A 91,910-nucleotide genomic window follows, 5' to 3' on the forward strand; every position below is an offset into this window, starting at 1 on the left:
CCGACCGAGTGGAGTTCCGCGCCGGTGTCAGGGCGGGGCGCACCACGGGAGCCCCGGTGGCCCTGGCCATCAAGAACGCCGACTACCGGAACTGGGTGGAGATCATGGACCCCGCCCCGGGGAACGAACCCCGAAAGAAGGCCCTCACCGCCGCCCGCCCTGGCCACGCCGACCTTTCTGGGGGCATCAAGTACGGCCACAAGGACCTAAGGGACGTGCTGGAAAGGGCCAGCGCCCGGGAGACCGCCATGCGGGTAGCGGTGGGAGCGGTGGCCTTGAAGTTCTTGAGCCTTCTTGGAGTTGAGGGAACAGGGTACGTGCCGGGTATGGCGGGGGTGTGGGCCCAGGTTCCCTTCTCCTGGGACCTGGTACCCCGCATAGAGGAAAGCCCCTTGCGCATGACCGATCCCGAGGCCGAGGCCGAGGTTATCCGCCGCATAGACCAGGCCAAGGCGGAAGGGGACACGCTAGGCGGGGTGATCGAGGCCCGCTTCCGCGGCCTGGTGCCGGGCCTGGGAAGCCACGTGCACTGGGACCGCAAGCTGGATGGCCGTCTAGCCCAGATGGCCCTTTCCATTCCCGCGGTGAAGGGGATGGAAATCGGCCCCGCCTTTGAAAACGCCATGAAGCGGGGCTCGGAGGTTCACGATCCCATCTACTGGAGCCCGGAGAAGGGGTTCTACCGCATCACCAACCGGGCGGGGGGCCTCGAGGGAGGCATGACCACCGGGGAGGAACTCATCCTCAGGGCTGCCTTGAAGCCCATCGCCACCCTGATGAAACCCCTCCCCACCGTGGACGTGGTGACCCACCAGGCCGCGGATGCCGCCAGGGAGCGCTCCGACGTCACCGCCGTGCCCGCCGCCAGCGTGATCCTCTGCGCCCTATCCGCCATCGTCCTGGCCCAGGCTTACCTGGAGAAGTTCGGCGGGGACACCATGGAGGAGATACAGGAACGGGTGGAGCGGTACAAGGCTCGGGTCCTAACCTACTAAAGGCGTAGGATGGCTCCATGACCCGCCTGGAGATTCCCCGCCCCGCCACCTTCATCAGCCTCACCGGTTTCATGGGGGTGGGGAAAAGCCGCATCGGTAGGGAGCTGGCCCGCACCCTCATGCTCCACTTCATCGACCTGGACCGCTACATAGAAAGGCGCACGGGGTTATCCATCCCCGATATCTTCCGCCACCTGGGGGAGGAAGCCTTCCGGCAGATGGAGAGAGAGGCGGTGCAGGAGCTTCTCGGCAAGGAGTACCTGGTTCTCTCCTTGGGCGGGGGTACCTTCGTGGATCCGGAAAACCGCAGGAAGCTTTTGGCCAGAGGCCCGGTGGTGGCCCTCTGGGCCAGCCCGGAAACCATCCTGGAACGAGCCACCCGCAAGCCCGGGGAAAGGCCCCTTTTGCAGGTGGAAAATCCTCTGGAGAGGATAAGGACCCTCCTCGAGGCCCGCACCCCCATCTACCGGGAGGCCCACGTGCACGTTTCCACCGACAACCGGAAGGTGGAGGAGGTGGTGGAGGAGATCGTGGAGAAGCTATGGAGCTATGCGAAGGCTCATCGTCCGTAAACCCGTTTCCTACCCCATACTGATTGGGGAAGGCGCGCTCGAGGAGGTCCGGACCCCCGAAGGTCCTTCGGCCCTTCTTTACGACCGGCGGGTGGAAGGCTTTGCCCTGAAGCTGGCAGAACGCCTCGGGGTCCAACACCAGCTAGGTCTGGAAGGGGGCGAGGGAGCCAAGACCCTGGCCGTCTACGGCCAAGTCCTCTCCTTCCTGGCGGAGAAGGGCCTACCCCGGAACACCACCTTGCTGGTAGTGGGGGGAGGGACCCTCACCGACCTGGGGGGGTTTGTGGCCGCCACCTACCTCCGGGGAATCCCCTACCTCTCCTTCCCCACCACCACCCTCAGCGTGGTGGACGCCAGCGTGGGGGGCAAGACTGGCATCAACCTTCCTGAGGGGAAAAACCTGGTGGGAGCCTTCCACTTTCCCCAAGGAGTGTATGCGGAGCTCGAGGCCCTCAAAACCCTCCCCCCCTTCACCTTCAAAGAGGGCCTGGTGGAAGCCTTCAAGCACGGGATCATCTCCGGGGAGGAAGGGCTTTTAGAGGTGGAGGACCTCACGCCGGAAAGCCCCCGCCTCGAAGCCTACCTGGCCCAGGCGGTGGCGGTGAAGGTGAGGATCACCGAGCAGGACCCCACGGAAAAGGGGGAAAGGAGGCTATTAAACCTGGGCCACACCCTGGGGCACGCCCTGGAGGCCTACACCCACCACGCCCTGCCCCACGGAGCAGCGGTGGCCTACGGCCTCCTCTACGCTGCCCTTCTCGGCAAACTCCTGGGAGGGGAGGACCTCACCCCCCTGGTCCTCCGCCTCCTGAGGTGGCTTTCTCCCCCTCCCCTCCCCCGGGTTTCCTGGGAGGACCTCCTTCCCTACCTCCTCAGGGACAAAAAGAAGGTTTCCGAAAGCCTCCACTGGGTGGTGCCTCTGGGCCTGGGAAACCTCACGGTGAAGCCCCTTCCGGAAGCAACTCTAAGGGAGGCCTTCGGCCTTTGGCGGGAGGTCCTCGAAGGGCTTGCTTCTTTTGACCAGAAATGTTAGTCTAAATCATCATGCGCAGGGTAAGTGTACATGAGGCTAAGGCCAAGCTCTCCGAACTCCTCGAGGCGGCACACCGGGGAGAGGAGATCGTCATCACCCGTTACGGCCGCCCCTTGGCCCGCCTGAGCCCCTGGGAGGAAGGGGTACGACTAGGCACCTTGCGGCGTCTGGGCCCTGTGGATTGGGAAGCCTTCCATGCCCCCTTGCCAGAGGAGGAGCTCACGGCATGGGAGGGCTGAGGCTCCTCCTGGACACCCACACCCTCCTCTACGCTTTGGTAGAACCAGAGCGCCTTTCCCCTCACGCCAGGAGCCTGCTGGAAGATCCGCAGAACACCCGCCTGGTAAGCGCGGCTTCCCTATGGGAAATAGCCATCAAATCCCGGCTAGGCCGGTTTCCCCAGGGCGAGGCCGTACTATCCGCCTATCCCGGTTGGCTGGAACCCCTGAAAGCCCAGGAGCTCCCCATAAAGGGTCCTCACGCCCTCCTAGCCCCTTCCCTACCCGGAAACCACCGGGACCCCTTTGACCGCATGCTGGTAGCCCAAAGCCTCTTGGAAAGGGTACTCCTTATATCCCATGACGAAGCCCTGAAGAGCCTGGGTGCGGCCATCGTATGGTGAGAGGCCTAAAGCCCCACCCCCACAGGCCGGAGCACCCCGGCCTTGGCCTTGCCGAAATCCAAGGGAAACTCCCCTACCTCCGTCCTTAGGACCAGAAGGGCTAGCGGAAGGTCCTCCCCTTCCCACGCCACGCCTGCCCCCGTGGCCAGGGCCAAGGCCCGGGGGTCTTCCGGGGGGAAGGCCACCCGGGGAAGACGGGGCCAGGGAAGGGTGGCCCCAAAGGCCAGGGCGAGGGCCTTGGCCGGGCGGAAGCGTCCCTTCTGCACCAGACCCAGGTAAAGCCCGGGAGCCGGGGCCTTAAGGCCAGCCAGGGAGGGAAGCTCCTCCGGAACCAGGTAAAGGTGGCCTGAGCGTTCCCAGATGGGGCCTTCCAGGTCCAAGCCCGCTTCCCCCAGAAAGTTCGCAAGGGCCTTCCGGGCCTCCTGGCTCAAGGGGGGAATGCGCTCCTTTGGTGGCGTGCCCCAGCTACCCCCCTCCTTGCGGAAGCGGGCCAGGAAGTGCCCCTCCCCCTCGAGGCGGTGAGGCCAGAGGCGGGCGGTCTTCCTGAGCTCGGGGTTTCCGTCCCCCCACTCCGGCACCCCGGGAGCAAACAGGGGATGGTAGCGGGCATCCTCCAGGTGGAACTCCGGATGCTCCCGTAGGAAGTGAGCCACCACCCCCTCGTTCTCCTCCGGGGCGAAGGTACAGGTGGAGTAGACCAAAACCCCTCCCGGCCCCAAAAGCCTTGCCGCCTGGGAGAGAAGCCCCTTTTGCACCTCGGAAGCCCGCCTGGGGGCCCCAGGACCCCAGTGGCGGATGACCTCGGTGTCCTTGCGGAACATTCCCTCCCCGGAGCAGGGAGCGTCCAGGAGAACCCGGTGAAAGTACGGGCCAAAGGCCTCCGCAAGGGATCGGGGCGGGGCCTGCACCACGGCCAGCCTACTCCCCCAGCGCTCCACGTTTTCCAAAAGACCCCGGATCCTCTTACCGTCCACCTCATTGGCCAAAAGAAGGCCCCTTCCCCCCATGCGGGCCAGAAGGTGGGTGGTCTTCCCCCCGGGGGCCGCCGCCAGATCCAAAACCCGCTCTCCAGGTTGAGGGTCCAATAGCACCCCCACCGCCTGGGCGCTTGGCTCCTGGATGTAGTAAAGCCCGGCGTAGAAGAAGGGATGGGGCCCCGGCCGGACCTCCTTTGGGTAGTAGAACCCTTCCGGGCACCACGGGATGGGCCTCAAGGGCCAGGGGGCGATCCTTGTAAAGTCTTCCGGCGTTATCTTCAGGGTGTTCACCCTAAGGCCATAGCTCCTTTCCCCTTCCGTAAGGGACCTGAGGAAAAGGGAAAACTCCTCCCCCAAAAGCTCCGCCATGCGGGAGAGGAAGGCCTTGGGCAACACCCGAGTACCCTAGCACGAAAAAACCTCTGGCTCAAGGAGCCGGGCTAAAATGGCCCTATGGCTCCTGTGGCGGAAAGGCCTGCCCCCGGGGCCTACCTGACCCTCAAGGGAAAGAAGTCCCTGGGGTACCGGGAAGGCCAGCTCCTGGCCCTGGCGGGGGACAATCAGGAACCTCACCTCCCATGATTCAAGCCATCGGAACCGATTTGGTGGAAATCGACCGGGTGCGAAAGCTCCTCAAAAAGCACGGGGGAAGAGCCCTAAAAAGGCTTTTCACCGAGGAGGAGTTAACCTACGCCCTCCGCCACCAGGACCCTGCCCCAAGCCTTGCCGCCCGGATCGCCGCCAAGGAAGCCTTCCAGAAATGCTGGCCCGAAAGCCTTTCCTGGAAGGAAGTCTGGGTGGGGATGGAGGGGAGGAAACCAGTCTTGCGCTTTGCCTCAAAGGTAAGGGCCCGCCTCGAGGCGGAAGGCCTTTTCGCCCACCTCTCCTTAAGCCACGAGAAAAGCCACGCCCTGGCGGTGGTGATCCTGGAAGCTAGGGCACCAGGCGCAGGATAAGGACATAGGCATAGGTCCCTCCCCTGCCGGCTGCCAGGGCTCCCTGGATCATGTTCCAAAGGACCAGAACCACCAGGGCAAACGCCAAGGGAACCGCCACCACCAACCCCACCACGGTCATCGCTAGCAGAAGGAGGGCCAAGCCGTAGAGGGTGTAGCTGATCTGGCCGTTTAGGGACTCCTTGGCGTGGGCCTGGACGAAGGCGCTTTTCGGACCCCAAAGCAGGATGGCCAAGGGCAAGAGGATCTGGCCTATAAGGATGAAGTACCCCACCAGGGGAGCCAGGTGAACCACCGCCGCCCAGGTCCGGTCCGCATCCGTCAAAGGGGTGGGTTGTTCCATAAAGCAAGTTTATCAAGAAGATGGGCCAGAGGCTAGCTTCTGCCTAAGCCACCTCCTCCACTTCCTCGCGGATGCGGATGGGGCCCTGCCTCTCGGGCCTCAAACCCACCTTGTCCTGGTAAAAGGCCCGGATGACCTCAAAATCCTGCTTGAGGTTTCCGGAAGGCCAGAGGTAGCCCCCGATCCCCACCTCCTTTTTCCGGAAGTCCACGTAGCCAAGGGCAATGGGCACCCCAGCCTTCAGGGCCATGTAGTAAAAGCCGCTCCGCCAGTAGGGTGCCTTCCCCCGGGTGCCCTCCGGGGTGATGAGGATGGCCATCTCCTCCTCCCGCTGGAAAACCTCCGCCACGCTGTCCACCAGGTTGTTCCGGCGGGAGCGGTCCACGGGAATACCCCCAAGAAGCTTTAAGAGCCAGCCCAAGGGGGGCCGGAAAAGCTCCTTCTTCCCCAACCACCGGGCCCGAATCCCCAATGCCCATAGGGCCAGGAGGCCCACCGGGAAATCCCAGTTGGAGGTGTGGGGGGCACCGATCAGCACATACTTCCGGCTGGGAGGAGGCGGCATATGGTACCGCCAGCCGAGGCTTCGCAAAACCAGGCCTGCCAGTTTCTGCATACCCTGAAAGTATACCCCGTGTGGTAGACTGGTCAAAGGCGGGGTGGGGGCTTCCCCCACCCCAGTTTGCTGGGGTGAGGATGCATAAGGTAGTCATCGTAGGCCGACCCAACGTGGGCAAGTCCAGCCTCTTCAACCGCCTCCTGGGCAAAAGGAGTGCGGTGGTGGCCGATGTTCCCGGGGTTACCCGCGACCTCAAGGAAGGCGTGGTGGAAACCGAGAAGGGCCGCTTCCTCCTGGTGGACACCGGGGGGCTTTGGTCGGGGGACCGCTGGGAAAAGAAGATCCAGGAGAAAGTGGACCAGGCGTTGGAAGACGCCGAAGTGGTCCTCTTTGCCGTGGACGGCCGCTCAGAGCTCACCCAGGCGGACTATGAGGTGGCGGAATACCTGCGGAAGAAGGGTAAGCCCGTGATCCTGGTGGCCACCAAGGTGGACGACCCCAAGCACGAGCACTACCTGGGCTCCCTCTACGCCCTGGGTTTCGGCGATCCCATCCCCACCTCCAGCGAGCATGCAAGGGGCCTCGAGGAACTCCTGGAAGCCATCTGGGAAAAGCTTCCTGTTCGGCACATCGAGTCGGAGCCGGAAGTGGCGGGCATCAAGCTCGCCATCGTGGGCCGACCCAATGCCGGAAAGAGCAGCCTCCTGAACGCCATCCTGGGGGAGGAACGGGTCATCGTGTCGGAGGAGCCCGGCACCACCCGGGACGCCATCGACGTGCACTTCACCTTCCGCGGCCAGCCCTTCGTCCTGGTGGACACCGCCGGCATCCGCAAGCGCCCGGAAAGCCTGGTGGAGGAGCTGGCCATCAGGCGGAGCCTTAAAGCGATAGAGGAAGCCGACGTGGTTCTTCTGGTCGTAGACCCGTTCCAGGTGGGGGACCGGGAGCTCAAGCTGGCCAACCACGCCCTGGAAGCGGGCAAGCCCGTGCTCCTGGTCATCACCAAGTGGGACCTGGTAAGGAAGGAGGAGGCCCCCAAGGTGCGCCGGGAGCTCAAGGAAAAGCTTGCGCACCTGGAGCATCTTCCCCGGGTCTACACCTCGGCCTTCACCAAGCAGAACCTGGATAAGATCTTCAGCGAGGCGGTGCGCCTATTCGAGCTCAACCACACCCGCATCCCCACCGCCGAGCTCAACCGCTGGCTTTCCGTCTGGACGGCGAAGGTGCAGCTTCCCAACTTCAAGGGAAAACCCTTGAAGATCTTCTACGCCACCCAGCCCGAGGTGGCCCCACCCACCTTCGTCTTCTTCGTAAACCACCCGGAGTTCGTGACCCGGGCCTTTGAGAACTACCTGAAAAACCGTATCGGTGAGGACCTGGGTCTTAAGGAAGTGCCCTTCCGCCTGGTCTTCCGCGGACGTCGGGAGGCGTGATACCCCGGGGCAGGGAGGTCAGGGAGAAGCGGCAGGATTCGGACCCTCCTCGTCCAAAAGGGCCTGCAAGCCCTCCACGGCCCCCATCCGCAAGGAAAGGTGGGACAAGGGGGTAAGGGGGGTGGACTCGGGGTTCACCTCTATCAAGTAGGCCCCGCCCACATAGGCAATGCGTCCCAAGGAAGCCGCAGGCTCCACCTCAGCACTGGTGCCCACCACCAGGGCAACATCCGCCTCGGCAAAGGCTTTTTCCGCCTTCTCCCACGCTCCCTCGGGCAAAAGCTCCCCAAACCAGACCACATCGGGCCGGGCCCTATGTCCACACAGGGGGCAGAAGGGTGGAGGGGTGAAAGGGTCGGGGAGCAAGAACCGGTGCCCGCAAGCCTCACAGCGGGCTCGGAGGATGTTGCCGTGGAGCTCCACCAGGTTCCGGCTTCCCGCCAAGGCGTGGAGGCCGTCCACGTTCTGGGTCACCAGGAGGAACGCCCCCCCTCGCCCAAGCACCTCCTCTTCCAGCCGCACCAGGGCCAGATGGGCGGGGTTGGGCTTGGCTTCCCGCACCCTGGCGATGCGCCAGGCATACCATTCCCAGACTCTTTCCGGGTTCCTGGCATACGCTTCCGGGGTGGCATAGTCCAGAGGGTTAAACTCCTTCCAAAGCCCCTCGGCATCGCGGAAGGTGGGAATTCCCGAGGGCTTGGAAATGCCCGCCCCCGTCAGGACCGCCACCCGCCTGGCTTCCTTCAGCCTTGACCGGGCCTCCTCTAAACCCATAAGCCCATGCTACCAGGAGTATTCTGGGGTTCATGACCACCTCCCTGCGGCTCTTCACCCCCGAGGCCATGCGGGAAGCCGATCAGAAGGCGGTGGAAGTGGGCTACCCCTCCCTTCTCCTCATGGAATGGGCGGGGATGAAGGCAGCACGGGTCTACCAGGAGCTTTTCGGCCACCGCCCCGCCGTGGTTCTCGCCGGCAAGGGGAATAACGGCGGGGACGGGCTGGTGTTGGCCCGGCACCTCCACCTGGCCGGGGTGCCGGTACGGGTCTTTGCCGCCGAAGGCCAGGGCGGGGATGCCCTTTTGGCCCGGAGGGCCCTCGAGGCCCACGGCCTGGAGATCCGCCCCCTGGAGGAAGCCATCTGGAACCGGGAAGAAGTGCTGGTGGATGCCCTCTTCGGCACCGGGTTGAAAGGCCCTTTAGAGGGTTTCCATGCAGGTTTGGTGGAACGGATGAACGCCTCCGGGCTTCCCATTTTGGCCCTGGACCTGCCCTCGGGGCTTCCCTACTCCCCCCACGTGCAGGCCACCGCCACCGTGGCCTTTGCTGCTTTTAAGACGCCCCACTTCCTCCACCGGGAAGCCTGCGGAAAGCTCTTCCTGGCGGACATCGGCCTGCCCAAAGTCCTCGTGGAGCGGGAGGACCTTCCCGAGATCGCCACGCCGGAAGGACTTCTCCCCCTCCTGCCCAAGCGGCCCCTCACGGCCCACAAGGGAAGCGTGGGCCGGGTGGGGGTCTTGGGAGGCTATCGGGGGGAGGGGCTTCGCTACGCCGGGGCCCCGGTGCTTTCCGCTCTGGGAGCCTACCGCATGGGGGCGGGGTTGGTGCACCTGGTGGCTCCTGAAGGCACTCCCTTGGAGCCCCTCGAGGCGGTCTTCCACCCCGTCCAGGCTCCTGCCTTGCCGTCCATGCGGGTAGAGGCCCTGGCGGTGGGGATGGGAGGAGGGCCTTGGGGCCGGGAATGGGCCCTAAAAGCCCTGGAAGCCCGGCTTCCCACGGTGCTGGACGCCGATGCCCTGCACCTGGAGGTCCTCGAGGCCTACCGCAAGGCGGGTGTACCCACCGTCCTCACTCCCCATGCGGGAGAAGCGGGAAGGCTTTTGGGGATGCCCCCAGAAGAGGTTGCCAGGGATCCCCTGCAGGCCGCCCGGACCCTGGCGGAACGCACGGGGCTCACCGTGGTCCTCAAAGGGAACCCCACCGTGGTGGCCCAGGGAAGCCGCCTTTCCGTGAACCCTACCGGCAACCCCGCCCTGGCCACCGGAGGAACGGGGGATGTGCTCTCCGGGGCCATCGCTGCCCTTTTGGCGGCGGGCCTTTCCCCCTTTGACGCCGCCCGGCTCGGGGTCTACCTCCACGGCCTGGCAGGGGACCTTTTAGCCCAGGAAAAAGACGTGGGCCTCCTGGCCAGGGAGGTAGCGGAGGCCCTGCCCAAGGCGCGGAAGGTGCTTTCCGAAAGCTCCATCCCCCCGTGGCGCACGGTCTAACCCCCAAAGATCCCGCATCCTTCCCTACTCCTTGAGAGGGCAGGCCCTGAAGGCCATGAGAACGGGCTAACCCATCTCCCCTTCCCGCCCGATCCAACAGGAACCCCCTGGTATGCTGATGTGAGGTTTGGCGCTTATGCAATCCTTTCCGCGCCTCTACGTCCCCGCCACCCTGGCCAACCTGGGCTCGGGGTTTGACGCTTTGGGGGTGGCCTTGGACCTCTACCTGGAGGTGGAGGCCGTGCCCGCCCGAGAGGACACCTTTCTCTACCAAGGGGAGGGCCAGGTGGAGGGCAAGGACAACCTGATCCACCAGGGTTACCGGGCAGGGATGCGGGCTTTAGGCCTACATCCTGAACCCCTTCTCATCCGGGCCTTCAACCCCATCCCCCTGGCCAGGGGAATGGGAAGTTCCTCCGCCGCGCTGGTAGCCGGGGTAGCCCTGGCGGACCAGTACTCGGGGGGAAGGCTGGGGCGGGAAGGAGTTTTCCAGGTGGCCGCTAGCTTGGAGGGCCACCCCGACAATGTGGCTCCGGCAGTTTACGGGGGGTTCGTGGCCGCCCTGGCCGATCCCCCCCTGGCCATCCCCCTTCCCAGGCCCCAGGGGGTCTACTTTGTCCTGGCCATACCCCCTTACGAAGTGCCCACCCCCCTGGCCCGGGCGGCCTTGCCCGAGAAGGTTCCCTTAAAGGATGCGGTGTTCAACCTGGCCCGCAGTGCCCTTTGGCCTGCTGCCCTCTACTCAGGAAGGCTCGAGGCTCTACGGGAAGCCTGCCGGGACCGCCTCCACCAGCCCCACCGGGCCCACCTGATGCCCGGGGTCCTGGAAGCCATTGAAGCCGCCTTGAAAGCCGGGGCCTTGGCGGCCTTCGTGGGCGGGGCCGGACCCACCTTGGCCGCCTTGGTCCGGGAAGAGGATATAGAAAAAGTAGCTGGGGCCCTCGAGGCCCACCGGGGAGAAGGGCGTACCTTGGTCTTGCGGATAGGGGAGGGATTCTTTTGGAAGGAAACCTGAAGGCTATCCCTCTGGTGGAGCTTCTGGAGCTTATTCACGGCCATCGGCGCTCGGGAATCCTGGAGCTTTCCGTAGGCCCCCTGCCCCTCTCCTTGCGGTTTTCCGGAGGGGAGGTGGTGGGAGCTGCCATCCTGGATTGGGAGGGCCTCGAGGCCCTCTTCACCTTCCCCCTGCACCCAGGGGAAGGAGCCTTCCGCTTTAGCGTGGGCCCGGCTATCCCGGACCCCCCCCTGATGCCCTTCTCCGCCCTTCTCGGGGAATGGGCCCGGGTAAACGACGAGTGGGACCGGTTCCGTACCCTGGTGGACTCTCCCAGCCGGGTCCTCGAGGCCATCCGCCCCCAACCTCCCTACGAGGTATTCCAGGGTGGGAAGAGCGTGCGGGCCGCCGCCAAAGCCTGGGGTGTTCCCCTCCTCATCGCCATGGAAAGGGCCTATATGGGAGTGCGGGAAGGCGACCTCTACCCCCTCCGCCGCTACGCCTGGTATGCCCTGCGCATCAAATACCAGGGAAGAAAGGGCAAGACCCTGGAGGAGTTCGAGTCAATCCAGGCCCTCCTGGACGGCACCCGCAACCTGGGGGAGGTAATCGCCTCGGGGGTGCCCGTGAGCCTGGTGCGCCGCTACCTGGTGCAGGCCCTGGCCTCGGGGGAGCTTACCCCCCCGGGCCGGGGCTGGCTCCTCAGGGACCTCACCTGGGAGATGGAAAAAGAAGAGGGAGCCTAGCGTGCTTCCCCAAAGGGGAACACCTCGCGTGCTTCCCCAAAGGGGAACACCTCGAGGAAACCCCCAAGGCCCAGGTTTAGTGGAGGATTACTTCTTCTTGCGCGGGCGGTACTTGCCGTAGGTGCCCCGCCAGATCTTACCCCTACGGGTGCGACGGTCGCCTTTGCCCATCCCCGTCCTCCTAGGCGCTCACCGCAGAGAGGTACTTCTGCACCTTGCGCATCAGCCGGGACTTCTTCCGGGAAGCGGCATTCTTATGCAAGGTGGACCCCTTGGCCGCCTTATCGATAAGGCTCTGCGCCATGCGCATGATCTTCAAGGCTTCCTCGGCCTTGCCCTCCTGGGCCAGAAGCACGGCCTTCTTGCTCAGGGTCTTGATGGCCGACTTCTTGGCCTTGTTGCGAAGCCTACGCTTCAAGGACTGCCGGTGCCGCTTCAGAGCGGAAAGGTTCTTCTTGGGCTTCTTCTCTGCCATCGTTTTCCCCTCGTGCCCCCCAGGGGCAGACCAGGCCTAAGTGTAGCATACCCCGCCTCAAGGGGCAAACTTGGTGGTGACCCAGTCGTAGCGCACCCGGCCCTTGGCTCCTTGAAGCTGGAAGCGGAGGAGGTACTCCCCGGGGCTTGCGGGAAACCGCGCCTCCTCCTGGAAGCTCCCCGAGTAGACCCTTTCCCCCACCACACGCCCGTCCCGGAGAAGGGCCACGGAAAGCCGCCCCTCCTCGAGGTCCCCGGACACCTTGACCTTCACCGCATCGTAAAGGCCGCTCACCCGGATGGGGTACTGGGCCTCCCCGGTGTACTTCCAGTAGAAGACCGGCAGGAAAGGAGGGTAGCCCACGGCCAGGCCATACCGCTCCGCATACCAGTAAAGGCCAAGGGCCAGCAGGGCCAAAAGGAGCAGGGTCCGCATTGCCTTAAGTATACTTGGGCTCATGGCAGGCGCCGACACCAAGCCTTCTCCGGAAGAAGCCTTGGCCCTCCTCAAGCGGGGGGCCGAGGAGATCATCCCCGAGGAGGAACTCCTCCTAAAGCTAAAGGAGGACCGTCCGCTGGTGGTCAAGCTGGGGGCCGACCCCACCCGGCCCGACCTGCACCTGGGGCATGCGGTGGTCCTGAGGAAGATGCGCCAGTTCCAGGAGCTTGGGCACAAGGTGGTGCTCATCATCGGGGACTTCACGGGCATGATCGGGGATCCCTCCGGGCGGAGTAAGACCCGCCCTCCCCTGACCCTCGAGGAAACCCGGGAAAACGCCAGAACCTACGTGGAGCAGGCGGGGAAGATCCTCAGGCAGGAACCCCACCTCTTTGAACTCCGTTACAACTCCGAGTGGCTGGAAGGCCTCACCTTCAAGGAGGTGGTGCGCCTCACCTCCCTCATGACCGTGGCCCAGATGCTGGAGAGGGAGGACTTCAAGAAGCGCTACGAGGAGGGCATCCCCATCTCCTTGCACGAGTTCCTCTACCCCTTCGCCCAGGCCTACGACTCCGTGGCCATCCGTGCGGACATCGAGATGGGGGGCACAGACCAGAAGTTCAACCTCCTGGTGGGCCGGGAGGTGCAACGGGCCTACGGCCAACCCCCCCAGGTGGCCTTCCTCATGCCCCTTTTGGTGGGCCTGGACGGGCGGGAGAAGATGAGCAAGAGCCTGGACAACTACATTGGGGTGGCGGAGCCCCCCGAGGTGATGTTCAAGAAGCTCATGTGGGTGCCCGACGCCCTTCTGGAAAGCTACTTCCGCCTCCTTACCGACCTGGAGGAGGCCGAGATCCAAACCCTTCTAAAGGCGGGTCCCGTCCCCGCTCACCGGGTCCTGGCCCGCCTCCTCACCGCCGCCTACGCCCTCCCCACCATCCCTGCCCGCATCGACCGGGCCTTTTACGAAAGCCTTGGCTACAGCTTTGAAGCCCTGGGCAAGGACAAGGAAGCCGGGCCGGAAGCCGTGCGCCAGGCGGAGGCACGCTACGACCAGGTGGCCAAGGGAGCCATTCCCGAGAACATCCCCGAGGTGGTCATCCCCGCCTCCGAGCTCAAGGAGGGGCGCATCTGGGTGGCGAGGCTTTTCACCCTGGCAGGCCTCACCCCTTCCAACGCCGAGGCCCGAAGGCTCATCCAGAACCGGGGCCTCAGGCTGGATGGGGAGCTTATAGAGGATGCGGGCCTCGAGGTGGACCTCTCCCGCCCCCGCATACTCCAGCGGGGGAAGGACCGCTTCGTGCGAGTACGGCTTGCCGACTAAGAACCCTCCATGGGCCTCAAGGGCACCTCGTGCCCCGTGGCGTAGAGGGTGTCCCCTTCCGCCTCGAGGCGCAAGCGGGGCAGGGGGTAGCGGGGGGGCCCGTACACCGCCTTCCCCCCAAGGAGAGGGTCAAAGGCCCCAAAGTGGCAGGGGCAGCCCAAAAAGGGTCTTTCGTAGCGGAAGTTATAGAGGATAGAAGCCGCCTCGGGATCGGGCACATAGTTCACGGTGCAACCCTGGTGGGTGCAGATGCGGCTTACGGCCAGGTAGTGTTCCTCCCCCAGGGAAAGCCCCCCCAAAACCGGCTCGGGCAGGCGGAGGAGAAAGGCCTTCAAGGGCCCTAAGGGCAAGGGATACTCAAAGGGCTTCGCCTGCCACACGGCAAGCTCCCCCCGCCGGGCCACCGCCACCTTCGGCCCCCCCTTCCAGGTGGGCTCTCCTACCCCTGGCCTTGGGCGGAAGCGGAGGTTATAGGTGCGCACCCCAAACCAGAGGAAAAACCCCCCGGCCACCGCCACCGGGATGTAGAAGACAAGGTCCCGCCGCCTCATAGGCCGGATAGGTAGTCCAGAAGGGCCTTCAGCTCCCCCTCGCTTAAGGGCACCGCCGGCATCTGGCCCCGGCCCTTGAGCACGATCTCCCTCACCGCCTCAGGGGCTTTCAGGATGGGGTTTCCCTTAAGCCTGGGCCCCACTCCCCCCTGGGCCTCGGCTCCGTGGCAGGCGGCACAGCGGGCCTGGTAGACCGTTTTCCCGTCCGTTCCCCCCTGGGCCTGGGCGCGGGCCATGGCGATGAGGCCCTCCACCCTTTCCCTGGCCTCCCCGCCCACCTCCAGATACTTTTCCCAGGCGGCGATGGCCTCCTTCGCCTGGCCCTTCTGGAAGTAAATGTTCCCGAGGAAAAGCCAGCCCTCCGCGGCCTTGGGGTCAGCGTGCTGGGCGATCTCCAAGAACATCTGGGCTTCCTCCAGCCGCCCCCCCATGAAGAGGAGGATCCCCACCCGCCGCACGGCCTCGATGTTGGTGGGATCCTTCTTAAGCACCGCCAGGTAGGCCTCCGCCGCCTGGTCAAAGGCCTTGAGCTCATAGGCCCGCCTTCCCCAGGCCAGGAGGTCCGCCACCTCCCCGGTGCGCCTGGCCTTGTCCTGAAGCGCCTTAAGTTCCCGGGCTTCGGCCCGGGCGGTCACCGTAGTCTCCCCGGGAAGCCTGGGCAGGGTGTAGCGCCAAAGCCCTACCCCCAGCAGGACCACCACCCCCAGGGCTAGGGCCACGGGCCAGGGATTGAAGGGACGAGGCTTAGGGGGGCGCCAACCGTCCAAGGCCCGTTCCAGCTCCACCATCCGGGCCATGGCCAGCTTCTTCTCCTCCCCTTCCAGGCTCTGCACCTCCTCCTTCAGGACCTCGAGCTCCTTGAGAAGCTCCTCCCGCCGAGGAGGCTCGGGGAAGGGTTCCCGGGGCCCCCGAAGAGGCCTTAAAGCCAAGTAGAGACCAAGAAAAAATAGAACCAGAAAGATAAGGGTGGCCATCATGCGGGAGGCTCCTTAAGCCGGCGCTCCGCCTCCTCCAGAAGCTCAGGCGGCAGGGGTTTCTTGGGCCGGAAGTAGGCGAAAAGCCCCAAGCCCAAAAGGACCAGACCCAAAACCGGCAACACCCAGACCCAAAGGGTCACTCCCCGCCTGGGAGGCTCGTAGAGGATCCACTCCCCGTACCGGTCCACGAAGAAGGCCTTGATCTCCTCCTCCGTCTTCCCTTCTTGAAGCATCTCGGCGATAATCCGCCGCATCTCCACCGCCACCCCGGAGTTGCTCTCCGCTGCCGACTCCCCCTGGCACACGGGGCAACGAAGCTCCCGGGCGATGGCGAAGACCTCGGGGGAGAGATCAGGGGGTGGGGAGGCTGGGTTTTCCTGGGCCCAAACCCCTAGGGCCAGGAAGAACAAAAGCGCCCAAACCCTCATGGCAACACCTCCTTCAGGTATTGCTCCAAGGTGGTCTGATCGATGGCCCCGGCGTGGCGGACCACCACCCGGCCCTCCCGGTCGATAACGAAGGTCTCCGGGACCCCGTACATCCCGTAGTCCACCCCCACCCGGCCCCTGGGGTCAAAGACCTGGGGGAAGGTGAGGCCAAACTGCTCTATGAAGCGCAACGCATCCCCCTCCTTGTCCTGGGTGTTGATGCCCACAAAAAGTACCTGGTCCCTATGCCGGCGCCAGGTGGCCTCGAGGACCGGAGCCTCCTCGTAGCAGGCAGGGTAGCACCAGCTGGCCCAGAAGTTGAGCACGATGGGCTTCCCACCGAGATGGTCGGAAAGCTTGAAGGTTTTCCCCCATTCCTCTTGGTAAGGGGAAAGCACCGGCAGGGTGAAGTCCGGGGCCGGACGGCGCTCCTTGGCCAGCACCGAGGGAAGCTCCTTGGGGTTTCGCTGCATCCCCCAGTAGAAAAGCCCCCCCAGGGCCAAGACCACAAGGAGCCATAGCCAGCTCCTCAAGCTGTTCCCTGCGGGAAACCTCACGCTGGGCTCACCCCCTTAACCTCCTCCCGCCCCGCCGCCGGCCAAAGGATGTACAGGGTTCCCAGGGCCAGAAGCCCCCCCGCCACCCACATCCAGAAGACCAGGGGGGTAACGATGAGGCGGATGGAGGCCCACTCCCCCTTCTCCCGGTCAAAGTCCATGAGGAGGAAGTAGTAGTCGTTGCCCGGGGTGTAGACCACCTTGGGGGCCGGTAAGGGGGAGTTCATCTGCGGGTAAAAGTGAAGCCTTGGCCGCACCTCCCCGAAGCGGTCCGTGCGCAAGGAAGCCTCCACGGCAAACCGCCTCCCCTCGTCCAAGGCCCGCACCCCCAGGAACTCCATGCGCACTCCGCCCACCTCCCAGGCCTGCCCACGGTAGAGGGTTTTCTCGCTTTCCAGGCGGTAGGTCTGGCTGAAGGCGATGCCGAGGCCCATGAGGGCCACGGCGAAGTGGACCAACAGGCTTCCCACCCGCCTGCGGTTTTCCAAAAATCCCCAGGGGGAAAGCCCTGCCCTAAGGCGGGCCAGCACCCCCTCCCGCACCAGGAGGAGGATGGCGGCGGTGTTGTAGAGGAAAAGCCCCACCGCCAGGGAAGCCCCGAAGGTATAGCCCCGAAGAAGCCCAAGCAGGGTACCCAGGAGAAGGACAGCCAGGAGCATGTAGAGGTTTCGGAAAACCTCCGCCCTAGGCCTCCGCCAGGGCAAAATGGGCCCTACCCCCATGAGGAGGAGGATACCCACCCCAATGGGAGCGGAAACCTGGTTGAAGAAAGGGGCCCCCACGCTCACCTTAGCCCCGGTGAAGGCCTCCACCAAAAGGGGATAGAAGGTGCCGAGCACCACCACCAAGGCCCATCCGGCGAAGAAAAAGGCCCCGAGGAGAAGGGCCCCTTCCCGGGAAAGGAGCCGGAAAACCGCGGTGTCCCGCACCTCCCGGCTGACCCGGGAAAGAAGGCCAAGCCCCAAGCCAGTAACCAGGAGGAAGAAGCCCAGGAAGGCAGGCCCCACCGGCCCCTCGGCAAAGGCGTGGACCGACTGGATCACCCCGCTCCGGGTGAGGAAGGTCCCCAGCACCGTGGCGGCGAAGGCCAGGGTGACAAAGGCGAAGTTCCAGGCCTTAAAGGCCCCCCGGGTCTCCTGGACGATGGCGGTGTGCAAAAAGGCGGTGGACAACAGCCAGGGGATGAAGCTGGCGTTTTCCACCGGGTCCCAGGCCCAGTACCCACCCCAGCCCAGGACCTCGTAGCTCCACCACATCCCCGCCACCTTCCCGGCGGTGAGGAAACCCCAGGCGATCAGGGTCCACCACCGGGTCTCCCCCACCCAGGTCTGGTAGCGACGCACCACCATGGCCGCCACCGCATAGGCGAAGGGCACGCTCAGGCCCACGAAGCCCAGGTACATGAGGACCGGGTGGACGGCCATCATCCAATGGTTCTGCAAGAGAGGGTTGGGCCCATTGCCATCCGCTGGCGGGTTGGGCAGGGTTTGGAAGGGGCTGGCGATGGTGGCCATCACTCCGAAGAAGAAGACCTGGACGCCGAAAAGTACCGCCAAAACCAAGGAAGCCCGCCAGGGGTCCAGGGGTTTGCGGCTGGCCAAAAGGGTGTAGAGGGTTTGCAGCAGGCCCCAAAGGAGGATGCTCCCCTCGAGGGCCGCCCAGGGAGTCACCAGGGTAACCCAGAGGGGATCCTGGGTGGAGTGGTTGCGGGCCACGTAGGCCAGGCTGAAGTCGTGGGTGAGAAGGGCCCATTCCAGGGCCAAGAAGGCCGTCAAGGCCGCCAGGAAGGCGGGAAGGACCAAGGCCTTGGCCCCTGTCAGGAAGCGCCCGTCCCCCTGGTGGTAGGCGAGGAGGGAAAGAGCCAGGCCCAAAAGGCTAAAGGCCAGGGCCAGGCTGACGCCCAGGTTGCCCAGCAGAGCAGGGGTCATTTGGCCTCCTCAATGAGCTTGCGCACTTCCTCCGGAGTCCAGCCCGCCTTGGGAGCCTGGTAGGTCTCGGAGTGTTTCACCAGGAGGTTGGTGCCGTGGAAGACCCCTTCCCGGAAGCGGCCCTCCACCACCACCCCCTGCCCCTCCTTGAACATGCCCGGGGGCGTGCCCTTGTGCACCACGGGCACCTCCGCCACCCCATCGGTGAGGATGAAGCGGAGCTCCAGCTGATCCTTGTCGTAGTGCACCGTGCCCTGCTTGACCAAGCCCCCCAGGCGCACGGGACGGTTCTGGTAGCGCCCCTGATCCTGCAGGTACTCGGAGGGGGTGAGGAAGTAGACCAGGTTCTGCCCCAGGCCGCCGAAGATGAGGTAGGCCAAGGCCCCCAGGATGACCCCGAGTCCGATCAGGTACTTGGCCCTCATTTTGCCCTCCGGTAGCGCCAGAAGAGGTAGGCCAGGTAGCCGAAGACCGTGAGGTAGGTGAGGGCATAGACCCAGGTGACGAAGACCTCGCTCATGCCTCCTCCTTCCTGGCCTCCAAAGCGGCCAACAGGGAGCGGAAGCGCACGAAGCCCAGGTAGAGGAGGGTGAAGACGAGGAGGTTGAAGAGGAGGGCCTGGAGCATGGCGGGGTCCATGTGGATCTTCCCCGTGGTGAGGTCGATGGACTGGGTTTGGTGCAGGCTCCGCCACCACTTCACCGACATGTAGCTGATGGGCACGTTGATGAAGCCAAGAATGCCCACCGCCGCCGCCGCCTTTCTCCTCAGCTCGGGGTCCTCGATGGCCCCCCTGAGGAGAAAGTAGCCCACATAGACGGCAAAGAGGATGGCGGTGGTGGTGAGCCTGGGCTCCCAGGTCCAGTAGACCCCCCAGGTGGGCCGGGCCCAGAGCATCCCTGTCACCAGGGCCAGCCCCATGAAGACCAGGCCGATCTCGGCGCTTGAGCTGGCCACCCGGTCGTGGCGGGGATCCTGGCGGACGAGGTAGAGGAGGGAGTAGAGGAAGGTGACGAAGAAGGCCAGATAGCCAAGCCAGGCCCCGGGCACGTGCAGGTACATGATGCGGGCCAGATACCCCTGGTTCACGTCGGGGGGAGCGGAAAGGGCCAGGTAGAGCCCCACGGGGAGGAGCAGAAGCCCCAGCCCCAGGAAAACCCAGGTGAGGGCGTCCGGGCGGTCGGGTTGCGCAACCTTCAGCATGCTTGTACCTCCATGACCCCTAGCATAGCCAAGGGAAGGGTTAAAAATCTGTGGCCTCCATACCGCCAAACCTAACCTTCCATAACCACCGGGAAAAGGAGGGCACTGGCGGTGAGGTAGACCACATCAAAGACCAAAAGAAGCTGCCACCAATCGGAGATCTCCGCCACGGGAAGGCCCTCCGCCAGGCCCGTGGTGGCCCGCACCGAGGCCAGGACCACGGGGACCACCAAGGAGAAGAGGAGCAGGGGCAAAAGCACCTCCCGTCCCCGGAGCCGGGCCAGAAGACCGGCGTAAAAGGTGGCCACGCTGGCGTAGCCCAAGACCCCCAGGACCAGGGTCAGGAAGAGGGGGAAAAGGCGCTCCAGGGGCAGGTAGAAGAGGCCCGCCGCCATCAAAAGGGCAAGGGCAGCCAGGGGTAGGAGAAGGAGCATCTGGAAAAGAAGCTTGCCGAAGTAGATCCACTCCTTGCCCCCGGGAGCCAGGAGGAGGTCGTCCAAGGTGCCCTCCTCCACCTCGAGGGCAAAGGCCCGGGTGGAAAGCAGGGTGCTCCCGAAGGCCAAGGCCACCCAAAGCACCCCGGGGGCAGCCCGGCGCAAGGGCTCCTCCTCCGGCCCCAAGGCCAAGGCCATGATGAAGAGCATCACCGCAAAAAAGGCCAGGATGGAAAGAAGCCCCGAGCGGTCGCGCACCTCGAGGCGAAGATCCCTTAAGGCCAGCAAGACCACCCGGCGCACCACCCCTACCCTACCCTGCTCGGCAGCCTCGGGCCACCCTTCCACGGGAAGCTTCATGCCACCCCCAGCTCCAGGGTGCGGTCCGCCACCCGCTCGGCCAGGGTGCGGTCGTGGGTGGCCAGCACCACCCCTGCCTTCTTCCGGGCCTCGGCCAAGGTGGCAAGAAGAAGCTCCCTCCCCCCTTTGTCCAAGGCGGTTTCGGGCTCGTCCAACAGCCAGATATCGGGGAAGAGAAGGGTAAGCCGGGCCAAGGCGAGCCTCTTCTTCATGCCGCTGGAGAAGGCGTAAAGGGGAAGGTCCCCGGGCAGGCCAAAGCGATCCAGGGCTTCCTCAGGTTCTTTGCCCTGGTGGTGGAAGGCCAGGTCGTAAAGGAGGTGCTCCCGGGCGGTAAGGTGGCGGTGGAAGGCCGGGGGGTTGGGCAGGAAAAGGGTCCTGCCCGCCCGTTCCACCTGCCCCCGGGTGGGCTTGAGAAGCCCGGCCATGAGGCGCAAGAGGGTGGTCTTCCCCGAGCCGTTGGGCCCCAAGAGGGCCACCACTTCCCCCCGCTCCAGGGTAAAGGAAAGGTCCCGGACCACCCAGTCCCGGCCGAAGCGCTTGGAGATCCCCTGCAAGCGAAGCAACATGCCTATACCAGTTTAGGGGTATCCTCGGGGGCCATTCGTCCCTCTTAGAGGAAAAGACCCCCGAGGTTCCCTCACCCCTACAAGTTCTTCTGCAGCCACTCCGGCGTAATCCGGAGGAAAAAAGAGTTCAAGGCGGTGTAGGTCCCCGTGACAAGCAAAATCCCCACCACCAGGAGCACCACCCCCGCCAGCAACTCCACGTAGTGGGAAAGCTTCCCGGCCCTCCTCAGCCACCCCTTAAGCCGGTCGGCGAAAAGGGCCACCAACAAAAAGGGCACCGCCAGGCCCAGGATATAGGCCAAAAGAAGCTCCACCCCACCCCCCACCGCCGTCAGGGTGAGAATGGCCCCCAGGATGGGCCCGATGCAAGGGGTCCAGCCCAAGCCCAGGCTGGCTCCCAGGAGCAGAGCCCCCAGGGGGCGCCCTGTTTCCCCCTCGTAGCGGAGGTTCACCCCCCACCTGGGCCTCAGGCCCAGCATGTACAGGCCGAAGAGGATCAGGATCACCCCCCCCACCCGGGCCAGGGTCTGGCGGTGCTCAAACAGAAGTCCGCCCACCAGGGTAAAGGGTAAACCCAGGAGGAAAAAGACCATCCCGAAGCCCAGCACGAAGAAAAGGGCGTTGAAAAGGGGGCGCCCCCGTTCTCCCCCCAGGTAGAACAGGTAGGTGGGCACCAGGGGAAGGACGCAAGGGGAGAGGAAGGAGAGCACCCCCGCCAGAAAGGCCGCCGCCAGAGAAACGCTCATGCCTCCATCCTAGGGCAAGGTGAGCCAGGGAAAACGGCGCTTGGTCTCAGGGTCCAGATCCAAAAGCTCCCGAGCGGGCATCCTCACCTGGGGCAGGGTCTTCTGGTTGATGGGCTCGTGGGCATCTATGATCCCGTTCATGTAGAGGAGGAAGGCCACCAGGTGGTAAACCTCCTCATTAGTAAGAGTACCGGGCGCCCCAAAGGGCATGGCCCGCCGGATGTAGTCGTAAAGGGTGGTGGCGTACTGCCAGTAGTTGCCGATGGCAAACTCCGCTGGCTCGGTGGCAGGGGTGATGGGGAAGGGCTCGGCCACCAGCCGGTTGAAGGGGTACCCCTCCCCCCGGGCCCCGTGGCAGGAAGCACACTTTTCCGCATAGATCCGCTCTCCTTCCTCCACCCTCCCCTCCCCCGGGGGAAGCCCCCGGCCGTCGGGGAGGACCACCGGCCTGATGTCATACTGGGCCGCCAGTTCCTCGGAGATAGGGGTGCCCAGGTTGTACCGGGCTCCCACCGCCAGGCCCAAAAGGGCCAAAAGAACCAGGATGCGCTTAACCATCAAACACCTCCCCGTCGCAACCCCCCACGGGTCCAAACGCCTGCTGGCCCAAGGGCCTATCCCCGTTCACCACCCGGCCGTCGGGCAGGATGCGCCAGGCCTGGATGGCGTTGTAGTGGTAGCGGTTGTTCCTGCCCCACTTCTTGAAGAACTCCTCCCGGGTGGGCTGGGTGTTCCCCTTCTCGTCCCAGGCCCGGCTCCAGAGGACCACCTCCTTGCCATCCCAGTGCCAGGGCATCTTGAAGCGCACGAAGGCATAGCGCTCCACCGGGGGTTCCAGGGTGGCCTGGCGCCAGGTCTTTCCCTCGTCGAAGGAGATCTCCACCTTGGTGATCCGCCCGTACCCGCTCCAGGCCAGGCCGCGGATCTCGTGGAAGCCCGGCTTGATCTGCTGCAAGCCCGAGGGGTAGGTGATGATGGACTCGGGGTCCATAACCCACGTGAAGGCCAGCACCTTACCATCCGCCATCACGTCGGTGTACTCGCTGGTTTCATCCTTGGCCATGGCGGGAAGGTCGGTGACCAGGATGCGCCTCAGCCACTTCACCTGGATGCTTCCCTCCCAGCCCGGCACCACCAGGCGCACGGGATAACCCTGCTCGGGGCGCAAGGCCTCGCCGTTTTGGGCGTAGGCCACCAGCACGTCCTCCATGGCCTTCTCCAGGGGCAGGGAGCGGGTGTAGGCGGCGGCATCCATGCCCTCGGGGATGAGCCACTTGGCCCCGGGCTTCACCCCCGCCTCCTTGAGGAGCAAAGCCAAGGGAACCCCCGTCCAGCTGGCGTTGGAGGCCAGGCCCCGGCTTCGGGTGGCGGTGAGGTTGGGGTCCGGGGGGTTGCGGTAGCCGTTTTGCCCGTTTCCGGCGCACTCAATGAAGTAAGTGCGGGTCACGGACGGGAAGCGCTTTAGGTCCTCCAAGGTGAAGACCAAGGGCCTTTCCACCATCCCGTGGATCACGAGGCGGTACTTGGCCGGATCCACCTGGGGCACCCCTCCGTGATGCCGCTCAAAATGGAGGCCGTTGGGGGTGATAACCCCTTCCAGCTTCTCCAGGGGAGCGAAGTCGGCCCCGGAGTGGCGGGTACGAAGGTTGGGGGAGATGTAGCGCACCACTCCCTCCTCAAAGGGGCTCCTTTGGCCGTACTCGGAAAGGGGAGCCCCCAGGGTCTTCATGGGGGCAAAGGTTTCCTCGTCCCAAGGGGGCGTCTGGGCCCTGGCCTTAAGCAAGCCCAGCACGCCTCCTGCGCCCAAAAGCCGGAAGAACTTCCTTCGGTCCATATACCCTCCTATGGTATTTCTAGGCCACAAAAAACCCCGCCCCTAATGGGGGCGGGGGAAAACCCTTAGGCCGGGCCGAACATGTCGTTCCAAATGCCCGTGGCCCAGCCGATGGCAGCGGTGCCGTTGGCCGCCGAACGCTGGTTGTCCACGGAGCCCTGGGACTTGATCTGCTTGGCCGCCTCGTCCCAGGAGTAGTTGGCCGCCACCCAGATGGCCTCCTCCTTGTCCACGAAGGAGTAGCAGATGTTGTGGGGAAGCTCCGGGGGAATCTCCGCCAGGGGCTTACCTTTAAGCCGTTCTGCCAGGTGCCGGGCCACGATGGTGCCGGAAACGTAGGCCACCATGCCGCTCTTGGGGTAAGGGGTGTTCCCGGTGATGTCCCCCACCAGGTAGACGCGGTCGTCCTTCTCCGAGAGGAAGTAGGGGATCTTCACGTTGGCCCAGCGCTCCCCCAGGCCTGCGGTGCGCACCAGCTCCCCCGCCTTCATGGGAGGAATGATGTTGGCCAAGGTGAAGGGCACGTCCCCGAGCTCCGTCTTCACCACCTTCTTCCCGTAGTCCAGGCCGGTGATCCGGGTGTTGGGAACGTACTCCAGGTAGTCCTTGTAAAGCTCGTTGTAGGCGGCCAGGAAGCCCGGGGCCTTGGAGATAGGTTGGGGGTTGGCATCCAAAACGATAAGCTTCCCCTTAACCCCCTTGGTCTTGAGCCGCCAAGCCAGCATGGCCGCCCGCTCGTAGGGCCCCGGGGGACAACGGTAGGGAGGGTTGGGAATGTACATGACGATCTCCCCACCCGTCTCATCGAACTGGTCCAGTATACGGCGCAAGGCTACGTGCTCAAAGGGCTTAAAGCCCACGGGCATGAGGTGCTTCGCCTCGGCGTAGCCGGGGATGGCCTCGTACATGTAGTCGATGCCCGGGGCCAGGACCAAGAAGTCATAAGCCAGGTATCCCCCGGTGGTCCGCACCAGGCGGCGGTCCCGATTGATGTCCAAAACCCTCTCCTGGACAAAGATCACCCCGTCCTTAACCACGTTGGTGTAGTCAAAGACCAACCACTCCAGGGGCTTGACCCCGGCCAGGAAGAGGTTGGACATGGGGCAGGACATGAAGATGGGCTTCTGCTCGACGAGCACCACCTCCACATCCACCCCGGACTGGACCAGCTTCCGGGCCACCGTGGTGCCACCCCAGCCGCCCCCGATCACCACCACCCGCGGCTTGCGGGTGCGGGGAAGAAGGGTGGCCGGGCGGCTGTAGAACTCCTGGGCGAAGGCTGGGCTCGAGATCGCCCCGGCAGCGGCCAAAGCCGCCCCCGTCTTGAGGACCTGACGCCGACTGACCTTGCTCATACTCCCTCCTTCTTCTTGGCCAGCCTCTTATCGGCCAGGGCGGTAAGGAGTCCCGCCCGTAGCTTCCAGGATCTGGCTCATGACCCGGCGGGCCTCCTGGAGCATGGCCACCGCCGGCGTGCCCATCACACCGGGCATGATGGTCATGAGCATGGGCTCGATGGCACCCACCAGGACGTCATTACCCATCTGCATGGCAAAGAAGCGGCAAGGAGCGGCGAAACCTCCCGCAGGCTGGGTGAGGAACATGATCCGAGCCCATTCGCTCTTGCAGGGCATGATCACGGTCACCGGGCCCACCTTCACGTTGGGCAAAAGGTTAAGCCCGTTGGAGGTGAGCTCCGTTTCCACCATGAGCACCACATCCTCCACCTTGGCGGAGGGCACCCGGTACATGAGGGCAGGCATCATGCCGCTAGCGGGATCGGGCATCATGGGCGGGGGGCAGGCGCTTCACGATGCCAAGCCGTCCCAGGGCCGCCTCGAGGCGCCACACCAACCGCTCCACCTCACCCCCGTACACCTGTAGCATGGAGAAGAGGAGGCGCCCGTCAAAAGTGCCCACCGTGAAGCTGTTCCCCTGGCCGGTGATGAAGACCGTGGGAGGTAGGACGATGGCGGCCATGGGATTTTTGGAAACCGCCTCGATGCTTCCCTTATCCGGCTTCAGCACCACCAGGCGGTACTCGGGGAAACCCGGGCCCGTCACCTGCCGCACCTGCTCCCCCAGGTTTAGAACCCGGTCTGCCTCGAGGCCCACGGACTTCAGGGCGGAGAGGGTCTTGGCCTCCACCTCTTCCAGGGAGCCTTTAACCTCCACCACCAAAGACTGCGCCAAACCCAACCCCAAAAGGGCCACCAGAGCCAAAAGCTTCCTCATTGCGAACCTCCTTCCACTTCTAGGCCGGCGTCCAGCCAGCCCTTAAAGCCGTGAGCGATGTTCTTGGCATTCTTGTAGCCAAGCGCTTGCAAATATGCGGCCACCACCGCCGAAACGCTGCCCGAGTTGCAGTAGACCAGGATCAGGGCCTCCTTGTCCTTGGGTAGCTCATGAAGGCGATCGGGCACCTGGCCGGCGTAGATGTGCACCGAACCCGGTATATACCCCTTCTTCCGCTCCTCCTCCGTGCGCACGTCCAGGATAAAGGGATCAAAGAGGAGGAGGTCCTTGGCCTCGGTGGGATACACCAGATAGCTGGCGGGGGGCACGCGCTTGAGGAACTCCCCAAAGGCCTTCACCCAGTCCCCCCCCGCCCCCCCTCCCCCCTGGGCCCGGGCCAGGGGAAGGAGGGGAAGAAGGGCAAGGAGGTGGCGGCGGCGCATGGCTAGCGGGTGAAGAAGGGCAGCTCCTCAAAGGAGTGCCCGGCCTTGGTGGCCTCGGCCAGCATGTACACGGTCAGGGCGATGTGGACATCCGAGTAGAACTCCGGCTTGGGAATGGCGATGGACTCGTAGCAGAAGTTAATGCGGTCCTCCATGGTGTAGAGCCGGTCCTCCTCAAAGCGGTAGGCGGGCCACTCATTGCCCAGACCCTGCTTGGGGCTCCGCACCGGGGAAAGCCGTACCCTCTGGCCGGCATACTGGTCGTGGCAGATGGCGCAGCTCATGTCCCGGGCCCCGGCGCGGGTGTACCAAAGCTCCCGCCCCAGGTTGTACATGGCCAGCTCCGCCGGGTGCTTGGGCACCACCTGGATCTTGGCCTTGGAGGAGAAGGAAGCGATATAGGTGGTGATGGCCCTAACCTCGTCCCGTTTGATCTCCGCCGGCTTGTACCCCTGTACGGTCTGCATGCAGGTGTACACCCGGGTTTCCAGGTCCTCCACCCGCTTGCTGTCGGAGAAGTACTTGGGAAGGATGGCGTAGACTCCCTCCAAAACTCCCTTCCCCTTGCCGAAGTCGCACTCCTCCAGGGTCTTGCCGCTTGGCCCCTTGCGGAAGAAGAGCTCCTTCCCCTCCTCCACAAAAAGATCCCCCGGGAGCACGCCGAAGGTCTCCAGGTACATCTGCCGCTGGCGCATGGCCTCCTCAAAGGGATCCAAGGGCTTCTGCTGCTGCGTATAGGCCCCCAAGCCCGCCAAGGCCCCCAAGGCCAGCACACCCAGGAAAACTAAGCGATTCCTTCTCTTCACGGCTCACCTCCGGTTGATGGGGGACTCGGGGTCCAGAAGAAAGGCCACCAGGTCGGCGGTTTCCTCCGGGGTAAAGAGGCCGTGCACCCCGCCACGGTACATCAGGGAGCAGGGCACGAAGGCCCAGGCGTTGAAGATCTTCTCGTAGGTGTAGCGCACCACCGCCTCCGAGGTGCCCCGCTGCCCATAGTTGGTCAGGCTCGGCCCCATGGTGCCGTGGGCCACCTCGCTGGCGACCCCGGCGTGGCAGGCGTAGCAGTTACCCCGCTTGGGATCGGTGAAGACCTTCTCCCCGTTTTTCCAGTCTCCCATGAGCTTGCCGTTTGCCGGGTACTTGATGAGGGCCTTCTGCTCCGCCAGGAAAGTCGGGATGAGATCCGGGGGAAGCTTATCCCGGTACTGGGAGCAAAGGGCCTGCCCTTTGTCCTGGGAGAGCATCACCTTGGCAAACTCGTGGCCGCCCGCATGCAAAGCCGCCTCAAAGCGGGCCCTAAAGGGACTCACCTGGGTGAGGCCAAGCCCCAAGATGACCACCGAAACTAACAAAATTGACGCCTTTTTGGTCATGAACTCACCTCCGGCACACGGTAGTTACGTCCCAACACGCGCACGTTGGGCTTGGGCAAAACCCTTATGCGCCCAGCGGCTTTGAGGTACTCCTCGAGGACCTGGTAGATGGGCCTGGGCTCGTACCCCGCCTTGGCCTCCCCCACCCGCTGGAGCCTTCCCCCATAGGAGGCCGCCAGGTACCGGCGATTGGGATCCAGGGGCTTGCCGCCCACCTCCACCTCCCGGATGCGCTTGCCGACGGGGGCATCGGGGTCCAGCACGTAGCGGAGGCCGTAAACCCGGCTCACGTCCCCGCCCTGCTGGTAGAAGGGATCGGGGGTAAAGACGTTGCTGGCGATGTCCTCCAGGGTGTTCCGGATCTGCTCCCCCCGTAGCCAGAAGAGGTAAAGGTCGGGGTAGGTAAAGCCCAGGTAGGCGTAGAGGTGGTCCCGGGTGATGGCCTGGCCGGGAAGGATGGTGGTGCCCCAGCGCACCGCCGGGCTGAAGACCAGGTCCACCTCGGGATAAAGAGCCTTCACCGCCTGCCCCACCAGCTCATCCCAGGTGGAGTAAAGGGTGTCCCGCTTGTAAAGCAGGGATTCGGAAACCGCCAGGGGCTCGAAAAGGTGCTGCCGGTGGGGAGCCAGGGTCTTTTCCAGGAAGGCCTCCACGTCAGGAGCCCCCGGGAGATGGCGGGCCAGAACCGGCAGGATCCTGAGCCGGAGGTTGGCAATACCCCCCTTGAAAAGCTCCAGGTCCACCCGCATCAGGGCCTTACCGGCTGCGCTTCCCGCCACGATCCAGGTCTTGCCCACCCGCCAGGGGGAAGGGGTGAGGTCGTGGGTGTGCCCGGAAAGGATGAGGTCAATGCCCTTCACCCGCTCCGCCAAGGCCGCGTCCAGCTGGAGGCCGTTGTGGGAGAGAAGCACCACGGCATCCGCCCCCTCGGCCCGGGCCTGGTCCACGGCCTCCTGCAAGCGGCGCACATCCAGGGCAAAGGAAAGGCCTTCCGTGAACTCCTCGGGGTGAGAAACCTTCACGTAGGGATAGGTGGCCCCCACCACGGCCAGGGTGTAGCGGCCCATTTGGTGGATCCGGTAAGCAGGGTAAAGGGGGTCGCCGAAAAGCTCATCCACTACGTTGTAGGAGAGGTGCTCGCCCTTAAGCTTCTTGAAGAGCGCCTCGGCCCGCTCCCGCCCCAGGGTCCACTCCCAGTGGGAGACCATGTGGTCCACCCCAACGAGGTTCTGCCAGTCCACGATGGCCTCTCCCTGGGTGAGGAGGGAAAGGCCGGAGTTGGTCCAGGTATCCCCCCCGTCCAACACCAAGGCCCTGCCCCCCTCGGCCTCCACCTGGGCCTTTTGCCTGCGGATAAGGGCGGTGAGGGCGCTCAGGCCCCCGATGGGACCGAAGGCCTTGGCCAGCTCCACGAAGTCCAGGTAGCTGAGCAGGTAGGCCAAGGGGGTCTTCCGCTCCACCCCGTAGTAGCGCAGGATGGCCTCCCCGGTCAGGTAGCCGGGCCTCCCCATAAGGGGCTTGGGGGCGATGAGGTTGGGAGGCTCCATGAAGTAGTGGGGGAAGGCCTGGCCGTGGAGGTCGGAGAAGTAGAGGAGGGTGGCGTTGCCGTAAGGGGGAAGGTCGTAGAGGCGGGAAGGATTCTCCAGAACCTGGGCCAAAGCCTTGGGCCCAAGCCCTCCCAGGGCGGAAAGCCAAAAAAGAAGCTCCCTTCGGTTCATTTAGACCCCACCGCCGGCTTGGTGTTGAAGTCGCTTTCCGGATCCAACAGGTAGGCCACCACGTCTGCGATCTCCTCGGGGGTCAAAAGCCCCTGGGCCCCAAAGCGGTACATGACCGTGCAGGGGAAATAAGCCCAAGAGTTGTAGATGACCTCGTAGGTGTAGCGCTGCACCGCCTCGGACTGGCCCCGCTTGAGGCCGTATTTCTCCAGGCTGGGCCCCACGTCCCCGCCCAGGTGCACCGGGGAGCCAAAGTGGCAGGAGAAGCAGTTGGCCTTCTGCAGGTTGTTGAAGATGGCCCCGCCCTTCTTCCAGTCCCCCATGAGCTTGCCGCTTTGCGGGTACTTGATGAGGGCCCGCTGCTCCTCGAGGAACTTGGGGAGAAGATCGCCGGGCAGACGGTTGCGGTGGATGGAGCAAAGGGCCTGGTCCGGACGCTGGTTAAGGAAGACATCCGCGTAGGTCTTGCCACCCGTCTTGATGGCCTCCAGCTCGGAAGGGGAAAAGTACGACTGGGCCAGGGCCACCACCAAGGGCACGGCCAAAAGGATGGGGATAAGCTTCTTCGCCTTCATCGCCGCCTCCTCACCGCACGAAAGCCGGCCACTCCTCCACCACCGCCCCGTTATTCTGGTAGGCCATGAAAAGCTCCAAGGCTAGGATGGGCAGGGAGTAAAGAGCAGGCTGGGGATGGCCGATGTTGCCGTAGCAGGCCCGGATGCGGTCCTGCATGGTCCAGATCTGGTCGTTGGAGTAACGGTAAGCAGGCCAGTGGGTCCAGGACTTGTCCTTGCCCAGGACATCCGCATAGGGAAGCACCCCCGCCCGCCGACCCACGTAGGTCACGTGACAAGTGGCGCAACCCACGTCCCGGGCCCCACTGCGGGCGTAAAAGAGCTTCTCGCCAAGGGCATAAAGCTCCCTTTCTTGAGGAAAGAGGAGGCGCACCTGGATGGGCTTGCCCGTGGAGAAGCTGGCGATGTAGAAGGCGATGGCCACCACCTCCTGCCGCTTGACCTGGTCGGGCCGGTAGCCCTGAACCCGGGTCATGCAGGTGACGATGCGGCTATCCAGGTCCTCCACCTTGTTGGTATCTAGGAAGTAACGGGGTAGCCTGGCCGCCGCTCCTTCCAGAACTCCCTTCCCCAGGCCAAAGTCGCACTCGGCCATGGTCTTGCCCTTTGGCCCCTTGCGGTTAAAGAGCTCCTTGCCCTGCTCCACGATAAGCTCCGTGGGCAGGATCCCCGCGGTTTGCAAAAGGAGCTGCTTTTGCCTCTTGGCCTCCTCCCGCGGGTCCACCTCCCCTTGGGCCAAGGCCAAGCCAAGCAGGAAAAGCACGCCCACCATCCACCAGGACCGTAGAAGCATACCTTTACTCCGTGCCATGCCCGGCGCCCGGGGTTGCCCCCGGGCGCCACCCTTAGGCCAGCTCCAGCTTTACCGTGCCCTCGCCGGTATCCCCGTCGGTATCCTTAAGCTTGACGGTAAAGGTCCCCGCCTTTTCCGCCTTGAACATGAAGCCGTAAAGGGGGTTGGCGCTGGTGGAGGGACCGGGCTTAGCCTCGGCCACCTTCTCCCCTTCAAAGTAGATCTCCACCTGGTTGATGTACTTGGCGGGGATGATCTTGCCCTCGGCATCCCGGCGGGTGCCAGGCTCGTTGGGATGCTGGGCGACTACCTGGAGCTTGAAGTTCTCGCCCGCCTTGGGCTTGGCCGGGGTCAAACGAACAATGGTACGAATGGCCATTTTCTACCTCCTTAACCGCAGCCACCCACGGTCACGCGGGTGCTGGCCGATGCCAAAAGGAATTTGCCGTCCGCCGTCTCCACCACCGCCCGGATAGCCGTGGTTTCCGCCAAGCGCACCCGGGTGGCGTAGTAGGGCAGGGCCTTCATGGGCATAAAGGCCACCAGGTGCGGGGTGGGGTTCTTGTCAGCGAAGAGGTGGATGGCCTTCACCTGGCTCGAGGGCAGGTTCACCTCCACCTCGGCGGGAACGTTGGCCCCGCTTTCGGCAATGGCAGGCATGGTGAGCTTGATGACGTTGGAGGGAGTAAGATCCTTGAACCCCTTGCCCAACACCGCCTGCAAGGCCTTCTCCAGGTTGGCCAGATCCTCACCCTCCAAACCCTGCGCCCTTACGGGAAGCCCCGCCAAGGCAACGGCCCCGAGGGCTACGCCAGTGGTCCTTAGAAACGCTCGCCTATTCACACGCACCTCCTTTGGCACAGATCTGACGCAGCTCCAAAAGGAACTGCGCCCGGGGCCGGCTGCCAAAAAACCGGCCCACCTCTTCCCACGCCCCCTTGCGGAAGACGAGGAAGACAAAGGTTGGGGTACCCGGCACCCGATACCGCCGGGAAAGCTCCTGACCCTCCGGGGTTTCGGTATCCACGGAGGCCACCACGAACCGGTCCTCCAGGAAGCTACTTACCTGGGGATCGGAGAGGACGAAGGTGTTCATCTGGTCGCAATAGGGGCAGTGAGGAGAGTGAAAGTACACCATCACCACCCGCCCGTGGCTCTGGGCCAAGTTCAGCGCCATGCCATAGGGATACCACCGGCCAAAGTCCGGAGCCGCCCAGGCCGCGGCCAGGGCGAGTAGGGCTAGGGACCAAAGTACCCGGTATGCGTACATCTTATACACCGCCTGGGTACACCCAAGGACATTTGTACCCTAGCACCCCCACCGGGGCAATGTCAAGCTCCTCTGACACGTAACCTTCTTTTCATAAAAACTCACTTATGAAGGCCCCTCCCCTGTACCCCCCGGGACTATACCCTTAAGAATGGCTAAAGATTTGGCTTCATTAGAGGCCTTGACAAGGAGCCAGGGACAAAATACCCTGATACCCCGGAGGGTAAAGATGAAGCGGACCCTAACGGCTCTCCTCCTTATCGGCAGCCTGGCCTTCGCCCAGGCAGACGGCGCCAAGCTTTTCAGCCAGTGCGCGGGATGCCACCAGGCCAACGGGCAGGGGCTCCCCGGGGCCTTCCCGCCCCTGGCCGGACATGTGTCCGATATCCTGTCCAAACAGGGCGGGCGGGAGTACCTGATCAAGGTGCTCCTCTGGGGCCTCCAGGGACCGATTGAAGTAAAGGGCATGAAGTACAACGGGGCCATGCCTGCCTATAACGGCCTCAAGGACGAGGAGATCGCCGCCCTCCTCAACCACATCGCCACCGCCTGGGGCGACGACAAGAAGGTCAAGGGCTTCAAGCCCTTCACCGCCACCGAGGTCAAGGCCCTGCGGGAAAAGAAGCTCACTCCCCAGCAGGTGCTGGAGGAACGGAAAAAGCTGGGTCTGAAGTAAGGCGGGCCCGCAAGGAACCCGGGGCACGCCCCGGGTTCCTTGTTTAATGGAGGGGTGCTGGAGCTTGCCCTGGAAAAGCGCTTTCCCGGTTTCCGACTGGCCCTAGATCTTGCTGTCCAGGAAGGAGAGGTCCTGGCCCTCCTGGGACCCTCGGGTAGCGGAAAGAGCACCCTGCTGAAGCTCATCGCCGGCCTCCTTTCCCCCGACCGGGGTTTCGTGCGCTTCCGCGGGCAGGACCTCACCCCCCTGCCCCCGGAAAGGCGGGGGGTAGGGTTTCTTTTCCAGGACTATGCCCTCTTCCCTCACCTCACCGTGGCGGAAAACATCGCCTTTGGCCTGGTGGAGGCCCGTTGGCCTGGGAAGGAGCGAGAGGCACGGGTGAAGGAGCTCCTTGAGCGCATGGAGCTCACCCCCCATGCCCAAAAGCGCCCCCAGGAGCTTTCCGGGGGAGAACAGCAACGGGTTGCCCTGGCCCGGGCCCTGGCACCAAGGCCAAGGCTTCTCCTCCTGGACGAGCCCCTGGGAGCCCTGGACTTGAGGCTACGGGAGGAGCTCCTCTTCTTTTTGCGCAGGACCCTCCGGGCGGAAGGGGTGACCACCCTGGTGGTCACCCACGACCAGGGGGAGGCCTTCCTCCTGGCCCACCGGGTGGCCCTCCTGCGTCAGGGAAGGCTCGTGCAGGTGGGGCTTCCGGAAGAGGTGTACGCAAGGCCCAAGGACCTCTGGACTGCCCGCTTCCTCGGGCACAAGAACCTCCTCTCCCCGGAGGAAAGCCAGGCCCTGGGCTTGCCTGCTAAACCCCACCTTCTTCTGCCCAAAGCCCTCCGCCTGGGAGGGGAGCACCCAGGGGTGGTGGAGGAACGGCTTTTCTTCGGGAACAGGGTGGGGCTTTGGGTGCGGCTTGGGAAGGTGCGGCTTTACCTCGAGGCCCTGGAAGGCCCCCCGGAGGGAGCCCAGGTCCACCTTCACCTGGATCTTTCCCAGGCGGTACCCTTGGAGGGATGAGGCGCTTCGCCCTTCTCCTAGGCGGCCCGCTCCTGGTGACGGAGGCTTTGCGGGAACGCCTAAGGGGCCTCCGCCTCCTGGCGGCGGACTCCGGTGGACGGCACGCCCTGGCCCTGAGGCTTCCCTTGGAACTATGGCTTGGCGACTTCGACTCAAGTCCCCCTTGGCTCCAGCAAATCCTTCCCGCCCCCAAGGAGGTGCTTACCCGGGATAAGGACCTTACGGACGGCGAAGCCCTGGTGCGAAAAGCCCTGGAACTGGGGGCCGAGGAAGTCCTCCTCCTAGGGGGCATTGGGGGCCGCCTGGACCACACCCTGGCCCACCTGGAGCTGGCCTTTCTGCTGGCGGAAAAGGGGGTAAGGGTAGAACTCACCGACGGGCTTACCCGGGCCTTCCCCCTCCTTGCTGGACTCCACGCCTTCCCCCTGGAAAAGGGAACTGCCTTCAGCCTCCTGCCCTTCCCCGAGGCCACCTTGGCCGTGGAAGGAGCCCGCTGGAACCTCCCCCCCACTTCCCTTAAGGCCACCACCCTCACCCTGGAAAATCAGGCCCTCGGGCCCATCCGGGTGCGGGTGGAAAGGGGACGGGCGGTGCTTTACCTGTTGTAGCCGCCTTGACAGAGCCTTGAGGGAAGGCTACACTGGCTTTTGGCGTCAAGGCCGACGCCGTGCACACCTTGGGCCGCTAGCTCAACCGGTAGAGCAACCGACTCTTAATCGGTGGGTTACAGGTTCGAGTCCTGTGCGGCCCACCACAGAACCCCGGGGCCTTCCCCGGGGGTTTTCCTTTAGCATGGGGCCCATGAGGCTTCCCAAGACCCCTTTGGACCTCCTGGACCTGGACCTGCCCCGGGGTGAACCCTGGGGCTATGCCTTCGCCCAAAGCCTCCTCAAAGCCCCCTGGGCCTGGCGGGCTTTAAGGCCCACCCCGGGGCTTCTCCAGCTGATACGGCAGGACCTCGAGGTCCTCTCCCTGGAACTGGAGGGAAGGCGGAGGGAGTACCCTTTAGCCGACCTGGGGGAACGCCCTCCCCACCCCGCTGAGGAAGGGGCCCTGGCCGCCCTCCTCACCCGCGACCCCGAGGCCCTGGTCCGGGTGCTCCAAGCCCACGGGCCCTATCCCTTTGCCCTCTACCGGGCCTTCCGCTTCGCTGGCGAGGTGCGCCCCCTGGGAAGCTACCGCCTGCCCCGGGAGGACGAACTTCTGGGCTACGAAGAGCAGCTTAAGGCCCTCAGGGCCAATGCCCTCCGTTTCCTCTCGGGAAAACCCGCCCTCCACACCCTCCTCTACGGGGCCCGGGGCACGGGCAAAAGCACCGCCGCCAAGAGCCTTTTGCACCTCAGAGAAGCCCGCATGGTGGAGGTGGAGCCCAAGGCCTTGGCCCACCTGGAAAACCTGCTGGAAAGGCTGGCCCTCCTCCCCCATCGCTTCTTCCTCTTCCTGGACGACCTCTCCCTGGATCCCAAAGAGGAAGCTTTCCACCACCTGAAGGCCCTCCTGGAAGGAAGCCTGGAGGGCCCTCCGGAAAACGTTCTCTTGCTGGCCACTTCCAACCGCCGCCACCTGGTGCGCCAAACCGGGGAAAACCCCTTACCCGGGGCCGACCCCACCGCCTGGGATGAACTTCAGGACACCCTGGCCCTCTCCGAGCGCTTCGGGCTGGTCCTCACCTTCCCGCCTTTTGACAAGACCCTTTACCTGAAGGCAGTGGCCCACCACCTGGGCCGCTCCTTGACCCCGGAGGAGGAAAGGGAGGCCCTGCGTTTTGCCCTGCAAAAAGGCTTCTCCGGGCGCGTGGCCCGGCAGTTCGCCCGAAGCCTGCTTTAAAGGCCTGCGTGCTTTAACGCCGCCTCCACGAAGCCCGCAAAGGGAGGGGAGGGGCGCATGGGCCGGCTCTTGAACTCGGGGTGGCTTTGCAGGCCCAGGAAGAAGGGGTGGTCCCTGAGCTCGATGGCCTCCACCAGCCCCGCCCCCCGGCCCCGCATCCCCGGGGTGGTGGCGGAGATCACAAGCCCAGCCCGCTCCAGCTGGTCCACGTAGAGGGGATTCACCTCGTACCGGTGGCGGTGGCGCTCCAGCGCCTCCTCCTTCCCGTAAAGGCGGTGGAGGAGGGTACCCGGGCGGATGCGCATGGGCCAGTCCCCAAGGCGCATGGTGCCCCCCAGCCCCTCCACCTCCAGCTGTTCGGGCATGAGGTCTATAACCGGGTGGGGGGTGTAGGGGTCAAACTCCGTGGAGTTGGCCCCCTTGAGCCCGGCCACATGCCGGGCAAACTCGATGACCGCAATCTGCAACCCCAGGCAGATGCCCAGATAGGGGATTCCCTTTTCCCGGGCGTACTGGGCCGCCCGCACCTTACCCTCAATGCCCCTCACCCCAAACCCCCCGGGGACCAGGATGCCGGAAACATCCCTAAAGGCCTCGTCCAAGTCGGCCCCCTCGAGGCCCTCCGCATCCACCCACTTCACCTCCACCCGGGCCCCGTGCCGGATACCCGCATGCTTCAAGGCCTCCAGAAGGGAGAGATAGGCATCCGGCATCTTCACGTACTTGCCGGCGATGGCGATCCTCACGGTGCGCTCGGGGTGCTTCAGCACCCTCACCGCCTCCTGCCAGAAGGAAAGGTTGGGGAAGACGGCCTCGAGGCCTAAGGCCCTTTCCACCACCCGGCCCAGGCCCTGCTCCTCGAGGAGGAGGGGTATCTCGTAAATGTGCTCCACATTGGGGCTGCTGAACACATGCCCAGGGCGCACATTGGTGAACAGGGCCACCTTCTTGCGCACCTCCTCCGGCACCGGTTTCACCGAGCGGAGAACGATGGCATCGGGCTGGATGCCCACGCTCCTCAGGGTGGCCACGGAGTGCTGGGTGGGCTTGGTCTTGAACTCCTCGCTGGTTTCCAGGTAGGGGACCAGGGTGAGGTGGATGTAGAAGGTGTTCTCCTCCCCCTCATCAAAGCGAAACTGGCGGATGGCCTCCAGGAAGGGAAGGCTCTCGATATCCCCCACCGTGCCCCCCACCTCCACCACCACCACCTCGGCTCCCTGCTCCTCCGCCACCTTGCGGATGCGGTCCTTGATCTCGTCGGTGATGTGGGGAATCACCTGCACCGTCTGGGAAAGGTACTCCCCCCGGCGCTCCTTCTGGATCACGGAAAGGTACACCTGGCCCGTGGTGAGGTTGTTGCCCCGGGAGAGGTCCAGGTCCAGGAAGCGCTCGTAGTGGCCGATGTCCAGGTCGGTTTCCGCCCCGTCGGCGGTGACGAAGACCTCCCCATGCTCATAGGGACGCATGGTCCCCGCATCCACGTTCACGTAGGGGTCGATCTTGATGGCGGTAACCCTATACCCCCGGGCCCGAAAGAGGGCTCCCAGGGAAGAGGTGAGGATGCCCTTGCCCAGGCTGGACACCACACCCCCGGTGACAAACACGTACCTCCTCGGCCTTTGCGTGCTCTCGGAAACCCCGTTCACGGGACTTCAGCCTACCACATCTGGCAAAAGACCCCGGGGTTATGGTACAGTTTTCTTTGGCGTTCTTGCGGGGTCCCCCGATCCCCCGGCAAGAACATGGTGCCTGGCACACAGAGTTGAAGGAGGGCCCAAACGCATGCAGCCCAAGACGTACATACCCAAGGAGATCGAACCCCGGTGGGTTCTCATTGACGCCGAGGGCAAAACCTTAGGGCGGCTGGCCACGCAGATCGCCACCCTGCTACGCGGCAAGCACCGCCCCGACTGGACCCCCAACCTTCCCATGGGCGACTTCGTGGTGGTGATCAACGCCGACAAGATCCGGCTCACCGGCAAGAAGCTGAAGCAGAAGATCTACACCCGGTATAGCGGCTACCAGGGGGGCCTGAAGGAGATCCCCGCGGAAAAGATGCTGGCCACCCACCCGGAGAGGGTGCTGGAGCATGCGGTAAAGGGCATGCTCCCCAAGGGGCCTCTGGGGCGGAGGCTCTTCAAGCGCCTCAAGGTCTACGCCGGCCCCACCCATCCCCACCAGGCCCAGAAACCCGTTAAGCTGGAGGTCAAGTGATGGAGCAGTACTACGGCACCGGTAGGCGCAAGGAGGCGGTGGCCCGGGTCTTTTTGAGGCCCGGAAGCGGCAAGGTCACCGTGAACGGCCAGGACTTCCAGGACTATTTCCAGGGCTTGGTAAGGGCGGTGGCGGCCCTCGAGCCCCTGAGGGCCGTGGATGCCCTGGGGCGCTTTGACGCCTACATCACCGTGAAGGGGGGCGGCAAGAGCGGCCAGATCGACGCCATCAAGCTGGGGGTGGCCCGGGCCCTTCTCCAGTACAACCCCGACTACCGCGCCAAGCTGAAGCCCCTGGGCTTCCTCACCCGGGATGCGCGGGTGGTGGAGCGGAAGAAGTACGGCAAGCACAAGGCCCGCCGGGCACCCCAGTACTCCAAGCGCTAAAGAGGGTCCGGCTCAAGCCCCTGGGAGAGGATCCCGGGGGCTTTTTCCAACTCCCGAAGGGCCTCCTGAAGCTCCTCTGGCGAGAAGACGTGAACCCTTTCGTGCCTTAAATAGACCAAACGGGCCTCGGCCTCCACCCCCCAGGCCCGCCGCACCGCCTCCCAGTAAAGGGCTAACTGCAAGCGGTAATGCTCCGGGGCCATCCTCTGGTCGGTCTTGTAGTCCTCCAGGTACCACCTGTCCCCCACCCGGTAAAGCCGGTCCAGAACCCCATACCAGACGGTGCCCGCAAGGGGCAGGACCAGGGGAAGCTCAGCGTGGTCCTCCTCCCGGTTTTCCAAAGCGGGAAGGACTTCCCCCATCATGCGCCGGTGGTTCCAAAGGAGGAGCCGCACCTCCGCAAGGAGGCGCTTTTGCTCCTCCTCGGAGAAGGGGAAGGCCACCTCCTGCAGGAGGAGGGCCCGCATGGCCTCCTCGTCCCCCGGATCCAGGTTGCGGGCTAAAGCGTAGTGCACCAGGGTGCCCAGGGCCCGGGAGTACTCGGGGAGGGTTTCGGCCTCGAGGGCCTGGGAAAGAGCCAAAGGCTCCCCCTCCCCCTTGCGGTAAGCGCTGGGGGAAAAGACCGGGGGAAAGCGCTTGGACGGGATGCGGTGCTCCGCGTAAGGGGCGGGGGGCTGGGGTTCAGGAAGAAGTGGGGGGGAGGGCAAGGGAGGAAGGCCCGCCAAGGGGTGGCGGTGCACCAGGGGGTCCTGGTCCGCAGGCCCCAGGCCCAGGTCCATGAGGGCCTCGGCCCAGGGTCCAGGCCGTTCGGAAAGGCTTCCCGTGAGGAGGAGGACGTCCCTGGCCCGGGAGAGGGCCACGTAAAGGAGCCGCAGGGACTCCTCCTCCTGGGCACGGGCCAGGGTCCTTCTCAGGTTTTGGTACCCCTCCGTCCCCTCCAGGGCCACCTCGCCGTCTAAGCCCACCAGCACGGGTTCGGACCTCCCTCCCTCGTGGCGGGCGAGGTCAAAGACCGCCACCACCGGCCACTCCAGGCCCTTGGCCGCGTGGACCGTGAGGAGCTGCACCCCTTCTCCCCCCTCGGGAAGCTCGGAGGTTTCCGGGTCCTCGGCCCGCACTTTTAGCCACTCCAAAAGGGCCTCGAGGTCGGGGAAGCGCTCCTCCGCGGCCAGGAGGAGAAGGGTGTCCAGATTGGCCCGGGCCCTCCGGGAAAGCCGCCTTAGGAAGACCTCGTCCCGCACAAGGGCCTTCAGGGCCTCGAGGGGACGCAAGCCCGCAAGCGTCTTGAGCCCATCCAGGCGCATCCGCACCTCCGGGGGAAGGAGGGGAAGGGGATCTTCCGCCTGCAGGGCCTCCTCCACCTGCCCGAGGTCCACCCCCACGAAAGGACCCCTCAGGAAAGCCAGGAGGGAAATGCGCTCCTCAGGGCTTGGGGGACCCTCCAGCAGGGCGAGGCGCAAAGCGTGGTAGACATCCCGCACCTCGGGCCTCTTGAAGAAGCTCTGCCCCCGCCTGAGGACGTAAGGAACCCCCAGGGCCCGGAAGGCCCTTTCCAGAAAGGGAAGGCTTGCCCGGCTCCGCACCAGGACCGCCATCTCCCGGTAGGCATAGCCCTGGCCCCGAAGGGCCTCAAGCCGTTCCACCAGAAGGGCCGCCTCCTTCTCCCGTTTTTCCGGCAAGCCCCCCTCCCCCACCACCCAGTGGACCTCCACCAGGCCCTCCTCCTCCCTTAGGGGCACCACCGGCACCCGCTCGGGCTCGGGGAAAAAGCGCTCCACAAAACGGTTCAGGAAGCGTGCCACCGCCTTGGCGTGGCGCCGGGTTTCGGCGAGGCGATGGACCTCCGCCGCCTCCTTGAGGGCCTGGCGGAAGACCTCCACCCGGGCGTTGCGGAAGAGGTAGATGGACTGCTTGGGATCCCCCACGGCCACCACCTGCACCCCTGCCTCCTCCAGGACCCGGAAGAACCGCCCCTGCAAGGGGTTCACATCCTGGTACTCGTCCACCAGGAGGTAGGGAAAACGCTCCACCACCCTTCTCACCGCCTGGGGATGTTCCACTAGACGAAGGGCCAGGGCCTCGAGGTCCCCTGGCCCCAGGGCCTCCCGCGTGCGCCGGTGGTAGCCGGAAAGGACCTCCTGGAACAGCTCAAGAAGCCCCTCCGCCCCGGGCAGGGCCCGAAACGCCCCCGCCAGGGAGCGCTTCCGGTAAAGGGCGAGGAGGGACCCCTCCAGAGCTGGGTCCAGGCCCTTCAGGTAAAGGAGGCTTCGCGCCTCCTCCAGGAAGAGGGCTTCGGCCAAAAGCTCGTCCAATAGGGCAAAATCCGGGTCCAGGGAGAGGAGGGGGGCGGTGTGGCGGATGGCCTCGGCCATGAAGCCGTGGATGGTGGTGAAGACTGCCCCGTAGACCTCCCGCTGCGCCTCCTCTGCCCAAGAAGCGGAGGAGAGCCTGATCACCTCGCCTTGGATGCGCCGCCTCAGCTCCTCCGCCGCCTTGCGGGTGAAGGTGACGGCAGCCATGCGCCGGAGGGGCACCCCCTGGCGCAAGAGCGCCAGGAGCTCCCCCACCAGGGCGTGGGTCTTGCCCGTGCCCGCGGAAGCCACGTAGAGCCTCATGCCTCCTCCTTGCGGCAGATGTCCGCCAGACCGCAGGCGTAGCAGTGGTAGCCGGGCCTCGGGGAAAACCCTCCTTTTCCCCAGCGAGGAAGCGCCTCCTTCACAAGTGCCCGTACCTCCTCCAGCTGGGGAGGCCTGTCCCCCTTGCGGTAGGGGTTCTTGCGGTAAGGACGGGGTTCCCCCAGAAAGGCCCAGGTCCAGAGGTGGACCTCCTCCACCTCCTTCCTCCGCAAAAAGGCCCCGAGGGCGTACCACTCCGTCCAGCGCCGCCGGGGGCTCAGATCGGGATCCCCCCCTGGGGGGAGGAGGCGGTAGAGGTGTACCACCCGCCCCCCTGCTTCCCGGCGCACCCCGTCCAGGCGCAGGGCGAAGCGCTCCCCCGGCCAGCGGGCCCAAAAGACCATGCCCTTTAGGTGCTCCTGGTGGAGAGCCAGCCAAGGACCCACCTCCGGATGCTGGGAAAGCTCGTCTACCCTCTCGGGGAAGAGGTGCCAGCCCAGGGCCCCATCCTCCGGGCGAAGGGGGAAGCGCTCCAGATAGGTCCGAAAGGGGCACTCCCCGTGGCGGCGGAGGACCTCCAGGTGGGCTGGGGGAGCGTGGGAGGTGGGGAGGGGTGGGGTGAAGGATTCCTCCGGCAGGGCCTCGAGGCGGCCTGAAGGCAGCAGGGGCTCGGGCCTCATTCCCTTCTCCAGGGGTTCGTAGGCCCCCGAAGGTCCCGCCTCTGGGTAGAGGAGATAGACCTCCTCCCCCCGGGTGGAAAGCGCCTGGAGGAAAAGGGGGTCAAGGCCCCGGAGGCGCCGAGGGAGCCTCCTGAGAAGCCCCCGCTCCCGCAACTCCTCCAAAAGGAAGTAGTCCTCCCCTTCTCCCAGGGTGTAGCGCCCCGCCACCCAGTCCAGCACGTAAACCCGCCTGGCCCGCACCCCCATGGCCCGAAGCGGGGGGAGGAGGGCCACCCCCCGGAGGGGTTCTTTAGGCAGGGCCTCATCCAGAAGGAGGCTCCGCCACCAGGCCAAGGGGTTTCGCCCATCCGCCCGCAAAGCCAGGCGAAGCCGGGAGAGGAAGAGCTCCTTGGCCGCCACCCCAAGCCGCTCCAAGACCTCCTCCGCCCAGGCCAGGAGATCAGGCCCGGGAGTGCGCAGGGCCAAAAACGCCTGCCATTCCTGAAGCAAGCCCTCCCTTTCCGCCAAAAGCGCCAGGGCCTCTTCCCCCGCAAGCCCAAGCCGCAGGGCCCTCCGGCCCAGGGCGGAAAACCCCAGGGCCAGAAGGTCCCGCCCGGTGGGCATGGGGTTCAGGAGGGCCAGGACCCTTTCCCCCTCCTCCGTGTCCGCCAAGGCCCCCTCCCGCCCGTCGTAAAGGGGCAAGCCGTACTCGTCCTGAAAGAGGAGAAGCCCAGGGATGCGGTCCTCCGGGGCCACCACCATCACCTCAAAGGGGTCCAAACCCTCGCCCCCCAGGTCCCTCGAAGCCAAAGCCCGCTTGAGGGCCCTCAGGAGGTGGCGAGCCTCCTCCACCGGGTTGGCCAGGGCCCAGACCTCCTTCTTCACCGGCCTTTGGGAAAGGGTCTGCCAGGGTTCCAGCCCCTCCGGAAGAAGCTCCAGGGTGAGGAGGACGGGTACCTCCCGGGCCAGGCGCTTAAGGAAGCGGAGGTCCAAAGGACCCACCTCCCGGAAGCCGTCCACCACCACCAGATCGGGCCTAGGGAAAAGGCGGAGGGGCACGCGGCCCGCCCGGTGGCGGAAATCGTCGTAGTCCAAAGCCTTTTCCTTCAGGCGCTCGTAGGCGAAGTAAACCCGCCTGAGCCTTCCCGCCTCCCCCTCCTTGGGCAGGGCGAAGGGGGAAAGGCCAAAGCGCTTGAGTTCCGCAATGGCCCGGGCGAAAAGCCGGGCCTCCCCGGGGGCGACCCCTTCCCCGTAGAGGTCTCTAAGGGCCTCCCCCACCAGGGCCACCCTTCCCGCCCCGGGAAGCAAGGGCCCAAGCCGGCCCACCTCCGCCAGCACCCGGTAGTAAAGGGCCTGGAAGGACATGAACTCCAGGCCCAGCACCGCCCCTTCCCCCCCGAAAAGGCGGTACACGTAGGCCCTTTGGTGGGGCAGGCCCACCCAGTAGACCCTCCCCCGCCGCTTCAGGACCTCCAGGGCCCATTCCCGGGCCAGGGTGGTCTTCCCCGAAGCGGGGGGGCCCAGGAGGGGATAGAGGCCCGGCTTCATATGGGGGCATTTTAAAACCGGAAAGCCCGGGAACCCGTGATACCCTTTCGTGCCGAACCCTACCCCTTACACCCTCCAAGAAAAAGGCTTGCGGAAGGGATCTTCCGGGGCCTCCAACCTGGCGAAAACCAGGTTGGCGCTATATCAGGGAATGGCTTCCGGGGAAAGGGGCAGGGGAGTGAGATCCAAGCCCAGGCGCAACACCCCCACCACCCGCCCCCGGTGGAGGACGAAACAGCGGTACCCCTCCGGCAGGACCAGCACCCGCCGGGCCAGGGAAAGCTCCCGCAGGAAGAAGAAGGGGCGCATCCGCATGGGCTTTCCGCGGATGGGGCCCATGTAGGGCATGGGCCTGCCCCCCTCGAGGGCCAAGAGAAGCAGGGGCCTCTCCCCCACCGGCTGGCCCAGGACCAGGACCAGGGTATCCCCTTCCCGGTAGAGGGCCTGGACCTCGAGGGTCCGCACCACCTTAAAGCACTGGGTCAGCACCTCTTCGGGCGAGGGGCCAAAGCCCTTGGGGCCCTCCTCCCCCAGGGCCCAGCCCCCGAGGGCCAGGAGGAGGAAGACCCCAAGCCACCGCATCCTTCCCAGTTTGACCGGTCTGGCCTTGTACCCCTTCTCGCCCATATCCGTCCCGGGATGGGGTTAACCAGGGTCCCCACCCTGGCCTGGCCAGGGTGGGGTGGGCTTAGAAGCCCCGCTCCGCCGAGATCAGGGCCAAGGCCGCCCGGGCCAACAGGAAGGCCCGTCCAGGCTCCTTGGAAAGCCTATTCTTGGCCTCGGCCACCAGATCCTTCACCAGGCTGTCCTGGGCCCGGTAGTAGGCGAGCTCCTTCTCCGCCCGGTCCACCACACTCGGGACCCGCTGGGTCAAGCGGGCATCCGGGCCCGGCCGCCCCTTACCCCACGGGGCAAAGGCATGGCCCCTGGGTCCAAAGGGATGGTGCATCCCCATCCCCATACGGGGGGCTGGCCTCGGCCCCCGGGCCTGCACCTGGGGTTCCCCTGAGGCTGCCCGGAAAAGGAGAAGGGCGGCCTGGGCCTCCCGCGCCGCCTTGAAGTACGCCTTGGCCTCGTAGCTCTTCTCCGCCCGAGCCTTCACCTCCTTGGCCCAGGCGAGAAGCTTTTCCTCCCCCGTGGCCCCCTGGGCCACCGCCTGGAGCCTGGCCAAGGCCGCCGAGGCCACCGCCGCCTGCTGGTAATCCGTGCCTTGGGCCAAGGAAAGGCCCGCCATCAGGAGAACCAAACCCATGAGCACCTGTTTCATTCCCTATCACCTCCGAACTGGAGGCTATCCCCTCTGGCTAAAGGGCGCATCGGGCGAAACCTTAAGGGAAGCCAAAGGCAGGTAGAGCCCCACCGCCGCCCCGTCCTGGTTGTCCACCCACGCCCTTCCCCCATGGGCCCGGGCCACCGCCGCCACCAAGGCGAGGCCGAGGCCCGTGCCCTTTCCCCCATGGACAAAGGGCTCCAGGGCCCGGGGCAAAAGCTCGTTGGGGAAGCCGGGCCCGGAGTCCACAAGCCAAAGCCAAACCCCCTCCTTGTCCCGCTGGATTCTGGCCTTAAGGGGAAGCTTCCCGTGGCGGCGGGCGTTGTCCAACACGTTTTCCACCGCCAGGGCGAGAAGCTCGGGGTCCGCCAGAACCTGGCCTTCCCCTTCCACCTCCAGGCCCCATCCCCCCAGGAAAGCCCGCAGGTCCAGGGGGATGAGCCTGGGGGAGGTGGCCTCGAGGCGGGATAACCTGAGGAGCCCGGAGAGCAAGGCCTCCATCCTTTCCGCCTCCCGTAAGGCTCCGGTGAGGGCCCTGGGCTCGGGCTTGCGCAGGAGCACCTCCAAGTACCCCTTCAAGGCAGCCAGGGGATTGCGAAGCTCGTGGGAGGCATGGCGGGCAAACCGGCGGGCCGCCTCCTCCTTCTCGGAAAGCTCCCTAAGAAGCCCCCCCACCTGGGCCAGGCGGCTGTTTAAGGCCTCCACCAAGGGCCTCAGTTCCGCCAGGCCCGGGTCGGGAAGAGGGCTTAGGTCCTCAGGCCGCCGGGCCTCCAGGAGCTTGGCCAGCTGCCCCAGGGGGCGAAGGGCCCAAGCGAGCCCCAGGGCGGAAAGCAGAAAGATAGCCAAAAGCACCCCTCCACCCCAGGTGGCGTAGAGGAGGAGAAGCCTCCGCCCCAGGCCGGCGACCCCCTCCAAGGGGACCGCCAGGCCGAACCCTCCCTCCTCCCGGGGCAGGGCCACGTAGAGTACCCCCCGCCACACTCCCTGGTAGGCTCGTCCCTGAGCAAGGGCCTCGAGGAGACCAGGGGGAAGGTTGGGGGAGGGCACCTCGGTGAAGGCCACCCCCTCCTTCCCTATCACGAAGCCCGTGCCGCCCCCATAGACCTGGGCCAGGCGGAAAAGCTCAAGAAGAAGGGCCTCCTCTTCTCCAGGTCCCTCCTCCCCAAGGAGGTAAAGCCGGGTGTAAAGGGCCCGGCGCAGGTCCTCGCTGGCCGCTCCTTCCGCCTCCCTGGCGGAAAGAAAGGCCAGGGGCAGGGCCAGAAGCAAGAGGGCCAGGAAGAGAAGGGCAAAAAGCCTCCCCCTAAGGGAGGAAAAGGCGGTAGCCATAGCCGCGCACCGTCTGGATGGGGTTGGGCTCCCCCAGGGCCTTCCTTAAGAGGGAGAGGTGCACCTCCAAGGTGGCGGGATCCACCTCCTCCCCCCAGACCCTCAGCATCAAAGCCTCCTTAGAAAGCACCTCCTCCGGGGACTCCAGAAAAGCCTTCAGGAGGAGGAACGCCTTGGGGGGAAGGGAAAGCCTCCTCTCCCCCCGGAAGGCCTCCATGCGCCTGGGATAAAGCCTCAGGTCCTTGTAGGCCAAAACTTCCGGGGCCTCCTTCCCCCTATGGGCGCGGCGCCAGAGGGCCTCGAGGCGGGCCAGGAGCTCGGAGAGGCTATAGGGCTTGACCAGGTAGTCGTCCGCCCCCTCCTTGAGGCCCTTCACCCGCCACTCCACCGCATCCAAGGCGGTAAGCATCAGCACGGGCACCTCCGAGCGAGCCCGGATATCCTTAAGCAGGGAAAAGCCATCCCTTTCGGGCAGAAGCACGTCCAAAATCACCACCTCCGCCCAGGGAAGGAGGCTTAGGGCTTCCTTTGGGCTTTCCGTGGCCTTGACCTCGTGCCCCTCGAGGGAAAGCCCAAGCTCCAAGGCCTCCCGAACCCCTGGGTCGTCCTCCACCAGAAGCACCCTCATGCCGGGTTCCGCCAAAGGGCCAGGGCCCGCACGGGGGCGTACACCTCCAAGGGCGGCAGGGCCTCCCCGGTCTTCAGGTCTATGCGATGGATGCGGCTCGCCCCGCGCCTGGCCGCATAGAGAATGCCCCCAAAGGGCAGAAGCTCCACCAGGCTCATGCGGTCCTCCCCCTCCAACAGGGGCAGGGTGTGGGAGGCGAGAAGGGATCCCGCCAGATCCAGCACCCGCACCTTGGCCGCCTCCACATCGTAGAGGTAAAGCCTCTCCCCCTCCACCCCCACCCCACCGAGAAGCCTCAGCTCCTCGCTTTCCTTGGAACGGCGGAAGGCATAACGGGAAAGGTAGCGCCCATCCAGGGCCAGGCGTTGCACCTGGCGGTTGCCGTAGTCCAGGACGAAAAGGAACTCCGGCGTGGCCGCCAGGGCCTTGGGATCCTGGAAGGTGCCCCGGCCCGGCCCCTGGCCGCCAAAGCGCTCCTGGTACTGCCCCTTCAAATCGAGCCGGCTCACCGTGGCGGTCTCCGAGTCCAGGACAAACAGGCTACCGTTGGCCACCGCCAGGGCCGCGGGAAAGAGGAACTCCCCGGGCTTCATGCCGTAAGGCCCGGCGGAAAGGAGGAGCTCCCCTTCCGGGGAAAAGCGGTGAAGGAGCTTGGCCCCGTGCTCAAAAACCGAGATCCAGATGCCCCCCTCCCCATCGGCGGCCACGGAGAGGGGAGGAGCTGGGAAGTAACCCGGCCCCGAGCCAATGCCGGAAAGGAGCCGGGCAGCGGTACCGGAAAGGTCCAGAAGCCGCACCGTGCCCTTTTTGGCCTCCACCCCCAAGAGCAGGTAGAAGGGGTGGGGCAGGCCCCGCTCCTCCTCCCAGGAGGCGGAAAGGCCCTGGATCACCTCGTCCAAGGAGGGGCGCTTGGCCGGGTCCTTCTCCAGCATCTTCAAGACCAAGTCGGAAAGAACCTGGGGAATCTGGGGATTGAGCTGCTTAGGAGGGGTGGGCACCTGGAAGATCTGCTGGTGAATCACCGTCTCATACCCCCCGGTGAAGGGGGGCTGGCCGGTGAGGGCCTCGTAGAGAACGATACCCAGGGAGTAGATGTCCGAGCGGTGGTCCAGCTTCTGGCCCTTGGCCTGTTCCGGACTCATGTAGACCGGGGTGCCGATGCGAGCCCCGGTGATGGTGAGGCGGGTGAGCACCTTACCGGCGGCGATGCCAAAGTCCATGAGCCGCACCCCCCTGGGGTCCACGCCATCCTCCCTGAGGGCCCCTTTGAGCACCATGATGTTCCCCGGCTTGATGTCCCGGTGGACGATCCCCTGGGCGTGGATGTGCTTAAGGGCATCGGCCACCCGGGCGAGGATGGCCGCCGCCTGCTTCAGGGAAAGGCGCCTTTCCTCTATAAGCTTGTCCAGACCCTCCCCCTCCAGGTACTCCATGGCGATGAAGTGCACTCCATCCACCTGGCCATGGTCGTAGACCTTGACGATGTTGGGATGGTCCATCTTGGCCAGGACCTCCGCTTCCCGGTGGAAGCGGCGCACGAAGCGGGGGTCGCCCACAAAGCGCTCCTGGGGAACCTTGAGGGCCACCAGGCGGCCGGTTTTCCTATCCTTGGCCTTGTACACGGTGGCCATGCCCCCCACGCCCACCTTCTCCAGGATCTCGTACTGCTTCTCCAGAGCCCGGGCCTCCTCCGTGGTCTTGGAACCGGAGGAAGCCCGTCCCTGGGTACGGGAACGCCTTTGAACCCTCCGCCGGGGACCCAGGTAGACCCGGGGTGAGGCCAGCAACCCCAGGCCCATAAGCAGCCAGGGGAAAACCACCTCCGCCCGGGCCCCCGTGGCCCAGGCGGCTCCCGAGAGGAGGAGCAGGAGGAACCAAAGGGGCCAAGGGGAAAGGCGAGAGGCCAGGGCTGCGGTGAGGAGAACCAGGAGGAAGGCCAGAAGCCCCTGCATCACTCCACCCGTAAGGCCACGGCGGTGACGTTGTCGTCCCCGCCCCGACGCAAAGCCTCGGCCAGGAGCCCCTCGAGGCTCGCCTGCAGGTCCTTGCCCAAGACCCACTCCTCCTCGGGCACTAGGCCGTAAAGCCCATCCGTGACCAAAAGCACCCCTTCCCCCGGACCCAAGTGCACCTCCTTGAGGTCAAAGCGAGCTTCCGGCAGGCCCAAGGCCCGGGTGAGGACGTTGCGGTAGGGATGGCGCTCGGCCTCCGTGCGGGTCAGAACCCCTTCCCTCAAGCGCTCCGCCACCCAGGAGTGATCCTCGGTGAGCCGCTTAAGCCCCTTGGGGGTGAGGTGGTAGGCCCGGGAGTCCCCGATGTGCCCCACCACCCCCTCCTTGAGCCAGTCCGCATAGAGGAAGGCGGTGAGGGTGGTGCCCATGCCCTTCTTCCCAAGCCTTTCCGCCTCCTTCTCCACCCGCCTGGCCGCCAGGGTGAAGGCCTTCTCCATCACCTTGGAGAGGCCCACCGCTGGCCGGCCTCCCTTCAGGTGCTCCGCATAGGCCCGCACTGCCTCGGAAATAGCCTCTATGGCCACCTTGCTGGCCCACTCCCCTGCCTCCATCCCCCCCATGCCGTCGGCCACCGCCAGGAGGAGGAGGTTACCCTGGGGGACCTCGAGGCGCATCACCCGGTGGAAGTCCTCGTTGTTCTGGCGGCGGCCCACGTGGGAGACCGCGGCCACGCTGTACCGGGGAGCAAGGCGCATCGGACCCATTATAGGATGAATGGGTGGAGCACCTGGCCGACCTGGTGGACCTCTACGAGTACCGGGTAGAGGACCTGGCCGCAGGCCGCACCCCTAAGGGGGGGAAGAGGGCTCTTTTACAACTGAGGGCCTTCCTCATCCAAACCCGCCTGCCAGGGCCTTTGGCCAAGCGCTTCCGCCAGGCCGATGCCCGCTTCCGGGCCCTGCGGCAAAGCCTTACCCCTTCCCCGCCCCCGGAGCCCCCTTCCCTGGACCTCCCCACCCCGGCCCTGGAGAACCTAGAGGAACCCCCTGCCACCCAAAAGCCTTCCCCCTTGCGGGCCATCGCCTTAAAGGTATGGCGCCTCCTGGCAGAGCGGGAGGCCAAGGCCCGGGCCAAGGACCTCCTGGCGGGGAGGCGGGAGGAACTCAGGCTCATCCACGCCTTCTTGCAGAACTACCTGGAGTACCGGGAAAAGGAAACCTTCAAGCGGGACTTCAACCTCTCCCGCTTCCACCCCACCCACCCCATCCCCTCTCTTTCCGATAGCCTCATGGACCTCGAGGACCCCAAGGTGGCCGAGGCCCTGGTGATGGAGTTTCTGGAAACCGCCCTGCACCTTCCTCAGGACCTTCCCTTGCCCCCTGAGGAAACCCGCACCTATATCCGCCGCTTCCTGAACCGCATCCTGGAGTGGGACGACGCCTACGGCCTTCCCCCCAAGCGGGACCTCATGCCCTTGAAAAAAGCCCTGGAGGAAACCAAGCGTCTGGGGGCAAGCGCTCTGGAAATCGCCCGGTTGGAAGAACGCCTTAGGAAAGAGGCCCAGGAGGAAAGGCGGCGGGAGCTCCTCTTGGAAGAGGAACGGCGCCGCTTCCGCGTGGCCCTGGAAAAGGTCATCGCCCTCCTGAACCTGCTTCCCACCCCGCAAGGGGAAACCCCCTGGCCCCGGGTTCCCGAGCCCGGCCAGGGGGAGGAAAGCCTCCTTACCTTGCCCTTGAGGCCAGGGCGGATCCCCTTGGGACCCCTCACCCTCACCCTAAGCCAGGTGGAAGGAACCTGGCACCTGGGTTTGGGCGGGGAGGATTATGTGCTGGAGGACACCCTGGTGATTCCCTGGGAGGACCTCGAGGTCCTGGCGGTACGGGAGGGGGATCTCCTCCACCTGAGGCTCGAGGCGCGAAGCGGGCTCAGGCTTTACGAGCTCCTGGCCGAGGGACGGATCCTGGCCCTTCTCCTAAGCCCCAACCAGGACTACGTCTACCTGCGCCTCCTCAGGGCCCTTTCCGCCCGATTGAAAGGCGAGTTCAGCCCCCAGGCCTTTGGCCCCGAGCTGGCGGAGAAGTACCGCCAGGCCCCCTGGGAAGCCCTGCAGGACTTCGCCCGCAAGGTTTTGGAGCTCGCCCTGAAACGCCTGGGTGGGGCGGACCCCACCCCCCTCCTCAAGGAGGTGGGCCAGGCCCTGGGGCAGGAGCGGGAAGCCCTGGTTTTGGCGGAGGCCTTAAGGGAGTACCTGGGCCGCCGCCCCCCCACCCGGGAAACCCTGGGGGGGGAGGTGCACCTGCTTTCCATCGGGGCCGAGCCCCTGGCCCTCAAGGTGGGGCAAACCGTTCTCTCCCTGCGCCCCAGGAACGCTCCTTCCGGCGACCCCCAGGAGGACGTCCTTTACGTGGGCCAGGCGGGCGAGGTACCCCAAAGGCTCAAGGACCTTCTGGTCTACCGCCTCCCTGAAGGAACCGTGATCCTGGCCCGAGAGGGAAGGCGGCTTGCTTACCTGGTGATGGAAAACCCTTGACTTAAAGCCATTCCTGGTATACTCCCGGGCAAGGGGGTAGTATGAAAGTTTTGCGGCACAAAGCCTTTGCCCGGTTAATCCTCTCCTACCTGGTTTCCCAGGCGGGGAGCAAGGTACACCGGGTGGCCCTCCTGGTGCTGGTCTATTTGCTCACAGAAAAGGCCCTTTGGGTTTCCTTGGTCCTGGGAGTCCAGCTTGTGGGCACCGTGGTCTTCTCCCCCCTCCTTTCCGCCTGGGCTGACACCCAGGACCGCAAGCGGCTCCTGGTGTGGTCCGACCTTCTTCGGGCTCCTTTGGTGGCCCTTATCCCCCTCCTTGGGGCCAAGAGCCTTCCCATCCTGCTTCTTCTGGTCTTCCTGATTGAACTCCTGCGGGACCTCCATGACCCCATCCAAAACGCCGTGGTCCCGGACCTGGTCCCCAAGGAAGAGGTGGATGAGGCCAACAGCCTGGTGCTTCTTGCCGACCGTCTTTCCGAGGTGCTTTTCGTGGGGGCGGCAGGGGTGCTGGTGGCGGCGGTGGGGCCTGCCTTTGCCTTCTATTTGGATGCCGCCACCTACCTGGCCTCAGGGTTCATCCTGATGGGCCTTCCCTCCCTAAAGCCCCAGAGGCTTCCCAAGGCGGCCTTCTTCGCCCGGGTGAAGGAGGGAATCGGCCACCTCGCAGGCCATCCCGCCCTCCGCCGGGCGGTGGGCACCCTCTTCGTGGCCGCCGCCTTCGGCTCCGTGGAAACTGCCCTGGGGGTGGTGCTGGCCATCAAGTGGCTCAAGGTGGGCTCGTCGGGATTCGGCTTCATGGAAGCGGCCATGGCTTTAGGGGCCATTCTGGGAGGGCTTGCTATCCCCTATCTCCTAAAGCGCCTTCCCCGGGAGAGGCTTTTCCTCCTGGGGCTTTTCCTCTACGGCCTCTTTGAAGCCTCCATCGGGGCCTTTCCCCTCTTCGCCTGGGTGCTCCTGGCCTTTTTCATAAGCGGCTTCCTCAACATGGCCTTCATCGTCCCCGCCCGCTCCATCCTGCAGCTCAACACCCCCCAGGAGATGCGGGGACGGATTTTCGCCGCCTTCAGCGCGGTGATGAACGCCGCCGTCCTCCTGGGCACCCTGTGGGGCGGAGCCTTGGAGGGATGGTTGGGGGCCCCCCGGGTCTTCCTGCTGGCGGGGGCCATGGTGAGCCTGGCGGCAGGCTATACCCTCCTCACCGGGGGCATCCCCGCACCCCAGGAAACCCGCCAGACACAGGAAGCTTAACCTAGGCCTCCTTCAGCCAGCGGGCCACTTCCAAGGCGTAGTAGGTAAGGATCCCCTGGGCCCCGGCCCGCCTTAGGGCGTAAAGGCTTTCCAGAACCGCCCTCTTTTCGTCCAGCCAGCCCCTCTGGCCTGCCGCCTTCAGCATGGCGTACTCCCCGGATACCTGGTAGGCGAAAAGGGGCTTGGAAAACCGCCCCTTAAGGGCGTAAAGCACGTCCAGGTAGGGAAGGGCCGGCTTGACCATGAGCATGTCGGCCCCCTCGAGGTCATCCAGGCTGGCTTCCCGCATGGCATCCCAGAGGCCGGCCTTCGGGTCCATCTGGTAGCCCGTACGGTCCCCGAACTGGGGGGCGCTCCCTGCCGCCTCCCGGAAGGGGCCGTAGAAGGCGGAGGCGTACTTCACCGCATAGGAAAGGATGGGCACGTGGGCAAAACCCCCCTGGTCCAAGGCCTCCCGGATGGCCTTGACCTGCCCGTCCATCATGGCGCTGGGGGCCACCACATCCGCCCCCGCCTGGGCCTGGGAAAGGGCGGTCTTGGCCAAAAGCTCCAGGGTGGCGTCGTTATCCACGTAAAACCCCAAGGGGCCTTCCCGCACCACCCCGCAGTGGCCGTGGTCCGTGTACTCGCAAAGGCAGGTGTCGGCCATGACGAGAAGCTCGGGAAACTCCCGCTTCAGAAGGCGGATGGCCCGCTGGACGATGCCCTCTTCCGCATAGGCTCCATGCCCCAGGGAATCCTTCTCTTCCTCGGGCAACACGCCAAAGAGAATCATCCCGCCCAGGCCCGCCTTGAGCACCTCCTCCGCCAGGCGAGGAAGCTGGGCCAGGGGGTGCCGGAAGACCCCGGGCATGGAGGAAACCTCCTCCGGCTCCCCTCCCTCCTTCACAAAGACTGGCAGGACCAGGTGCCTTGGGCTAAGCTCCACCTCCGCCACCAAGGGCCTTAAAAGGGGCGAACGCAGCCTTCTTGGACGCTCCATGACTTCCACTATACTCAGGGAGGAGGGAGCATGAACCTGCAGAAGCTCTTGAAGGAAGCGCAGAAAGCCCAGAAGAAAGCCGCCGAGATCCAGGAGCGGCTGGAAACCCTGACCGTGGTGGGCACGGCCCAGGGTCTGGTGGAGGTGGAGGCCAACGGCCACGGCAAGATCCTGGCGGTCCGCCTGAAGCCCGAGGTGCTCAAGAACTTCCAGGAGGACCTCGAGGGCCTGGAAGACCTCCTCCTGGTGGCCATCCAGGACGCCCAGAGGAAGGCCCACGAGCTTTCGGAGAAGGTAATGGCCCGGGAGCTGGGGGGCGTGGGGCAGATGCTGGGCAAGCTCTTCTAGGATGAGGTACCCGGAAAGCCTCCTCAAGCTGGCCCGCGCCCTCTCCCGCCTGCCTGGGATCGGCCCCAAGACCGCCCAGAAGCTTTCCCTTCACCTGGCCTTCCACCGGGAGGAGGCCGAGGAGCTGGAAAGGGCCCTGGCGGGCCTCGAGGCCCTGGGCGTCTGCCGGGTCTGCGGCAACCTGGCGGAGGGGGAGCTTTGCCCCATCTGCCAGGACGAAACGCGGGACCGGTCGGTGATCGCCGTGGTGGAAACGGTCTCCGACCTGTACGCCCTGGAACGGAGCGGGGAGTTCCACGGGCTTTACCACGTACTGGGTGGAGCCTTGAACCCTCTGGAAGGAGTGGGTCCAAGGGAGCTCAACCTGGAAGGCCTCTGGGCCAGGCTTTCCGGGGTGGAGGAGGTGGTCCTGGCCACCTCCATGACCGTGGAGGGGGAGGCCACCGCCCTCTTCCTGGCGGAGGAGCTCAAGCGCCGGGGGATCAGGGCCAGCCGCCTGGCCTACGGCCTCCCCGTGGGGGGAAGTCTGGAGTACGTGGACGAGGTAACCTTAGGCCGGGCCCTGGAGGGGAGGAAACCCCTTTAGGCCCTGGGGAAAGGGCATGGAGGAGCTTCTGCAACACCTCCTGGACCAGGTGGAGGGGGCCTTTGCCGCCGCCATCGGCACCCTGGACGGGCTCCTGGTAGAAGGAGCCAGGCGCAGGCGGGTGGACCTCGAGGCGGCCGTGGCAGAACACGCCGCCCTTTTGCGCCAGGCCAAGGCTGCCTACGCCGGAAGCCTGGGCACCCCCCGGGTGCACGAGCTTTTGGTGGGGGGCCACCCCGTGGTAGGCTATGTCCACGTGGTGCGTAGGGCAGGCCCACGACCCCAGGGACCCGTGCCTCGAGGCAAGGGACACGAGGAGCTTTTCCTCCTTCTCCTCATGGCACCGGAAGCCAACCTGGGCCAGGCGCGCCTGCAAACAGCCAAGGCCGCGGAAAAGCTGGCGGAGGTGGCGGGATGGCTTACCTAGAGAGCCTGGCCCCCTTTGGCGTCAAGCGGGCGGTGCTCACGGGCCTGGACGGCCTGGTCATCGAGGCCCTGGGCCGGGGCAACCCCCCGGCGGAGGTCCTGGCGGCGGAGCTGGCCTCCCTGGTGCGGCACATGACCCCCTTGGCGGAAGCCCTCTCCGGGGAGGTGCGCCGCTTCACCCTGGCCACGGAAAACCACGAGATCCTGGCCCTCAGGGTGGGGGAGTACGTCCTGGGGGCGGTCATCGAGCGGGGCATGGACCGCAAGGCCGTGGGCCAGGAGTTAACCCGCATCGCCCTTAAGGTGCAGAACCTCTGACGGTTAAGGAGGCATGGTGGAGCAAGCCCTACAGGAACTCAAGGCCACCAAGGGGGTACGGGTGGCCGCCCTCCTCAGCGAGGACGGGTTCGTGGTGGAAGAGGCCCGGGAAGGGGATGCCCCGGAGGCCAGCCTTCTTTCCGCCCGAGCGGCCACGGTGCTGGGGACCGCCAAGGCCCTGGCCCAGACCCTGGGCCAGGAAGGGGTGGAGGAGGTCATGGTAGAGTACCCCGAGGGGGCCCTGCTTTTGGTGCCCCTTCCCGGCTATCACCTGCTCCTTCTTCTGGACAGCGTGAGAAGCCTGGGGCGGGTACGCCTAGCCTTGAAAAGGGCCGTACCCAAGTTGGAGGAGGCGCTTCGATGAGCGAGCTAAAGCTGGACATCCAAATCGACAAGGACGTGGCCCTGGGCCGGTACACCAACCTGGCCCTCATCGCCCACACCAAGAACGAGTTCATCCTGGACTTCGCCCTGTTGCAACCCCAGGGCGGGGCCATGGTGGTCAGCCGGGTGATCACGAGCCCCCAGCACGCCAAGGCCCTTCTCCGGAGCCTGGCGGAAAACGTGGCCCGGTACGAGGAAACCTTCGGCCCCATTCCCGAGCCGGTGGCGGAAAGCCAGGCCTAAAGGAATGCCACGGGTCCCCGCCCTGGCACAAGCCAGGGCGGGGTAGCCCTAGAGGTTTTCCCGCCACCAGTCCAAGTAGGCCTTGAGCCGGGCGATCCTGCGGTCTGGCCTTCCGGAGCGGGAAAGCTCGTGCCCTTCCTCGGGTACCCGGAAAAAGCGGGCCTTCACCCCCAGGTGGAGAAGGGCTGTGTACCAGGTCTCCCCCTGGTCTATGGGGCAACGGTGGTCCTGCTCGGAATGGACCACCAGGGTGGGCGTCCGCACCTGGTGGACATGGCGCAAGGGGCTTTTCTCCCAAAGCACTTCCGCCCTCTCCCAGGGCCTGGCCATAAGCTCCATGAAGGTGAAGCGGGGGCCGATGTCGCTGGCCCCGAAGAAGCTGAACCAGTTGGCGATGCTCCGGTCGGTGACCGCCGCCTTGAAGCGACCGGGGTGGCGGGCGGTGAGCCAGTTCACCATATAGCCCCCGTAGCTTCCCCCCGCCACCCCCACACGGCCAGGATCCAGGGGGAAGCGGGCCAGAACGTGGTCCAAGAAGCCCAGGAGGTCCCGCTCGTCCCGCTCCCCCCATTCCCCCTGGAGCAGGGCGAAGTCCTGGCCGTAGCCGGTGGACCCCCTTGGATTGGCGAAGGCCACCGCATACCCCGCCTGGCGGAAGAGCTGGAGTTCCAGCATGGGCGCCCGCCCGAAGGCGGTGTGGGGCCCCCCGTGGATGTACAGGATGACCGGGTGGGGTCCTTGCCCTTCCGGAAGCAGGACCCACCCCGGCACCCGGTGCCCTTCCGGGCTCGGCCACTCGGTGTAGATGGGCTCGGCCAGGGGCAGGGAAACCCCCTCGTTGGGGTCGTAGACCCCCAGGGGACCCCAAAGCCGGGCCGGATGGGTAAAGTCCTCGGTGAGGAGGAAGAGGCCCCGCTCCGTGTGGGCAAAGGAGAGGACGCTCCCCTCCACGCCCAGGGCCTCGGCCTCCCCCTCGAGGCCCACCCGGTAAAGCCTTCCCGTCCCCTCCTCCGTGCGCACGATATAGACCCCATTTCCGGCCCACCTGGGCCCCTGGGTATGGGCCCCGTGGCGGAGATCGGAGTTGATGGAGTTCTGCAGGCTACCCTCAAAGAGAACCCGAACCTCCCCGCCATGCAGGTGGTAAAGCCGGGCCTCCGTGCCCCCTCCCCGTTCAAAGGCGTGGCCCAGGAAGAAAAGCCCTTCCGGACTCCACTCCAGGGCAAAGATGGGGCCAAAGCCGCCGTAGACCTTTTGCAACCTGCCTTCCTTAAGCAGGTAGAGGGTATCCCGCCACTCCGCCTGCGCCCCCTTATCCTCGGCCATCACCAGGTAGAGCCCTTCGGGGGAAGGCACCATCTCCCTGGGGGCAGGGTAGCGGTCCAGAAGAAGTTTCTTCTGACCCCCCTCGAGGGCATAAAGAGCCACATTCCCCTCGGGCAGGAGGCCCCGGCCGTCGAACTTGAAGGGCCACCCCTCGTACATGCGGGGGCCACCCGGCTTGGGAGCCTCCTTCAGGGCCAGGAACACCACCTCCCCTTCAGGACCTAGGGCGTAGTCCAAGACCCCCGGGGTTTCCGTAAGCCTCTCCGCCTCCCCACCCCTTAGGTCCAGGCGGAAAAGCTCCTGGACTTCCCCCACCTTCCGCAGGAAGTAGACGTACGGATGGGCATAGCGGGGCTTTTTGGCTTCCTCCTGGGTGAGCAAGCGCAAGGTGCCGTCAAAAAGGGCCAGCCTCGAGCGGTACCGGGGCGGGTCCCCCTCCTGGATATCGGTCAGCAGGAAAAGGGGGAAGCCATCGGGGCCAGGGGTGAGGTCCGACAGGAAGCGGAGCTTGAAAAGGATTTCCGGTTCCATGCCTCCATAATACTGACCGGTCATTCGCCTGCCCCCAGGTCCGCCTTTCCGGTAAGCTGGGCGCCATGGACCGGGACGAGCTGGTGCGCTACCTGGACACGTACCTGCGCTTGAAGGACTTCCCCCAGGACCTCTCCTTAAACGGGCTGCAGGTGGAGGGAAAGAAGGAGGTGCGCAAGGTGGGGGCGGCGGTGGACGCCGCCGAGGCCATCTTCCAGAAGGCCCTCGAGGAGGGGGTGGACTTCCTCCTGGTCCACCACGGGCTTTTCTGGGGCAAACCCTTTCCGATAGTGGGCCACCACAAGCGCCGCCTGGAACTCCTCTTCCAAGGGGGCATCAACCTCTACGCCGCCCACCTTCCCCTGGACGCCCACCCCGAGGTGGGCAACAACCACGAGCTGGCCAGGGCCCTGGGCCTGGTGGAGCAGGAGCCCTTTGACGTGGGGGTGAAGGGGCGCTTTCCCCTTCCCACTCCCTTGGTCCAGGTGGCGGACATGCTGGGCCAGCTCACCGGGATGCAGCCCTTGGTCCACCAAGGGGGCAAAGGCCTGGTGGAAACGGTGACCATCGTATCCGGCGGGGCAGCGAGCCTCATCGGCCAGGTGGACACGGACCTCTTCATCACCGGGGAACCCAAGCATAGCGTCTTCCACGAAACCTTTGAGCGGGGCCTAAACGTCATCTACGCCGGCCACTACGACACCGAGGTCTTCGGGGTCAAGGCCCTGGCCCGGCACCTGGAGGCCCGCTTCGGCCTGCCCTGGGTCTTCCTGGACCATCCCACGGGGCTATGAAGGGCTTCTTCCTCACCCTCGAGGGCCTGGACGGATCGGGCAAAACCACCCAGGCCCGGCTCCTGGCCCAGTTCCTGGAGGAAAAGGGGATAAAAGTGCGCCTGACCCGGGAGCCCGGCGGGGGGCTTCCGGGAGTGCGGGACCTCCTTTTAAAGGGAGAAGCCCTTTCCCCGGAAGCCGAGTACCTCCTCTTCAGCGCCGACCGGGCGGAGCACGTGCGCAAGGTGATCCTTCCCGCCCTGGAGGAGGGCTTTTGGGTCATCTCCGACCGCTACCTGGACTCCAGCCTGGCCTACCAGGGTTATGGCCAAGGCCTTCCCCTTCCCTGGCTTAAGGAGGTGGCCAAGGAGGCCACCCTGGGCTTGAAACCCGACCTCACCTTCCTCCTGGACCTGCCCCCGGAGGAAGCCCTTAAGCGGGTATCGGCCCCGGACCGCCTGGAAAGGATGGGGCTACCCTTCTTCCAGCGGGTACGCCAAGGCTACCTAAAGCTGGCGGCGGCGGAGCCCGAGCGCTTCAGGGTGCTGGACGCCACCCGTCCTGTGGAGGAAGTCCAGGCCGCCATCCGCTTTGGCATCCTTCCCCTTCTGCCATAATGACCCTATGCGCTTTTTCCCTCCGGCCCGGCGGCGTGGCCTCAGGATAGCCCTATGGCTTGCCCTGGGGCTTTGGGCCTTAGGCCAGGGCCTTTCCTTTCCCAAAAGCACCCTCTTCGTGGAGCAAGGAGGCAAGCGCTACCTCCTGAGGGTGGAGGTGGCGGACACCCCTGAGCGCCAGGCCCAGGGCCTCATGTTCCGCAAAAGCCTGGGGGAGGATGAGGGCATGGTCTTCCTCTTCCCCACCCCCACGGCCGGAGGCTTCTGGATGAAAAACACCCTCATCCCCCTTTCCATCGCCTTCTTTGACCGTCAGGGGCAGATCCTCCGCATTCTGGACATGGAGCCCTGCCGCAAAGATCCCTGCCCCGTGTACTACCCGGGGGTGGTGTACCAAGGAGCCCTCGAGGTGAACCAAGGCTGGTTCCAAAGGCGGGGCCTCACCCCTGGGGCCAGGGTGGGGGGTGAGGCCCTGAAGCTCTGGCCCAAGTAAGGTGGAACGAAACCCCTTCTTCCCCCTGGTGGCCTTTGCCCTGCTGATCGCCCTTTCCGTCTTTTCCTTCATGGGCTACCTGCTCGCCGCCAGGAGGCTGCAAACTCCCCCTCCACCCCAAAAGGTGGTGGTGGAAACCGCCCATGGCCAAAGGGTACTCCAGGCCCGTTTAGCCCGCACCCCGGAGGCCTGGAGCCGGGGCCTGGGGATGCGGAAGGAGGAGCTCGAGGCCCTCCTTTACCTGTTCCCCGAAGCCACCGACGCCCCCTTCAGCGCCCAGGGCTACCGCTTCCCGGTGGTGCTGGCCTTTCTGGACGCCAAAGGCCGGGTGCTCAAGGTGGCCAGGCTCCACCCTGGGGAAACCTACGCTCCAGGCCTCGCCTACCGGGGGGTGCTGGAGGTGCGGGAGGGCCTCCTGGAAATCGTCCCTGGGGACCGTGTGAGGCCTTAAGCCTGCCCGCAACCCACCCTAGCGCCCTTGAGGGGCCTGTTGCATCCCCCTCAGGTCCAGGAGAAAGTTCCCCGTGCTGGGGACAAAAATGGTCTGCACCCCAGGAGCCAGCTTCTCGGCGAAGGTGAGCTGGACCACCTCAGGAGCGTTTTTCAAAGCCCGGCCCCTGAGTTCTATGGCCTTGGCCTCCCCTTCCGCCCGCAGAATGGCCGCATCCCGTTCTCCCTGGGCCTCAATGACTCGGCGCTGGGCGGCGATCTCCGCCTGCTTGCGGCGGTTGATCTCGATCTGCACCTGCTGCTCAGCGGTCTGTTTCTCCTCAATCACCTTGGCCACGGTTTCCGGGATGCGGATCTCCCGCAGTAGAACAGACACGAGCTCAATGTGGTACTCCCGGAGGGCTTCCTCGAGGCCCTGGATCACCGAGGCCTCCAAGGCTGTGCGCTGGGTGCTGATGAGTTCAGCGGCATTGTACTGACCCACGGCGTCCCGCACCTTGGAGCGCACCTGGGGCACGATTAGGGTTTCCAGGTAGCCAGGCCCAACCTCCTGATGAAGTCTAGGGGCCCGGTCCTTGAGGATGCGATACTGCACGGTGACATCCACGCCTATCTCCAGACCCTCCTTAGAGCGAGCTCGGATCGAGGTATCCGCCCGCTTTTCCCCCTCGTGGGGGGCGGAAAGGGTCACCTCCTTGACCCGGGCATCGTAAAGGATCACCTGCTGCCACCCCGGCACCACGAAGTGCACCCCTTCCCCCAAGGGGCTCGATTGCACCCCCCGGAGGATGTTAAAGACCACTCCCACATACCCAGCAGGCACCACCACAAAGCTATTGGCCAGAACCAGGAGCGCCACCCCAAGACCCACAAGAGGAAGCGCATACCTTCGTCTAGGGGTAAAGAGGAGCCCCACCCCCAGCAGGACCAGCGCCAGCACCGCTAGATTGAGCATGAAAAGAGTATAAGGCCCGAAGCTAGAGCTTCGGGCCTGGACGCACCGGGGCTACTCCTCCTTCTTGCCCTCCGAGCTTTCCGACTTGGAGCCGGAGTCCTTCTTGGCGTAGTCCTTCACGTGCCAGCCCGAGCCCTTGAAGATGATGGCGGGAGGGGTGATGACCCGCTTCAAGGGCTCGCCGGTTTCCGGGTGCGCCTTGAGAGGTTCGTCGTGGAAGCTCTGTTCAAACTCGTAGTAGTTCCCCGTCTCCAGGCCCTTGTAGACGTAGACTGGCATAGCTACCCTCCTGTCCGGCCATTTTGACACTCGGCTACCTTGAGTGTCAAGGGGGTGGAGTGGTACCCTCCCCCCGTGGACAAGCCCAGCCTACGCCGGCACTGCCTCCGCCTCTGGCGAACCCTGGACCGAAGGCGCCTTTCCGAGCAGGTGGTGGAGGTTCTGGTGCCCTGGCTTAAGGCCAGGGGCTTCCGGGCCATCCTCCTTTACCATCCCCTGCCCCACGAGCTGGACCTCCTTTCCCTCACCCGGCTTTACCCTGCCCGCTACTACCTGCCCAAGGTGGCCGGCACGGGGCTTACGGTTCACCCCTTAGGCCCCCTGGTCCCCGGACCCTTCGGCCTCCTGGAACCCACCACCCAGGCGATGGACCCCCAGGTTCTGGACCTAGTGGTGGTCCCCGGGTTGGCCTTTGATGAGGAGGGCTACCGCCTGGGGCACGGCAAGGGGTATTATGACCGTTTCCTGGCCACGGTCCGGGCCGAGAAGCTTGGGGTCATCCCCAAGGCCCTGCTGTTTCCCCGCCTTCCCCGGGATCCCTGGGACGTGCCGGTAAGCTCCTTGGCCACCGAGGAGGGGGTGCATCCGGTCAAATGACCCGTGGGTCAGGCCCGAGGGTGCTACACTTAGGCCCATGCGGGGAGCCCTTTTGGATCGGGACGGGGTTCTGATCCTCTTGAACGAGGAAGCCCTTTACAAGAAGGCCCTGGAGCTTTCCATCCACGGGGCTGGCCTGGAAAAGACCCTGGCGGTTCTGGCCCGGGCGGTGCGGGAGATCAACGAGGTGGTGCGCACCCTTCAGGTGCGCACCCTCGAGGAGGAAGCCACCTTTTGGAACACCTTGGCCCAAAAGGTGGCCGAGGAGCTTGGGCTTTCCGGCCCCGGGAAAACCTCCTTATCCAAGGAGCTCCACTCCTGGCGCTACTACCACTTCATGCGCAAAGCCCCTGGGGCGGAAGCCCTCCTGCGGAGCCTCAAAGAACAGGGGCTTAAGGTGGGCGTGCTCTCCAACACCTTACCAAGCCTACGGGAAAGCCTGGCCTACCACGGCCTGGATGCCTACGTGGATGGCTTCTTTGCCTCCTGCACCCTGGGGGTGGCCAAGCCTGACCCCAGGGCGTTCCAGATGGCCCTCGAGGCCCTGGGTCTGGCTCCGGAGGAAACCCTTTACCTGGACGACGACCCGGAGAACGTGGAAGTAGCCTCAAACCTGGGGCTCAAAGCCTCGGTATATCTCGCTACAATTCCGGACTCTTCAAGATAAACACATCCATGAAGGAAGAGCTCGTCACAGCACGGGAAGCTCAGCCACGGTCAGCACTTCCAAAGCAGGCGTACCCTGGCGGAAGGCGGCGATCCGTCCCACCACCCGTCCCCCTGCCCGGAGCACCATCCTCTCCATGGCCTTCATGGTTTCCCCGCTGGAAACCACATCGGATATCAAGGTCACCTTCTGGTTAAGAAGCTTCTCGGCGAAACGCCGGTCCAGCCAGAGCACCTCCCCCACCCCCAGGGTCAGGGTCTGCACCTCCTGGATGATGGGATCCTCCATGTAGGGGCGGCGCCGCCTTCTCGCCACCACGTAGGGTAATCCCATCTCCTCCGCAAGGACGTGGGTGAGGGGGATCGGGCTCGTTTCCGTGGTGAAGAGTACCTCGGTACCCGCGGGCACCAAGGGCTTTAGGGCCTGGGCTGCCGCCCGCACCAGTTCAGGGTCCCCCAAAAACTCCACCAGGGGGATCCGCCGTCCTGGGAGGGGCTCGATGAGGGGCACGTGGCGGGTGACGCCGCCGATGGTGATGGGATAGGTTTCCATAAAACCTCCTATTCCGGCTTGAAGAGGGGCAGGTGGCCTAAAGCGATGACATCCTGGCGGGGCGTGCCCTCGGTGAAGACCGCCAGCACCGCCACCACCTGGCCCCCCACGCTCTCAATGAGCTCCCGGAGGCCCGAAAGGGTGGAACCCGTGGACACCACATCGTCCACGATGGCCACCTTGTGCCCCCGGATGAGGGGGATATCCGCCCCATCCAGCACCAGAAGCTGGGGCTTGCCCGTGGTGATGGAGAGCACCTGGCGGCTCACAGGGTTGATCATGTAGGGCTTCTCCGTCTTCCGAGCCACCACATAGGGCTTCTTGGCAATCCGGGAAAGAGCATGGGCCAAGGGTACCGCCTTGACCTCAGGGGTGACCAGGGTTTCCACCTCAGGGGGTAAGCGCTTGGCCAGCTCCTCGGCGGCGGCCTCGGTGAGCTCGGTGTCCCCCAGAAGGTTTAGAAGGGCCACGGCCACATCCGGCCCCACCTGGACGATGGGAAGCTCGCGCCGAACCCCAGCGATCTCCACAGGGTAAGTCCTCACGCCGCTAGTCTATACTCAAGGTATGCTGAACGCCAAGATCGAGACCCTGGGCGTGGACCCCCAGAACGGGAGCGTGGTGGTCCTGCTCAGGACGGAGAACGACAAGCTTCTCCCCATCGTCATCGGTCCCCTCGAGGCCCACCACATCGTGGTGGCCTTGCAAGGCGAAAAACCCCCGCGCCCCCTTACCCCCGACCTCCTCCTCTCCGTGATGGAAATGCTCCAGGGGAAACTCCTGCGTGTGGAAATCATCGACCTGCGGGACGGCACCTTCTACGCCCGACTCATCCTGGAACACCGGGGCATTGAGCTGGAGGTGGACGCAAGGCCCTCCGACGCCATGGCCCTGGCCCTTAGGGCCGGGGCCCCCATCCTGGTGGCCGAGGAGGTGGTGGAAAAAGCGGGGGTGGAGGAAGCCAGCCTAAAGCCCCACGGAGCCGCTGAGGCCTAGTGCGCAGGCTCCTTTTCCTCCTTCTTTCCCTTGGACTGGCCTTTGGCCAGCGGGTGGCGGTCATAGGGGATTGGGGGCAGGACACCCCGGGCCGGACCCAGGTGGCTAACCTGCTTCGGACCGAGCACGCCCGCAAGCCCCTGGCGGCCCTCTTCACCGCGGGGGACAACTTCTATCCCCGGGGGCTGGTGGTGGAGCGTTTCCTAAAGGAGCTTCCTCCCATACCCCTTTACCCCGCCTTCGGCAACCACGATGCCCCCAACCTCGAGGGCCAGCTCAAGCGCTTCCAGCTGGAAAGACCCTATTACCCAGTGCGCCTGGGGGCAATGGAGTTCTTCATCCTCTACACGGAAGGAGACCTAAAGGCCCAGCGGGAATGGCTGGCCCAGGTCCTTAGCCGCCCGCAGGCACCCTGGCGGGTGGTGATCCTCCACCGCCCCCTTTACTCCTCGGGGCTACACGGGGGAAGCCCGAGCCTAAGGAGTCTCCTCGAGCCCCTTCTACGCCAACACCGGGTACCCTTGGTCCTGGCGGGCCACGACCACCATTACGAGCGCCTCCAGGTGGGCTTCACCACCCACCTGGTGGTGGGCGGAGGCGGGGCAGGCCTCTACCCCACCAAGCCTCCTTCCCCCTACACCCAGGCCCTGGCGGTGGCCCACCACGCCCTTTTCCTGGAGGCGGAAGGGGAAACCCTGGTGGGCTACGCCCTGGACCCTAGCGGCCAGGTGCTGGACCGCTTCGTCCTCAAGAAGGACTCCCCATGACGTGCACGTGCACGTGGAAAACCTCCTGTCCTCCCTTCTCCCCCACATGCACCTGGACCTTATACCCCTCGAGGCCCAGGACCCGGGCTACCCGGGTTGCAGTGCGGAAGAGAGCCCCGAGCTTCCTCTCCCCCTCCTCCGTGTCGGGGTAGTCGGAAAGCTTCGCTATGTGTTCCTTGGGCACCACCAACACGTGCACCGGGGCCTTGGGCCTTATGTCGTGGAAGGCCACGAAGCCCTCATCCTCGTAGACTTTCCGGGAAGGAAGCTCTCCGGCGATGATGCGGCAGAACACGCACTCCATGGAAAAAAGTCTACCTTATGGGGAGTTCCAAGGGAAGCAAAGCCTCCTCCACCCTTTCCACCCGGCCCAAAAGGGTGTATCCCTCCGCTCCCTCCACCCGCGCCAAAACCGTATCCCCCGGCCGGGCAGAACCGGAAAGGCGGGCCTCGTAGTAGTCGGGGGTGTGGCCGAGAGCAAGGCCCCCCTGGATCCTCTCCACCAAAACCTCCACCTGGCTTCCCAGCTTGGGCCTGATGCGCTCCTCCGCAAGACGCTGGGCCAAAGCGATGATCTCCTTGGTGCGCCGCTTGCGCACCTCCGGCGGCACCTGGGGCATGGAGGCCGCCCGGGTCTTGGGACGGGGGGTATAGGTGAAGGCGTGGACCCGGGTGGGCCTAAGCTCCTCCAGAAAGGCCAGGGTTTCCTGGTGCTCCTCCTCGGTTTCCGTGGGAAGCCCGGCGATGACATCCGTGGTGAGGGCAAAGCCCGGGATGAGCTCGTAGGCCCTCTGCACCAGGTTGCGGTAATAGGCCTTGTCGTAGCGGCGTCCCATGAGCCTTAGGAGGCGGTCCGAACCCGTCTGCAGGGAAAGGTGCAGGTGGGGCCTGATCCCCGGGGCATACCGGGCGATGATCCTAAGGAGGTCCTCCCCCGTGTCCTCGGGTTCGATGGAGGAAAGCCGCACCTTGGCCCCCAGGTGGTAGAGGTCCTCCACCAGACCGGCAAGGCCCCTGGGGTGGCCCCGGTAGCTTCCAAGCCGCACCCCCGTGAGCACGATCTCCTTTATGCCCATCCTCAGAAGGGCCTCCGCCTCCGCCAAAGCATCCCGGTAATCCCGATGCCGTTCCTTGCCCCTTAGCCGGGGGATGATGCAGTAGGCGCAGCCCACCTGGCAGCCATCCTGCACCTTCAAAAAAGCCCGGACCCGGCTATTGAGAAGCCCCCTCTCCCCCGCCCCCCAGAACTCGTTGGGGGGGGTGGTGATGGGATCCGAGGGAAGCCCGAAATGCTCCAGGATCACCTTGGGAAGCTCCGCCTTGCGGGAGTTGGGCACCACGGCGTCGGCACCCAGCTCCCGCACCTCCTCCGGGGAAAGCTCGGCGTAGCACCCCGTGACCACGATGAAGGCCCCTGGGTTGGCCCGCCTGGCCCGGCGGATCTCCTTGCGGGCATCGGCCTCGGCGGTGGTGGTCACGGCGCAGGTGTTGATGACCACCAGGTCGGCCCCCGCCTCGAGGGGAACCACCTCCGGCCCCAGGGCCTTGAGGAAACCCAGCAGGGCCTCGGTTTCCACCTGGTTCACCTTGCACCCGAGGGTGCGGAAAGCCGCGCGCATCCTTCCCATTCTGGTAGGCTAAGGGAGCTTAGTCAACAACCGGGAGCAGAGTGTGACCCTCCCCACTTGCCGGGAAAACCCCAAAGGTTGTAGTATTTCAGGCGTCTGCCCCAAGATGTGGGGGAAACACCCCGAGGGGGTCTGGAGGATTTATGGAACGGTATTTCTTTGACGATCACGCGCAAGCCATCGCCAGGCGCCAGTATTTCCAGGAAGGGGACGGGGATATCCTCGGCATGTTCCGCCGGGTGGCCCGGGAGATCGCCAAGGTGGAAAAACCCGAGGACCGGGCCTACTGGGAGGAAAAGTTCTATGACCTCATGGCCTCCAAGCGCTTCTCTCCCGGCGGGCGCATCCTGGCCGGGGCAGGCACCCCCCACGGCAACCTCCTGAACTGCTTCGTGCAGGGAGCCACCCAGTACCCCCCGGAAAGCTTCGATGGGATCATGGAGGTGGCCAAAAAGCTGGCCCTGGTCACCAAGGTGGGCGGGGGGAACGGGGTCAACCTGGACCCCTACCGCTCCAAGGGGAACCGCCAGCGCCGGGCGGTGCGGGGCGTGGCCTATCTTTCCGCCCGCCACCCCGACGTGGCCGACTTCATCCGGGGCCTCATGCGCCCCCCCACCAACCCGGAAGGGGAAAAGGAGGAGATCGCTCTGAAGAACTTCGTGCGGGCGGTCTACGGGGAGGTTTCCCCTGAACTTAGGGACCTGGCGGAACGCTACGGGGTCCTGGTGGTCCAGGAACCCCCTCCCGGAGCCATCCAGGTACCCGACGACATGGGGGGCATTGTGGAAGCCGCCAAAGAGGCAACCGCCTTGGCCCTGAAGGGCCTCGAGCCCCACGTGGACTTCTCCCTCCTTCGGCCCGAGGGAGCCCCCATCCGGGGCTCCGGGGGTACCAGCTCCGGCCCGGTGAGCTTCCTCATGGAGATCTTCGACAACTTCCTGGAGTGGGCCGCCCTAGGAGGGGAGGAAGCCGGGCCCGTGGCCACCTTACGGTATGTGTACGCCCCGGTGCTCCGGGTGGTGAGGCAGGGCGGGACCCGCCGCGGGGCGGGGATGGCTACCCTTTCCATAGAGCACCCCGACCTCCTGGACTTCCTCACCGCCAAGGACCTGGACCGGGAAAAGGCCGAGGGGGATATCTCCACCTTCAACATCTCCGTCCTGGTCACCGAAGCCTTCATGAAGGCCCTCGAGGAGGACGCCCTCTGGCCCGTGACCCCCATTGAGGTGCCGGGAAAGTACTACCCCCATCCCCTAGGAAGCACCTACACGGGCCAGATCCCTGCCCTGCCGGAGCGGGAGGATGGGGCCAAACCCGTCCCCCTTTTCGGGGGCAAGGTTCCCGCCCGCTGGCTCTGGCACGAGATCGCCTGGCACGCCTGGGCCACCGGGGAGCCAGGGCTTATCTTCGTGGACCGCATCAACGAGCTTTCCGCCCTCAAGGGCCTCGGGCCCAGGTACCAGATCCGCTCCACCAACCCCTGCTTCGTGGGCTCCACCCGCATCCCCACGGAAAGGGGCCTCGTCCCCATCGAGGAGCTTGCCCAGGAAGGGGGTAGCTTCTACCTGGTCACGGACGCCCGGGCCCCCCTTGGAGGGATGGGGCGGCCTGCCTCAGGTAAGGGTGCGGTAGTGAGAAAAGCAACCCAGGCCTTCTTCACCGGGGTGAAGCCCGTAGTCCGCCTCCGCACCCGGGAGGGGCTAGAGCTCACCCTCACCCCGGACCACCTCCTCCTGACTCCGAGGGGGTACAAGGAGGCGGGGAGCCTGAAGCCGGGGGACAAGGTCCTGGTGCAAAGCGGCGAGGGGCTTTTCCCCAAGGAGGACACCCTGCCCGCCCCTGCCCTGGCCGTGGCCCGGGAGCGGGTGGCCACCGCAGGGGGACGGGGAGGAAAAGGCCGGGCGGACGTCCGGGAAAAGTACCACAACCTCCCCACCCATTGGAGCCGGGAGCTCGGGATAGCCCTAGGCTGGCTTTTAGGGGACGGCTACCTGCGGGAAGATGGGGTGGGCTTCTACTTCTCCCGCAAGGACTTCGCCGCCCTCAGCTGGCTTCCTGACCTTCTCCGGGACTGGTTCGGCGGAGGAAGCCTCCAGGAAACCCCCTCTAACACCTTCCACCTCCACTTCAACCGCATCCCCGCGGAGTTCTTCCAGGCCCTAGGGGTTAAGGTCGCCAAGGCCACGGAGAAACGGGTCCCGGAAAGCCTCTTCCGTGCCCCCAGGGAAGCCGTGGTGGGCTTCCTCCAAGGCCTCTTCAGCGCCGATGGCTCGGTGCAGGTGAACAAAGAGGGATTCTGCTCCGTTCGCTTAAGCTCCTCCAGCACTCACCTGCTCCAGGACGTCCAGCTCCTCCTCCTCAACCTCGGGATTTACGCAAGGATTTACCTGAGGCGACAGGGGAGCTCCAAAGACTTACCGGATGGCCGCGGGGGGATGAAAAGCTACACAATTGCTCCCCAGTACGAGCTAATCATCTATGGCGCCGACCTGGTGGCTTTCGCACAAAAAGTCGGCTTCTTGCAACCTGAGAAGAATGCCCACCTAGGGGAGCTCGCTAGCCGCAAAAGGCGCTCGAGGCACGCTTTCCAAGCTACGGTGAAGAGCGTGGAACCCGCGGGAGAGGCCCCCGTCTACGACCTTACTGAACCCGTGACCCATAGCCTCATCGCTAATGGTGTTGTGGCTCACAATTGCGGTGAGGTCCCCCTCACCGTGGGCGAGCCCTGCGATCTTGGGGCCTTGAACCTGGCCGCCTACGTGAAGGACGGGGAGTTCCAGATGGAGGAGTTCAGGAGGGATGTCCACACAGCCATCCGCTTCCTGGACAACGTTCTGGACGTGAACAGGTTCGCCCTCCCCGATAACGAGGAGGCGGCCAAGAAGCTCAGGAGGCTTGGCCTCGGGGTCATGGGCCTGGCGGACGCCCTCATCAAGATGGGCCTCCCCTACTCCTCCGAGGAGGCCAGGGAGAAGGTCTACGAGATCATGTCCGCCATGCGGGAGGAGGCCATCAAGGCCTCGGAGGCCCTGGCAAAGGAAAGGGGGGTCTTTCCCCTCTACGAGGCGCACCAGGAGTACTTTGAGGCCCTGGGAATCAGGCCCAGGCGCAACGTGGCCCTCCTCACCGTGGCCCCCACCGGCACCACCAGCATGGTCATGGGGGTTTCTAGCGGCATCGAGCCCGTCTTCAGCCCCTTCGTGTGGCGGCGGATCGGCGGAGAGTACAAGCCCCTCCTCCACCCCCTCTTCGTGGAGCTGATGGAGACCTACCCGCCCCATCCCGATTACGAGAAGGACGGAAAGTGGGACTGGGAGAAGATCATCGCCGCCATCCAGGAGGACGGGCACGGCTCGGTCAAGAACCTTCCCTTTGTCCCCGAGGCGATTCGCCGGGTCTTCGAGTGCGCCCACGACATCCATCCCCTGGACCACGTGCGGATGCAAGGAGCCGTGCAGCGAGCCTTCGACGCCGAAGGGTACGCTGCCAACTCGCTCTCCAAAACGATCAATCTGCCCAACCACGCCACCGTGGAGGAGGTGGAGGAAGCCTACCTGGAGGCCTACCGCACGGGGTGCAAGGGCATCACCGTCTACCGGGACGGCTCCCGGGAGTTCCAGGTGCTCACGGTGAGGAAAGAGGAGAAGAAGGCAGAGGAGGACAAGGAAGAAGCTCCCTTGGCTTCCCGCCCTGCTCCCCAGGCCCCCTCGCCAGCGCCTCAACCGGGCACCCCCATGTACGAGCGCCCGGGCAGGCTCATGGGCTTTACCGACATGGTCAAGCTCCTCTCCCCCGACGGGGGCAAGCGGAGCTTCCTGGTCACGGTGAACATGCTGGGGGGAAGGCCCATAGAGGTCATCCTCACCTCGGGCAAGGCAGGGGACGAGGCCAACGCCGACTCCGAGGCCCTGGGCCGGGTGGTTTCCATCGCCCTCCAGTACGGGGTGCCTGCGGAGGCCATCGTGAGGACCCTAAGGGGCATCAACGGCGGTCTTTACGGCACCTACCAGGGCAGGCTGGTTTCCAGCAAGGCGGACCTGATCGCCGTGGCCCTGGAAACCATCCCCGAGGTCCTGAAGGGGGAGGCCACCGCTGCCAAGGCAGTCCCTGGTCAGCCCCGTGGGGGCTACCTTGACGAGTTGACCGAGGTACCCGCTCTCTCTGGCGGTTCGCTCGGGGTATGGGGGCCCCAAGGCGGCCTGGCCCTGGCGGGAGCCACCAAGTGCCCCTCCTGTGGGGAGGTGGCCCTGGTGCGGGAGGAAGGATGCTACAAATGCCAGGCCTGCGGCTACTCCAAGTGCGGTTAGACCTCAGGTAAGGGTGTCCAGGCCCCACCAGCCGCCCTGGTGGGGCCCTTAAACTAAGGGCATGGTCCAGCCCCGGCGCTTCACCTGGGAGAAGCACCATTACCTTTTGGAAACAGGGGTGATCCAGGAGGACAAAGGGAGGAGGGTTCTCCCTTGATCCGCATCAAGATCTGCGGCATCACCCGGCTGGAGGACGCCCTTCTGGCGGAAGCCCTGGGGACCTTCGCCGTGGGATTCGTCTTTGCTCCGGGCTCCAGAAGGCGGGTGGACCTCGAGGTGGCCCGGACCATCTCGGAGGCTTTGGGCCCCTTTGTGGTTCGGGTGGGGGTCTTCCAGAACCAAGGCCCCGAGGAGGTGCTGAGGCTTGCGGAACAGGCCAGGCTCCAGGTGGTCCAGCTGCATGGCCAGGAGCCTCCGGAGTGGGCAGAGGCCATCGGCAAGCACTTTCCCGTCGTCAAGGCCTTTCCCCTAACCGGTCCTGCGGATCCCGGCTGGGCCCAGTACCCCGCAGGCACCCTTCTGCTGGATAGCAAGGCTCCAGGAAGCGGCCAAACCTACCCCAGGGACTGGGCCAAACCCCTTTTGCAAACGGGAAAGCGCATCATCCTGGCGGGTGGGATAACCCCCGAAAACCTGGAGGAGGTTCTGGCCCTGAGGCCCTACGCCATAGATCTGGCAAGCGGAGTGGAACGGGCCCCTGGGGTGAAGGACGAAGCTAAGCTAAGGCTACTTTTTGCCAAAGCCAAAGGTCTTTAAGCCCGGCGTATGATGGAAAGGTGATTGGCAGGGAGCACCCTTACTTCCCTTATCTGGAAACCATGCTGGAAGCTGCCCGTCTGGCCAAGGGCATCCACGGCTACTACCTGGAAAAAGGCTTCACCCACGGCACCAAGTCCGGCCCCACCGACCTGGTTACCCAGGCGGACCGGGAGTCGGAGGAAGCCATCAAGGAACTTCTCCTCTCCCGCTTCCCCGAGGCGGGCTTCTTGGGGGAAGAGGGGGGAAGCGAGGGGGGCAAGGCCCTCCGCTTCATCGTGGACCCCCTGGACGGCACCGTGAACTACGCCCATGGCTTTCCCTTCTATGGGGTTTCCCTTGCCCTCGAGGTGGAAGGGAAGGTCCAGGTGGGGGTAGTGCTGGACACCAGCCGGGACGAGGCCTTTTACGCGGTACGGGGGGAAGGCGCCTTCCTAAACGGCCGGCCCATCCGGGTCACGGAACGGAAGGAGCTTTTGGGAAGCCTCCTCGCCACGGGGTTTCCCTACGATGTGGCCAAGGACCCGGAAAACCTCACCTACTTTCACCGGGCCCTGTCCAGGGGACTCCTGGTGCGCCGGCCGGGGGCGGCGGCCTTGGACCTGGTGTATGTGGCCGCCGGGAGGCTGGAGGGCTTCTGGGAGGTGAAGCTGAACCCCTGGGACGTGGCCGCAGGCTGGCTCATCGTGGAGGAGGCGGGGGGCAAGGTCACCGACCTGGAAGGAAGGCCCTACCGCCTTGGGCACCGCTACATCGTGGCCACCAACGGCCACATCCATGAGGCCCTCATCCAGACCCTCCTGGCCCAGGGCTAGAATGGAAACCGGTATGGACCTCGAGGTCAAGAAGAAAGTCCTGCGGAGCTTCACCTATGGCCTTTACATCCTGACGGCCAGGGACGGGGAGGACTACGCCGCCGGCACCGTGAACTGGGTGACCCAGGCCTCCTTCACCCCTCCCCTCGTCGCCCTGGGGGTTAAGCGGGATAGCCGCCTGCATGAGCTTATCCAGCGCACGGGCAGGCTGGCCCTCATGACCCTGGCCCAGGACCAGAAGCAGATCGCCCAGGACTTCTTCAAACCCACGGTGCGGGAAGGGAGCACCCTGAACGGCCATCCCTTTGAACCCTCCCCCACCTTTGGCCTTCCCCTCCTCACCGAGCTTCCCTACTGGCTCGAGGCCGAGGTGCGCCACATCTACGAGGGCGGGGACCACAGCGTGGTGGTGGCTGAGGTGGTGGAGGCCGGGGTGAGGCAGGAGGCCAAGCCCCTCATCATGTGGGACACGGGCTGGTTCTACGGGGGCTAGGGCAGCAAGGCCACGGGTACCTCCAGCCCTTCCGGTAGAAGGAAAGCCCTGACCCCATCGGTGCCGAAGATGACATAGGGCACCCGCCAGCGGGCCTCGCGGATATCGGTGGGGCTGGGGAAGGCAGGCCCCCGAGGATGGGAGTGGTAGATGGCCAGGAGGGCTAGACCCTCCCTTTCCATCTCCTTTAGGGCCCGAAGCAGGGCCAAGGGCTCGGCCAGATATCCCACCAGAGGCTCGGGATGGGCGTTGGGCAGGGGAATCACCCTCTCCACCTCCCGCCTCCCCGCCCAAAGCCCCACCCCTTCCCTGGGCGCCTCCTTTTGGAGGTGGGTGCGGGTTTCCTCCAGAAGCCTCCTGGGCACGTAGAGCACTTGGGACAATCGCCCCCTCCTTAGGCCTATACTATGGGCACCAAGAAGGAGGGAAGATGATCCCAGGAACCTCTCCCATCCGAACCGTGGCCCTGGTGGGCCATGCGGGAAGCGGCAAAACCACCTTGACCGAGGCCCTGCTTTTCCGAACCGGGGCCAAGGAACGCATGGGCCGGGTGGAGGACGGCACCACCACCACCGACTACACCCCCGAGGCCAAGCTCCACCGCACCACGGTGCGCACCGGGGTGGCCCCCCTGAAGTACAAGGACCACCGCATCTTCCTCCTGGACGCCCCCGGCTACGGGGATTTCGTGGGGGAGATCAGGGGGGCTTTGGAGGCCGCCGACGCCGCCTTGGTGGCCGTATCCGCGGAAAACGGGGTGCAGGTGGGCACGGAAAGGGCCTGGACCGTGGCCGAGCGGCTTGCCCTTCCCCGCATGGTGGTGGTCACCAAGCTGGACAAGGGCGGGGACTACTACGCCCTTCTGGAGGACCTCCGGGCCACCCTGGGGCACATCCTGCCCATCGACCTGCCCCTTTACCAAAGCGGGCGCTGGGTGGGGCTCATCGACGTCTTCCACGGCAAGGCTTACCGGTACGAGAACGGGCAGGAGGTGGAGGTCCCCGTGCCCGAGGAGGAGCGGGAGCGGGCCGAGCGCTTCCGCCAGGAGGTCCTCGAGGCCATCGTGGAAACCGACGAAGCCCTTCTGGAAAAGTACCTGGAGGGGGAAGAGGTGACCGGGGAGGCCCTGGAAAAAGCCTTCCACGAGGCGGTGCGCCAGGGCCTCCTCTATCCCGTGGCCCTGGCCTCGGGCACGGAAGGCATCGGGGTCCTGCCCCTCTTGGACCTGATCCTGGAGGCCCTCCCTTCCCCGGAGGAACGCTTTGGGGAAGGCCCCGCCCTGGCCAAGGTCTTCAAGGTGCAAGTGGACCCCTTCATGGGCCAGGTGGCCTACGTGCGCCTTTACCGGGGTAGGCTGAAGCCAGGGGATACCCTCCAAAGCGAAGCGGGCGCCATCCGCCTACCCCACCTCTACGTGCCCATGGGCAAGGACCTCCTGGAGGTGGAGGAGGCGGAAGGAGGGTATATCCTGGGCGTGCCCAAGGCGGAAAACCTCCACCGGGGCATGGTGCTATGGCAGGGGGAACGGCCGGAAAGCGAGGCGGTACCCTTCGCCCGCCTGCCCGAGCCCAACGTGCCCGTGGCCATCCGGCCCAAGGGCAGGACCGACGAGGCCAAGCTGGGGGAGGCCCTGAGGAAGCTTCTGGAGGAGGACCCAAGCCTCAAGCTGGAGCGCCAGGAGGAGACGGGGGAGTTCCTGCTTTGGGGACACGGGGAGCTTCACCTCACCACCGCCAAGGAGCGCCTGGCCGACTACGGGGTGGAGGTGGAGTTCTCCGTGCCCAAGGTCCCCTACCGGGAAACCATCCGCAAGGTGGCCGAGGGGCAGGGCAAGTACAAGAAGCAGACCGGGGGGCACGGCCAGTACGGGGATGTGTGGCTGAGGCTGGAACCCGCCCCCGAGTACAGCTTTGAATGGCGCATCACCGGGGGGGTGATCCCCAGCAAGTACCAGGAGGCCATTGAGGAGGGGATCCTCGAGGCGGCCAAAAAGGGGGTCCTGGCGGGCTACCCGGTGATGGGCTTCAAGGCCATCGTCTATAACGGCTCCTACCACGAGGTGGACTCCTCGGATCTCGCCTTCCAGATCGCCGCCAGCATGGCCTTCAAGAAGGTGATGGAGCTGGCAAGCCCGGTTCTTCTGGAGCCCATCTACCAGATCAAGGTGATCGCCCCGCAGGAGCGGGTGGGGGATATCCTCTCCGACCTCCAGGCAAGGCGGGGACGCATCCTGGGCATGGAGCAGGAAGGGGCCCTGGCGGCGGTGCGGGCCGAGGTGCCCCTGGCGGAGGTTTTGGAGTACTACAAGGCCCTGCCCAGCCTCACCGGGGGGGCAGGGGCCTACACCCTGGAGTTCAGCCACTACGCGGAGGTGCCCCCCCACCTGGCGCAGAAGATCGTGCAGGAGCGCAGGAGCGCCGAGGAAACCTAAGCCTTGGAGGCCATGGCGGAAACCCCCCTTCAAGCGCTTGCCCGGCTCCGGGAGGCCCTGCAGGAAGTCCTCTTCGGCCAGGAGGAGGCCATAGAGGCCCTCCTGGCCACCCTGCTGGCCCGGGGGCACGCCCTTTTGGAAGGCGTTCCGGGCTTGGGAAAGACCCTCCTGGCGGAAAGCTTCGCCAAGGGAAGCGGCCTGAGCTACAAGCGCATCCAGTTCACCCCCGACCTCCTGCCCCAGGACCTCACGGGAAGCGAGGTGTTCCGGGAGGGGCGGTTTGAGTTCGTGAAAGGTCCCCTCTTCGCCCAGGTGGTCCTGGCGGACGAGATCAACCGGGCCCCGCCCAAGGTGCAGTCGGCCCTCCTCGAGGCCATGCAGGAACGGGCGGTGACCGCAGGAGGGGTGCGCTACCCCCTGCCCGAGCCCTTCTTCGTGGTGGCCACGCAAAACCCTTTAGAGCTTGAGGGCACCTACCCTCTCCCAGAGGCCCAGCTGGACCGCTTCACCGCCAAAATCCCCTTCCGCCCCCCCAGGCGGGAGGTGTGGCTCAGGATCCTCACGGAGGAACCCCGGATTCCCGAACCCCTGGGGGTGGACTTCCCCAAGGCCCAGGAGGAGGTGCGGGGGGTCAGGGTGGCCAGGGAGGCCCTCGAGACCATCACCCACGTGGCCTTTCTCACCCAGGAGGACCGGCGCCTGCGCATGGGCCTCTCCCCCCGGGGGGCCAAGGCCTGGCTGGCCCTGGCCCGGGCCCTGGCCTACCTCAGGACCAAGCCCCTGGTGGACTGGAAGGAGCTTAGGGACGCAGCCTTCCTGGCCCTTCCCCATCGGCTTTTCCTCACGGAGGAGGCCCTTTACGAAGGGGAAAGCGCCGAGGGAATCCTGAAGGAGCTTCTCAGGAAGGGGGGCATCCCCTAGGAAGGAGGCAGGGTATGCGCTGGATCCGGTTTTTTCACGAGGTGGGCCTGGAGGATGTGCCTTTGGTGGGGGGTAAGAACGCTTCTCTCGGGGAGATGATCCGGGAGCTAAGCCCCCTGGGGGTGAAGGTGCCCGGGGGGTTTGCCACCACCAGCGAGGCCTACTGGTATTTCCTCACGGCCAACGGCCTCAAGGAGGCCATCGCCCAGGAGCTTAAGGACCTGGACCCCGATGACCCCATCCTCCTGGCCCGGGCAAGCCGCCGCCTGAGAAACCTGATCCTGAAGGGGGAATATCCCGAGGACCTGGAGGAGGAAATCCGCCAGGCCTACCGAACGCTTTCCCAGGAAGCCGGGGAGGAAGCCCTCCCTGTGGCCGTGCGCAGCAGCGCCACCGCCGAGGACCTCCCCACCGCCAGCTTCGCCGGGCAACAGGAAAGCTACCTCTATGTGCAAGGGGAGGAGGAACTCCTCCTCCATGTGAAGCGGGCCATGGCCAGCCTCTTCACCGCCCGGGCCATCAGCTACCGGGCCCACATGGGCTTTGACCACCTGAAGGTGGCCCTCTCCGTGGGGGTGCAGCGCATGGTGCGGGCGGACACCGCCACAAGCGGGGTGGTCTTCACCCTGGACCCCGACACCGGCCACCGCGGCTTCGTCTACATCACCGCCCGCCATCTACGGCCTGGGGGAGAACATCGTCCAGGGGAGGGTGGGACCCGACGCCTACTACGTGCACAAGGAAACCCTCAAAGCCGGCTACCGGGCCCTTGTCCACAAGAAACTGGGCCCCAAGGAGCTTACCCTGGCCTTTGACCCCAGGGAGGGCCGGCTGAGAAACCGTCCCACCCCCCCTTATCTCCGGAACCAGTTCGCCCTTTCCGAGGATGAGGCCCTCCTCCTGGCCGACTGGTCCATCCGGATTGAGGAGCATTACAGCGGGAAGCGGGGAACTCCCACCCCCATGGACATCGAGTGGGCCAAGGACGGGCCCACGGGGGAGCTTTTCATCCTGCAGGCCCGGCCCGAGACCGTGCACTCCCAGAAGGCCCCGGTGCTCCGCATCCACCGCCTTTTGGAAAGGGGCGAGGTCCTGGCCGAGGGCCTGGCGGTGGGGGAAGCCATCGCCACGGGAAGGGCCCGGGTGCTTAAGGATCCCAAGGAGATGGATCGCTTCCAGGAGGGTGAGGTCCTGGTCACGGAAACCACCAACCCCGACTGGGAGCCCATCATGAAGCGGGCAGCGGCCATCGTCACCGAACGGGGTGGGCGCACCTCCCACGCCGCCATCGTGGCCCGGGAGCTGGGGGTACCGGCGGTGGTGGGGGCGGTGGGGGCCACCCGGCTCATTCCCGAGGGGGAAGAGGTCACGGTCTCCTGCGCTGAGGGGGAGGTGGGGCGCGTCTACCGCGGGGCCCTGGCCTTTGAGGTGGAGGAGGTGCGCCCGGAAACCCTCCCCAGGACTCGCACCCGGATCCTGGTCAACGTGGGTACCCCGGAGGAGGCCCTAAGGGTAAGCCTCCTACCCACGGACGGGGTGGGGCTATTGCGCATGGAGTTCGTCTTCGCCAGCCACGTGCGCATCCACCCCCTGGCCCTAACCCGCTTCGAAACCCTGCCCGAAAAGGTACGGCGCCAGGTGGAGGAGCTCACCGAGGCCTACCCCGACAAAAGGGCCTACTTCGTGGATACCCTGGCCCAGGGGATCGGCCTCATCGCCGCGGCCTTTTACCCCAGGCCCGTCCTCCTCCGCTTCTCCGACTTCAAGACCAACGAGTACGCCCGCCTCGTCGGGGGGCACCTCTTTGAGCCCAAGGAGGAAAACCCCATGCTGGGCTGGCGGGGGGCGAGCCGCTACTACCACCCCGACTACAAGGAGGGCTTCCTCCTCGAGGTGGCGGCGGTCAAGAAGGTGCGGGAGGAGATGGGCCTCAAGAACCTCATGGTGATGGTGCCCTTCTGCCGCACCCCCGAGGAGGGGGCCAGGGTTTTGGAGGTGATGGCGGAGGGAGGCTTGAGACGGGGAGAGGAGGGCCTCGAGGTCTACGTGATGGCGGAGATCCCCTCCAATGTCCTCGAGGCTGAGGCCTTCGCCGAGCTCTTTGACGGGTTTTCCATCGGCTCCAACGACCTCACCCAGCTGGCTTTAGGCCTGGACCGGGATTCGGAACGGGTGGCCTGGCTCTTCGACGAAAGGCGGGAAACCGTCAAACTCCTCTCGGCCATGCTCATAGAAAAGGCCCACGCCAAAGGGAAAAAGGTGGGCATCTGCGGCCAGGCCCCTTCCGACTACCCCGAGTTCGCCGCCTTCTTGGTGGCCAAGGGCATCGACTCCCTAAGCCTCAACCCCGACGCCCTCCTGCGCACGGTGAAGAAGGTGGCGGAGATCGAAGCCGCCCTGGGCCCTGGCGCCTGAAGCCCAGGCCAGGGTACGCTGGGGCATGGTCCGTGAACCCTTTAACGCCCTAAGCCATGCCCTGGGGGTGCCCCTAGCCCTTTTGGGAAGCGCCTTCCTCCTTCTCCTCGCCCCCAGGGAGGTCTGGCCCGCTCTCCTCATCTTCGGGCTCACCATGGCCTTCATGTTCGGTGCCAGCACCCTTTACCACGCCCTGCGGGTGGGGGATCGAGCCCTGGCCTGGCTCAGGCGGCTGGACCATGCGGCCATCTTCCTCTTCATCGCCGGAAGCTACACCCCCTTTCTGGTGGAGGGCCTTCAGGAAAGCTGGAAACCCTTCGCCCTGGGCCTGGTGTGGAGCCTGGCCCTCCTGGGGGTGGGCTTCCGCCTCTTCTTCCTCAGGGCACCCCGGTGGCTCTACACCCTGGCCTACCTGGCCCTGGGTTGGCTTTCCGTCTTCTTTCTCCCCAAGCTCCACCTGCCCCTTCCCACCTTCGGCCTCATGGCCCTCTCCGGGGCCTTCTACACCCTGGGAGCCTGGGTGTATGCGAGAAAGAAGCCGGACCCCTGGCCGGAGAAAGTGGGGTTTCACGGCCTGTGGCATCTCCTGGTCCTCGTGGGAAGCCTTTTTATGTACCTGGCGGTTCTAAGCCTGTACACCTAGCTTTCTCATGAGAAAGTGAGTATCCTGGAGGGTATGGAACCTCCCCTCATCCTGATCGTGGAGGACGAAAAGGACATCGCCCGCTTCATCGAGCTGGAACTGCAAGCCGAGGGCTACCGCACCGAGGTGGCCTACGACGGCATCACCGGCCTTTCCCGCTTCCGGGAGGTGAACCCCAACCTGGTGATCCTGGACCTGATGCTTCCCGTCATGGACGGGATCGAGGTGGCCAAGCGCATCCGCAAGACCTCCAACGTGCCCATCCTCATCCTCACCGCCAAGGACCGCATCGAGGACAAGGTGGAGGGCCTGGACGCCGGAGCCGACGACTACCTGGTGAAGCCCTTTTCCATAGAGGAGCTCCTGGCCCGGGTGCGGGCCCACCTGCGCCGGGTAAGCCCCGCCATTACCGGGGAGATCAGGGTGGCGGACCTCATCATCAACCTCGAGGGCCGGGAGGTTTTCCGAAGCGGGCGGCGCATCGAGCTTTCCAACAAGGAGTTCGAGCTCCTGGAACTTCTCGCCAAGAACCCCGGGAAGGTCTTCAGCCGCTACGAGATTGAGGAAAAGGTCTGGCCCGGCTACCAGGGGGGAAGCAACGTGGTGGACGTCTACATCGGCTACCTGCGCAAGAAGCTGGAGGCCGCGGGGGAAAGGCGTCTCATCCACACGGTGCGGGGCGTGGGGTACGTGCTCCGTGAGGATTGACGCATCCCTCCCATGCCCCACCTTGAAGCAGCCCTAAGGGCCTCCTCGCCGGGGTCCCAAAGCCAGGGCAGGGCGGTATGACCCTGCGCTCCCGCATCACCCTCCTCACCGCAGGCCTCCTCCTGGTAACCCTTTTGGTGCTGGGGCTGGCCCTGGAAGGCCTCTTGCGGGGCTTCCTCTACCGCTCCCTGCGCCAGGAGCTTCTGGAGGCCAGCAACCAGGTGGTCCGCCTCCTGAACCTGGGCGGCCAGGCCCTCCTGGAGGCCGGGCTTCCCGCAAGCCTCTATGCGGAGCTCCAGCTTCTTCCCGAGGAAAACCCCGCCCTTCTGGCCCGGGAAGGAGGGATCAGCCTGCAGAAAAGCCCCGCCTTAGGAAGCCAGCGCCTTCTCCTAAAGGAGGCGGACTACCACACCCTTCTGGAGCGGGGCGAGGCCTGGGCCTACGCCGAGCTGCCGCGGGAAGGACCCCCCTTAAAGCTTCTGGTCTACGCCCGCCGGGTGGAGGTCAACCTGGGGGGAACCGTGTGGCAGGGAGCCCTTTTGGTGGGGAAGCCCGTGGAAAGCCTGGAGAGCACCCTCTCCCAGTTCGCCCGCATCTATGCGGGTACGGCGCTTCTCGTGCTCCTCCTCTCCATCCTCCTGGCCAGGAACCTGGTGGCCCGGGCCCTGGAGCCGCTGGAATGGGTGGCCCGGCGGGCCGAGGCCATCACCACCCGCCCCGAACCCCTGCCCGAACCCGAGGGGCGGGACGAGGTGGCCACCCTGGTGCGGGCCTTAAACGGCATGCTTTCCCGGATGCAGCAGGCCTTCCTGGCCCAGACCCGCTTCCTCCAGGATGCCTCCCACGAGCTCAGAACCCCCATCACCGCCATTCTGGGCCACGTGGGCTTCCTGCTGCGCCGCACTCCCCTCACCGAGGCCCAGCGGGAGAGCCTCGAGGTGGTGAAGCGGGAAGCGGAGCGCATGGGGAAGCTGGTGTCGGACCTTCTGGAGCTCTCCCAAACCGGTTCCTGGCGCATGGAACCGGCCCCTGTCCGCATCCAAGACCTCCTGGAGGAGGTGAAGGAGGAGTTCGCCAAGAGCTTTGAGGGGGAGATTGAGGTGGAGGCTTCCCCGGAGCTTTGGGTGCAAGGCGACCCGGACCGGCTCCACCAGGTCCTGGCCAACCTCCTCTCCAACGCCATCAAAGCGGGGGCCCGGCACATCTGGCTCAGGGCCTTTGACCTGGGGGAGAAAGTGGTGGTGCGGGTGGAAGACGACGGGGAAGGCATCCCCAAGGAGCACCTTCCCCACCTTTTCGAGCGCTTCTACCGGGTGGACAAGGCCCGGGACCGGGAGCGGGGGGGGTCGGGGCTGGGCCTCGCCATCGTGAAGGCCATCCTCGAGGCCCACGGGGGGGAGATCTGGGTGGAAAGCGAGGTGGGCAAGGGAACGGCCTTCAGCTTCTCCCTTCCTTCAGCCGCGCCACCGCCTCCTCCACGCTGATCTCCCCCCGGCGCAAAGCCTCCAACACCTCAAGCCTGTCTTCCCCTTCCTCTGCGGCCTCGTAGCCCAGGGCCTTGAGGAGAGCGTCCAGCCGCGCCCGCACCGTGGGGTAGGAAACCCCTAGGATCCTCTCCACCTCCTTCAGGTTGCCCCGGGCCTTCACGAAAAGCCGCAGGAAGTCCAGGTGGTCCTTGGAAAGGAGGGCGAACTCGTTCAGCTGGAAGCGGCCGTGCACCTCGGTGCCGCAAGAAGGGCAAAAGAGGGCCTTCACCGCCAAAGGAGCCTCGCAGGCCGGGCACCGCACGGGAACGGGTTTCATCACCATAGCCCCACCTTGATTTCTACTCCCTCCGCCTCCACCTCCAGCAGGGTTAAAGGCGGCAACACCCTAAAGGTCCAAAGGGCACCAAGAGGCAAGGGAATAGGCGCTCCTCCCCGGAAAAGGGCCCGGGTTTTCCACACCCAGAGGGCGAGGAGCAAACCCCACTCCAGGGCGCAAAGGGGAAGGGGGAGGACCAGGGGCAGGGGGAAAGGCCCCCGCACCCGAAGGTAGAGGAACCTGGGGCGCAAAGGGGGCCAAGCTGGCCTCACACCACCTCCACCAGCACCTGCACCGGATTGCCCCCCTCCTCCGCCTCGATCTCCACCAGTTTCCCCTCGGGCACCCCCTCCCGCACCAGGCGCAAGAGGTCCTTCAAATGTACCCCCCGGTCCTCCAGGGTGAGCTTGGCCTCTTCGGGCAGGAACTTCTCCAGAAGCTCCGCCAAGGCCAGGGGAAGGTTCACGTGGACCCGAACCGGCTTCCCCTTGTCGTGGGCCTGGATCCGCACCCTGAGGAGCCTGGCAGGGGCCTGCGCCCTGGGCCTGGGTTCCTCCACCGCCTCAAGTAGGGCCAAGGCTTCCTCTACCCCAATCTCCCCGGAACGCACCATCTCCAGAATACGCCGTTTTTCCTCCATCTTATGCCTCCAGTTCCAGATTCCCCATGGCCACCCTGGCCCTGAGCTTGGCCTTCCCCTCTCCCAAGGACCAGCGCCGCCCGCCAGGGGCCGCCACCTGCCGCCAAGGTCCCGCCACCTCGAGGCCCCCCAGGCGCACCTGGGCCTCCACCTCCAGGTCCGAACCCGGCAGAAAGCGGAGCTCGGCGTTGCCCGCCCGCACCTCCAGGCGGTGCTCTCCATCCCGAAGGAAAAGGCCTGCTTCCAGGTTGCCTCCCGAAAGGGCCAGGTCCAGGCCCAAAAGCCCATCCCCTTCCAGGTTGGCCCCTAGGGCCCGGCCCTTGAGGACCACCCCGGCAAGCTCCACGTGGCTTCCCTTGGCCAAAAGCAAAACCTCGGCCCCCTCGGGAACCCTAAGCCTCCCCTCGCCCAGGGAAACCCGATAGACCGGGAGCCCGCCCTCCAGGACTACCCCTCCACCCTCCGCCTCCAGCCCCTCCAACCCCGCCACCCCCACCACCTCGAGGCTGGCCCCGAACGCCTGCACCTGAACCCGAAACCCCTGGGGGTCAAAGACCTGGGAGGCCTCCACAGGAGGCCTTTCCCCACCAGCCAAGTCCCTTCCCTCCAGCACGGAAAGAAGCTCCAGGGCCTCCTCCGGGGTAAGGACCCCTTCCCTTACCATCTCCAAAATGCGCCGCTTATCCTCCATAGGAAACCTCCCCAAGCTCCGCCGGAGCCTCCGGGGCAAGCCTCTGGGCCCACCGCAAAAGAACCCGGGCCAGCCTCAGACGCCAGGGAGAACGAAGGGGCCTAAGGAGCCTCTCCCGCTCCGCCTCCAAAAGGAGCTCCTCGTGCCTCCTCTTCCCCACCCCCGGGTCCCACCATGGGCTCCACATCCTTCACCTCCTTGTGAAGGATTATAAACCCGTTGTTCCCAATCTGTCAAGTTGAGGTTTCCATATCTAAAACCCCAGGCCCGAAGGATGGCGGGAACCCAGGAAAGGAGCGCCGATGAAGGCGAAGAGCAAAAGGGCATAGGCCAGCAGGAGCAGGGCCATGCGCGGGTAGCCCTGAAGCCGCTCCTCGAGGAGGAAGTAAAGGGTGAGGCCCAGCCAGCCCAGGAGCACGGAGATCTCCTTGGGATCCAGGGCCAAAGGGCTACCGAAATACCCCCAGGCCCAGGCCATGCCGCTGGTCAGGCCCAAGGTGGTGGCCAGGTACCCCACCCGAAGGTAGCCCTGCTCCAGCCGCCTCAGGCTCCAAAGGGGGGCGGAAAGCAGGGCTTTTTCCGGCACCGACCTTAGGCGCAGGTCCTGCATGGCGCACATCACCCCTGCCCCCACCCCCACCGCCAGGGCCAGGTAGGCCACCAGGAAGGCCCCGGCGTGCACCAGGGTAAGGAGGAGGGGCAGGCTTCCCCCCGGATGGGGCAGGGCCTTGAGGGCAAAGAGGCCAAGGAGCATGGCCAGGAGAACCAGGTAGCGGCGGAGAGGGGTAAGCCTCGGCCGAAGCAAGAGGCTCTCCCCCCGCAAGGCCAAAAGCCCCCCCAGGACCAAGGCGGGCTGGGCCGGACCTGAGAAAAACCCCTTGGCGAAGGCATCGGCCAAGGCGGCCCCCAGGTACAGAAAGGCCCCGAGGAAAAGCCCTCGAGGCCAGAACAACCCCACCGCCAGGAGGAGAACCCCCACCAGGGCCAGCAGGGAAACCGCGGTCATAGCCGTGGGGGACGGAAGGCCAGAAGCGGGCACTCCCCAGGGCAGGGAGGACCCTGGAGGAACTCCTGGGTCCGGGCCTTTACGGCCAGAATCCAGGGGTGGGCCCTACGCCCCGCCTCCTTGTGCCAGGTAAGGGGATCGGCCTCCGGGTACTCCCGCACCACCTCCTTATAGGCCAGGCCCTTCAGGGCCCGTATGGCCTCCCGCACCCGGTGGCCCGCATACCACTCCAGGTAGTCCCCAATGGCTCCCTCTATGAGGACCTCCACCTTGGGCACCTCGCCCTGGCGGGCCTTTAGGTTCTTCTCCACCACCCGCTTTAGGTCGTCCAGGTTGTACAGGTAGGCCTGGGGCAGGCGGCCCACCCGGGGGTCGATGTTCCGGGGCAGGGCGATGTCGATGAGGAAAAGGGGCTTGGACCGCCTCGGCAGGTCCTCCGGGCGCACCAGGTAATGGGGGCTGGCGGCGGAAGCCACCACCAGGTCCGCCTGGCGCAGGACCTGGGGAAGGGCCTCGAGGCCATAGGCCTCCCCTGCAAACCGCTCCGCCAGGGCCCTGGCCCTCTCCACCGTGCGGTTCACCACCAAAACCCGGTCCACTCCCTGGGCCTTCAGGTGGGTAAGAAAGAGCTCCGCCATTTCCCCCGCCCCCAAAACCGCCACGGCAAGGCCCGTGAGGTCCCCGTACACCGCCAGGGCCAGGTCCAAGGCCGCGTAGGCCACGCTCACCGCTCCCGCCCCGATGCCGGTTTCGCTCCGAGCCCGCTTGCCGAGGGCGATGGCGGACTGGAAGGCCTTCTCCAATAGGCTTTCCGTGGCCCCATATTTCCGGGCCAGGAAGAGGGCCTCCCGCACCTGCCCCAGGATCTGCGCCTCCCCCATCACCAAGGAGTCCAGGCCCGCCGCCACCCGAAAGAGGTGCCGCAGGGCCTCTATTCCCTCCTTCTGGTAGAGGTGGTGGGCCTCCACCCCCCGCGCAAGGAGGAGGGCTTTGGCCTCCTTAGGGCTTCCCACCCCGTAGATTTCCGTGCGGTTGCAGGTGGAAAGCACCACCGCCCTGCCCAGGGTGCGCAGAGCCGCCGGCAGGGCCACCGCTGGGTCCAGGGCCGCCCGCTCCCGCACCTCCACGGGGGCGGTCTTGTGGGAAAGGCCCACCAGGTAAAGGGGCAGGGCCATAGTCTTTCGACAGTATACGCCACCCGGGTAGGGACAAGAATCCCCCTTCTTAGGGATTAACCCTTAACCGAAGCCCTATGAGAGCGCCCGAAGTATGGCCTGGAAAAGCCCTTCCAGGCCCGGCTCCGCCGCCTCCCACACGGCAAAGCCCAGCCGCCTGGCCTCTTCCCCCGTGCTGGGGCCGATGCAGGCCGCCTTGGGCCTCCTAGGGGTCTTTAAGGCGTAGGCCCTGGCGGCGCTTGGGCTGAAGAAGGCCACCACCTGGGCCCTTTCCAAAAGAGCCAGCTCCTCTGGGGAAAGCTCCCTCTCCCGGGTAGCGTACACCTCCACTCGCTCCACCGCCACCCCCCGGGCCCCGAGGCCTTCCTCCAAATCCTTCCCCGCCAGATCCCCCGCCACAAAGAGCACCCTTTGGGCTGGGGGAAAGGCCGCCGCCAGGTCCTTGGCCGTGGCCCGGGGAGGGACGAAAGCAGGGGATAGGCCCCCCTGGCGCAGCACCTCCCCCGTCCCTTCCCCCACCGCCGCCACCTTGAGAAGGGGCCTTCCCGCCTTTTCCCAGGCCCAAAGAAGCCTCTTAGCCCCCTCTTTGGAGGTGACCGCCACCCAGTCCGCCTGGAGAAGTCTTCCGGGAAGGACCTCGAGGCCCGGCAGGTCCACCTGCTCCAAAAGGGCCACCTCCGCCGCCTCAATCCCCAAGGCGCGGAGCCGGTCCAATAGCCCCTTATCCTTCCCGCGGGTCAGCAGGACCACGGCCTTTAAGGACCTTGTGAAAGAGCTTCATGGCGGCCAAGGCCCGGGGGAAGCCCAGGAAAAGAGCGGACTGCAGGATGGTTTCCCGCACCTCCTCCTCGGTGGCGCCTACCCGTAAAGCCCCCTCCAGATGGGTGGCCAGCTCCTTGGGGCTACCCAGGGCGATCAGGGCGGTGATGGCCAGGAGTTCCCGGGTTTTGAGGTCCAGCCCTGGCCGGGCCAGGACCTCCTCGTAGGCGAAGTCCCGGATGTAGCGGAAAAGATCCTCGTCCACCTCCTTCAGGCTTGCCTCAATGGCCCCTTGCTTCTCCCCCCAGATGGCCTGCCGCACGCTCATGGCAGGTAGTCTAACACCCCCTCCAGCCGGTGGAGGGCCTGGGGGTTCTCCCCCAGGGGGTCAAAGAGGAGGGGTTTAACCCCAGCCCCCTTGGCCCCGACCCAATCGGCCTCCGAATCCCCCACGTGCACCGCCTCCTCGGGAGCCACGCCCAGGGCCTCGAGGGCCTCCTGGAAAAGCCTGGGGTCGGGCTTGGCCACCCCGGAAAGGGCGCTCACCGAAAGGTGCTGGAAGTAGGGCCTTAAGCCCACCACCTCCAGGATCTCCGGCAGGGTGGCATCCCAGTTGGACACCACCGCCAGAGCATAGCCCCGCTCCTTCAGGGCCTGTAAGGTGGCCTCGGCCCCGGGCACCACGGGCCAGAACCGGGGGTTCCTCCAGTTTTCCACCAGCTCCCGGCTCAGGGCCTCGGCGTGCTCCTCGAGGCCCATCCCCGTAAAGAGCCTCCGGTGGAACTCCCGCCAAAGCCCCAGGGCGGTTTCCAGATCCCGGGCCTCTAGATGATGGTCCTCATAGAAGCGAAAAGCCGCCAAGGCCGCCGCCTTGGGATCCCTCTTGGGCTTAAGGCCCCGTTCCTCCAAAAAAGGCAGGAGCCAAAACCGGGGGCTTGCCAGGATCAGGGTGTTGCCCACGTCAAAGAGCACCGCCCGGGTCATGAACCCAGTGTATACCCTGGCTTCTCTAACGGGTGTCTAACCTCCACCTGCTATGGTTTTTATAGCAAAAGGAGGTGGTAAGGCATGCGATGGCTTGTATGGACCCTGGTATTGCTGGTTCCCAGCCTGGCCCAGAGCTTTGAGGTGGTTTCCGGGGAAGCCCGCTACCGGGTGCGGGAACAGCTGGTCCAGATCGGTATCACGGACGCCGTGGGCACCACCCAGGCGGTGAAGGGGCAGGTGGCCCTCCAGGGCACCAGGGCCACGGGGGAGTTCGTGGTGGACCTGAGGGAACTCCGAAGCGACCAGCAGCGGCGGGATAACTACCTCAGGCAAAACACCTTGCAAACGGACCGCTTCCCCACCGCCACCTTCCGGCCCAAGGAGGTGAAGGGCCTTCCCAGCCCCCTGCCCCAAAGGGGCAAGTTCCCCGTGCAGGTGGTGGGGGACCTCACCATCCGGGACGTGACCCAGGAGGTGGTGTGGGAGGGGGAGGCGGAATTTGCGGGGGAAGAGGTGAAGGTTCGGCTTAAGACCGAGTTCCCCTTCGAACGGTTCCAGCTGACCCAGCCCCGGGTGCCCATCCTCCTCAGCGTGGAAAACCGCATCCGGCTGGAGGTGGACCTCAGCTTGAGGCGAAAATGAAACGGCGCACCCTGTTAGGGCTTCTCCTCTCCCTTCCCCTGGCGCGGGCCCAGTGCCCGCCCACCCCGGCCCTCACGGAAGGTCCCTACTACCTTAGGGAGGTACCCCGGCGGAGGGACCTGAGGGAAGGGCTTCCCGGAATCCCCCTTCGGCTTACCCTCCGGGTGCAGGACCGCACCTGCCAGCCCCTTGGGGGCGTGCGGGTGGACCTCTGGCACACGGATGCCCTGGGGCGCTACTCGGGGGTGAACGCCCCCGGGGTCTTCTGCCGGGGCTGGCAGCCCACGGACCACCAGGGCCAGGTGGAGTTTCTCACCCTCTTTCCCGGCTGGTACCCAAGCCGCACCCCCCACCTGCACCTCCGGGTGGAGGCGGGAGGCAGAAGCTTCGCCACCCAGCTTTTCTTCCCCGAGGAAGTCCAGCGCCAGGTCTACGCCCAACCCCCCTACGCGGAAAGGGGGATGCCCCGGATCGGCAACCGCCAGGACATGATCTTCCGGGCCGACCTCCTCCTGGCCCTGAAACCCGAAGGGGAGGGTTATGGGGGAAGTTTCGTCCTTACCCTGCCCTTTTAGTACCCTTAAAGCATGGTCCCCCGTTACCAGACCCCGGAGATGGCCGAGCTATGGTCGGAGGAAAACCGCTACCGCATGTGGGCGTTGGTGGAGGCTTATGCCCTCGAGGCCTGGGAGGCCCTGGGCCAGGTGCCCAAAGGGCTTTCCCAAAGGCTTCTTGCGCACCTAAAGGAGCATCCCCTGGACGCCCGCTTCGCCCAGAGGGTGGCGGAACTGGAGGAGGTCACCCGCCACGACCTGGTGGCCTTCACCCGGGCCCTGGTGGAGTGGACCGGGGACGAGGAGGTGGGGCGCTACCTGCACCTGGGCCTCACCAGCTCGGACATCGTGGACACCGCGCAAAACGCCCTTTTGGTGAGGGCCTTGGACCTGATCCTCGAGGAGCTATCCGGGGTCCAGGAGGAGCTCAAGCGCCTGGCCCTCCGCTACAAGCACACCCCGGCCATCGCCCGCACCCACGGGGTCCACGCCGAGCCCACCAGCTTCGGCCTCCGCTTCCTGAGCTTTTACGCCGCCTTTCAGCGGGACAGGGAACGGCTTGAGCGCGCCCAGAAGACCATCGGGGTGGCCATGCTCTCGGGCTCGGTGGGGAACTACGCCCACATCCCCCCGGAGGTGGAGGCCCACGTGGCCCGGCGGCTTGGCCTTAGTCCAGAACCCCTCTCCACCCAGGTGGTGCCCCGGGACCGGCACGCGGAGGTGCTGGCCGCCCTGGCCATCCTGGGGGGGAACCTGGAGCGGGTGGCGGTGGAGCTTCGCCACCTCCAGCGCACAGAGGTGCTGGAAGCCCAGGAGCCTTTCCGGGAAGGCCAGACGGGAAGCTCCAGCATGCCCCACAAGAAAAACCCCGTGGGTTTGGAAAACCTCACCGGGATGGCCAGGCTCCTTCGGGGATACCTGGGCCCCTCCCTGGAAAACATCGCCCTGTGGCACGAAAGGGACATCTCCCATTCCTCCGTGGAACGGGTCATCCTCCCCGACGCCACCACCGCCAGCCACTACGCCCTTAGGCGGTTAAAGGGCATCCTGGGGGGCCTGGTGGTCTTTGAGGCAAACCTCAAGCGGAACCTGGACCTCACCCGGGGCCTGGTCTACTCCCAGCAGGTGCTGAACGCCCTCATCGCTCAGGGCCTTCCCCGGGACAGGGCCTACGCCATCGTGCAACGCAACGCTCTAAGAAGCTGGGAGGAGGGCCTTAGCTTCGCCCAGCTTTTGGAAGAGGACCCGGAAAACCCCCTCAAGGGGGAAAGGCTTAGGGCCCTTTTTGACCCTGCGCCCTTCCTAAAGCACGTGGACGCCATCTACGCCCGCTTTGGGCTTTGAGGGGAAAACCGTTACCACAAAGGGGCCAGCTGGAGGGCGAAGCCCGGGAGTTCCGGTTCCAGGGAAAGGGTGTCCACACCCTCAAAGCGCTCCGGCTCCTTTCCCGGCCTGTACACCTCCACGGTCCGGGTATAAGGGTCCACCAGCACCCCCAGGCGCGCTCCCTCCTTAAGGTAAAGGGTCATCTTGGCCCTGAGCTCCTCTATCCCTTGCGAGGAGGAGCGCACCTCAAAGACCACGTCCGGGACCAAAGGAGGAAACCCTTCCTTCTCCTCCTCCGACAAAGCCTCCCACCGCTTTTTTCCCACCCAAGAAGCATCCGGGGACAGGATGGCCCCGCCCGGCAGCTTGAACCCCGTGGAGGCGTCAAAGACCACCCCCAGACCCCTTTCCTCGTTCCAGCGGGCCAGCTGATACGCCAGCTGGAGGCTCCGCCGACCACTTTGCCCTCCTGTGGGACTCACCCAAAGCCTCCCCTCCGGCGACCGCTCAAACTGGTAGCCGGGATTGCGCTCCGAAAGCAGCCAAAGCTCCCTTTCCCCGATGGGGCGCAGAAGGTCCAGGGATAGGGCCATACCTTCCTCATTGTGGCACCCTCCGGGCTTAAAATGAAGGCTGGAGGGGACCAAGGTCCCGAAGCGGAGGCACATGGAAAAGCTTTACGAGGGCAAGGCGAAAATCCTTTACCCGGAAGGGACCGATACCCTCAGGGTTTACTTCAAGGACGAGGCCACGGCCTTCAATGCGCAAAAGCGGGGGATCATCCCTGGGAAGGGAGTGGTCAACAACAAGGTCTCGGCAACCCTCTTCCGCTATCTGGAAGCCCACGGGGTGAGAACCCACTTCCTCGAGGAGCTCTCCGACCGGGAAATGCGGGTCCTACGGGTGGAGATCCTCCCCCTGGAGGTCATCCTCCGTTTCAAAGCAGCGGGGAGCTTCGCCAAGCGCTACGGGGTGAAGGAGGGCACCCCCCTAAGGGCTCCCTTGGTGGAGTACTCCCTTAAAAGCGACCCTCTGGGCGACCCCTTGATCTGCCCCGAGGCCATTTTGGCCCTGGGCCTGGCCACGGAGGAGGAGCTTTCCCAGGTGAAGGCCACCACCCTGAAGGTAGGGGAGCTATTGCGGAACTTCTTCGCCCAAAGGGGGCTGGACCTCGTGGACTTCAAGCTGGAGTTCGGCAAAAGGAACGGGGAGATCCTTCTCGCCGACGAGATCTCCCCCGACACCATGCGCCTTTGGGACCAAAAGACGGGAGAGCCCATGGACAAGGACCGCTTCCGCAAGGACCTGGGAGGTGTGGAGGAAGCCTACCAGGAGGTCCTCCGGCGGGTTCTAAGGGGGTAGCCATGCCCAAGTACCAGGCCACCTTGCTCATTGAGCTCAAAGAGGGCATCCTGGACCCCCAGGGCCGGGCGGTGGAAGGGGTTTTGAAGGATCTGGGCCACCCCGTGGATTCGGTGCGGGTGGGGAAGGTCCTCGAGGTGGCCTTCCCCGCGGAAACCCTCCTGGAGGCGGAGGAGAAAGCCAGGGCCATGGGGAAGCTTTTGGCCAACCCGGTGATGGAGGTCTTCACCCTGGAGGCCTTAAAGGAACTCCCATGAAGTGGGCCATCATCCGCTTCCCTGGCTCCAACTGCGACGAGGACGCCCGCTTCGCCTTGGAGAAGGCGGGCTTAAAGGCGGAGTACGTCTGGCATACGGAAACGAGCCTGAAGGGCTTTGACGGGGCCTTCTTGCCCGGGGGCTTCAGCTATGGAGATTACCTGAGGGCCGGGGCCCTGGCGGCCAAAAGCCCGGTGATGGAGGAGGTAAGGCGCTTCGCCCGTGAAGGGCGGCCCGTGATCGGGGTGTGCAACGGCTTCCAGGTGCTCACCGAGGCCGGGATCCTTCCCGGGGCCCTTCTCGCCAACCTGAACCTGCACTTCACCTGCAAGGAAGTGGGGGTAAGGGTGGAGCGCAACGACCCCCCCTTCACCCGCCTCTACCAGAAGGGGCAGGTGCTCCGCCTGCCCATCGCCCACGCCGAGGGCCGCTACTATGCGGACGCCGAAACCCTGGCCCGGCTGGAGGGAGAAGGCCTGGTGGTCTTCCGCTACGCCCCCTTAAAGGGGGAAGCGGACTACAACCCCAACGGGAGCCTCCACGACATCGCCGGCATCACCAACGAGAAGGGCAATGTCCTCGGCATGATGCCCCACCCCGAGCGGGCGGTGGATGAGGTTTTGGGCGGCACGGATGGGCTCCCCTTGTTCCTGGGGCTCTTAGAGGAGGTAACGGGATGAAACCCAAGGCCATCACCTTTGACTTCTGGGGCACCCTCTTCACGGAGGGAAAGGCGTTTTTGGAAAAGGTCATGCCCGCCCGGTACGAGATCCTCCTGGATGCCCTATCCGAGGCCGGGCACCCGGCGGAGGAGCACGAGGTGCGGGAAGCCTACCGCCAGGCGGCCATCGCCTTTGAGGAGGCCTGGAAGGCCGGGGAACACATGTCCGTATACGACCGGGTGGCCCGCATCTTCGCCCTTCTCGGGGCTCCCCATGACCCTGGCCTCATCGCCCTCACCGCCAGGAAGCTGGAGGAAAGCTCCCTGCTGGTGGACCTCGAGGCCCTCCCTGGAGTGGGGGCGCTGAAGGAGCTGGCCAAGAAATACCCCCTGGCCCTGGTTTCCGACACCGGCCTCACCCCGGGCCGTCTCATCCGGGAACACCTGAAGCGGCAGGGGCTGGATGTCTTCCAAGCCTACAGCTTCTCCGACGAAACCGGCTACGTGAAGCCCAAGCCCGAGGCCTTCCGGGTGGCCCTCGAGGCCCTGGGCGTGGCCCCGGAGGAAGCCCTGCACGTGGGCGACCTGCCCCAGACGGACATCAAGGGAGCCTTCGCCACCGGCTACCCCTGGGCGGTGCAGTACGTGGGCCTGAGGGAGGTGAACGGGGAGATCAAGCCCACGGCCAAGATCAAGGACCACCGGGAGCTTCTTCCCCTTCTCCAGTGATGGAAACCCTAGCCCAAGAAATCGGCATTCCGGAAGAGGAGTACCGGGAGATCAGCAAGCGGCTTGGCCGGGAGCCCAACCGGGTGGAGCTTTTCCTCTTCAAGGTGATGTGGAGCGAGCACTGCGCCTACAAGAACTCCCGGCCCCTCCTGAAGCAACTTCCCAAGGAGGGGGAGGCCGTCCTGCAGGGCCCGGGGGAGAACGCCGGCGTGGTGCGCATCGGCGAGGGCTGGGCGGTAGCCTTCAAGATCGAAAGCCACAACCACCCCTCGGCGGTGGAGCCCTTCCAGGGTGCCGCCACCGGGG

At 65.3% G+C, this 91,910-nt stretch carries 108 protein-coding genes, 1 tRNA gene and 3 pseudogenes (1 of these 112 only partly in view); 53 read left to right on the forward strand and 59 right to left on the reverse strand.

Annotated elements, in window-relative coordinates; all coding sequences use genetic code 11:
• The 5 genes in view from aroC to TNMX_RS08105 are tightly spaced (at most 17 nt apart) and all read left to right on the forward strand, a layout consistent with a single transcriptional unit that may run on beyond the window.
• Positions 1 to 995: the 3' portion of a chorismate synthase gene (gene aroC / locus TNMX_RS08085; protein ID WP_038031149.1), read on the forward strand. The gene continues 157 nt to the left of window position 1, outside the view; 995 of the gene's 1,152 nt are visible here — the last part of the coding sequence; the start codon falls outside the window, past its left edge; it ends in the stop codon at positions 993 to 995.
• Between the two features lie 17 nt (positions 996 to 1,012).
• Complete coding sequence (locus TNMX_RS08090; protein ID WP_028493414.1) at positions 1,013 to 1,567, forward strand: shikimate kinase; 555 nt, start codon at positions 1,013 to 1,015, stop codon at positions 1,565 to 1,567.
• Entirely contained in the window at positions 1,545 to 2,600 is a 1,056-nt protein-coding gene (locus tag TNMX_RS08095; RefSeq protein WP_038031152.1) for a 3-dehydroquinate synthase family protein, read from the forward strand. Before TNMX_RS08090 ends, TNMX_RS08095 begins: the two co-directional genes overlap by 23 nt.
• Positions 2,601 to 2,611: 11 nt before the next feature.
• A complete protein-coding gene (locus TNMX_RS08100) occupies positions 2,612 to 2,839 on the forward strand; it encodes a type II toxin-antitoxin system Phd/YefM family antitoxin (RefSeq protein ID WP_038031155.1) in 228 nt (75 codons plus the stop codon).
• On the forward strand, positions 2,827 to 3,222 hold the full coding sequence (locus TNMX_RS08105; RefSeq protein WP_156919442.1) for a type II toxin-antitoxin system VapC family toxin: 396 nt from the start codon (positions 2,827 to 2,829) through the stop codon (positions 3,220 to 3,222). Before TNMX_RS08100 ends, TNMX_RS08105 begins: the two co-directional genes overlap by 13 nt.
• Positions 3,223 to 3,227: 5 nt before the next feature.
• On the opposite strand, the gene rsmF is transcribed toward TNMX_RS08105, so the two are convergent.
• Positions 3,228 to 4,595, reverse strand: a complete 1,368-nt coding sequence (gene rsmF / locus TNMX_RS08110) for a 16S rRNA (cytosine(1407)-C(5))-methyltransferase RsmF (protein ID WP_038031158.1) — start codon at positions 4,593 to 4,595, stop codon at positions 3,228 to 3,230.
• A 57-nt stretch (positions 4,596 to 4,652) separates the two neighbouring features.
• On the opposite strand from rsmF, the gene TNMX_RS13475 reads away from it, so the two are divergent.
• On the forward strand, positions 4,653 to 4,781 hold the full coding sequence (locus TNMX_RS13475; protein ID WP_256378175.1) for a hypothetical protein: 129 nt from the start codon (positions 4,653 to 4,655) through the stop codon (positions 4,779 to 4,781).
• Positions 4,778 to 5,155, forward strand: coding sequence for a holo-ACP synthase (gene acpS / locus TNMX_RS08115; protein WP_038031160.1), 378 nt, complete (start codon positions 4,778 to 4,780; stop codon positions 5,153 to 5,155). The genes TNMX_RS13475 and acpS overlap by 4 nt, the downstream gene beginning before the upstream one ends.
• Here acpS and TNMX_RS08120 read toward each other — a convergent pair.
• Complete coding sequence (locus TNMX_RS08120; RefSeq protein ID WP_038031162.1) at positions 5,133 to 5,498, reverse strand: DUF4870 domain-containing protein; 366 nt, start codon at positions 5,496 to 5,498, stop codon at positions 5,133 to 5,135. The genes acpS and TNMX_RS08120 overlap by 23 nt on opposite strands.
• A gap of 43 nt (positions 5,499 to 5,541) precedes the next feature.
• Positions 5,542 to 6,114, reverse strand: a complete 573-nt coding sequence (locus tag TNMX_RS08125) for a lysophospholipid acyltransferase family protein (RefSeq protein WP_156919443.1) — start codon at positions 6,112 to 6,114, stop codon at positions 5,542 to 5,544.
• A gap of 80 nt (positions 6,115 to 6,194) precedes the next feature.
• On the opposite strand from TNMX_RS08125, the gene der reads away from it, so the two are divergent.
• Positions 6,195 to 7,490, forward strand: a complete 1,296-nt coding sequence (der, locus tag TNMX_RS08130; protein WP_038031167.1) for a ribosome biogenesis GTPase Der — start codon at positions 6,195 to 6,197, stop codon at positions 7,488 to 7,490.
• Between the two features lie 18 nt (positions 7,491 to 7,508).
• On the opposite strand, the gene TNMX_RS08135 is transcribed toward der, so the two are convergent.
• On the reverse strand, positions 7,509 to 8,264 hold the full coding sequence (locus tag TNMX_RS08135) for an NAD-dependent deacylase (RefSeq protein ID WP_038031170.1): 756 nt from the start codon (positions 8,262 to 8,264) through the stop codon (positions 7,509 to 7,511).
• 44 nt (positions 8,265 to 8,308) lie between these two features.
• Between TNMX_RS08135 and TNMX_RS08140 the strand changes: the two genes are divergently transcribed.
• From TNMX_RS08140 to TNMX_RS08150, 3 genes are all read left to right on the forward strand, one after another.
• Positions 8,309 to 9,754 (forward strand): bifunctional ADP-dependent NAD(P)H-hydrate dehydratase/NAD(P)H-hydrate epimerase, encoded by a 1,446-nt coding sequence (locus TNMX_RS08140; RefSeq protein WP_038031280.1) that lies wholly within the window; start codon positions 8,309 to 8,311, stop codon positions 9,752 to 9,754.
• A gap of 136 nt (positions 9,755 to 9,890) precedes the next feature.
• Positions 9,891 to 10,769 (forward strand): homoserine kinase, encoded by an 879-nt coding sequence (gene thrB, locus TNMX_RS08145; RefSeq protein ID WP_038031172.1) that lies wholly within the window; start codon positions 9,891 to 9,893, stop codon positions 10,767 to 10,769.
• Positions 10,754 to 11,494: a DUF4388 domain-containing protein gene (locus TNMX_RS08150; RefSeq protein ID WP_019550809.1), complete on the forward strand. Its 741-nt coding sequence runs from the start codon at positions 10,754 to 10,756 to the stop codon at positions 11,492 to 11,494. The genes thrB and TNMX_RS08150 overlap by 16 nt, the downstream gene beginning before the upstream one ends.
• Positions 11,495 to 11,581: 87 nt before the next feature.
• On the opposite strand, the gene TNMX_RS08155 is transcribed toward TNMX_RS08150, so the two are convergent.
• From TNMX_RS08155 to TNMX_RS08165, 3 genes are read right to left on the reverse strand one after another with little or no spacing between them, the layout of a single operon-like run.
• Positions 11,582 to 11,665, reverse strand: coding sequence for a 30S ribosomal protein THX (locus tag TNMX_RS08155; protein WP_008632889.1), 84 nt, complete (start codon positions 11,663 to 11,665; stop codon positions 11,582 to 11,584).
• Positions 11,666 to 11,675: 10 nt separating this feature from the next.
• Positions 11,676 to 11,969, reverse strand: a complete 294-nt coding sequence (rpsT, locus tag TNMX_RS08160; protein WP_019550810.1) for a 30S ribosomal protein S20 — start codon at positions 11,967 to 11,969, stop codon at positions 11,676 to 11,678.
• Between the two features lie 57 nt (positions 11,970 to 12,026).
• On the reverse strand, positions 12,027 to 12,404 hold the full coding sequence (locus tag TNMX_RS08165) for a hypothetical protein (protein ID WP_015717956.1): 378 nt from the start codon (positions 12,402 to 12,404) through the stop codon (positions 12,027 to 12,029).
• A 22-nt stretch (positions 12,405 to 12,426) separates the two neighbouring features.
• On the opposite strand from TNMX_RS08165, the gene tyrS reads away from it, so the two are divergent.
• Complete coding sequence (gene tyrS / locus TNMX_RS08170) at positions 12,427 to 13,731, forward strand: tyrosine--tRNA ligase (protein WP_038031174.1); 1,305 nt, start codon at positions 12,427 to 12,429, stop codon at positions 13,729 to 13,731.
• Here the strand turns inward: tyrS and TNMX_RS08175 are convergent.
• The 23 genes and pseudogenes from TNMX_RS08175 to TNMX_RS08285 all read right to left on the reverse strand — a co-directional run bounded on the left by TNMX_RS08175 (position 13,728) and on the right by TNMX_RS08285 (position 31,722).
• On the reverse strand, positions 13,728 to 14,282 hold the full coding sequence (locus tag TNMX_RS08175; RefSeq protein WP_015717958.1) for a ubiquinol-cytochrome c reductase iron-sulfur subunit: 555 nt from the start codon (positions 14,280 to 14,282) through the stop codon (positions 13,728 to 13,730). The two genes, tyrS and TNMX_RS08175, sit on opposite strands and share 4 nt — an antisense overlap.
• Complete coding sequence (locus TNMX_RS08180; protein WP_015717959.1) at positions 14,279 to 15,259, reverse strand: cytochrome c; 981 nt, start codon at positions 15,257 to 15,259, stop codon at positions 14,279 to 14,281. The genes TNMX_RS08175 and TNMX_RS08180 overlap by 4 nt, the downstream gene beginning before the upstream one ends.
• Positions 15,256 to 15,687, reverse strand: coding sequence for a cytochrome c-type biogenesis protein CcmH (locus TNMX_RS08185; protein WP_015717960.1), 432 nt, complete (start codon positions 15,685 to 15,687; stop codon positions 15,256 to 15,258). Before TNMX_RS08185 ends, TNMX_RS08180 begins: the two co-directional genes overlap by 4 nt.
• The gene (locus TNMX_RS08190; RefSeq protein WP_049775673.1) at positions 15,684 to 16,220 is read right to left on the reverse strand and encodes a TlpA disulfide reductase family protein; all 537 of its coding nucleotides are present in this window, start codon (positions 16,218 to 16,220) and stop codon (positions 15,684 to 15,686) included. Before TNMX_RS08190 ends, TNMX_RS08185 begins: the two co-directional genes overlap by 4 nt.
• 20 nt (positions 16,221 to 16,240) lie before the next feature.
• Positions 16,241 to 18,172, reverse strand: coding sequence for a heme lyase CcmF/NrfE family subunit (locus TNMX_RS08195; RefSeq protein ID WP_015717962.1), 1,932 nt, complete (start codon positions 18,170 to 18,172; stop codon positions 16,241 to 16,243).
• Entirely contained in the window at positions 18,169 to 18,597 is a 429-nt protein-coding gene (ccmE, locus tag TNMX_RS08200; protein ID WP_015717963.1) for a cytochrome c maturation protein CcmE, read from the reverse strand. The genes TNMX_RS08195 and ccmE overlap by 4 nt, the downstream gene beginning before the upstream one ends.
• 91 nt (positions 18,598 to 18,688) lie before the next feature.
• On the reverse strand, positions 18,689 to 19,375 hold the full coding sequence (ccsA, locus tag TNMX_RS08205; RefSeq protein WP_015717964.1) for a cytochrome c biogenesis protein CcsA: 687 nt from the start codon (positions 19,373 to 19,375) through the stop codon (positions 18,689 to 18,691).
• Positions 19,376 to 19,446: 71 nt separating this feature from the next.
• Positions 19,447 to 20,169 carry a heme exporter protein CcmB gene (locus TNMX_RS08210; protein WP_015717965.1) on the reverse strand — a complete coding sequence of 241 codons (723 nt, stop codon included), beginning with the start codon at positions 20,167 to 20,169 and terminating at the stop codon, positions 19,447 to 19,449.
• Positions 20,166 to 20,735 carry an ABC transporter ATP-binding protein gene (locus TNMX_RS08215; RefSeq protein WP_038031175.1) on the reverse strand — a complete coding sequence of 190 codons (570 nt, stop codon included), beginning with the start codon at positions 20,733 to 20,735 and terminating at the stop codon, positions 20,166 to 20,168. The genes TNMX_RS08210 and TNMX_RS08215 overlap by 4 nt, the downstream gene beginning before the upstream one ends.
• Before the next feature lie 77 nt (positions 20,736 to 20,812).
• A complete protein-coding gene (gene ccdA / locus TNMX_RS08220) occupies positions 20,813 to 21,481 on the reverse strand; it encodes a cytochrome c biogenesis protein CcdA (RefSeq protein ID WP_015717967.1) in 669 nt (222 codons plus the stop codon).
• Between the two features lie 9 nt (positions 21,482 to 21,490).
• Positions 21,491 to 22,039 (reverse strand): c-type cytochrome, encoded by a 549-nt coding sequence (locus tag TNMX_RS08225; RefSeq protein ID WP_015717968.1) that lies wholly within the window; start codon positions 22,037 to 22,039, stop codon positions 21,491 to 21,493.
• Positions 22,032 to 23,315, reverse strand: a complete 1,284-nt coding sequence (gene soxC, locus TNMX_RS08230; RefSeq protein WP_015717969.1) for a sulfite dehydrogenase — start codon at positions 23,313 to 23,315, stop codon at positions 22,032 to 22,034. The genes TNMX_RS08225 and soxC overlap by 8 nt, the downstream gene beginning before the upstream one ends.
• 65 nt (positions 23,316 to 23,380) lie before the next feature.
• The gene (locus TNMX_RS08235; protein WP_015717970.1) at positions 23,381 to 24,670 is read right to left on the reverse strand and encodes an FCSD flavin-binding domain-containing protein; all 1,290 of its coding nucleotides are present in this window, start codon (positions 24,668 to 24,670) and stop codon (positions 23,381 to 23,383) included.
• A 27-nt stretch (positions 24,671 to 24,697) separates the two neighbouring features.
• A pseudogene (locus tag TNMX_RS08240) lies at positions 24,698 to 25,550 on the reverse strand (translation initiation factor 2).
• The gene (locus TNMX_RS08245) at positions 25,547 to 25,993 is read right to left on the reverse strand and encodes a rhodanese-like domain-containing protein (protein ID WP_038031178.1); all 447 of its coding nucleotides are present in this window, start codon (positions 25,991 to 25,993) and stop codon (positions 25,547 to 25,549) included. Before TNMX_RS08245 ends, TNMX_RS08240 begins: the two are co-directional and overlap by 4 nt.
• A 2-nt stretch (positions 25,994 to 25,995) precedes the next feature.
• Positions 25,996 to 26,799: a sulfur oxidation c-type cytochrome SoxA gene (gene soxA, locus TNMX_RS08250; protein WP_015717973.1), complete on the reverse strand. Its 804-nt coding sequence runs from the start codon at positions 26,797 to 26,799 to the stop codon at positions 25,996 to 25,998.
• Between the two features lie 3 nt (positions 26,800 to 26,802).
• Positions 26,803 to 27,366 carry a sulfur oxidation c-type cytochrome SoxX gene (soxX, locus tag TNMX_RS08255; protein ID WP_038031180.1) on the reverse strand — a complete coding sequence of 188 codons (564 nt, stop codon included), beginning with the start codon at positions 27,364 to 27,366 and terminating at the stop codon, positions 26,803 to 26,805.
• Positions 27,363 to 29,084: a thiosulfohydrolase SoxB gene (gene soxB, locus TNMX_RS08260; RefSeq protein ID WP_038031184.1), complete on the reverse strand. Its 1,722-nt coding sequence runs from the start codon at positions 29,082 to 29,084 to the stop codon at positions 27,363 to 27,365. Before soxB ends, soxX (TNMX_RS08255) begins: the two co-directional genes overlap by 4 nt.
• Entirely contained in the window at positions 29,081 to 29,659 is a 579-nt protein-coding gene (soxX, locus tag TNMX_RS08265; RefSeq protein WP_038031186.1) for a sulfur oxidation c-type cytochrome SoxX, read from the reverse strand. The genes soxB and soxX (TNMX_RS08265) overlap by 4 nt, the downstream gene beginning before the upstream one ends.
• Positions 29,660 to 29,669: 10 nt before the next feature.
• A complete protein-coding gene (gene soxA / locus TNMX_RS08270) occupies positions 29,670 to 30,452 on the reverse strand; it encodes a sulfur oxidation c-type cytochrome SoxA (RefSeq protein WP_015717977.1) in 783 nt (260 codons plus the stop codon).
• 52 nt (positions 30,453 to 30,504) lie between these two features.
• Positions 30,505 to 30,831, reverse strand: coding sequence for a thiosulfate oxidation carrier complex protein SoxZ (gene soxZ / locus TNMX_RS08275; RefSeq protein ID WP_015717978.1), 327 nt, complete (start codon positions 30,829 to 30,831; stop codon positions 30,505 to 30,507).
• 11 nt (positions 30,832 to 30,842) lie between these two features.
• On the reverse strand, positions 30,843 to 31,295 hold the full coding sequence (soxY, locus tag TNMX_RS08280; protein WP_015717979.1) for a thiosulfate oxidation carrier protein SoxY: 453 nt from the start codon (positions 31,293 to 31,295) through the stop codon (positions 30,843 to 30,845).
• Positions 31,288 to 31,722: a thioredoxin family protein gene (locus TNMX_RS08285; RefSeq protein WP_038031190.1), complete on the reverse strand. Its 435-nt coding sequence runs from the start codon at positions 31,720 to 31,722 to the stop codon at positions 31,288 to 31,290. Before TNMX_RS08285 ends, soxY begins: the two co-directional genes overlap by 8 nt.
• 229 nt (positions 31,723 to 31,951) lie before the next feature.
• On the opposite strand from TNMX_RS08285, the gene cycA reads away from it, so the two are divergent.
• From cycA to TNMX_RS08310, 5 genes are all read left to right on the forward strand, one after another.
• On the forward strand, positions 31,952 to 32,398 hold the full coding sequence (gene cycA, locus TNMX_RS08290) for a cytochrome C-552 (RefSeq protein WP_038031193.1): 447 nt from the start codon (positions 31,952 to 31,954) through the stop codon (positions 32,396 to 32,398).
• Between the two features lie 54 nt (positions 32,399 to 32,452).
• Positions 32,453 to 33,403, forward strand: a complete 951-nt coding sequence (locus tag TNMX_RS08295; protein WP_019550822.1) for an ABC transporter ATP-binding protein — start codon at positions 32,453 to 32,455, stop codon at positions 33,401 to 33,403.
• Positions 33,400 to 34,011: a thiamine diphosphokinase gene (locus TNMX_RS08300; RefSeq protein WP_019550823.1), complete on the forward strand. Its 612-nt coding sequence runs from the start codon at positions 33,400 to 33,402 to the stop codon at positions 34,009 to 34,011. The genes TNMX_RS08295 and TNMX_RS08300 overlap by 4 nt, the downstream gene beginning before the upstream one ends.
• A gap of 70 nt (positions 34,012 to 34,081) precedes the next feature.
• Positions 34,082 to 34,157 (forward strand) — tRNA-Lys (locus TNMX_RS08305).
• Positions 34,158 to 34,204: 47 nt separating this feature from the next.
• Complete coding sequence (locus TNMX_RS08310; RefSeq protein WP_172640112.1) at positions 34,205 to 35,230, forward strand: DUF815 domain-containing protein; 1,026 nt, start codon at positions 34,205 to 34,207, stop codon at positions 35,228 to 35,230.
• Here TNMX_RS08310 and TNMX_RS08315 read toward each other — a convergent pair.
• Positions 35,227 to 36,876, reverse strand: a complete 1,650-nt coding sequence (locus tag TNMX_RS08315; protein WP_038031196.1) for a CTP synthase — start codon at positions 36,874 to 36,876, stop codon at positions 35,227 to 35,229. The two genes, TNMX_RS08310 and TNMX_RS08315, sit on opposite strands and share 4 nt — an antisense overlap.
• Positions 36,877 to 37,012: 136 nt before the next feature.
• Here TNMX_RS08315 and rplM point away from each other — a divergent pair, with 136 nt between their 5' ends.
• Positions 37,013 to 37,444 (forward strand): 50S ribosomal protein L13, encoded by a 432-nt coding sequence (rplM, locus tag TNMX_RS08320; RefSeq protein WP_015717986.1) that lies wholly within the window; start codon positions 37,013 to 37,015, stop codon positions 37,442 to 37,444.
• Positions 37,444 to 37,830, forward strand: coding sequence for a 30S ribosomal protein S9 (rpsI, locus tag TNMX_RS08325; RefSeq protein ID WP_015717987.1), 387 nt, complete (start codon positions 37,444 to 37,446; stop codon positions 37,828 to 37,830). Before rplM ends, rpsI begins: the two co-directional genes overlap by 1 nt.
• Here rpsI and TNMX_RS08330 read toward each other — a convergent pair.
• From TNMX_RS08330 to TNMX_RS08365, 8 genes are all read right to left on the reverse strand, one after another.
• Positions 37,827 to 40,445 carry an exodeoxyribonuclease V subunit beta gene (locus TNMX_RS08330; protein WP_038031198.1) on the reverse strand — a complete coding sequence of 873 codons (2,619 nt, stop codon included), beginning with the start codon at positions 40,443 to 40,445 and terminating at the stop codon, positions 37,827 to 37,829. The genes rpsI and TNMX_RS08330 overlap by 4 nt on opposite strands.
• The gene (locus TNMX_RS08335; RefSeq protein ID WP_038031200.1) at positions 40,442 to 42,652 is read right to left on the reverse strand and encodes a hypothetical protein; all 2,211 of its coding nucleotides are present in this window, start codon (positions 42,650 to 42,652) and stop codon (positions 40,442 to 40,444) included. Before TNMX_RS08335 ends, TNMX_RS08330 begins: the two co-directional genes overlap by 4 nt.
• 144 nt (positions 42,653 to 42,796) lie before the next feature.
• A complete protein-coding gene (locus tag TNMX_RS08340) occupies positions 42,797 to 43,234 on the reverse strand; it encodes a hypothetical protein (RefSeq protein ID WP_038031287.1) in 438 nt (145 codons plus the stop codon).
• Positions 43,235 to 43,340: 106 nt separating this feature from the next.
• Positions 43,341 to 43,919, reverse strand: coding sequence for a hypothetical protein (locus tag TNMX_RS08345; protein ID WP_015717991.1), 579 nt, complete (start codon positions 43,917 to 43,919; stop codon positions 43,341 to 43,343).
• A 24-nt stretch (positions 43,920 to 43,943) separates the two neighbouring features.
• Positions 43,944 to 45,248, reverse strand: coding sequence for a HAMP domain-containing sensor histidine kinase (locus TNMX_RS08350; protein ID WP_015717992.1), 1,305 nt, complete (start codon positions 45,246 to 45,248; stop codon positions 43,944 to 43,946).
• The gene (locus TNMX_RS08355) at positions 45,223 to 45,876 is read right to left on the reverse strand and encodes a response regulator transcription factor (RefSeq protein ID WP_015717993.1); all 654 of its coding nucleotides are present in this window, start codon (positions 45,874 to 45,876) and stop codon (positions 45,223 to 45,225) included. Before TNMX_RS08355 ends, TNMX_RS08350 begins: the two co-directional genes overlap by 26 nt.
• On the reverse strand, positions 45,873 to 47,828 hold the full coding sequence (locus TNMX_RS08360; RefSeq protein WP_038031202.1) for a protein kinase: 1,956 nt from the start codon (positions 47,826 to 47,828) through the stop codon (positions 45,873 to 45,875). Before TNMX_RS08360 ends, TNMX_RS08355 begins: the two co-directional genes overlap by 4 nt.
• Entirely contained in the window at positions 47,828 to 48,583 is a 756-nt protein-coding gene (locus tag TNMX_RS08365; RefSeq protein ID WP_015717995.1) for a PP2C family serine/threonine-protein phosphatase, read from the reverse strand. The genes TNMX_RS08360 and TNMX_RS08365 overlap by 1 nt, the downstream gene beginning before the upstream one ends.
• A gap of 23 nt (positions 48,584 to 48,606) precedes the next feature.
• On the opposite strand from TNMX_RS08365, the gene TNMX_RS08370 reads away from it, so the two are divergent.
• Both TNMX_RS08370 and TNMX_RS08375 read left to right on the forward strand, forming a co-directional pair.
• Entirely contained in the window at positions 48,607 to 50,358 is a 1,752-nt protein-coding gene (locus tag TNMX_RS08370; protein ID WP_038031204.1) for a hypothetical protein, read from the forward strand.
• A gap of 41 nt (positions 50,359 to 50,399) precedes the next feature.
• Complete coding sequence (locus TNMX_RS08375) at positions 50,400 to 51,605, forward strand: MFS transporter (protein ID WP_038031205.1); 1,206 nt, start codon at positions 50,400 to 50,402, stop codon at positions 51,603 to 51,605.
• 1 nt (position 51,606) lies between these two features.
• On the opposite strand, the gene hemB is transcribed toward TNMX_RS08375, so the two are convergent.
• Positions 51,607 to 52,587 carry a porphobilinogen synthase gene (gene hemB, locus TNMX_RS08380; protein ID WP_015717998.1) on the reverse strand — a complete coding sequence of 327 codons (981 nt, stop codon included), beginning with the start codon at positions 52,585 to 52,587 and terminating at the stop codon, positions 51,607 to 51,609.
• A gap of 30 nt (positions 52,588 to 52,617) precedes the next feature.
• Here hemB and TNMX_RS08385 point away from each other — a divergent pair, with 30 nt between their 5' ends.
• Genes TNMX_RS08385 through TNMX_RS08410 form a run of 6 tightly spaced genes read left to right on the forward strand, consistent with a single transcriptional unit; the run spans position 52,618 to position 54,892 of the window.
• Entirely contained in the window at positions 52,618 to 52,935 is a 318-nt protein-coding gene (locus TNMX_RS08385; protein WP_015717999.1) for a YbaB/EbfC family nucleoid-associated protein, read from the forward strand.
• A 1-nt stretch (position 52,936) separates the two neighbouring features.
• On the forward strand, positions 52,937 to 53,521 hold the full coding sequence (gene recR, locus TNMX_RS08390) for a recombination mediator RecR (RefSeq protein ID WP_019551543.1): 585 nt from the start codon (positions 52,937 to 52,939) through the stop codon (positions 53,519 to 53,521).
• Positions 53,522 to 53,537: 16 nt separating this feature from the next.
• Positions 53,538 to 53,948, forward strand: a complete 411-nt coding sequence (locus TNMX_RS08395) for a hypothetical protein (protein WP_015718001.1) — start codon at positions 53,538 to 53,540, stop codon at positions 53,946 to 53,948.
• Positions 53,936 to 54,265: a roadblock/LC7 domain-containing protein gene (locus tag TNMX_RS08400; RefSeq protein ID WP_015718002.1), complete on the forward strand. Its 330-nt coding sequence runs from the start codon at positions 53,936 to 53,938 to the stop codon at positions 54,263 to 54,265. The genes TNMX_RS08395 and TNMX_RS08400 overlap by 13 nt, the downstream gene beginning before the upstream one ends.
• 13 nt (positions 54,266 to 54,278) lie before the next feature.
• Positions 54,279 to 54,629: a roadblock/LC7 domain-containing protein gene (locus tag TNMX_RS08405; RefSeq protein WP_371180293.1), complete on the forward strand. Its 351-nt coding sequence runs from the start codon at positions 54,279 to 54,281 to the stop codon at positions 54,627 to 54,629.
• Positions 54,626 to 54,892 (forward strand): DUF3467 domain-containing protein, encoded by a 267-nt coding sequence (locus TNMX_RS08410; RefSeq protein WP_015718004.1) that lies wholly within the window; start codon positions 54,626 to 54,628, stop codon positions 54,890 to 54,892. Before TNMX_RS08405 ends, TNMX_RS08410 begins: the two co-directional genes overlap by 4 nt.
• Positions 54,893 to 54,940: 48 nt before the next feature.
• On the opposite strand, the gene TNMX_RS08415 is transcribed toward TNMX_RS08410, so the two are convergent.
• Positions 54,941 to 56,749, reverse strand: a complete 1,809-nt coding sequence (locus TNMX_RS08415) for a S9 family peptidase (RefSeq protein ID WP_038031207.1) — start codon at positions 56,747 to 56,749, stop codon at positions 54,941 to 54,943.
• Between the two features lie 65 nt (positions 56,750 to 56,814).
• Between TNMX_RS08415 and TNMX_RS08420 the strand changes: the two genes are divergently transcribed.
• The 4 genes from TNMX_RS08420 to TNMX_RS08435 are packed head-to-tail and all read left to right on the forward strand — an operon-like array spanning position 56,815 to position 59,083.
• Complete coding sequence (locus TNMX_RS08420) at positions 56,815 to 57,543, forward strand: Nif3-like dinuclear metal center hexameric protein (protein WP_038031210.1); 729 nt, start codon at positions 56,815 to 56,817, stop codon at positions 57,541 to 57,543.
• Complete coding sequence (gene tmk / locus TNMX_RS08425) at positions 57,540 to 58,139, forward strand: dTMP kinase (RefSeq protein WP_015718007.1); 600 nt, start codon at positions 57,540 to 57,542, stop codon at positions 58,137 to 58,139. The genes TNMX_RS08420 and tmk overlap by 4 nt, the downstream gene beginning before the upstream one ends.
• A gap of 7 nt (positions 58,140 to 58,146) precedes the next feature.
• A complete protein-coding gene (locus TNMX_RS08430; RefSeq protein WP_015718008.1) occupies positions 58,147 to 58,632 on the forward strand; it encodes a DUF192 domain-containing protein in 486 nt (161 codons plus the stop codon).
• Position 58,633: 1 nt separating this feature from the next.
• On the forward strand, positions 58,634 to 59,083 hold the full coding sequence (locus tag TNMX_RS08435; protein WP_015718009.1) for a DUF192 domain-containing protein: 450 nt from the start codon (positions 58,634 to 58,636) through the stop codon (positions 59,081 to 59,083).
• Between the two features lie 18 nt (positions 59,084 to 59,101).
• Here TNMX_RS08435 and TNMX_RS08440 read toward each other — a convergent pair whose 3' ends face one another.
• Both TNMX_RS08440 and TNMX_RS08445 read right to left on the reverse strand, forming a co-directional pair.
• Entirely contained in the window at positions 59,102 to 60,037 is a 936-nt protein-coding gene (locus tag TNMX_RS08440) for a prohibitin family protein (protein WP_015718010.1), read from the reverse strand.
• A 51-nt stretch (positions 60,038 to 60,088) separates the two neighbouring features.
• Positions 60,089 to 60,316: an FmdB family transcriptional regulator gene (locus TNMX_RS08445; RefSeq protein WP_015718011.1), complete on the reverse strand. Its 228-nt coding sequence runs from the start codon at positions 60,314 to 60,316 to the stop codon at positions 60,089 to 60,091.
• A gap of 75 nt (positions 60,317 to 60,391) precedes the next feature.
• On the opposite strand from TNMX_RS08445, the gene TNMX_RS08450 reads away from it, so the two are divergent.
• Both TNMX_RS08450 and TNMX_RS08455 read left to right on the forward strand, forming a co-directional pair.
• Positions 60,392 to 60,913 (forward strand): 5-formyltetrahydrofolate cyclo-ligase, encoded by a 522-nt coding sequence (locus TNMX_RS08450; protein WP_172955618.1) that lies wholly within the window; start codon positions 60,392 to 60,394, stop codon positions 60,911 to 60,913.
• A 37-nt stretch (positions 60,914 to 60,950) separates the two neighbouring features.
• Positions 60,951 to 61,580, forward strand: coding sequence for an HAD family phosphatase (locus TNMX_RS08455; protein WP_019551532.1), 630 nt, complete (start codon positions 60,951 to 60,953; stop codon positions 61,578 to 61,580).
• Between the two features lie 24 nt (positions 61,581 to 61,604).
• Here TNMX_RS08455 and TNMX_RS08460 read toward each other — a convergent pair whose 3' ends face one another.
• Both TNMX_RS08460 and TNMX_RS08465 read right to left on the reverse strand, forming a co-directional pair.
• A complete protein-coding gene (locus TNMX_RS08460) occupies positions 61,605 to 62,132 on the reverse strand; it encodes an adenine phosphoribosyltransferase (RefSeq protein ID WP_015718014.1) in 528 nt (175 codons plus the stop codon).
• Positions 62,133 to 62,140: 8 nt separating this feature from the next.
• Positions 62,141 to 62,677, reverse strand: coding sequence for a phosphoribosyltransferase family protein (locus tag TNMX_RS08465; protein WP_026329118.1), 537 nt, complete (start codon positions 62,675 to 62,677; stop codon positions 62,141 to 62,143).
• A gap of 22 nt (positions 62,678 to 62,699) precedes the next feature.
• Here TNMX_RS08465 and TNMX_RS08470 point away from each other — a divergent pair, with 22 nt between their 5' ends.
• Both TNMX_RS08470 and TNMX_RS08475 read left to right on the forward strand, forming a co-directional pair.
• A complete protein-coding gene (locus TNMX_RS08470) occupies positions 62,700 to 63,128 on the forward strand; it encodes a bifunctional nuclease family protein (RefSeq protein ID WP_015718016.1) in 429 nt (142 codons plus the stop codon).
• Positions 63,128 to 63,895: a metallophosphoesterase gene (locus tag TNMX_RS08475; protein WP_038031214.1), complete on the forward strand. Its 768-nt coding sequence runs from the start codon at positions 63,128 to 63,130 to the stop codon at positions 63,893 to 63,895. The genes TNMX_RS08470 and TNMX_RS08475 overlap by 1 nt, the downstream gene beginning before the upstream one ends.
• On the opposite strand, the gene TNMX_RS08480 is transcribed toward TNMX_RS08475, so the two are convergent.
• Together TNMX_RS08480 and TNMX_RS08485 are read right to left on the reverse strand one after the other, a co-directional pair.
• Positions 63,876 to 64,199 carry a histidine triad nucleotide-binding protein gene (locus TNMX_RS08480; RefSeq protein ID WP_038031216.1) on the reverse strand — a complete coding sequence of 108 codons (324 nt, stop codon included), beginning with the start codon at positions 64,197 to 64,199 and terminating at the stop codon, positions 63,876 to 63,878. The genes TNMX_RS08475 and TNMX_RS08480 overlap by 20 nt on opposite strands.
• A 10-nt stretch (positions 64,200 to 64,209) precedes the next feature.
• Entirely contained in the window at positions 64,210 to 65,514 is a 1,305-nt protein-coding gene (locus TNMX_RS08485) for a MiaB/RimO family radical SAM methylthiotransferase (RefSeq protein WP_038031218.1), read from the reverse strand.
• Between the two features lie 152 nt (positions 65,515 to 65,666).
• Between TNMX_RS08485 and TNMX_RS08490 the strand changes: the two genes are divergently transcribed.
• The 4 genes from TNMX_RS08490 to TNMX_RS08505 all read left to right on the forward strand — a co-directional run bounded on the left by TNMX_RS08490 (position 65,667) and on the right by TNMX_RS08505 (position 71,894).
• Complete coding sequence (locus TNMX_RS08490) at positions 65,667 to 69,830, forward strand: intein-containing adenosylcobalamin-dependent ribonucleoside-diphosphate reductase (protein ID WP_038031220.1); 4,164 nt, start codon at positions 65,667 to 65,669, stop codon at positions 69,828 to 69,830.
• A gap of 156 nt (positions 69,831 to 69,986) precedes the next feature.
• Positions 69,987 to 70,586, forward strand: a complete 600-nt coding sequence (locus TNMX_RS08495; RefSeq protein WP_156919444.1) for a phosphoribosylanthranilate isomerase — start codon at positions 69,987 to 69,989, stop codon at positions 70,584 to 70,586.
• A gap of 20 nt (positions 70,587 to 70,606) precedes the next feature.
• Entirely contained in the window at positions 70,607 to 71,401 is a 795-nt protein-coding gene (locus TNMX_RS08500) for an inositol monophosphatase family protein (protein ID WP_126178575.1), read from the forward strand.
• Positions 71,402 to 71,414: 13 nt separating this feature from the next.
• Positions 71,415 to 71,894: a flavin reductase family protein gene (locus TNMX_RS08505; RefSeq protein ID WP_028493492.1), complete on the forward strand. Its 480-nt coding sequence runs from the start codon at positions 71,415 to 71,417 to the stop codon at positions 71,892 to 71,894.
• Here the strand turns inward: TNMX_RS08505 and TNMX_RS08510 are convergent.
• On the reverse strand, positions 71,891 to 72,277 hold the full coding sequence (locus TNMX_RS08510) for a Mov34/MPN/PAD-1 family protein (protein WP_019550842.1): 387 nt from the start codon (positions 72,275 to 72,277) through the stop codon (positions 71,891 to 71,893). The genes TNMX_RS08505 and TNMX_RS08510 overlap by 4 nt on opposite strands.
• Before the next feature lie 47 nt (positions 72,278 to 72,324).
• Between TNMX_RS08510 and TNMX_RS08515 the strand changes: the two genes are divergently transcribed.
• The 6 genes and pseudogenes from TNMX_RS08515 to TNMX_RS08540 all read left to right on the forward strand — a co-directional run bounded on the left by TNMX_RS08515 (position 72,325) and on the right by TNMX_RS08540 (position 80,496).
• Complete coding sequence (locus tag TNMX_RS08515) at positions 72,325 to 74,325, forward strand: elongation factor G (protein WP_038031226.1); 2,001 nt, start codon at positions 72,325 to 72,327, stop codon at positions 74,323 to 74,325.
• 12 nt (positions 74,326 to 74,337) lie between these two features.
• A complete protein-coding gene (locus TNMX_RS08520) occupies positions 74,338 to 75,246 on the forward strand; it encodes a MoxR family ATPase (protein WP_038031229.1) in 909 nt (302 codons plus the stop codon).
• 14 nt (positions 75,247 to 75,260) lie between these two features.
• Positions 75,261 to 77,661: pseudogene (gene ppsA, locus TNMX_RS08525) on the forward strand (phosphoenolpyruvate synthase).
• Between the two features lie 25 nt (positions 77,662 to 77,686).
• The gene (locus TNMX_RS08530) at positions 77,687 to 78,304 is read left to right on the forward strand and encodes a hemolysin III family protein (RefSeq protein ID WP_038031231.1); all 618 of its coding nucleotides are present in this window, start codon (positions 77,687 to 77,689) and stop codon (positions 78,302 to 78,304) included.
• A gap of 33 nt (positions 78,305 to 78,337) precedes the next feature.
• Positions 78,338 to 79,012 carry a response regulator transcription factor gene (locus tag TNMX_RS08535; RefSeq protein WP_015718029.1) on the forward strand — a complete coding sequence of 225 codons (675 nt, stop codon included), beginning with the start codon at positions 78,338 to 78,340 and terminating at the stop codon, positions 79,010 to 79,012.
• Between the two features lie 77 nt (positions 79,013 to 79,089).
• Positions 79,090 to 80,496: a cell wall metabolism sensor histidine kinase WalK gene (locus TNMX_RS08540; RefSeq protein WP_038031234.1), complete on the forward strand. Its 1,407-nt coding sequence runs from the start codon at positions 79,090 to 79,092 to the stop codon at positions 80,494 to 80,496.
• On the opposite strand, the gene TNMX_RS08545 is transcribed toward TNMX_RS08540, so the two are convergent.
• The 10 genes from TNMX_RS08545 to TNMX_RS08590 form a co-directional block, all read right to left on the reverse strand.
• Complete coding sequence (locus tag TNMX_RS08545; RefSeq protein ID WP_038031236.1) at positions 80,450 to 80,821, reverse strand: DUF2089 domain-containing protein; 372 nt, start codon at positions 80,819 to 80,821, stop codon at positions 80,450 to 80,452. The genes TNMX_RS08540 and TNMX_RS08545 overlap by 47 nt on opposite strands.
• Positions 80,815 to 81,087, reverse strand: a complete 273-nt coding sequence (locus TNMX_RS08550; protein ID WP_038031238.1) for a hypothetical protein — start codon at positions 81,085 to 81,087, stop codon at positions 80,815 to 80,817. Before TNMX_RS08550 ends, TNMX_RS08545 begins: the two co-directional genes overlap by 7 nt.
• Positions 81,084 to 81,455 (reverse strand): hypothetical protein, encoded by a 372-nt coding sequence (locus tag TNMX_RS08555; protein ID WP_038031241.1) that lies wholly within the window; start codon positions 81,453 to 81,455, stop codon positions 81,084 to 81,086. The genes TNMX_RS08550 and TNMX_RS08555 overlap by 4 nt, the downstream gene beginning before the upstream one ends.
• A 1-nt stretch (position 81,456) precedes the next feature.
• Positions 81,457 to 82,146 (reverse strand): hypothetical protein, encoded by a 690-nt coding sequence (locus TNMX_RS12405; protein WP_052037968.1) that lies wholly within the window; start codon positions 82,144 to 82,146, stop codon positions 81,457 to 81,459.
• On the reverse strand, positions 82,136 to 82,333 hold the full coding sequence (locus TNMX_RS08565; RefSeq protein WP_038031244.1) for a hypothetical protein: 198 nt from the start codon (positions 82,331 to 82,333) through the stop codon (positions 82,136 to 82,138). The genes TNMX_RS12405 and TNMX_RS08565 overlap by 11 nt, the downstream gene beginning before the upstream one ends.
• A 66-nt stretch (positions 82,334 to 82,399) precedes the next feature.
• Positions 82,400 to 83,152, reverse strand: a complete 753-nt coding sequence (gene ccsA, locus TNMX_RS08570; protein ID WP_015718036.1) for a cytochrome c biogenesis protein CcsA — start codon at positions 83,150 to 83,152, stop codon at positions 82,400 to 82,402.
• Positions 83,149 to 84,327 (reverse strand): glutamyl-tRNA reductase, encoded by a 1,179-nt coding sequence (gene hemA / locus TNMX_RS08575; protein WP_038031247.1) that lies wholly within the window; start codon positions 84,325 to 84,327, stop codon positions 83,149 to 83,151. Before hemA ends, ccsA (TNMX_RS08570) begins: the two co-directional genes overlap by 4 nt.
• Before the next feature lie 75 nt (positions 84,328 to 84,402).
• Positions 84,403 to 85,077 carry a uroporphyrinogen-III synthase gene (locus tag TNMX_RS08580; protein WP_038031249.1) on the reverse strand — a complete coding sequence of 225 codons (675 nt, stop codon included), beginning with the start codon at positions 85,075 to 85,077 and terminating at the stop codon, positions 84,403 to 84,405.
• Positions 85,049 to 85,414: a carboxymuconolactone decarboxylase family protein gene (locus TNMX_RS08585; protein ID WP_015718039.1), complete on the reverse strand. Its 366-nt coding sequence runs from the start codon at positions 85,412 to 85,414 to the stop codon at positions 85,049 to 85,051. Before TNMX_RS08585 ends, TNMX_RS08580 begins: the two co-directional genes overlap by 29 nt.
• Positions 85,411 to 86,070 carry an HAD family hydrolase gene (locus TNMX_RS08590; protein ID WP_038031252.1) on the reverse strand — a complete coding sequence of 220 codons (660 nt, stop codon included), beginning with the start codon at positions 86,068 to 86,070 and terminating at the stop codon, positions 85,411 to 85,413. Before TNMX_RS08590 ends, TNMX_RS08585 begins: the two co-directional genes overlap by 4 nt.
• Before the next feature lie 84 nt (positions 86,071 to 86,154).
• Between TNMX_RS08590 and TNMX_RS08595 the strand changes: the two genes are divergently transcribed.
• The 3 genes from TNMX_RS08595 to purB are packed head-to-tail and all read left to right on the forward strand — an operon-like array spanning position 86,155 to position 88,613.
• Complete coding sequence (locus tag TNMX_RS08595; protein ID WP_015718041.1) at positions 86,155 to 86,715, forward strand: YceI family protein; 561 nt, start codon at positions 86,155 to 86,157, stop codon at positions 86,713 to 86,715.
• A complete protein-coding gene (locus TNMX_RS08600) occupies positions 86,712 to 87,290 on the forward strand; it encodes an intradiol ring-cleavage dioxygenase (protein ID WP_038031255.1) in 579 nt (192 codons plus the stop codon). Before TNMX_RS08595 ends, TNMX_RS08600 begins: the two co-directional genes overlap by 4 nt.
• A gap of 12 nt (positions 87,291 to 87,302) precedes the next feature.
• Positions 87,303 to 88,613 carry an adenylosuccinate lyase gene (gene purB, locus TNMX_RS08605; protein WP_038031257.1) on the forward strand — a complete coding sequence of 437 codons (1,311 nt, stop codon included), beginning with the start codon at positions 87,303 to 87,305 and terminating at the stop codon, positions 88,611 to 88,613.
• A gap of 11 nt (positions 88,614 to 88,624) precedes the next feature.
• On the opposite strand, the gene TNMX_RS08610 is transcribed toward purB, so the two are convergent.
• Positions 88,625 to 89,188, reverse strand: a complete 564-nt coding sequence (locus tag TNMX_RS08610) for a Uma2 family endonuclease (RefSeq protein ID WP_026329014.1) — start codon at positions 89,186 to 89,188, stop codon at positions 88,625 to 88,627.
• A gap of 73 nt (positions 89,189 to 89,261) precedes the next feature.
• Here TNMX_RS08610 and purC point away from each other — a divergent pair, with 73 nt between their 5' ends.
• From purC to TNMX_RS08635, 5 genes and pseudogenes are all read left to right on the forward strand, one after another.
• Entirely contained in the window at positions 89,262 to 89,957 is a 696-nt protein-coding gene (purC, locus tag TNMX_RS08615; protein ID WP_038031259.1) for a phosphoribosylaminoimidazolesuccinocarboxamide synthase, read from the forward strand.
• A 2-nt stretch (positions 89,958 to 89,959) separates the two neighbouring features.
• Positions 89,960 to 90,214 carry a phosphoribosylformylglycinamidine synthase subunit PurS gene (gene purS / locus TNMX_RS08620; RefSeq protein WP_038031261.1) on the forward strand — a complete coding sequence of 85 codons (255 nt, stop codon included), beginning with the start codon at positions 89,960 to 89,962 and terminating at the stop codon, positions 90,212 to 90,214.
• Positions 90,211 to 90,894 (forward strand): phosphoribosylformylglycinamidine synthase subunit PurQ, encoded by a 684-nt coding sequence (gene purQ, locus TNMX_RS08625; protein ID WP_038031263.1) that lies wholly within the window; start codon positions 90,211 to 90,213, stop codon positions 90,892 to 90,894. Before purS ends, purQ begins: the two co-directional genes overlap by 4 nt.
• Positions 90,891 to 91,604, forward strand: a complete 714-nt coding sequence (locus tag TNMX_RS08630; RefSeq protein WP_038031265.1) for an HAD family hydrolase — start codon at positions 90,891 to 90,893, stop codon at positions 91,602 to 91,604. Before purQ ends, TNMX_RS08630 begins: the two co-directional genes overlap by 4 nt.
• Positions 91,604 to 91,910, forward strand: a pseudogene (locus TNMX_RS08635) (phosphoribosylformylglycinamidine synthase II); the annotation flags it as partial. The gene TNMX_RS08630 and the pseudogene TNMX_RS08635, both read left to right, overlap by 1 nt.

Source organism: Thermus sp. NMX2.A1 (assembly GCF_000511705.1).
GTDB classification, from domain to species: domain Bacteria; phylum Deinococcota; class Deinococci; order Deinococcales; family Thermaceae; genus Thermus; species Thermus scotoductus.

What these genes read in the sequence shown, in the direction of transcription:
- TNMX_RS08445 (WP_015718011.1), bottom strand. Translation starts at nt 60,316, where the DNA reads ATGCCAGTCTACGTCTACAAGGGCCTGGAGACGGGGAACTACTACGAG.
- TNMX_RS08135 (WP_038031170.1), bottom strand. Translation starts at nt 8,264, where the DNA reads ATGGGTTTAGAGGAGGCCCGGTCAAGGCTGAAGGAAGCCAGGCGGGTG.
- TNMX_RS08310 (WP_172640112.1), top strand. Translation starts at nt 34,205, where the DNA reads ATGAGGCTTCCCAAGACCCCTTTGGACCTCCTGGACCTGGACCTGCCC.
- TNMX_RS08480 (WP_038031216.1), bottom strand. Translation starts at nt 64,199, where the DNA reads ATGGAGTGCGTGTTCTGCCGCATCATCGCCGGAGAGCTTCCTTCCCGG.
- TNMX_RS08365 (WP_015717995.1), bottom strand. Translation starts at nt 48,583, where the DNA reads ATGCGCCTTGCTCCCCGGTACAGCGTGGCCGCGGTCTCCCACGTGGGC.
- TNMX_RS08515 (WP_038031226.1), top strand. Translation starts at nt 72,325, where the DNA reads ATGATCCCAGGAACCTCTCCCATCCGAACCGTGGCCCTGGTGGGCCAT.
- ccmE (WP_015717963.1), bottom strand. Translation starts at nt 18,597, where the DNA reads ATGAGGGCCAAGTACCTGATCGGACTCGGGGTCATCCTGGGGGCCTTG.
- TNMX_RS08545 (WP_038031236.1), bottom strand. Translation starts at nt 80,821, where the DNA reads ATGGTGATGAAACCCGTTCCCGTGCGGTGCCCGGCCTGCGAGGCTCCT.
- TNMX_RS08155 (WP_008632889.1), bottom strand. Translation starts at nt 11,665, where the DNA reads ATGGGCAAAGGCGACCGTCGCACCCGTAGGGGTAAGATCTGGCGGGGC.
- purQ (WP_038031263.1), top strand. Translation starts at nt 90,211, where the DNA reads ATGAAGTGGGCCATCATCCGCTTCCCTGGCTCCAACTGCGACGAGGAC.
- TNMX_RS13475 (WP_256378175.1), top strand. Translation starts at nt 4,653, where the DNA reads ATGGCTCCTGTGGCGGAAAGGCCTGCCCCCGGGGCCTACCTGACCCTC.
- rpsI (WP_015717987.1), top strand. Translation starts at nt 37,444, where the DNA reads ATGGAGCAGTACTACGGCACCGGTAGGCGCAAGGAGGCGGTGGCCCGG.
- TNMX_RS08540 (WP_038031234.1), top strand. Translation starts at nt 79,090, where the DNA reads ATGACCCTGCGCTCCCGCATCACCCTCCTCACCGCAGGCCTCCTCCTG.
- TNMX_RS08415 (WP_038031207.1), bottom strand. Translation starts at nt 56,749, where the DNA reads ATGGAACCGGAAATCCTTTTCAAGCTCCGCTTCCTGTCGGACCTCACC.
- TNMX_RS08460 (WP_015718014.1), bottom strand. Translation starts at nt 62,132, where the DNA reads ATGGAAACCTATCCCATCACCATCGGCGGCGTCACCCGCCACGTGCCC.
- TNMX_RS08335 (WP_038031200.1), bottom strand. Translation starts at nt 42,652, where the DNA reads ATGAAGCCGGGCCTCTATCCCCTCCTGGGCCCCCCCGCTTCGGGGAAG.
- TNMX_RS08300 (WP_019550823.1), top strand. Translation starts at nt 33,400, where the DNA reads ATGAGGCGCTTCGCCCTTCTCCTAGGCGGCCCGCTCCTGGTGACGGAG.
- TNMX_RS08285 (WP_038031190.1), bottom strand. Translation starts at nt 31,722, where the DNA reads ATGTACGCATACCGGGTACTTTGGTCCCTAGCCCTACTCGCCCTGGCC.
- TNMX_RS08405 (WP_371180293.1), top strand. Translation starts at nt 54,279, where the DNA reads ATGGTGGAGCAAGCCCTACAGGAACTCAAGGCCACCAAGGGGGTACGG.
- TNMX_RS08555 (WP_038031241.1), bottom strand. Translation starts at nt 81,455, where the DNA reads ATGGAGGAAAAACGGCGTATTCTGGAGATGGTGCGTTCCGGGGAGATT.
- TNMX_RS08430 (WP_015718008.1), top strand. Translation starts at nt 58,147, where the DNA reads ATGCGCTTTTTCCCTCCGGCCCGGCGGCGTGGCCTCAGGATAGCCCTA.
- TNMX_RS08210 (WP_015717965.1), bottom strand. Translation starts at nt 20,169, where the DNA reads ATGAAGCTTCCCGTGGAAGGGTGGCCCGAGGCTGCCGAGCAGGGTAGG.
- TNMX_RS08490 (WP_038031220.1), top strand. Translation starts at nt 65,667, where the DNA reads ATGGAACGGTATTTCTTTGACGATCACGCGCAAGCCATCGCCAGGCGC.
- soxX (WP_038031186.1), bottom strand. Translation starts at nt 29,659, where the DNA reads ATGAAGGCGAAGAAGCTTATCCCCATCCTTTTGGCCGTGCCCTTGGTG.
- TNMX_RS08105 (WP_156919442.1), top strand. Translation starts at nt 2,827, where the DNA reads ATGGGAGGGCTGAGGCTCCTCCTGGACACCCACACCCTCCTCTACGCT.
- TNMX_RS12405 (WP_052037968.1), bottom strand. Translation starts at nt 82,146, where the DNA reads ATGGAGGATAAGCGGCGCATTTTGGAGATGGTAAGGGAAGGGGTCCTT.
- TNMX_RS08095 (WP_038031152.1), top strand. Translation starts at nt 1,545, where the DNA reads ATGCGAAGGCTCATCGTCCGTAAACCCGTTTCCTACCCCATACTGATT.
- TNMX_RS08185 (WP_015717960.1), bottom strand. Translation starts at nt 15,687, where the DNA reads ATGAGGGTTTGGGCGCTTTTGTTCTTCCTGGCCCTAGGGGTTTGGGCC.
- TNMX_RS08630 (WP_038031265.1), top strand. Translation starts at nt 90,891, where the DNA reads ATGAAACCCAAGGCCATCACCTTTGACTTCTGGGGCACCCTCTTCACG.
- TNMX_RS08565 (WP_038031244.1), bottom strand. Translation starts at nt 82,333, where the DNA reads ATGTGGAGCCCATGGTGGGACCCGGGGGTGGGGAAGAGGAGGCACGAG.
- TNMX_RS08420 (WP_038031210.1), top strand. Translation starts at nt 56,815, where the DNA reads ATGGACCGGGACGAGCTGGTGCGCTACCTGGACACGTACCTGCGCTTG.
- TNMX_RS08410 (WP_015718004.1), top strand. Translation starts at nt 54,626, where the DNA reads ATGAGCGAGCTAAAGCTGGACATCCAAATCGACAAGGACGTGGCCCTG.
- soxX (WP_038031180.1), bottom strand. Translation starts at nt 27,366, where the DNA reads ATGACCAAAAAGGCGTCAATTTTGTTAGTTTCGGTGGTCATCTTGGGG.
- ccdA (WP_015717967.1), bottom strand. Translation starts at nt 21,481, where the DNA reads ATGAGCGTTTCTCTGGCGGCGGCCTTTCTGGCGGGGGTGCTCTCCTTC.
- TNMX_RS08455 (WP_019551532.1), top strand. Translation starts at nt 60,951, where the DNA reads ATGCGGGGAGCCCTTTTGGATCGGGACGGGGTTCTGATCCTCTTGAAC.
- rplM (WP_015717986.1), top strand. Translation starts at nt 37,013, where the DNA reads ATGCAGCCCAAGACGTACATACCCAAGGAGATCGAACCCCGGTGGGTT.
- TNMX_RS08505 (WP_028493492.1), top strand. Translation starts at nt 71,415, where the DNA reads ATGGACCTCGAGGTCAAGAAGAAAGTCCTGCGGAGCTTCACCTATGGC.
- TNMX_RS08175 (WP_015717958.1), bottom strand. Translation starts at nt 14,282, where the DNA reads ATGAGGCGGCGGGACCTTGTCTTCTACATCCCGGTGGCGGTGGCCGGG.
- TNMX_RS08585 (WP_015718039.1), bottom strand. Translation starts at nt 85,414, where the DNA reads ATGAGCGTGCGGCAGGCCATCTGGGGGGAGAAGCAAGGGGCCATTGAG.
- TNMX_RS08485 (WP_038031218.1), bottom strand. Translation starts at nt 65,514, where the DNA reads ATGCGCGCGGCTTTCCGCACCCTCGGGTGCAAGGTGAACCAGGTGGAA.
- TNMX_RS08470 (WP_015718016.1), top strand. Translation starts at nt 62,700, where the DNA reads ATGCTGAACGCCAAGATCGAGACCCTGGGCGTGGACCCCCAGAACGGG.
- TNMX_RS08610 (WP_026329014.1), bottom strand. Translation starts at nt 89,188, where the DNA reads ATGGCCCTATCCCTGGACCTTCTGCGCCCCATCGGGGAAAGGGAGCTT.
- TNMX_RS08360 (WP_038031202.1), bottom strand. Translation starts at nt 47,828, where the DNA reads ATGCAGGGGCTTCTGGCCTTCCTCCTGGTTCTCCTCACCGCAGCCCTG.
- TNMX_RS08395 (WP_015718001.1), top strand. Translation starts at nt 53,538, where the DNA reads ATGGAGGAGCTTCTGCAACACCTCCTGGACCAGGTGGAGGGGGCCTTT.
- TNMX_RS08195 (WP_015717962.1), bottom strand. Translation starts at nt 18,172, where the DNA reads ATGACCCCTGCTCTGCTGGGCAACCTGGGCGTCAGCCTGGCCCTGGCC.
- TNMX_RS08100 (WP_038031155.1), top strand. Translation starts at nt 2,612, where the DNA reads ATGCGCAGGGTAAGTGTACATGAGGCTAAGGCCAAGCTCTCCGAACTC.
- recR (WP_019551543.1), top strand. Translation starts at nt 52,937, where the DNA reads ATGAGGTACCCGGAAAGCCTCCTCAAGCTGGCCCGCGCCCTCTCCCGC.
- TNMX_RS08355 (WP_015717993.1), bottom strand. Translation starts at nt 45,876, where the DNA reads ATGAGGGTGCTTCTGGTGGAGGACGACCCAGGGGTTCGGGAGGCCTTG.
- ccsA (WP_015718036.1), bottom strand. Translation starts at nt 83,152, where the DNA reads ATGACCGCGGTTTCCCTGCTGGCCCTGGTGGGGGTTCTCCTCCTGGCG.
- der (WP_038031167.1), top strand. Translation starts at nt 6,195, where the DNA reads ATGCATAAGGTAGTCATCGTAGGCCGACCCAACGTGGGCAAGTCCAGC.
- tyrS (WP_038031174.1), top strand. Translation starts at nt 12,427, where the DNA reads ATGGCAGGCGCCGACACCAAGCCTTCTCCGGAAGAAGCCTTGGCCCTC.
- TNMX_RS08215 (WP_038031175.1), bottom strand. Translation starts at nt 20,735, where the DNA reads ATGTTGCTTCGCTTGCAGGGGATCTCCAAGCGCTTCGGCCGGGACTGG.
- TNMX_RS08225 (WP_015717968.1), bottom strand. Translation starts at nt 22,039, where the DNA reads ATGGTTAAGCGCATCCTGGTTCTTTTGGCCCTTTTGGGCCTGGCGGTG.
- TNMX_RS08590 (WP_038031252.1), bottom strand. Translation starts at nt 86,070, where the DNA reads ATGACCCGGGCGGTGCTCTTTGACGTGGGCAACACCCTGATCCTGGCA.
- hemA (WP_038031247.1), bottom strand. Translation starts at nt 84,327, where the DNA reads ATGGCCCTGCCCCTTTACCTGGTGGGCCTTTCCCACAAGACCGCCCCC.
- TNMX_RS08520 (WP_038031229.1), top strand. Translation starts at nt 74,338, where the DNA reads ATGGCGGAAACCCCCCTTCAAGCGCTTGCCCGGCTCCGGGAGGCCCTG.
- soxB (WP_038031184.1), bottom strand. Translation starts at nt 29,084, where the DNA reads ATGAACCGAAGGGAGCTTCTTTTTTGGCTTTCCGCCCTGGGAGGGCTT.
- TNMX_RS08385 (WP_015717999.1), top strand. Translation starts at nt 52,618, where the DNA reads ATGAACCTGCAGAAGCTCTTGAAGGAAGCGCAGAAAGCCCAGAAGAAA.
- soxZ (WP_015717978.1), bottom strand. Translation starts at nt 30,831, where the DNA reads ATGGCCATTCGTACCATTGTTCGTTTGACCCCGGCCAAGCCCAAGGCG.
- tmk (WP_015718007.1), top strand. Translation starts at nt 57,540, where the DNA reads ATGAAGGGCTTCTTCCTCACCCTCGAGGGCCTGGACGGATCGGGCAAA.
- TNMX_RS08330 (WP_038031198.1), bottom strand. Translation starts at nt 40,445, where the DNA reads ATGAGGCTCTACGTGGCTTCCGCGGGCACGGGCAAGACCCACGCCCTG.
- TNMX_RS08180 (WP_015717959.1), bottom strand. Translation starts at nt 15,259, where the DNA reads ATGATGGCCACCCTTATCTTTCTGGTTCTATTTTTTCTTGGTCTCTAC.
- soxC (WP_015717969.1), bottom strand. Translation starts at nt 23,315, where the DNA reads ATGGACCGAAGGAAGTTCTTCCGGCTTTTGGGCGCAGGAGGCGTGCTG.
- soxA (WP_015717977.1), bottom strand. Translation starts at nt 30,452, where the DNA reads ATGCTTCTACGGTCCTGGTGGATGGTGGGCGTGCTTTTCCTGCTTGGC.
- purC (WP_038031259.1), top strand. Translation starts at nt 89,262, where the DNA reads ATGGAAAAGCTTTACGAGGGCAAGGCGAAAATCCTTTACCCGGAAGGG.
- TNMX_RS08350 (WP_015717992.1), bottom strand. Translation starts at nt 45,248, where the DNA reads ATGGCTACCGCCTTTTCCTCCCTTAGGGGGAGGCTTTTTGCCCTTCTC.
- TNMX_RS08345 (WP_015717991.1), bottom strand. Translation starts at nt 43,919, where the DNA reads ATGAAACAGGTGCTCATGGGTTTGGTTCTCCTGATGGCGGGCCTTTCC.
- hemB (WP_015717998.1), bottom strand. Translation starts at nt 52,587, where the DNA reads ATGGAGCGTCCAAGAAGGCTGCGTTCGCCCCTTTTAAGGCCCTTGGTG.
- rpsT (WP_019550810.1), bottom strand. Translation starts at nt 11,969, where the DNA reads ATGGCAGAGAAGAAGCCCAAGAAGAACCTTTCCGCTCTGAAGCGGCAC.
- TNMX_RS08600 (WP_038031255.1), top strand. Translation starts at nt 86,712, where the DNA reads ATGAAACGGCGCACCCTGTTAGGGCTTCTCCTCTCCCTTCCCCTGGCG.
- TNMX_RS08375 (WP_038031205.1), top strand. Translation starts at nt 50,400, where the DNA reads ATGAAAGTTTTGCGGCACAAAGCCTTTGCCCGGTTAATCCTCTCCTAC.
- purB (WP_038031257.1), top strand. Translation starts at nt 87,303, where the DNA reads ATGGTCCCCCGTTACCAGACCCCGGAGATGGCCGAGCTATGGTCGGAG.
- acpS (WP_038031160.1), top strand. Translation starts at nt 4,778, where the DNA reads ATGATTCAAGCCATCGGAACCGATTTGGTGGAAATCGACCGGGTGCGA.
- TNMX_RS08595 (WP_015718041.1), top strand. Translation starts at nt 86,155, where the DNA reads ATGCGATGGCTTGTATGGACCCTGGTATTGCTGGTTCCCAGCCTGGCC.
- thrB (WP_038031172.1), top strand. Translation starts at nt 9,891, where the DNA reads ATGCAATCCTTTCCGCGCCTCTACGTCCCCGCCACCCTGGCCAACCTG.
- TNMX_RS08120 (WP_038031162.1), bottom strand. Translation starts at nt 5,498, where the DNA reads ATGGAACAACCCACCCCTTTGACGGATGCGGACCGGACCTGGGCGGCG.
- TNMX_RS08125 (WP_156919443.1), bottom strand. Translation starts at nt 6,114, where the DNA reads ATGCAGAAACTGGCAGGCCTGGTTTTGCGAAGCCTCGGCTGGCGGTAC.
- TNMX_RS08340 (WP_038031287.1), bottom strand. Translation starts at nt 43,234, where the DNA reads ATGCGGTGGCTTGGGGTCTTCCTCCTCCTGGCCCTCGGGGGCTGGGCC.
- cycA (WP_038031193.1), top strand. Translation starts at nt 31,952, where the DNA reads ATGAAGCGGACCCTAACGGCTCTCCTCCTTATCGGCAGCCTGGCCTTC.
- ccsA (WP_015717964.1), bottom strand. Translation starts at nt 19,375, where the DNA reads ATGCTGAAGGTTGCGCAACCCGACCGCCCGGACGCCCTCACCTGGGTT.
- purS (WP_038031261.1), top strand. Translation starts at nt 89,960, where the DNA reads ATGCCCAAGTACCAGGCCACCTTGCTCATTGAGCTCAAAGAGGGCATC.
- TNMX_RS08245 (WP_038031178.1), bottom strand. Translation starts at nt 25,993, where the DNA reads ATGCGCCGCCGCCACCTCCTTGCCCTTCTTCCCCTCCTTCCCCTGGCC.
- TNMX_RS08530 (WP_038031231.1), top strand. Translation starts at nt 77,687, where the DNA reads ATGGTCCGTGAACCCTTTAACGCCCTAAGCCATGCCCTGGGGGTGCCC.
- TNMX_RS08165 (WP_015717956.1), bottom strand. Translation starts at nt 12,404, where the DNA reads ATGCGGACCCTGCTCCTTTTGGCCCTGCTGGCCCTTGGCCTTTACTGG.
- TNMX_RS08535 (WP_015718029.1), top strand. Translation starts at nt 78,338, where the DNA reads ATGGAACCTCCCCTCATCCTGATCGTGGAGGACGAAAAGGACATCGCC.
- TNMX_RS08440 (WP_015718010.1), bottom strand. Translation starts at nt 60,037, where the DNA reads ATGCTCAATCTAGCGGTGCTGGCGCTGGTCCTGCTGGGGGTGGGGCTC.
- TNMX_RS08235 (WP_015717970.1), bottom strand. Translation starts at nt 24,670, where the DNA reads ATGAGCAAGGTCAGTCGGCGTCAGGTCCTCAAGACGGGGGCGGCTTTG.
- TNMX_RS08400 (WP_015718002.1), top strand. Translation starts at nt 53,936, where the DNA reads ATGGCTTACCTAGAGAGCCTGGCCCCCTTTGGCGTCAAGCGGGCGGTG.
- TNMX_RS08090 (WP_028493414.1), top strand. Translation starts at nt 1,013, where the DNA reads ATGACCCGCCTGGAGATTCCCCGCCCCGCCACCTTCATCAGCCTCACC.